Raw genomic sequence first — 112,630 nt, forward strand, 5'->3', positions numbered from 1 at the left:
TCGTGGGCGCGCTGGACGCCGGCCTGCAGACCGTCTGGGTCAACCGGGCCGGTCACGACTGGGCGCACGACAAGCATCGCCCGCATGCCACCGTGGTGGACATGCAGGCGCTCTGTGCGCTGCTGGAGCCGGGCGCTTTAGAGTCCGCGAACAGGCGCTAAGGCGTCGGTTGTAGCACCAAGGTGCTGCGCGTGGCCGCTTTCACGTCGGCCGGGTTCAGGTGCATGGGCTGGTAGCGGCCGGCGATGAAGTCCTGTGCCTGGTCGGCGTAGTGGGGGTCGAACAGCACACCGCTCTGGCCCACGGGGTTGATGCCCAGCGCCTTGCCGGCATCGGCAAAATCGATCAGCCGCCGTGTCGAGGGGCCGTAGTTCACGTTCCAGGGCGCCGGGCCCAGGGCGTGGGCCAGGTTGTTGGGGATCTCCCGCCCGCCCGGGGCTTGCAGCGGACCGACGTCAAACAGCTTGTCCAGCGGCTTGAGGCGCCCCAGCGGGTGGCCGTGGGTCACCGTATGGTTGTTGCCCCAGGTCCAGCCGGGCAGGGAAAGGCCACGCAGGTCCTGCAGATGCTTGAGGGTGGCGCGCCAGGCCAGCAACACGGTGTCGTTGCGGTTCTCCGTGTCCGGTGTGCGGCGGTTGTCCCACCAGGGCGAGCGCGGGTCGGCCACCAGCCGTGGCAGCGCATGGTCGATGGCACGGGTGCGCAGGAGGTTGCTGAACTGCACCTCGCCCAGCTCATCGGCCATGGTTGCCTTGAGCAGCTCGTAGACGAACTGGTTGTAGACCGTGGGCGCGATGCTGGCCGTGTTGTGGCGCCCATCCCATTCGCCTATCTGGTCGATCAGCGCGCGCTCGATGGCGTCGGTGGACTTTTCACGCAGCAGTGGCAGCAGTGGGCCCAGCACGCGCGCCGCGTAATCGGTCTGCTCGTCGAGCTGCAGGGCCTGGCTGTTCTGCAGGTTCCACAGGGTGCCGGCGGGCCTTAGCAACTGGTCCAGGCGCCGTGCGCGTTCGGGCAGGTTGTAATAGCCCGGCACCGGCACGCCGCTGCGCGGCACGGGCTGGTGGTTGGCCGAGACGATATAACCCCGCGCCGGGTTTTCTTCCTGCGGGTTGTCGGCAAAGCGGTAATACCCCGGCTTGTCGGCCTGCTCGCTGCCGCCGTCGAGGATGAAACTGGGGTTCACGCTGAGCGGGCGCTGCACCAGCCTGGCCGCAGCCCACCAGCCGATGTCGCCGGCTGCGTTGGCCCACACCACGTTCAGGCCCGGGGCGTGGATCTTGCTGGCGGCGTTACGCGCCTTGGGCAGGGTGTCGGCACGGTTCAGTTCACGGAAGGCGTCCAGGATGGGGTTCTCGGTTTCCAGGAAAGCCCACCACATCGCGATCGGTGCCTGGCCCAGGCTGTCGGGGAAGGCCTGGTTGATGAGGGGGCCGTGGGGCGAGCGGGTCAGCGTGATGTTGACCGGATCGGCCCCTTTCACCGCGATGGTTTCGGTACGGCTTTGCAGCGCGACCCACTGCCCCTGGTGCCAGACCTGGCGCGGGTTGTCCGGGTTCACCTTCAGGGCCACCAGATCCATGTCGTCGTTCTGGAACATGGTCAGGCTCCAGCCGAACTGGCTGTTGTGGCCGAGCAGGGCGTAGGGGTTGAGCGCCTGGTGGTGGCCGTAGAGTTCGAAGCCCGGTGCGCTGAGGTGCGCCTCGTACCAGACCGCAGGCAGCGCATAGGCGATGTGCGGGTCACCGGCCAGCAGGGGCTTGCCGCTGGCGGTGCGGCGCCCGGAAATGGCCCAGGCATTGCTGCCCTCGAAGAGCGGCACCCCCGCGAGGTCCATGGCCTGCTGGCTGACTTCGGAGACGCGTGCCAGGGCCTGCCAGTCGGCAGCCGCCAGCTTGCGCGCGGGTGTCTTGTGCGCCATCGGGCCGACCACTCCCAGGGGTTGCCATTCCAGATCGAAGACCTGCAGGTAGTCGGGGCCAAGCTGGTCCCGCACATAACTCAGCACGGGCTCGGTGCGCAGCGTGGCGGCGAAGCTGTAGGCCAGGTAGCCGGCCACGGCCAGGGTGTCGACGGGTGTGTAGGGCTGGGGCTGGATGCGCAGCAGATCGAACTCGACCGGCAGGGGGCGTGTGTCCTGGAATTCGTTGATGCCGTCCAGATAGGCCAGCAGGCCCAGCCAGGCAGGACTGTTGCGGTCGATGCGCTTCACGCTTTCCTCGGCATGGGCCCGCAGCTCCAGCGTGCGGAACAGGCGGTCGGTATCGAGCAGTTTGGGGCCGAGGATCTCGGCCAGTTCACCGCGTGCCAGGCGCCGCACCATCTCCATCTGGAACAGCCGGTCCTGCGCGTGCAGGAAACCGAGCGCGCGGTAGAGGTCGGTTTCGTTCTGCGCCTGCAGGTGCGGTACGCCACGCTCGTCCCAGTTCACCAAGACCGGGGCCTTGAGCTGGCTCAGCGTGAGCGTGCCGCTGCGCTGCGGCAGCTTGCTGCGGGCATGCCAGACCCCCGCGGCTATGGCGATGGCCAGCGCGGTGATCAGCACGATGAGCAGGATGAACAGGACTTTGAAGCTGCGTTTCATCTCGGCGGGGTCTCCTGGTAATCAGCGGTGCTGCTCTGGGTTCACTTGCGTTGCCGCAGGTCTGCTTAGGTGCTTTGTAGCACCTGCCATGGCCTGTGCGGCCGCCAGGCCGCTGCGCACCGCACCTTCGAGGGTGGCGGGGTAGGGGCCTGCGACATAGTCGCCGCAGGCCAGCAGGCCCGACGCAATGGTTTGTGCAGGGCGTTGCAGGGCGGGCGTGCAGGCAAAGGTGGCGCGTTTCTCGACCACGGTCTGTACGGCCTGCAGGTCCAGGCCCAGTTGGCTGCAGGCCTGTTGCAGGACCTGGGCCTGGATCGTTTCGCGTTCTCCCCGGCTGGCACTGACCACGAAGGCCAGCAGGCCGGTTGATCCGTCGAGCTGGCCGCGGTCGAAGACGAATTGCGCTGGATGGTGAGTGTCGTGTCGCAGGGCCAGCAGGGGGGCCGGCAACCGGGCCTCTGCGGCCCAGGCATAGACGGTGGTGATGGCTTCGAAGTGCAGCGCAGCGGCGCTGGCCGCCCAGGCCTGCAAGGCCGCGGGTTCCGCCTGGAGTCCTGCGGCGCCGTCGACCAGGCGCGCCGCCTCGGTCGACGGACAGGCCAGCAGCACGCCGTCAAAGCCCTGGCCGTCGAGCCTCCAGCGGCCGTCCCCGGACTGCAGGGTGCTGATGCGCGTGCCGGTTTGCACGCTGGTACCTCGCTGCGCCAGCCAGCGTGCGGCGGCCTGCGGGAAGAGGGCCGACAGATCGATGCGCGGCAGCAGCAGTTGCGAGCCGCCGCGCACGCCGAACAGCGCATCGCGCAGCACGCGCAGGAAGACCTGGGCGCTGGCCTGGTGGGCGGGGGTGTTCAGGGCCGACACGCACAGCGGTTCGATCAGTTCCTGCATCACATGGGAGCCGAGCTTGCGGCACAGATCGGCCACCGACAGTTGCGCCTCGCACTCGAAACCCCGCAGTTTCCAGCCGAGGGCGGCGCGCAACAGGCCCAGTCGCTCGGGCAGCGGCCAGCTGCCGTTACGCAGGATGCCGGCCAGCACGTCCAGCGGCACGGGCAGGCTCGGCAGCTGCAGGCCGGCGCCGTCGGGAAACTTCAGGGTCAGGGGCAGGCGTTGCAGCGCGGTCTGCGTGTCCACACCCACCTCTCGCATCAGGCGCAGTGTCTCGGTGTAGGCGCCGATCAGGATGTGCTGGCCGTTGTCCAGGGCGACGCGAGGTCCATCCGGCAGGCGGCCCTCGAGGCCGCGCGCTCTTCCTCCGAGGGTGCGGGCGGCTTCAAACACGGTGACCTCATGACCTGCCCGTGTTGCGGCCACCGCCGCGGCCATGCCGGCCCAGCCGGCGCCGACGATGGCAAGTTTCACATCTTCCCCAGCGCCTGCACGCGCCAGGCCAGCCAGAGCTTGCGCAGCGGCGTGAGGCTGATGCGCTGGTGCAGCACCTGGAAGTTGTCGCGCTCGATCTCGCGCAGCAGGGTGCGGTAGATGCTGGCCATCATCAGGCCCGGCTTCTGCGCGCGGCGGTCGACCTCGGGCAGCAGGGCCAGGGCCTCGTCGTAGAGGCTGTGGGCACGCTGCGCCTGGAACTTCATCAAGGCTGCGAAACGCTCCGAGTGCTGGCGCTTGAGCAGCTCGTGCGCCTTGACCTCGAACTGCTGCAGCTCGTTGACCGGCAGGTAGATGCGACCGCGCAGTGCGTCTTCGCCGACGTCGCGGATGATGTTGGTCAGCTGGAAGGCCAGGCCCAGGGTGTGGGCGTAGCGCGTGGTCTGCTCCTGGGTCTGGCCGAAGATGCGCGCCGCCACTTCGCCCACCACGCCCGCCACCAGGTGGCAATAGCGCTGCAGGGCCGGGTAGTCCAGGTAGCGGGTCTGCTGCAGGTCCATCCGGCAGCCTTCGATCACGGCCAGCAGATGGCGTGCCTCGATGCCGTACACGGCGGTGTGCGGCATCAGGGCCTGCAGCACCGGGTGGGTGGGCTGCCCCGCATAGGCGCGGCTCACTTCGGCTTCCCACCAGGCCAGCTTGGTCTGGGCCACGCCGGGGTCGGACACCTCATCCACCACATCGTCCACCTCTCGGCAAAAGGCGTAGAAGGCCGTGATGGCCGCGCGGCGCGGCTTGGGCAGGAAGAGGAAGGCGTAGTAGAAGCTGCTGCCGGAGGCGGCGGCTTTTTGCTGGACGTAATGCTCGGGCGTCATGGCGTGATTGTCCACTGGCTTCACATCCACAGGCTGCGCCAGAGGAGCAGCGGGGCGTCGGCAGCGCCGACCGTGGGGCGATGCTGCAGGCTGTTGAAGCCCAGGGCCTCGATCCTGTCCAGGATACGCAGGCCGCCTTGCACCACCAGACGCAGTTCCCAGCCGGCGCGGCCCGGGATGCGATGCACCAGGGGGGCGCCTTGCTGCATGAGGGCGCGTGCAGCGTGGATCTGCGAGGCGATCAGGGCCAGGATGGCGGGCGTCGGTGTGAGGGTGGCCAGTTCCGTGCGTAACACGCCGTGGGCGGCGCAATCTGCGTCCGTCAGGTAGTGGCGGCCGCGCGGAATGTCGCGGCTCAGGTCCTGCCAGAAGTTGATGAGCTGCAGGGCGCTGCAGATGGCATCACTCTCGCGCAGCGCGGCCGCGTCGTGCAGGCCATAGAGGTGCAGCAGCAGGCGGCCCACCGGGTTGGCCGAGCGGCGGCAGTAGTCCAGCAATTCAGCCGGGTCGGCGTAGCTGGCCTGGTCGCGTGTCTTGCGCACATCCTGGGCAAAGGCGTCGAGCAGATCGTCCAGCAGGGGCACGGGCAGTTGGAATTCCCGCAGCATGGCGGCCAGCGGGCCGAAGACCTGCGGCCAGCGTCCACTGGGGGGCTGACCCTGGGCCAGGGCCAGCAGGTCCTGCCGGTAGGCGCTCAGGTCGTCCAGGCGCTGTTGGGCCGTGGCCTCGCCTTCGTCGGCGATGTCGTCGGCGGTGCGGGCGTAGTGGTAGATGGCGGCGATGTGCGGGCGCAGCCGCGGCGGGCACAGCCAGGAAGCGACGGGAAAGTTCTCGTAATGCTCAACGGGCTGGGGGGAGATGGGCTTGTTCACGCCGTGGATTTTCGCCCGGCTTGACATAGATCGGGTTTTTACCTAGATTACTGACCCATCGGTTATTAATTAAAAACTCACTTCCGGAATCCCTGCCATGTCCGATACACGCCCCCACTGGTCCAGGCGCGCCGCCTGGGCGGCAATGCTGCCGATGGCCGCCTTGACCTTGCTCGCCTGCTCCAAGGCGGCACCGCCCGAAGAGCCGGTGCGGGCCGTCAAGATCATGACCGTGCGCCCTGCCAGCCTGAACGCCACCCAGGAATTTTCGGGTGAAGTGCGCCCGCGCATCGAGTCGCGCCTGGGCTTCCGGGTGGCGGGCAAGCTGGTCAGCCGTGAGGTTGAACTGGGCCAGCGCGTGAAGGCCGGCCAGGTGCTGGCCCGGTTGGATCCGCAGGATTACCGCCTGGCGACCGACGCGGCCCAGGCCCAGATGGGAGCCGCCGTGACCAACCGCGACCTGGCCGCCGCGGATTTCAAGCGTTTCAAGGAACTGCGCGAACAGAACTTCATCAGTGGCGCCGAGCTCGAGCGGCGCGATGCGGCGCTCAAGGCGGCCCAGGCCCAGGTCGACCAGGCCCAGGCCCAACTGGCCTCGCAGCGCAACCAGGGCAGCTACACGACCCTGGTGGCCGACGCGGCCGGCGTGGTGACGGCTGTGGAAGCCGAGCCCGGCCAAGTGGTCAGCGCCGGCTTGCCGGTGGTGCGGGTGGCCCAGGATGGCCCGCGCGATGCGGTCTTTGCGGTACCGGAGGACAAGCTGGCCGTCATGCGCCAGGGCAGCGCGGTGGATGTGCGGGTCTGGCCCGGCCAGACCCAGCTGGCCGGCCGTGTGCGCGAGGTCTCGGCCAGTGCCGACCCGGTGACGCGCACTTACCAGGTCAAGGTGGCCCTGGAAGGCCGGCAGCCACCGCCCCTGGGCGCGACCGTCACGGTCTTCCCCAAGTTGCGCAGCGAACAACGCGTGGCGGCCATCAAGCTGCCGACCAGCGCCTTGCGCCAGGACGGCCAGACCACGGCGGTCTGGGTGCTGGACCCCAAGACCATGACGGTCGCGTCGCAAGCGATACAAATCGCCACGGCCGATGGCAACGAGGCGGTGGTGGCTGCCGGTCTGCAGGACGGCCAATTGGTGGTGTCGGCGGGCGTGCACGTGCTCTCCCCCGGGCAGAAGGTGACGATCTATCGCGAGAAGTCGGCCAGTACGCTGACCAGCCTGCCGCAGACCGCCGTCGACGCCACGATCGGCTCCGCAGCCGCGCCTTCGACTGTCAGCAAGTGAGGCGCGCATGAGTTCCAAAGAACAGGAATCGCAGAGCTTCAATCTCTCGCGCTGGGCCATCGAGCATCCCGCGCTCACGCGTTACCTGCTGCTCGTGCTCATGGTGCTGGGCTTCGTGGCCTATTTCCAGCTGGGCCAGGACGAGGATCCGCCCTTCACCTTCCGTGCCATGGTGGTGCGCACCTACTGGCCCGGCGCCACGGCGCAGCAGGTGGCCGAGCAGGTCACCGACAAACTCGAGCGCACGCTGCAGGAAGTGCCCGGGGCCGACAAGATCCGCAGCTACTCCAAGCCGGGTGAGTCGCAGATCATCTTCCAGCTCAAGGACTCGACCCAGGCGGCCGTGGTGGCCAACACCTGGTACACGGTGCGCAAGAAGATCGGCGACATGCGGGGCACGCTGCCTGGCGGCATCCAGGGGCCTTTTTTCAACGATGAGTTCGGCGACGTCTACGGCGTGATCTACGCGCTGGAGTCCGACGGTTTCAGCGATGCCGAAGTGAAAGTCTTTGCCGACGAGGTGCGCCAGCAGCTGTTGCGCGTGCCCGATGTGGCCAAGGTGGAGCTGTTCGGGGTGCAGGACGAGAAGCTCTACATCGAGATCTCGCAAAAGCGCCTCTCGCAGCTCGGCCTGGACCTGAACCAGGTGTTGGCCCAGCTGGGCCAGCAGAACGCGGTCGAGAGTGCCGGCGCGGTGCAGACGCCGCTGGACGTGGTGCAGGTGCGGGTGGCCGGCCAGTTCGAGGCCGTGGCGCAGTTGCGCGCCATGCCCATCCGCGGCAGCACGGGCAACCAGCTGCGCCTGGGCGACATTGCCGAGATCAAGCGCGGTTATGTGGACCCGGCCGCCATCAAGGTGCGGCACCAGGGCAAGCAGGTCATCGCCTTGGGCATCTCCATGGCCAAGGGCGGGGACATCATCGCCCTGGGCAAGTCGCTGCGCAAGACCACGGACCGCATCGAAAAGACCCTGCCGGCCGGTATCCAGCTGGTGCAGCTGCAAGACCAGCCCAGGGCCGTTTCCACCTCGGTCAACGAATTCGTCGGCGTGCTGATCGAGGCGGTTCTCATCGTGCTGGTGGTCAGCTTCATCAGCCTGGGCCTGCACAAGCACCAGGGGGCTGCCCATCTGCCGCTCTGGAAACGCTATTACGTGGACATGCGCCCCGGCCTGGTGGTGGGCATCACCATTCCCCTGGTGCTGGCCCTGACCTTTCTGGGAATGCAGTACTGGGGCATCGGCCTGCACAAGATCTCGCTGGGCTCGCTGATCATCGCCCTGGGCCTGCTGGTGGACGACGCCATCATTGCCGTGGAGATGATGGTGCGCAAGATGGAGGAGGGCTACGACAAGGTGCGCGCCGCCACCTTCGCCTACGAGATCACGGCCATGCCCATGCTGACCGGCACGTTGATCACCGCCGCCGGTTTCCTGCCCATCGGCATGGCCAAGTCTGCCGTGGGCGAGTACACCTTCGCCATCTTCGGTGTCACCGCGCTGGCGCTGGTGCTGAGCTGGATCGTCTCGGTCTATTTCGTGCCCTATCTGGGCACGCTGCTGCTCAAGGCCAAGCCCCATGCCGCTGGAGACCAGCCGCATGAATTGTTCGACAGCCCCTTCTACAGCCGCTTTCGCAAGACCGTGGACTGGTGCGTCGAGCACCGCTGGCTCACCATCGGTACCACTGTTCTGACCTTTGCGCTGGGCATTGCCGGCATGGGCAAGGTGCAGCAGCAGTTCTTCCCCGATTCGAGCCGGCCGGAAATCCTGGTCGACCTCTGGTTCCCCGAGGGCACGTCCTTTGCTGCCAACGAGGAAACGACACAACGCGTCGAAAAACGCCTGCTCGCCCTGACGGGGGTGAATGCGGTGAGCACCTGGGTGGGTTCGGGTGTGCCGCGTTTTTACCTGCCGCTGGACCAGGTCTTCCCGCAGACCAATGTCTCGCAATTCATTGTCCTGCCCAAAGACCTCAAGACGCGTGAAACCCTGCGCGTGCAGCTGCCGGCCCTGTTGGCCCAGGAATTCCCGGAGGCGCGTGGCCGCGTCAAGCTGCTGCCCAATGGGCCGCCGGTGCCCTATCCGGTGCAGTTCCGCGTGGTCGGTGCCGATCCGGCCGTGCTGCGCGCGCGCGCCGACGAGGTCAAGGCCGTGATGCGCGAGAGCGCCAACACGCGCGGCGTCAACGACAACTGGAACGAATCGGTCAAGGTGTTGCGCCTGGAGGTCGACCAGGCCAAGGCGCGCGCGCTGGGCGTGAGCAGCCAGTCGATCGCCCAGGCCTCACGGACCCTGCTGGCCGGCCAGAACGTGGGCCAGTACCGCGAGGGCGACAAGCTGATCGACATCGTGCTGCGCCAGCCCCTGGACGAGCGCAACGCCCTGACCGACCTGGCCAACGCCTACCTACCGACCAGCAGCGGCCGTTCCATCCCGCTGACGCAGATCGCCAAGCCGGTGTTCACCTGGGAGCCGGGCGTGATGTGGCGGGAGAACCGCGAGTTCGGCATCACCGTGCAGTCCGACGCCGTGGAAGGCATGCAGGGTGCCACCTTGACGGCCGAACTGCTGCCCTCGCTGCGCGCTCTGGAGTCCCAATGGCATGCCGCGGGTCTCAATGGCTACCGCATCGAAGTGGCCGGGGCGGTGGAGGAGAGCAGCAAGGGCACGGGCTCGATCGCTGCTGGCATGCCCCTGATGCTCTTCATCACCTTCACGCTGCTGATGCTGCAATTGCAGAGCTTCAGCCGCGCCATGCTGGTGTTCCTGACCGGCCCCCTGGGCCTGGCCGGGGTGGCTGGCGCGCTGCTGGTACTCAACCGTCCCTTCGGCTTCGTGGCCCTGCTCGGCGTGATCGCCCTCATGGGCATGATCCAGCGCAACTCGGTGATCCTGATCGACCAGATCGAGCAGGACCGCGCAGCCGGCATCCCGGCCTGGGACGCCATCGTGGAGTCCGCCGTGCGCCGTCTGCGCCCCATCGTGCTGACCGCCGCCGCCGCCGTGCTGGCCATGATCCCGCTGTCGCGTTCGGTGTTCTGGGGCCCCATGGCCGTGGCCATCATGGGCGGCCTGATCGTCGCCACCGTGCTGACCCTCCTGGCCCTGCCGGCGATGTACGCCGCATGGTTTCGCGTGAAGCGCGAAACACCGGCGCTACCTTAAGTCCGCCCGCGGGGCCAGCGCGCAGCGCCAGACCCGCATGGTTTCGCGTGAAGCGCGAAACACCGGTGTTGCCTGGTTTGAGATGAAACGGCGGTCTCCTGGCCGGGTTAAAATACCCGGTTGACCGATTTCACGGGGAGGTCTGTCGGACCTCCCCTTTTGTTTGGACCCGCGCGGGTGGCGAAATTGGTAGACGCACCAGGTTTAGGTCCTGACGCCAGCAATGGTGTGGGGGTTCGAGTCCCCCCCCGCGCACCAGTCCGGCCGCAGACTAGCCTGTGGGCCGACCCCGTTTTTGAATTGATTGGAGTGAGTCATCATGGCCGTTACCGTTGAAACCCTCGAGAAGCTCGAGCGCAAGATCACCCTGAGCCTGCCGCTGGCAGCCATCCAGTCCGAAGTCGAGACGCGCCTCAAGAAGCTGGCCCGCACCGTCAAGATGGACGGTTTCCGTCCCGGCAAGGTGCCGATGAACGTGGTGACCCAGCGCTACGGTTACTCCGTGCACTACGAAGTGCTGAACGACAAGGTCGGCGAGGCCTTTGCCTTGGCCGCCAACGAAGCCAAGCTGCGCGTCGCAGGCCAGCCCAGCATCACCGAGAAGGAGGGTGCACCGGCCGGCGAAGTGAGCTTCGATGCCGTGTTCGAGGTCTATCCGGAAGTCAAGATCGGCGACCTGGCCGGCGCCGAGATCGAGAAGCTGAATTCCGAGGTGAGCGAGAGCGCCATCCAGAAGACCCTGGACATCCTGCGCAAGCAGCGCCGCACCTTTGCCCAGCGGGCCATGGACACCGCCGCCCAGGACGGCGACCGTGTGACGATCGACTTCGAAGGCAAGATCGACGGCGAGCCCTTTGCCGGCGGCAAGGCCGAAGACTTCCAGTTCCTGGTCGGCGAAGGCCAGATGCTCAAGGAATTCGAAGACGCCGTGCGCGGCATGAAGTCCGGCGAAAGCAAGACTTTCCCCCTCGCTTTCCCGGCTGACTACCATGGCCAGGACGTGGCCGGCAAGACCGCTGACTTCCTGGTGACCGTGAAGAAGATCGAAGCGGCTCATCTGCCTGAAGTCAATGACGCCCTGGCCAAGTCCCTGGGCGTGGCCGAAGGCACCGTGGCGGCCCTGAACGCCGACATCAAGAAGAACCTGGAGCGCGAGGTCAAGTCGCGCCTGGCCGCCCGCAACAAGCAGGCCGTCATGGACGCCCTGGTGGCCAAGGCCGAGCTGGACCTGCCCAAGTCCATCGTGCAGGCCGAGATCGACCGCATGGTCGAAGGCGCGCGCGAAGACCTCAAGCAGCGTGGCATCAAGGACGCCGACAAGGCTCCGATCCCCGGCGAAATGTTCCAGCCGCAGGCCGAGCGCCGTGTGCGCCTGGGCCTGGTGGTGGCTGAACTCGTGCGTGTGAACAACCTGCACGCCACCCCGGATCAGATCAAGGCCCATGTGGACGAACTGGCCGCCAGCTACGAGCGTCCGGAAGACGTGAAGCGCTGGTATCTCGGCGACAACCGCCGCATGGCCGAGGTCGAAGCCGTGGTGATCGAGAACAACGTTACCGACTTTGTGCTGTCCAAGGCCAAGGTCAGTGAAAAGGCGATTTCCTTCGACGAACTGATGGGCCAGGCCTGATCACGGTTTGAACCCTTACTGCGTGTGGGGCTTGTTCCGGGCTTGCAGTCCGGGTGACAGGCCCCACTTGCTTTTGGGCTACAAATTTTCGGTACAGTTAGGCTCGTAAATTGGAGAGAACATGAACTTGCGCAACCCCGCCTATAACGGCGCCCTGGACACCCAGGCCCTCGGCATGATCCCGATGGTGATCGAGCAGTCCGGCCGTGGCGAACGCTCCTACGACATCTATTCCCGTCTGCTCAAGGAGCGTGTGGTCTTCCTGGTCGGTCCGGTCAATGACCAGACCGCCAATCTCGTGGTGGCCCAGCTGTTGTTCCTGGAGAGCGAGAACCCGGACAAGGACATCTCGTTTTACATCAACTCGCCCGGTGGCTCGGTCAGCGCCGGCATGGCGATCTTCGACACCATGAACTTCATCAAACCCGACGTGTCCACACTGTGCGTGGGCATGGCCGCCAGCATGGGGGCCTTCCTGCTGGCCGCAGGTGCCAAGGGCAAGCGCTTCTCGCTGCCCAACTCCAAGGTCATGATCCACCAGCCGCTGGGCGGGACCCAGGGCCAGGCCACCGAGATCGAGATCCATGCCCGCGAGATCCTCAAGACCCGCGAGCAGCTCAACAAGATCCTGGCCGAGCGCACCGGCCAGCCGCTGGACAAGATCGAGCGCGACACCGAGCGGGACTATTACCTTTCGGCCGACGAAGCCAAGGACTATGGCCTGGTCGACCAGGTCATCGCCAAGCGCCCCTGAGGGTGAGCCGGTTCTGAGGCTGTTGTTTTCTGGCGCCAGCCCCGTGGTCGGGGCGGGCGCCGCATGGTTATCATAGATTCGGTAAAACACCGAAAAGGCGTTCCTCCCATGGCCGACAAAAAAGGCACGACCAGCGAAAAAACCTTGTACTGCTCTTTCTGCGGCAAGAGCCAGCACGAGGTCAAGAAGCTGATTGCCGGCCCTTCGGTGTTCGTCTGCGACGAATGCATCGAACTGTGCAACGAGATCATCCGTGACGAGTTGCCGGCCAGCACCGAGTCGGCCGATGGGCGCGGCAACCTGCCCATCCCTTCCGAGATCAAGCTCAACCTGGACAACTACGTGATCGGCCAGGAGCCCGCCAAGCGCACGCTGGCGGTGGCGGTCTACAACCATTACAAGCGGCTGCAGCACAAGGAATCCGCGCGCAAGGATGAGGTGGAGCTGGCCAAGAGCAACATCCTGCTGATCGGCCCCACGGGCTCGGGCAAGACGCTGCTGGCCCAGACGCTGGCACGCCAGCTCAACGTGCCTTTTGTGATGGCCGACGCCACCACGCTGACCGAAGCCGGTTATGTGGGCGAGGACGTCGAGAACATCATTGCCAAGCTGCTGCAAAGCTGCAACTACGAGGTCGATCGCGCCCAGCGCGGCATCGTCTACATCGACGAGATCGACAAGATCTCGCGCAAGTCCGACAACCCCTCCATCACGCGTGACGTGTCGGGCGAAGGCGTGCAGCAGGCCCTGCTCAAGCTCATCGAAGGCACCATGGCCAGCGTGCCGCCGCAGGGCGGGCGCAAGCACCCGAACCAGGATTTCATCCAGATCGACACCACCAACATCCTCTTCATCTGCGGCGGCGCCTTTGCCGGCCTGGAGAAGGTGATCGAGAACCGTACCGAATCCTCGGGCATTGGCTTCGGTGCCGCCGTCAAGAGCAAGCAGCAGCGCAGCCTGACCGAGGTGTTCAAGGATGTCGAGCCCGAGGACCTGATCAAGTTCGGCCTGATACCGGAGCTGGTCGGCCGCATGCCGGTGGTCGCGACCCTGGCCGAATTGTCTGAGGACGCGATGGTGCAGATCCTGACCGAGCCGAAGAACGCCCTGGTCAAACAGTACGCCAAGCTTTTCGCCATGGAGGGCGTCGACCTGGAGATACGCCCGGCCGCGCTCAAGGCCATTGCCCGCAAGGCCCTGGCCCGCAAGACCGGTGCCCGTGGCCTGCGTTCCATCCTGGAGCAGTCCCTGATCGACACCATGTTCGAGCTGCCCAGCATGAACAATGTGGAGCGCGTGGTGGTGGATGAATCCACCATCGAGGAAAACAAGCCGCCCCTGCTGGTGTATCGCGAGGCCGCCAAAAAGGCCTGAACCAGCGGGTTTTCCTGCCCCACCTTCATGGATTTGACCTAACAGCCCGTCTCATAATCAAAGCCGGGTTGAAAATTCCCATTCGCAATCCATATTCAACAGGTCAACTAAAGGTTTACCCATGTCCGGTCATACCCCTCTGCCTGCCACGCCCATCGAGTTGCCGCTCTTGCCGCTGCGCGATGTCGTGATCTTCCCGCACATGGTGATCCCGCTCTTCGTGGGCCGCCCCAAAAGCATCAAGGCGCTTGAGTCGGCCATGGAGGCCGAGCGCCGCATCATGCTGGTGGCGCAGAAAGCCGCCGCCAAGGACGAGCCGCAAGTCTCCGACATGTTCGAAGTCGGCTGCGTGTCCACCATCCTGCAGATGCTCAAGCTGCCCGACGGCACCGTGAAGGTGCTGGTCGAAGGGCAACAGCGTGCCCTGGTCGACAAGATCATCGACGGCGACACGCATTTCACCGCCACCGTTACGCCGGTGCAGGCCCCTGCCGAGGCGGGCGCAGGCGAACACAAGCAGACCAGCGAGATCGAGGCTCTGCGCCGGGCCGTGATGCAGCAGTTTGACCAGTACGTCAAGCTCAACAAGAAGATTCCGCCCGAGATCCTGACCTCGATCTCCAGCATCGACGATCCGGGTCGCCTGGCCGACACCATTGCTGCACACCTCCCGCTCAAGCTGGAGAACAAGCAGGCCGTGCTGAGCCTGTCCGACATCAAGGAGCGCCTGGAGAACCTGTTCGAGCAGATCGAGCGCGAGGTGGACATCCTCAACGTCGACAAGCGCATCCGTGGCCGCGTCAAGCGCCAGATGGAGAAGAACCAGCGAGATTTCTACCTGAACGAGCAGGTCAAGGCCATCCAGAAGGAACTGGGCGAGGGCGAGGACGGCGCCGACATCGAAGAGATCGAGAAAAAGATCAAGGCGGCCCGCATGCCGGCCGAGGCGCGCAAGAAGGCTGACGCCGAGCTCAAGAAGCTTAAGCTGATGTCGCCCATGTCGGCCGAAGCGACCGTGGTACGCAACTACATCGACACCCTGGTCGGCCTGCCCTGGAGCAAGAAGACCAAGATCAAGCACGACCTGGCCAATGCCGAAGAGGTGCTCAACGAAGACCACTTCGGTCTGGAAAAGGTCAAAGACCGCATCCTTGAGTATCTTGCTGTGCAGCAACGCGTCGACAAGGTCAAGGCGCCCATCCTGTGCCTCGTCGGCCCGCCGGGCGTGGGCAAGACCTCGCTGGGCCAGTCGGTGGCCAAGGCCACCGGGCGCAAGTACGTGCGCATGGCCCTGGGCGGCATGCGTGACGAGGCCGAGATCCGCGGTCATCGCCGCACCTATATCGGCGCCATGCCGGGCAAGGTGCTGCAGAGCCTGACCAAGGCCGGCACACGCAATCCGCTGTTCCTGCTGGATGAGATCGACAAGTTGGGCACCGACTTTCGGGGGGACCCGTCCAGTGCGCTGCTGGAAGTGCTTGATCCGGAGCAGAACAGCAAGTTTGGCGACCACTACGTGGAAGTCGATTTCGACCTGAGCGACGTCATGTTCGTGGCGACCTCCAACTCCATGAACATCCCGCCGGCCCTGCTGGACCGCATGGAAGTGATCCGCCTGTCCGGTTATACGGAGGACGAGAAGGTCAACATTGCCCAGCGTTACCTGCTGCCCAAGCAGTTGAAGAACAACGGCGTCAAGGAAGAAGAACTGCTGATCGCCGAGGACGCCCTGCGCGACATCGTGCGCTACTACACCCGCGAGGCGGGCGTTCGTTCGCTGGAACGCGAGATCTCCAAGATCTGCCGCAAGGTGGTGAAGGGCCTGCAGCTCAAGAAACTGCAGCCGCTGGTCAAGGTCTCGGCCGAGAACCTCAACGACTATCTGGGCGTGCGCAAGTTCAGCTATGGCCGTGCCGAGCAGCAGAACCAGGTCGGGCAGGTGGTCGGGCTCGCGTGGACCGAGGTCGGCGGCGATCTGCTGACCATCGAGACGGCGCTGATGCCGGGCAAGGGTGTGATCACCCGCACCGGCTCATTGGGCGACGTGATGAAGGAGTCGGTCGAGGCGGCCCGCACCGTGGTGCGCAGTCGTTCCCGCCAACTGGGCATCCCTGACGAATACTTCGAGAAGCGCGACATGCACATCCACGTGCCCGACGGCGCCACGCCCAAGGATGGTCCGAGCGCAGGTGCCGCCATGACGACGGCCATGGTGTCGGCGTTGACCGGCATTCCCGTGCGCGGCGACGTGGCCATGACGGGCGAGATCACCTTGCGCGGTGAGGTCACGGCCATCGGCGGCCTGAAGGAAAAGCTGCTGGCGGCGCTGCGCGGCGGCATCAAGACGGTGCTGATCCCCGAGGAGAACGTCAAGGACCTGCAGGAAATCCCGGACAACGTGAAGAGCGGCCTGGACATCGTGCCGGTGCGCTGGATCGACAAGGTGCTGGAGGTCGCGCTGGAGCGCAAGCCCACGCCTTTGCCGGATGAGGAGCCGGCGGTCGCCGCACCGGTGGCCCCGGCTGTGGCCCCGGTGCAGGACTCGATCAAGCATTGAACCAAAATTTTTGGCGGCCTTTTGCAAAAGTGAAAAAATGCCGCTATAATTTGAGGCTTGAAACGCGGGAATAGCTCAGTTGGTAGAGCGCAACCTTGCCAAGGTTGAGGTCGAGAGTTCGAGACTCTTTTCCCGCTCCAGATTCCGAAAAAGGGAAGCGCCTGCTTCCCTTTTTTATTGAAGGAAAGCCGGCCCCAGGCCGGTGGCAACGAAATCCTGGCGCGGTAGCAAAGCGGTTATGCACCGGATTGCAAATCCGTGTAGGTCGGTTCGACTCCGGCCCGCGCCTCCAGACTCCATGCGGGAGTAGCTCAGTTGGTAGAGCGCAACCTTGCCAAGGTTGAGGTCGAGAGTTCGAGACTCTTCTCCCGCTCCATTTCACATGCTTTTGTGCCCCTGTCCGCAAGCGCCGCGACCACTTGGGCCGCTGTCGCCATTTGCAGGACAATGCAAGGGCGGCATGGCCTCGATGGTGAAATTGGTAGACACAGCGGACTTAAAATCCGCCGCTTCCAGAAATGGGGCGTGCCGGTTCGATTCCGGCTCGAGGCACCATAATTTCATTTCACGGTATCAGTTTGGCAATCGCGAACCGGGACGCCCAAGGGCGGTCATGACGAAGCGCGCTGTGCGCGCGGGTTCGATCCCGGCGCGTGTGGTGCGAAGCGGTAACGCAGCACGGAGATAACGACATGGCAAGCTACGACGCTCCTTTTGAAATCCATGTTCATGGTCAGGTGCTCCTGCGCCCGGAGGTCGGTTTCGACCAGCTGGAAGAAACGCTCAAGCCCTTGTGGAAATACGCCGGGGCCCGCTCGCTGACGGATGGTGCCCCGAGTCACTACGAAGACGAGCCGGGCATACGCTTCGACGCGCAGGAACACGTGCTTCAGCTGTGCTGGACCGTGATCGGTGACGAGGATTTCCGCCAGTCGCTCGACGAGATGTGCATGAACCTCAACGAGCTCTCGCAGGCCGGGGCCGCCATCGAAGTCACCTTCTACGACACCGAGTTCGACGAGGACGAAGCCGAGCCCAGCGCGCAGTCGCGTGATGATTTCTTGATGATGTTCGTCGGCCCCAACCCGGCCGCCATCATGCAGGTGCAGCGCGACCTGCTGGTGCAGGACGTGATCAGCCTGATGGAGCGTCACTTCGACGCCTCCGAACTCGGTGGTGTGGTCAGCGAGGTGGATCGCCTGTTCGGTCAGCGCTTCGACTCGCTGGTCAACTCACTCGAGATCGGCAAGCCACCCCGCGGCTCCGGCGGCGGCCACGGCGGCGGCCACGGCGGCGGCCACGGCGGCGGTCGCAAACCGCGACATTTGCACTGATTTGCCGCTTCTGTGTGCCGGCGGGCGATTCAAACCGGATCGCCCGTGCTACTATTTTCATAGTTATGGTGCTACGCAAGGACTGACGCATGAACATGGCGGTTGCAGCCGCGGCCAAGCCCGCCGGTGCCCGTGCCTCCGCAGGCCGGCCGGAAAAGTTGCGCCTGGGTGATGTGCTGGTGCAACAGCGCCTGATCTCGCTGGAGCAGCTGCAGCAGACCCTGGAGCTGCAGCAGCAGACCGGCAAGAAGGTCGGTCGTCTGCTGATCGAGAGCGGCGTCATCACCGAGGAGTCACTCGCGGATGCGCTGGCCCGCCAGCTGCGCGTGCCCTTCATCAATCTCAAGACCTACCCTTTCCGCGCTGAGGTGGTCAAACTCCTGCAGGAGTCGGCGGCCAGGCGTTTTCGGGCCCTGGTGCTGGAAGACAAAGGGGACACCCTGCTGGTGGCCATGGCCGACCCGCTGGACCTGTTTGCCTACGACGAAATCACGCGCCTGCTCAAGCGCAACATCAGCATTGCGGCCGTGCCCGAGAGTCAGCTCGCGCTGGCCTGCGATCGCCTGTACCGCCGTACCGAAGAGATCAGTGGTTTTGCCCGCGCACTTGAGAAGGACCTGGGCGATGCCGTCGACTTTGGCGAACTGACCGCTTCTGCCGGTGTCGAGGGCGCGCCCGTGGTGCGCCTGCTGCAATCGCTCTTCGAGGATGCCACCCAGGTTGGTGCCTCGGACATCCATATCGAACCCCTGGAGTCCGGTCTGCAGATCCGTGTGCGGGTCGACGGCGTACTGCAGACGCAGACCCAGGCGGAAAAGCGTATCGGTGCCGCCCTGGCGCAGCGCATCAAGCTCATGGCCGGCCTGGATATTTCCGAAAAGCGCCTGCCACAGGACGGCCGCTTCAGCGTGCGCCTGAAGGACCAGACCATCGACGTGCGCCTGTCCACCATGCCCAGCACCTACGGCGAATCGGTGGTCATGCGCCTGCTGAGCCTGGATGGTGGGGTGCGCCAGCTCGACCGTATCGGCATGCCGCCGGCCATGCTGGAACGTTTTCGCCAGTTGCTGGGGCGCACCTCCGGGCTGATCCTGGTGACCGGCCCGACCGGCTCGGGCAAGACGACCAGCCTGTATGCCGCACTGGCCGAACTCAATTCCAGCGAACTCAAGATCATCACGGTCGAAGACCCGGTGGAATACCGCCTGCCCGGCATTACCCAGGTGCAGGTCAACGAAAAGATCGAGCTTTCCTTCGCCAAGGTCCTGCGTGCGACCCTGCGCCAGGATCCGGACGTGATCCTGGTCGGGGAGATGCGCGACGCCGAGACGGCCGAGATCGGCCTGCGCGCTGCCATCACGGGCCATCTGGTGCTCTCCACCTTGCATACGCGCGATGCGGCCAGCACGCCGTTTCGCCTGCTGGACATGGGGGTGCCGCCTTATATGGTGGCCACCTCCCTGCAGGCCGTCGTCGCCCAGCGCCTGGTCCGCCTGGTCTGCGAGACCTGCAGTGAGCCCCATGAACCTGATGCGCAAGAGGCTGTGTGGCTGTCCGGCCTGCTGGGGCCGGGGCAGCACGTGCATGCCAGGCTGGGTCGCGGCTGCTCGGCCTGCAATGGCACCGGCTACGCCGGTCGCCAGGGTGTCTACGAGATGCTGGAGATGGACGCCGAGCTGACGCAGTCGGCCAGTCGCTCCGACCCGGCCGCCTTTCTGCAGGCCGCACGCACTCGCATGGAAGGGCAGACACTGACGCACCATGCGCTGGAACTCGTGCGCCAGGGGCGAACTTCGCTGGCCGAGGCCATGCGGGTGGGCTACGACCTTGAGGATTAGGCGCTGACATGCCCATTTATGCGTGGCGTGGGCGCAACAGCCTGGGTGAGCTGATCCAGGGGGAGTTGGAAGCCCTGTCGGAAGACGCCGTGGCCGACCAGCTGCTCAGCCTGGGCCTGATCCCGGTGCAGATCCAGGCGGCAATCGAGTCACCGTCTTCCGAGAGCTGGTGGGACCATCTCAAGCGTCGCGCCATCGCCATCGAGGACGTGCTGATCTTCTCGCGCCAGATGTACACGCTGAACAAGGCGGGTGTGCCCATCCTGCGCGCCTTTGCCGGGCTGGAGGCCTCGGCCGAGAAGCCGGCCATGGTGGACGTGCTCCGGGACGTGCGCGGCAGCCTGGACCAGGGGCGCGACATGGCCACCTCGCTGGCGCGCCACCCCAAGGTTTTTGGCCCGTTCTACGTCGCCATGGTGCGGGTCGGCGAGATGACCGGTCGTTTGACCGAGGTTTTCCTGCGCCTGGCCGAGCACCTGGAGTTCGAGCGTGACGTGCGCTCCCGCATCAAGCAGGCCCTGCGTTACCCGACCTTCGTCATCGTCGCCATGCTGATCGCGATGGTCATCATCAATCTTTTTGTACTGCCGGTGTTTGCCAAGGTGTTCGCCGGTTTCAACACCCAGTTGCCCTTGATCACACGCGGCCTGCTGGGGTTCTCGACCTGGACGATCACCTGGTGGCCGGTGCTGCTGGCGCTGGGTGCCGGGGCCGGGGTCATGGTGCGCGCCTACCTGAACACCCCGCAGGGGCGCTACAACTGGGACCGACACAAGCTGAACCTGCCCGTCGTGGGCCCCATCATCCTGAAATCCACGCTGGCGCGCTTTGCCCGCAGTTTTGCGCTGTCCAGCCAGAGCGGGGTACCGCTGGTGCAGGCGCTGACCGTGGTGGCGCAGACGGTGGACAACGCCTATATCGGCGCACGCGTCGAGCAGATGCGCGACGGCATCGAGCGCGGCGAGAGCATCTCGCGCTGCGCCGCGGCCACTGGCGTGTTTACCCCCGTCGTGCTGCAGATGATGACCGTGGGCGAGGAAACCGGTGAACTCGATTCACTTCTGTTCGAGATCGCCGAGATGTATGAGCGCGACACCGACTACGCCATCAAGGGCCTGTCCACGGCCATCGAACCCATCCTCCTGGCCTTCATCGGCGTGCTGGTGCTTTTGCTGGCGCTGGGCGTTTTCCTGCCCTTGTGGAACCTCGGGCAGGCGGCCATGGGGCGTGGTGGCGGCTAAAGGACGGCGCCCGCTCTGTAAAGGCAGTGCTTGTTGTGATGTTTTCCACACGAATGGAGGGCGCCAAGTGTGCATTCATCGGGCGACGGCACTATACTTCGAAAATGATAGCGGGCCATTCCGGTGCCGCATGATGGAAATTAGTCCTTGGATTGGAGCCTGACATGAAGCAGCAACGTGGTTTTACCCTGATCGAACTGGTGATGGTGATCGTGATTCTCGGCATCCTGGCTGCCGTGGCAATTCCCCGGTTTGTGGATCTATCTGCCGATGCGAATGCCGCAGCTGCCAGAGGGGTCGCGGGTGGCCTGAGTTCCGCTGCATCGATCAACTACGCGGCCTGTGCGGCCAGGGGCAACGTGGTTACCGCCAACGTTTGTACCCAGGTGGCGACCTGCGCTGGAGTTGGTGCGGTGACGTTGCCGGCTACCGCCATTACGGTTGGAGCTGTTCCCGCTACAACCACAACGGGCGCTATCTACATCACAGCGGCCAATAACTTGGCTGTTGCAGCGAATGGGGCATCCGCGACCTGCAACGCGACTTACGGCAATGGCGGGGCAGGCATCGCTATGACATATGTCGCGATTGGCGCCGGAAACTGATCCATCCCGGGCCTTTGTGGCTGAGACCAGAAAGGCCGCAACTGCGGCCTTTTTTAGTTTGCGCATTACATGACAGCACCGACCCGTAGCCATGGTTTCACCCTGATCGAACTGGTCATGGTGATCCTTATTCTTGGCGTGCTGACGGTCTTCATCGCGCCGCGTCTCGACCCCAGGGACTACGAAGCACGAGGTTTTTATGATGAAACCCTCGCGCTCTTGCGTTATGCGCAGAAGACGGCCATCGCGCAGCGGCGTACCGTCTGCGTGGCGTTGAATGCGGGCGGTGTGGCTCTGACGATAGACCAGAATACCCCTCCAGACCTCATTTGCGATGGGCCGCCCACCTTGCCCAATACGCCTAGGGGAGGAAGCGGACTGACAGCCACTGTAGCCGGGGGGGGGGCGATTGGTACCTTTCAGTTCACCCCTCTGGGGGGTACGAATCAGGTCGGGAATGTGACGATTTCCATGCCCGACAGCGCGAATATCACCGTGGATGCGGAGACCGGCTATGTACGCTAGCCGCCGCCAGGCTGGCTTCACGCTGGTCGAGTTGATTTTTTTCATTGTCGTGGTGACGGTGGGCATCGCCGGCATCCTGGTGGTGATGGACACCTCGGTCAGGTCCAGCGCCGACCCGCTGGTGCGCAAGCAGACCGTGGCCGTGGCCGAGGGGCTGCTGGAGGAGATCCTGCTCAAGAGCTATGACGATCCCGATGGCCTGCCGAACGTGGTGGAAGCCAGCCGCCCCCTGTATGACGACGTCAGTGACTACGCAGGTTACGCCACCAGCGGTGGCATGAAAGACATGGCCGGCAATGGGATTGCCGGCCTGGAACAGTACAACGTGACGAATGTGGCGGTGTCCGATTTTGACCTCGATGGTGACGGGAGCAACGACTCCCGTCGGGTGACGGTTACCGTCAGCGGCCCCGGCGGGACACTGAGTCTTTCCGGCTACCGGACGGACAACTGAACATGCAAGTTACCGGACGTCAGCGCGGTTTCACCTTGGTCGAGATGGTGATGGTCATCATCATCCTTGGCGTGATCGGTGCCATGGTGGCGGTGTTCATGCGTACACCGGTGGATGCCTATTTCGATACCGCCCGCCGTGCCGCCCTGACCGATGTGGCCGACACTGCCCTGCGCCGCATGACGCGCGACATCCACAAGGCCTTGCCCAACAGTATCCGCAACCCGAGCGCCAACTGTATCGAATTCATCCCGACGCGCACCGGCGGCCGCTATCGCGTGCAGGACAGCGTGCCGGGCGATGGTACGGCACTCGACTTCAGCGCCAATGACACCCTTTTCAACATGCTGGGCAGCAACAACGCCTTGCCGGCAGACCAGCGGATTCGTGTCGGTGACCGCATCGCTGTCTATAACCTTGGCATCGCCGGTGCCGATGCCTATGCAGGTGATAACACCGCCGCCGTGACGGCGGTGGCGGATGCTGCGGAGACGGCCATCACCATCGTTGCCAAGAAATTTCCATTGACCTCGCCAAGCTACCGCTTCCACGTGATTCCGGTCGAGGAAACCCTGGTGTCTTATGTCTGTAGCGGCGGGGTGCTGTATCGCAACGCTGGCTACAGCTATGCCACTTCCTGCCCGGCGCCTGGTGTCGGAACGCCGGTGATAGCCACCAATGTGGCGGCCTGCAACCTCAGCTACAGCGGCAGCGACCTGCAGCGCAACGCGCTGGTGCAGATGACGCTGAAGCTGACCTCTCCGGTCAACGAATCGGTCACCCTGTACCACACTGTCCACGTGAATAACACGCCATGAAGTGCGCTCACCATGCCCAGCGCGGCTTTGCCGCCATCGCGGCCATCTTTCTGCTGGTGGTGCTGGCGGCGCTGGGTGCTTTCATGCTCGTTTTTTCCAATACCCAGCAACTGACCTCTGCCCAGGACGTGCAGGGTTCGCGTGCCTACTGGGCCGCGCGTGCCGGACTGGAGTGGGGCATAGGCCGTGTCATGCCGCAGGCAAATGCCACGGCAAGCTGTCCTGCTTCGCCGACAACCTTGCTTGGCGGGGCGGCGGTGTTGGACGGCGGCTTTACCGTCGTGGTCACTTGCACGCGACTGACCTTCAGCGAGGGTGGGGAGAATAGAAATATCTTCCAGTTCACTTCGGTTGCCCGCACTGCAGGCGCGCCCGGCAGCATCGGTTTCATCGAGCGCAGCCTGTCCGCATCCATGGAAAAATGAAGCTGACTATCCCATGGCTATTGCTGGATGCTGTTTCACCTCGCACATCAACACGACAGCGACAGGGGACGAGCTATGACTAGAGTGCAATGCATGCGATGGCACCGGGCCCGGCCGATCCTTCTGCGTGGTCTTCTTTCGCTGGCCGCCGGAGCGGTGCTGTTCGTGGTTTCCGGGCAGGCCCATGCGGACCGGATCATCGACTCGGCCACGCTGAATGGTGCGTCTAGCGTGACGGTCGCGCCAGGGGCGACCATCACGGCCGTGGTGAATGTCACGACCAACACGGCTGGTGGCAACAGCAACTGGCGCTCCACCGCGTGGAGCATTGCCAGCCCCACGGTCGGAGCGCTGACCTGTGTTGATCACGCCAATCACGATGGCGCGGGAACTTACAGCGAATCCTTCAGCATCACGGCGCCGGCTGCAACCGGTACCTACAACGCCTACTTTGTGGCCTACAGCAACAATGGGTGCAGCAATAACGCGAGCACGACCTCCACTTTGACCAACGGGGTCGTCGTTGCGGTGCCCCCACCGACGGTCACGTCCATCAGCCGGTCCAGCTTCGATCCTACAAAGGCCAACACCTCAGTGAGCTGGACGGTGACATTCAGCCGGAGCGTCACCGGCGTGGATACGGCCGACTTTGTGCTGGCACAGACGGGCGGGGTGAGCGGCGCCAGCATCACCTCGGTCGCGGGCAGCGGAACCAGCTGGACGGTGACGGCGAACACCGGCACGGGTACTTCGGGGTCGTTGGGCCTGAACCTGTCAGACAACGACACGATTGTCGCGGGGGGCACGCCCCTGGGGGGGATGGGCGTGGGCAACGGCAGTTTCACGGGCCAGACCTATACGCTCGTGCCGTCGGTATGTACCGGCGCCGCTGACGTCATTTTCTGTGATGACTTTGAACGCTCCAATCCGGGTACGGTGGGCAACGGCTGGACGGTGACGCCCGCCAACGTGACCAATTGCACGGGGGGCGCCGGCAACACCGGCTGCGCGGGCATCGACAGCGATATTCCGCCCTACAGCACCTACGCCAATCCCCGCCCCAACTCGACGCGCGCCATGTTCACGCGCTGGAGCATCGTCTCGGTGGACAGCCCGGTCATCAACCTCGCCGGCCGGGTCGGCGCGCAACTCAGCTTCTGGATGCGTCGCGGCAGCGACACCTTCAGCGAATACCCCGAGGCCACTGGCGAGAACTATCTGGTCCAGTACCTGGCCAGCGACAACACCTGGAAGATCCTTTCACAGTATCCCTCCGGGGTGACACCGGGGCAGATCTACACCCCGGTGATCGAGTTGCCCCCCGATGCGCTGCACGCTGGTTTCAAGATGCGCTTCTACCAGCCCTCCGGCAGTGGCCGGACCGGCTCCGGCGGCGCTCCGGGCGTCGTGGGCTATGACTATTGGCACATGGACGATGTCGTGGTGCGTGAGTACACCGCCCCGCGCTTCGCCGGCGCGTTCTGCGACAACTTCGAGGCCGGCCTGGGCCGCTGGAGCCTGTCCGCCGAAGGGGCTCCGACGGGGGCGAACATTGGCGACGCCAGCCTGGGCAGCCTGGCCTTCCAGTCGGCGAGCAATGAGCTCGATCTGCGCTGGGGTTATGTGACGGCGGCCACCTTCAAGACCGACTTGCGGGGCGTGAGCGGCAATATCAGCTACTGGGTGCGCAGCGGCACCACCACGGCGCGTGACCCCATCACTAACGAGAACCTCGTGGTCGAGTACCTGAACAGCGCCGGGACCTGGACTCCGCTGGCGACTTATCTGGGATCAGCGGCGGCTGGGAGCACCTACACGGCCACGCATGTGCTGCCCGCCGATGCCCAGCACTTAAATTTTCGCCTGCGATTCAGGAAGGTGGCTGGCAGCGGCTATGACACGAGCTACTGGCATGTCGATGACGTGTGCGTCGGCAATCTGCTGCCCAACGCCGATCTGGCGCTTAGCAAGACAGGCGGCACCCTGGTGCCCGGTTCCAACACGACGTATACCCTTAAGGTCACCAACAATGGACCGGGCGCCTTGTCTGGTTCCATCGCGGTGGTCGACACCCTTCCCAATGGCCTGAGCTATCTGGGGGCGACGGGCACGGGCTGGGTCTGCAGCGCCACCGGGCAGCTTGTGACCTGCAACTGGACGGGGACCCTGGCCAACGGCGCCGTGGCCCCGGACCTGGTGCTTACTGTCGCGGTGGGGGCAGGGGTCAGCGGGAGCATCACCAATACCGCTACCGTGACGGGCAGCGTCAACGACCCGGTGCTTGCCAACAACACCAGTGCCTACACCTCGGGCAACTTCGTGCCCGCCTATATCTACACGGATCGGCCTTGCACCAGCGGAATCGCCCTTGGCCAGCCGGGGCAGGCTTGCAACCTGGTGACCTGGACTTCCATGACCGCAGGGCAGCCCAAGACCAGCATCTACCTCACGGCAGTGAACGCCGCCGGTGTGCCCACGCCGCTGAGCACCAGCGCCACCACCACGGTGGGCCTGCAGTTCGGCCTGACCTGCCACGACCCGATTGCCAATGCAGGTGTGCAGGCCACGTTCTCCGCGGTGGCCACGGCCTTGCCGCTTTGCACTGGCAACGGGGCCGAACCGACGGCCTGGAGCAGCGCCGTCAATCTGAGCTTCACCGCCGGGGCCCCCAGCGTGGCCACCGCCTACACCTTCAATTACGCCGACGTGGGCGAGGTCGAACTGTTCGTGCGTAACGCGGCTTCTACCAGTCAGAAGGGCACGAGCGGCAACTTCGTATCGAAACCTGCGGGTTTCGTGCTTTCTGAAATCAAACCGACCGCCAATCCTTCAGGGCGGTGTGCTGTCGCAACTACGCCGGCCCCCGCGATCAACTGTGCCAGCGCGACGGCCGATGCTGCGACGTTCGTGCGGGCGGGGGAGGATTTTTCTGTAACGGTCAAGGCAGTCGCGGTCAGTGGTGACTTGGCCCCCAATTTCGGTAAGGAAAAAATTTCCGAGAGCGTCAAGCTGGTACCTGCCAATGTGATCGCCGGCATGGTCAGTCCTCCGGCTGTGGCGGGGAGCTTCGGTGCTTTCAGTGCGGGCTCAGCCAGTGGTACGACATTTACCTGGGCTGAGGTGGGCATCATCACGCTCACACCGCAAGTGGCGGATGGTGACTATCTCGGGGCTGGGAACGTGGTTGGCACGACCAGCAGTAACGTCGGGCGTTTCATTCCAGATCATTTCGGCACTGAGGTGACGCAGGGGTGTGCCGTCGGTAGTTTTACCTATTCGGGTCAACCTTTCACCACGAAGGTGACGGCGCGCAACCTTGCCGGTGTCGTGACCTTGAACTACGGTGGCCCGGCTATCGCCTCGCCCAACTTTGCGCGCGATACGACGCTGTCCAATGCTGGCTCGACCACCAACCTTTCCAACAACCTGATATCGGCAGCGGCATTCTCTGCGGGGGTGGGCGTCAACAGCAACGTCACATACACCTTCCCCTCTCCGCAAACCGCACCGATTACCCTGACCGTGCGGGCACAGGATACGGATGCAGTGACTTCCGGCGCGGTCCAGGGCACGGCCCTGATCCGCAGTGGTCGTGTACGTCTGGCCAATGCCTATGGCTCCGAGCGCCTGGATCTGCCGATGACTCTGCGCGCCGAGTACTGGGATGGCCTGGGCTGGGTCCGCAACATGGACGACACCTGCACTGGCAACACTACATTGGGGGTAGCCAACTCGGTGAGCATCGTCTTCAGCAGTCCCAACCCGGCGGGGCTGGCGACCTGCGTGCTCGACAGTGGTACCCCGGGCCTGAGCGGGGCTGGCTGCGGAACTGCCGGCGCGGCCGCGCGGCGGTTCCGCTCCGGCGTCACTTTGCAGCAGGGCGACTTCAATCTCTGGCTCAAGAGCACCGGGCTGGCGGGCTATGTGGCGGTGACGGCCAATGTGCCGACTTGGCTGGAATTCAACTGGACGGGTAGCCGTGGCGATCCCGGGGGGCGCGCCACCTTTGGTGCCTATCGGAGCCCGCTGATCTACCGCCGCGAAAACTACTGAGGTCGTTCACGCGAGCCGGCAATTGCCCGACGAATTCGTCAAATTGTTGGCAATTTGTCATACCGCTGGGAAACCAGTCCGTCCTAGCTATGAAATATGCAGCAAAATAGCTGTGTTTTCATTCACCCGGCAGCTTGTTTTGATGATTCTGGACGCTCACGTGCTCACGCCCACAGTTGCGATGCCCTCGCCTTGGCGGAGGTGCCTTTGAAGCTGCCCTGGATCGGTCGTCGTTTGCGCCAGCGTGACGGTCTGGTGATCGCCTGGGATGGTCGTGCACTGGCTTATGTGCAGGCGCGCCAGGAAAGCCCGGACGTGTTTCGTGTGGAGCGCTTCGGCGTGGAGCGTCGGGGCGAAGACAGCGCCGAGGACTTTGCCAAGCGTCTGGCCGCCCTGGGGTTGAAAGGGCGGGGCGCACAGGCGATGCTGCGGCCGTCTCAATACCAGTTGTTGCAGATCGATGCCCCCGCGGTGCCGCCCGAAGAGTTGCGCACGGCCGCACGCTGGCAGATCCGGGACATGGTGAATGGCCATGTGGACGACCTGACGCTCGATGTGCTCAAGGTCGGCGACGACCGGGTCCGTGCCACGGCCAGCCTCTTCGTGGTGGCTGCGGCCAATGCCGAGATCCGCTCCGTGATGCAGACGGCCCTGGAGCTGCGCTGCGAGGTGGGCGTGATCGACATCCAGGATCTGGCGCAGCGCAACCTGCAGTCGGCGCTGGCCCGGCGACTGGGCGTCACCGATCGGGCGCATGCCGCCATCGTCATGGCCGATGATCGCCAGGCCCTGCTGACGATCTGTGCCCATGACGAACTTTTCTACACCCGCCGCATCGACCTGGACGAAGGTTTCATGCGGGCCGCCTGGGGTGCGGCGGGGGATGCCCCCCCCGGGGCCGAACTCACGCTGGCTGAGTCCGGTCATGACGACGACCGCGTGCAGCGTCTGGTGGTGGAGATCCAGCGCTCGCTGGATCTGTGGGACCGTACCTGGCCCATGCTGGTGTTGGAACGCATCACCGTGCAGGCAGGGGTACGCACGCAGGAGATGGCCCGCTGGCTGGGGCAGCAACTGGGGCAGGCCGTGCTGCCGCTGGATGTGTCGGCCCTGTTCCCCGGCTTCGAGGGTGGCAGCGACGCCGACCGTCAGCTGTGCTGGCCGCTGCTGGGCGTGCTGATGCGCAGCGAGAACCGCAAGCTCTGAGCGACAAGAAGAACCGCCATGCCCCAGCAAATCAATCTCTGTACGCCGATCTTCCTGACGCAGAAGCGTTACTTCTCGGCGCGGACCATGGCCACCGCGTTGGGCGTGTTCGTGGCGCTCGGCGGCATTCTTTCGGGCTACTGGACCTGGACGCTGAAGTCGCTCAGCGAGGGCTACCAGCAGTCGGTCAGCGCCAATCAGCGCGAGATTGCCCGGCTCCAGGCGGCCATCCGCCTCAACAAGGAAAATTCAGCGCCGGCTGACGCGGCGCTGGTACAGGAGCTCCAGGCCCGCCAGGGCGAACTGGAGCGGCGCCAGGCGCTGCTGGCCGAGCTCAGGCGCGGGCTGCTGCGAGAGGGGCAGGGCCATGCGGCCCGGCTGCAACTGGTGGCGCGCAGCATTCCCCCTCAGGCCTGGGTCACCAGCATCAAGGCGGATGAGCAGAGTCTGGAGCTCGGCGGCTACACGCTGGAGCCCGCAGCCCTGAACGGCTGGATGGAGCGGCTGGCGCAGAGCCCTCTGCTGCAAGGGCAGCAACTGAGCGTGGTGAAGGTCGAGCGGGTGGCCACCGACGGCCGAGGTCCCGGCGCGGCGCCGGCGCCAGTGCTGGCGCGTGCTGCCGGTGTGCCGCTGTGGGCGTACACGCTGGTGACCACCGCGGCGGCGGTAACCACGGGAGCCAAGCCATGAAGCGCTGGTGGGCCATGATCGTGGTTCGTGTCGATGCCCTGAGCCTGCGGGAGCGGGTCTTCCTGTTCCTGACGATGCTGGTGCTGTGCATGTTGCTGGCGAATGTGCTCTGGCTCGCGCCGGTCCAGACCGCCCATCAGCAGATCACCCAACGGTTTGCAGCGCAGGATGCCGAGCTGCAGAGCCTGCGCGAAGAATTGAAGAACACCAGCGGAGAAACCGGCCCCGCCCGCCTGATGCGCGAGGAACTGGCGCAGGTGCGCGATCTGCTGGCTCAGGTGAACCAGGAGATCGCGGACGCGCCGCGGGCCGAAGCGGACGATACGCCCCTGTCCAAGGTGCTGGTGCTTTTCCTGCGCCGTCATGAAGGGCTGGTGCTGGTGCGCACCGCCACGCTGCCGCCCGACGCGCGCAGCGCGGAGGTGGCCGCGACGACCGGTGTCAAGATGAAGCGCCAGGCGCTGGAGCTGACCGTGGCGGGCCCGTATGCCGAATTGACCCGCTATGTCCAGACGCTGGAGCGGGCCTTGCCGGCCTTGCGATGGGGCGCGATGAAAGTGAACAGCGAGCAGCAGCCGACCGAGTTGACGCTGCAGGTCTGGCTGGTCGGAGGTGGCACATGAGGACCTGGCGTGCATGGAAGGCTGCGGCTTGGCTGGGTCTGCTGCTGGCCGGCGCAATGCCGCTGAACGCCCAGGCGCAGCGTGATCCGACGGTCCCCCCGCTGGGCGGTGGTGATGGCAGCGGACCCGCGAAGCCGCGCGCCAGCCAGGGCGCCTGGCCCGTGGTCGTGGTCGACGGGCGCGTCCATATCGCTGTCGGCACGCGTCTGTATGCTGAAGGACAGATGCTGGGCAAGGCCCGCATCGAACGCATCACCGAAACCGAAGTCTGGCTGCGCGAAGGGCGGGAACTGCGCAAGGTCCCGCTGTATGCCGGCGTGGTGCGCCGCGACGTATCGCCTGTACAGCCCTGAGCTCACCTTTATGCATGAAAATGGCAACATCATGATCGCAACGACGACCACCCGACTCCACCAACGGCACGCGATGCCCGGGCTGATCCCCGGCCTCGTCCTGTGCCTGGGACTGCTGGCCGGTTGCGCCGAGAGGCCGCGCCGCACGCCTGACGTGGCCGACGCGATCCGCGCCGAACTGGCACCGACACCGGCCGTCGCGGCCAGTGGGGCGGTTCCCGCCCGCGTCAGCGATGCGCTGGCCGAGCCGGCGCCCCCGGCGCTTGCGGTGCCGCCCGAGCCACGGCTGGATCTGCTGGTCAACAACGCCAATGCGCGCGAAGTCTTCCTGGCCCTGGTGGCCGAGACGCGCTACAGCATGCTGATGCACCCCGATGTGACGGGCAGCATCTCCGTCACCCTGCGCGGGGTGACCGTGAAGGAGGCGCTGGAGTCGATCCGTGATGTCTATGGCTACGACTTCCGCATGGACGGGCGTCGGATCACCATCTATGCGCCCACGCTGCAGACGCGCATCTTCACGCTGAATTACCCGCATGCGCAGCGCATCGGACGCAGTGAAGTGCGGGTGTCCTCCGGTGCCGCACCGTCCAACCCGGGTACCGTCGGCGCCACGGCAGCCGCTTCCACGGCCGGGGTCCAGGGGACCGGTGCCCAGAGCACCCAGCGCCAGGGTGACAGCAGCCGTATTTCAACCAACTCGAACTCCGACTTCTGGACCGAGCTCTCCGATGCCGTGCGCGGGCTGGTGGGCAAGGGCGAGGGGCGCAACGTGGTCATCAGCCCGCAGGCCGGCATCATGGCCGTGCGAGCCATGCCGGACGAACTGCGTCAGGTGGAGCGTTTCCTGAAAGCCACCCAGGTGGCGGTGGAACGCCAGGTCATGCTGGAGGCCAAGATCGTCGAGGTCGAATTGCGCGAAGGGCAGCAAAGCGGCATCAACTGGGGTGCTTTCGGTTCTGACAGCAATGGCACGGGCGTGATCGGCGTGCTGGGCAGCGGCGTGGCGACGAGCAATGCGCTCCTGTCGTCCGGCGCGACGGCTCCGGGCGTGACGCCGGTACCGATTCCCTCGGTGGCTGCGGGAGGCGGTCTGTTCGGCCTGGCGCTGGCCACCAGCCAGTTCGCCGCCGTCCTGGGTTTCCTGGAGTCGCAGGGTGATGTGCAGACGCTCTCAAGTCCGCGCCTGGCCACGCTGAACAACCAGAAGGCCGTGCTCAAGGTGGGCGCGGACGATTATTTCGTGACCAACGTGACCGGTGGCACCACCACCAGCAGCGGTGTGGCCGGCGTGGCCGGCAGCACCACGTTGCCGACCCTGACGCTGACGCCGTTCTTCTCCGGCATTGCGCTGGACGTGACACCGCAGATCGACGACGGCAGCAGCATCATGCTGCACATCCATCCCTCGGTGACGACTGTGACCGAGAAGACCAAGGATGTGGACCTGGGCAGCGTGGGCCTGTACCGGCTGCCGCTGGCCTCCAGCAGCGTCAACGAGACCGACACCATGGTCCGCCTGCAGGACGGCAACATCGCGGCCATCGGCGGCCTGATGCAACTGTCCTCGAGCCGCAGTGCCTCGGGCGTGCCGGGCTCGACCGCCGAGTCCAATCCCTTCGGTTTCCTGCTCGGCAACCGGGCCAGCAGCGCGCGCAAGAAGGAACTGGTGGTGTTGATCAAGCCCACCATCATCCGCACCGCGCAGGACTGGGAGGCGCAGACCGAGCGTTCGCGCGCCGCGCTGGAAGACATCGACGCCAGCCGCCGCCGCGTGATCAAGCTCGACGGCTCGGTGCAGGAGACGCCCGCGAAACCCGCGGGAAGGTAAGTGATGTACCTGCGGCATTTTTCACTGCGCGAGCTGCCGTTCTCCATCACGCCCGATCCGGCTTTTTTCTATCCGCACGAAGGGGCGCAGGCTGCGCTCAACACGCTGCTGATCGCGCTGCGCAGCGGCGAGGGTTTCCTCAAGATCGTGGGCGAGGTCGGTTGCGGCAAGACCCTGTTGTGCCGTCAGCTGCTGAGCAACCTGCAGGACGAGTTCGTGACGGCCTACATCCCCAACCCGGACATGGGCCCTGACGATCTGCTCATGGCCCTGGCGCGGGAACTGGACATTGAACTCGTTGCTCCGCTCAGCCGCCACCAGGTGCTCTCCAGCCTGCAGGACGGCCTGCTCCGGCATGCCGAGGCCGGGCGACCGGTGCTGGTCTGCATCGACGAAGCGCAGGCCACGCGCATGGCCACCCTGGAGAGCCTGCGCCTGCTGTCGAACCTGGAGACCGAGAAGCGCAAGCTGTTGCAGATCGTGCTGTTTGGCCAGCCCGAGCTCGACGAGATCCTGGCGCGTCCGCAGATCCGCCAGCTGCTGCAGCGCATCACCTTCAGCGAGTACCTTGGCGGCATGCGGCCCGAACGCGTGGGGCCGTATCTGGCGCACCGGCTGGCGGTGGCCGCCGAGGATGGGCTGACCGACATCCGGGTCTTCGAGCCGGCTGCAGCTGCCGCGCTGGCGCTGTACAGCCGTGGCGTGCCGCGGCTGGTCAATGTGCTGGCCCACAAGTGCCTGCTGCTCGCCTTTGGCGAAAATACTCACCGTGTCCAGGTCCGGCATGTCGAGCTGGCCGCTGCCGACACGCCGGGTGTGCAGGTGCCGCGGCCGCGCTGGTGGCACAGGCTGCCGGGGCTGCGCCCGGTCCAGCGCAAATCGCAAGCAGGGGAAATGTCGTGAGCGTCATCAACAAGATGCTGCGTGATCTCGATGCCCGTCGGGCCGAGGGCGCAGCACCAGGGCATCCGCGTCAGGCCGGTCCGGCCGGGACACTGGGCACGGTCAGTGTGCCATCGTCTGCGCAGCGTCCGGCGGCACGTCCGGGGCGCTGGCTGCTGCCGCTCTTGCTGCTGCTGGTTGCCAGCATCGCGGCGGCCTGGTATCTGGGGCTGGGCGAGACCTCCCCGCCACCCCCGGCACCGCTGGTGACGGTGATCGAAACGCCCGCCATGGCGCCCGCGCCGTCGGCATCGGCGCCCGAGTCGGCCGCCAGCGCCCCCGCAGAAACGCCAGAGGTCGCCGCCGAGGTTCGCCCGGCTGTCGAATCCGAACCCACGGTCCTGCGCAAGAAGACACGGCGGGCCGAGGCGGCCAGCACCGAGGCGCCGGCTGCCGAGAAGAAGGACAAGAGCGACAGGAAGCGCTTGGCGCCCGCCCGCGTTGACACTTCGGCTTCGGTGCCAGGTCAGCCTGCCGCATCGGTCGCAGCGCCACCGGTTGCGGCCAGCATGCCCCTTGCGAACACCGTGCCACAACGCCGCCAGGCGGCGGCCCAGGAAACGTTGGCCCAGGCCCAGGCGCTTTGGAGCGCGGGCTCGCGCGAGGCGGCGCTGGAGGTGCTGCGCGAAGCGGTGGTGGCGGTCGAGCATGCCCAGCCGGCGGATATCGCCTTGCTGGCCCAGCTGGTACGCGAACAGGTGCGCATGGAGCTGGCCCTGGGTCGCCCTGCTGCCGTGCTGGTCCTGTTGAGCCGGCTGGAGCCGGTGCTGTCGGGGGAGGCCGACCTGTGGGCGGTGCGCGGCAACGCCGCCCAGCGGCTGGCGCGTCATCAGGAATCCGTGCAGGCCTATCTGGCCGCCCTGCGCCTGCGCCCGGGCGAGCCGCGCTGGATGCTGGGGGCAGCGGTGTCGCTGGCAGCGCTGGGGCAAATGGAGGCCGCAGCGCAGCAGGCCGAGCAGGCGCGCGCCTTGGGCCCGGTGAGCCCGGAAGTGCTGACTTATCTGCGCCAGGCCGGCGTGCCTTTGCGGTGAGCATAGGCGCGCGGCATGCGGGCGCAGGCGTGCTCGTTAGAATGAAAGCGGGATTCCGTATCTTGTGCGGGGTTCTCTACTGACCATGCTCAAGCGTATCCGCGTCGACCAACTCATCCTGGGGATGCACATCCAGGAGTTCTGCGGCTCCTGGATGGAACATCCGTTCTGGCGCAGCGGCTTTGTGCTCAAGGACCCCAAGGACCTGGAGCGCATCCTCTCCAGCAGCATCCAGGAGGTCTGGATCGACAGTGACAAGGGCGTGGACGTGCCGCCAGGCCAGAGCGCCGTGTCCGAGGCGCAGTCTGAAGCACAAGTCGAGCAGGAGCTGCAGGCCGTGGCCCAGGCCCAGCGCCAGACCGGGCCGGTCTCGGTGGCGGTCGAGTTCGCGCGGGCGGCCGAGATCTGCCGCCAGTCCAAGAAGGCCGTGGTCTCCATGTTCCAGGAAGCCCGCATGGGCAAGACGGTGGACGCCGCCGGTGCCCAGCGCCTGGTCGATGAGATCTCAGATTCGGTCGCGCGCAATGTCAACGCGCTGATCAGCCTGGCGCGACTGAAGACGGCCGACGACTACACCTATATGCATTCGGTGGCGGTGTGCGCCATGATGATCGCGCTGGCGCGCCAGTTGGGCCTGGACGAGGCGCAGACCCGCTCGGCGGGCCTGGCCGGTCTGCTGCACGACCTGGGCAAGGCCTCCATGCCGATGAAGGTGCTGAACAAGCCCGGCAAACTCACCGAAGATGAGTTCGCCATCATGAAGGGCCATCCGGTCGAAGGGCACAAGATGCTCATGGCCGTGGGCAACGTCGACCCGATCGCCCTGGACGTCTGCCTGCACCATCACGAGAAGACCGATGGCTCGGGGTATCCCAAGGGGCTGAAGGACGAGCAGATCAGCCTGTATGCCAAGATGGGGGCCGTCTGCGACGTGTACGACGCCATCACCTCGAACCGGCCCTACAAGAGCGGCTGGGACCCGGCCGAATCGCTGCGCAAGATGGCCGAGTGGACCAACGGCCATTTCGACCAGAAGGTGTTTCAGGCCTTCGTCAAGAGCCTGGGCATCTATCCGATCGGTTCGCTGGTGCGCCTGGCGTCTGGTCGTCTGGGGGTGGTGGTGGAGCAGTCGGCCAAGTCGCTGACCACGCCGCTGGTCAAGGTGTTCTACTCCACCAAATCCGAATTGCGCATCACGCCGGAAGTGATCGACCTGTCGGCACCGATCTGCCATGACAAGATCGCCGGGCGCGAAGACCCGGCGAAATGGAAGTTCCCCGACCTGGACGAACTCTGGTCCGGGCTTTCGGAGCAGCCCTGGTAGGTCCCGGGCCGGGGGCTTAGCGCTTCTGGTACTGGGTGGCGCCGAACATCATTTCGCGTGCCTGGGCATCCACCAGCGGTTTGCGCTGGTCGGCCAGGACCTGCACGCCGCGGATGACCGCCGGTCGTGCCGCAATGGTATCGAACCACTTCTTCAGGCTCGGATAGTCGGCCCAGTCGATTCCCTGGTTCTGCCAGCTGCGCAGCCAGGGGAAGATGGCGATGTCGGCGATCGTGTACTCGTCGCCTGCCATATAGCGGTGCGTGGCCAGCTGCCGGTCCATCACGCCATACAGGCGCTTGGCCTCGTTGGTGTAGCGGTTGACGGCGTACTCGATCTTCTCGGGCGCGTAGATGCGGAAATGGTGGGTCTGGCCCAGCATGGGGCCGACGCCGCCCATCTGAAACATCAGCCACTGCAGGACCTCGAACTTCTGGCGATCGCTGCGGGGCAGGAACTTGCCGGTCTTGCTCGCCAGGTAGAGCAGGATGGCGCCGGACTCGAACAGCGAGATCGGCTGGCCATCCGGTCCCTGGTCGTCGACGATGGCCGGGATCTTGTTGTTCGGACTGATCTCCAGGAACTCGGGTTTGAACTGGTCACCGGCACCGATGTTGATGGGGTGCACGCGGTAGGGCAGGCCGCACTCCTCCAGCATGATGTGGACCTTGTGGCCATTGGGCGTAGCCCAGGAGTAGACGTCGATCATGGGGACTCCGTGGTCATGAAAAAAGAGGCCAGGAAATCCTGGCCCCTTTCATTTTGCGCGGTTTTCAGCAACCGCGTGTGACGGGCATTTCTACCGGTTTCGGGTTGGCCGCGTATTTGCCCAGCTCCAGCTTGGCGATGGCGTTGCGGTGCACTTCGTCCGGGCCGTCGGCGAAGCGCAGTGTGCGGGCGTGGGCATAGCTGTAGGCCAGCGGGAAGTCCTGGCACATGCCGCCGCCGCCGTGCACCTGCATGGCCCAGTCGATCACCTGGCAGGCCATGCTGGGGGCGACCACCTTGATCATGGCGATCTCGTTCTTGGCGAACTTGTTGCCGGCGACGTCCATCATCCAGGCGGCCTTGAGCGTGAGCAGGCGCGCCATGTCGATCTTGCAGCGCGCCTCGGAGATGCGTTCCTGCGTCACGGTCTGCGCGGCCACCGGCTTGCCGAAGGCCACGCGCGAGGAGGCGCGCTTGCACATGTACTCCAGTGCGCGCTCGGCCTGGCCGATCAAGCGCATGCAGTGGTGGATGCGCCCGGGGCCAAGGCGCCCCTGGGCGATCTCGAAGCCCCGGCCCTCACCCAGCAGGATATTGGAAGCGGGCACCCGCACGTTCTTGAACTCGACTTCCATGTGGCCGTGGGGCGCGTCGTCGTAACCCATGACGCTCAGGGGGCGCAGGATCTTGACGCCGGGCGTGTTGGCCGGCACCAGGATCATGCTCTGCTGCGAATGGCGCGGCGCCTCCGGGTCGGTCTTGCCCATCAGGATGTAGATGGCGCAGCGCGGGTCTCCGGCGCCCGAAGTCCACCACTTGAGGCCGTTGATCACGTAGTCGTCGCCCTGGCGTTCGATGCGGGTGGCGATGTTGGTGGCGTCGCTGGAGGCGACCTCGGGCTCGGTCATGGCAAAAGCCGAGCGCATCTTGCCGGCCAGCAGGGGCTGCAGCCATTCCCTGCGGTGCTGGTCATTGCCGTAGCGCGCGATGGTCTCCATATTGCCGGTGTCGGGCGCCGAGCAGTTGAAGACCTCCGAGGCCCAGTGCACGCGGCCCATGATCTCGGCCAGGGGGGCGTATTCCTGGTTGGTCAGGCCGGCGGCCTGCACACCGGCGATCTCGGCGCTGTCCTTGGGCAGGAAGAGGTTCCACAGACCGTCCTGCTGCGCCTTCAACTTCAGCTTCTCGATCAGCTGCAGCGGCGTCCAGCGCTTGCCGACGGCGGTGTTGGCTTCGATTTCGGCGTGGAAGGCGTGCTCGTTGGGATAGATGTGCTCGTCCATGAACTTCAGCAGGCGTGCCTGGAAGTCTTTGGTTTTAGGCGAATAGTCGAAGTCCATGCTTAGCTCCTTGGGGTGATGCGTGGTGTGATGTTCAGGCCTGCTGGGCAAACTGCCAGGCCATGGCCGCCATGGGGCGCGCGCCGGCGGCGGATTTCTGGGCTTGCGCGCTGGACGCGGTGCCGTTCTCGACCCGTTTGGCAATGCCTTGCAGGATGGCGGCGATGCGGAACATGTTGTAGGCCATGTAGAAGTTCCAGTCGGCTTTCAGCGCCTGGGGCTGGGCCAGGCCGGTGCGTTCGCAGTAGAGACGGATGTATTCGTCCTCAAGCGGGATGCCCAGCGCCGCCAGGTCCAGCCCGCCGATACCGCGGAAGGCGCCGGGCGGAATGTGCCAGGCCATGCAGTGGTAGGCAAAGTCGGCCAGCGGGTGACCCAGGGTGGAGAGTTCCCAGTCCAGCACGGCGATCACGCGCGGTTCATCGGCGTGGAACATCAGGTTGTCGAGCCGGTAGTCGCCATGCACGATGCTCACCAGGCTCTCGTCGCGTGCGCTGGCGGGCAGGTGGGCGGGCAGCCAGTCGATCAGCTTTTCCATCTCGGGGATGGGCTGGGACAAGGTGCCTGCACCATCGGCCGAGGCACGGTACTGCTTGCTCCAGCGGCCGATCTGGCGCTCGACGTAGTTGCCCGGCTTGCCGTAGCCGGCCAGGCCACGCTCGGCGAAATTGACCTTGTGCAGGGCGGCGATGACGCGGTTCATCTCCAGGTACATGGCGCGCCGGCCGGCCGCGTCGAAGTCGGGCAGGGACTGGTCCCACAGGATGCGCCCGGGCATGAACTCCATGATGTAGAAGGCGCGGCCGATCACGGACTCGTCCTCGCACAGGCAGAGCATGCGCGGCACCGGCACCTCGGTGCCGTGCAGTCCATGCATCACGGTGTATTCGCGTTCGATGGCATGGGCCGAGGGCAGCAGCTTGGCCACGGGCCCGGGCTTGGCGCGCATCACGTAGCTGCTGGCGGGCGTGACGAGCTTGTAGGTCGGGTTGGACTGGCCGCCCTTGAAGGCTTCCACCGTCAGCGGGCCGGCAAAGCCCGGCAGGCTTTTCTGCAGCCAGGCTTCGAGGGCCGCCACGTCGAAGGCGTGGGCGGCTGAGACGGGGCGGGTGCCGACGTATTGCTGTTCGAGTTCGCTCATGGGTGGGGACGGTGGGCCGTGTTCAGTGATCGGATTCGACGATGTGCATCAGCGCATCGCGGTTGCGCACGACCAGGCCACCGGGTTCGATGCGGATGACTTCTTCGCGCTCCATGGCCTTGAGCTCCTGGTTCACGCGCTGGCGCGAAGCGCCCAGCAGCTGGGCCAGTTCTTCCTGCGCGAGCTGCAGGCCGATGCGCATCTCGCGGCTGTCGCTCAGCGAGGAGACGCCGTAGCTGCGCAGCAGGTGCAGCAGCTGCTTGGCCAGGCGCGCGCGCAGTGGCAGGGTGTTGAGGTCTTCCACCAGGCCGTAGAGCTGGCGGATGCGGCGTGCGTGCAGGCGCAGCAGGGCTTCGTAGAGCTCGACATGGCTGGCCAGGATCTTCTTGAAGTCGGCCTTGGCCACGCACAGGGTGGTGGTGTCGCCATGGGCGTAGGCATCGTGCGTGCGCCGGTCGCCGTCGAAGATGGCCACATCGCCAAACCAGACGCCAGGCTCCACATAGGTCAGCGTGACCTGCTTGCCCGAGATCGAGGTCGAACTCACCCGAACGGCGCCCCGCGCGCAGGCGATCCACTCCTCGGGCGGCTCGCCGCGGGCGGCGAGCAGCTCGCCATCCTTGTAGCGTTTGACGTAGGCACATCGCAGGATGTCGTGTCTCAATGAGGGTGACAGGGTCGAAAACCAGCGCCCGGCATTGATCGCCGTGCGTTCCTCGATGGTAAGAATGGGATCGTCCATGGTCTGTCTTGTGAGTGACTGGCTTCCGTCACATTGTCGCGCGCGGGACCGGCGGCGCGTCTTGGGGTTGTCACCTGTGCGTCTGTGGCACAGGCGGAGCCCCTCATTCGTAGTTGGGCTTCTGTTTGGACAGAAAAGCGGCGATGCCGATGCCGGCGTTCGGGTGGTGCAGGTTGCGCACGAAGTGGCTGCGTTCCTGCGCCAGGTGCTGGTTCAGGCTGGCCTGGGGAGCTTCGTTGAGCAGTTCCTTGATGCTGGCCAGCACATTGGGCGCGCGGGCATTCAGCTTGTCGGCCAGGGCCAGGGCTTCGTTCAGGGCCTGGCCCGGTTCACAGACCCGGTTCACCACGCCCAGGGTGTGCAGGCGCTGCGCCGTGATGCGCTCGCCGCCCATCAGCAGTTCGCTGGCCAGCTGGCGCGGCAGGGCCTGTGCCAGGCTCCAGCTGGCGCCGCCATCGGGGGAGAGGGCCACATTGCTGTAGGCCATCACGAACACGGCATCGCTGGCCGCGACGATGAAGTCGCAGGCCAGGGCCAGCGAGAAGCCGGCGCCGGCTGCTGCGCCTTCCACCGCGGCGATCACCGGCTTGGGGAAGGTACGGATGGCCTCGATCCAGTTGTGCAGGCCCTCGATGCTTTCGGCCTGCACGGCAGGCTCGAGCTGGCGGTTGGCCTGCAGGCGGTGCAGGTCGCCACCGGCGCAGAAGAGCGAACCCTCGCCGGTGATGAGCACGCTGCGCACCTCGGGGTTGCTTTCGGCCACGCTCAGGGCCTCCACACCGGCGGCATACATCCCGGGGCCCAGGGCGTTGCGGTGGCCCGGGTTGGAAAGGGTCAGCACCATGGTGCGGCCCTGGCTGGTGCTCAGCAGTTGTGCGCTCATGGGGCGAAGTGTCGCACGAAGTTTCAGTCTTCCTCGTGCAGCAGCGACAGGCCGATGGCCCCGCGCCGGCGCAGCCAGGGGCTGGGACGGTAGCGCGGGTCGCCGTAGACGGTCTGCAGATTGAACAGCACTTCGAGCACATTGGTGGGGCCGTAGCGGTTGCCCATGGCCAGCGGACCCATGGGGTAACCCAGGCCCAGGACGACGGCGGTCTCCAGGTCGGCGGGCGAGCAGATGCGCTGCTGGCAGATGTCGGCCGCGATGTTGACGATGTGGGCGACTACGCGCTGCGTGACGAAACCACCGCTGTCGCGGATCACGCTGATGGCCTTGCCGTCGCGCGCGAAGAGGGCGTGGGCCGCATCGCGCATGTCGGCGCGCGTGGCCGGGTTGGTGGCCAGCACGCGGCGTTTCGTTGCAGCGTCCTCGATCAGCAGGTCGATGCCCACGGTGCGTGCCGGGTCCAGGCGCTCCACCACGGCGACCGTGGTGACGTCGAAGCCCAGCGGGGCCACGATGGTGAGTGCCGTGCCCGAGGGCGACTGTCCGGTTTCGATCTTCGCGCCCAGGTCCTTGAGCAGCTGCAGCAGTTCGGCCCGGCGCGCGGCGCGCGGCGAGACCCAGACCGGTGGCAGCTCGGCCACCTGCGGCGCAGGCCCTTCGGACGCGACCTGGGCCACGTTCTTCTCGTAGCGGTAGAACCCCTCGCCGGTCTTGCGACCCAGCACTCCACCGGCCAGGCGCTGTGCCGTGATGACGCTGGGACGGTAGCGCGGTTCCTCGTAGTACTGGTGGTAGATGGACTCCATCACCGGGTGCGAGACATCCAGCGCGGTCAGGTCCATGAGCTCGAAGGGGCCGAGCTTGAAGCCGGCCTGGTCGCGCAGGATGCGGTCGATGGTGGCGTAGTCGGCGATGCCCTCGCTGACGATGCGCAGCGCCTCGGTGCCATAACCCCGGCCGGCATGGTTGACGATGAAACCCGGTGTGTCCTGTGCCGTCACGGGGGTGTGCCCCATCTGGCGTGCGTATGCCGAGAGGGCGGTGCAGACAGCCGGATCGGTTTTCAGGCCGGCGATCACTTCGACCACCTTCATCACTGGCACCGGGTTGAAGAAGTGGTAACCAGCCACGCGTTGCGGCGACTTCAGCTTGGCGGCAATGGCCGTGATCGATAGCGACGAGGTGTTGCTGGCCAGAACGGCCGTGGCGCCGACGATGCCTTCGAGTTCGGCAAACAGTGCGGCCTTCACGTCCAGGCGTTCCACGATGGCTTCCACCACCAGGTCACAGCTGGCCAGGTCTTGGAGGCTGCTGGCGGCTTGCAGCCTGGTCTTGCAGGCGGTGGCAGCCGATGCTTCGAGACGGCCTTTCTCCACCAGCTTGTCCCACTGCTCGCCCAGCGCCTGTTGCGCTGCGGCAATGGCAGCCGGCTGGCTGTCGTAAAGGGTGACGGTGCTGCCGGCCTGGGCGGCGATCTGGGCAATGCCGCGGCCCATGGCGCCAGTGCCGACGACGGCGATGTGTGCGTAGACGGGTTTCATGGCCAGAATTATCGCCCGGTCGATTGCCCCTCCGGAGTCGCCTGCCGGACTGCTTTTGTCCCTGGTCTCTGGGAAACTCCAGGGACTGGATTCCCCCATCAAAACCCGAGGTGACACGATGACATTGAAGCTTTGCGGATTTGCCGCCAGCAATTATTTCAACAAGGTGAAGCTGCAGTTGCTGGAAAAGGGTGTGTCCTACACCGAGGAGCGGGTCTGGACGGGCAATACCCATCCCTTGCTGGTGGACCGCTCCCCCATGGGCAAGGTACCCTTTCTGGATACGCCGTCCGGTCCGATTTCCGAATCAAGCGCCTGCGCCGAATACATCGAGACGGTGTATCCCCAGCGTCCCTTGCTGCCCGCGGATCCTTATGCGGCGGCCAAGGTGCGGGAGCTGATCATTTACATGGAGCTGCATCTGGAGCTGGTGGCGCGTGATCTCTATGCCGAAGCCTTTTTCGGCGGCAAGGTCAGCGACGGCCTCAAGGAGCGCACCCGCAAGCTGCTGCTCAAGGGCGTTCAGGGCTTCTCGAAGCTGGTGAAGTTCTCGCCCTACGTGGCGGGCTCGGAGTTCACGCTGGCAGACTGTGCGGCAGTGGCCCATCTGCCCCTGGTGACCAGCGCCAGCAAGATCATCTATGGCGAGGATGTGCTGGCGGGACTGCCCGTGCGCGATTACCTCAAGGTCATGGGTGCACGGCCCCATGTGCAGACGGTCAACGCGGACCGCAAGGCCAGCACCGAGCAGATGCTGGCCAAAATTGGCGCCAAGCCGGCCTGAGAGTCTGTTCAGGGTCTCGCGGTCAGCGCCGTACCTTCAACGCATCCGGGTTGGCGATGTTGCTCGGCTTGCCCTGAATGAAGTTCACGATGTTGTCGAAGGCGGCGCCGAAATACATCTCGTAGCTCTCCTGCTCGACGTAGCCGATGTGCGGCGTGCAGATGCAGTTTTCCAGGCGCAGCAGGGCATGGCCTTGCAGGATGGGTTCGGACTCGAAGACGTCGATCGCCGCCATGCCGGGGCGGCCGTGGTTGAGCGCGCTGATCAGCGCCTCGGGCTCGACCAGTTCGGCGCGCGAGGTGTTGACCAGCAGTGAGGTGGGTTTCATCAGCGCCAGGTCGGCGGGCGTGACGATGCCGCGCGTGGCCTCGTTCAGGCGCAGGTGCAGGCTGAGCACGTCGCTTTGCTGGAAGAATTCCTCGCGGCTGGCCGCGGCCTCGTAGCCCTCCTGCACGGCTTTTTCGCGCGAGGGGTCACGGCCCCAGACCAGCACGCGCATGCCGAAGGCGCGGCCGTAGCCAGCCACCATCTGTCCGATCTTGCCGTAGCCCCACAGCCCCAAGGTCTTGCCGCGCAGCACCGTGCCCAGACCGAAGTTGGGCGGCATGGCGGCCGACTTCAGCCCGGATTGCTGCCAGACGCCGTGTTTGAGGTTGCCGATGTACTGCGGCAGCCGGCGCATGGCGGCCATGATGAGCGCCCAGGTCAGTTCGGCGGGTGCCACCGGCGAGCCCGTGCCTTCGGCCACGGCAATGCCGCGTTCGGTGCAGGCTTCGATATCAATGTGGCTGCCCATGCGGCCGGTCTGGGAGATGAGCTTGAGACGCGGCAGTTTTTCTAACAGCTGGCGGGTGATGGGTGTGCGTTCGCGGATCAACACCAGCACGTCGGCATCACGCAATCGGACCGAGAGTTGCCCCAGTCCCTTGACGGTGTTGGTGTAGACCTTGGGGGGGTAGTCGGCCAGTTTTGTAGCGCAATCTAGCTTGCGTACGACGTCTTGGTAGTCGTCCAGAATCACGATATTCATGCCGCTATTGTGCCTCGGCCTCTCCTACGGGCTAACCCGGATGGAGGACGTGGCTGCGGCAGAAACCGTTCAGTGGCGTGCGACTTCGCAGGCGGCCAGGCGGTCAAGTTCGGCGCAGACGTCGGCCATGCGGCCGGAGATCACCATGCGGCCCACCTGCGAGCGGGGCTGGCCGGCTTCCATGACCCGCACCACGCGCAGCGGGCGTTGCATCGGGCGGCTGCGTACGGCGGCCAGGGCCGGGGCGCGTACGGACGGCAGGGTAGGCTCCAGCATGGCGGGACGCCGCGGCACGGCGGGGGCGAGCCAGCGCAGTAGGCCTTGCAGCGGAGTCCAGAGGGCGTAGGCGGTGTTCATCGTTGACCTTTCGGGGCGGGACGCAGCGCGTTCACATGAGCATGGTGTTGCGGATGAGGCCGACAGCCAGGCCCTCGATCTCGAAGGGGTCGCCCGGCTCGACCACGATGGTCTGGTAGTCGGGGTTTTCCGGCAGCAGTTCGATCAGGTGCTTGTTGCGACGGAAGCGCTTGACCGTCACTTCGTCGCCCAGGCGCGCCACCACGATCTGGCCGTTCTTGGCATCCTTGGTGGATTGCACGGCCAGCAGGTCGCCGTCCATGATGCCGGCATCGCGCATGGACATGCCGCGCACCTTGAGCAGGTAGTCGGGCTTGCGCTGGAACAGCGAACTCTCGACGTAATAGGTCTGGTCCACGTGTTCCTGCGCGAGAATGGGCGAACCGGCAGCGACGCGCCCGATCAGGGGCAGGGCGAGCTGGGACAGGTCCGGCATGGGCAGGGAGAATTGCTTGATGCGCGATTCATTGATGGAGCGCAGCGCCTCGCCCTGCAGACGGATGCCACGCGAAGTGCCGCTGACCAGTTCGATCACGCCCTTGCGCGCCAGCGCCTGCAGATGCTCCTCGGCGGCATTGGCGGACTTGAAGCCCAGTTCGGCAGCGATCTCGGCGCGCGTGGGCGGGGCACCGGTGCGCGCGATGGCGCTCTGGATCAGGTCCAGAATCTGCTGCTGGCGGGCGGTCAGCTTGATCGGGTACTGCGGCAGGTCCATCGTCGTGACTCCTGTAGGCGGGAAGGAGACAAGGTACTGTCTCGATATCCAGTAACTGTATTTTTAACCAGTTTTCCGGGAAATGCAAGTGGGGCAAGAAAAAATCGTGGTTTTGGGCACCGGCGGCACCATTGCCGGACTGGCGACCAGCGCCGCCGACAGCCGTGACTACCTGGCCGCGCAGAAGCCGGTGGCCGAGTTGATGACCGGCCTGGCGGCGCCGTCGGGCTTTGCGCTGCTGAGCGAACAGGTGGCCCAGATCGACAGCAAGGACATGGATCTGGTGGTGTGGCAGAAGCTGCTGCAGCGTTGTGTGCACTGGCTGGCGCAGGCCGATGTGCAAGGCCTGGTCATCACCCATGGGACCGATACGCTGGAGGAGACAGCCTTTCTGCTGCAGACCGTGCTGGCACCTCGCAAGCCCGTGGTGCTGACCTGCGCCATGCGACCGGCCAACGCAGTGGACGCCGACGGTCCGCAGAACCTGCGCGATGCCCTGGCGGTGGCGACCACCGCAGGCCCGCAAGGCGTGCTGGCCGTTTGCGCCGGCCGCATCCTTGGCGCGCAGGACGTGCAGAAGGTCCACAGTTCGCGGCTCGACGCCTTCAGCGCAGGGGAGGCCGGTGATCTCGGGCGGGTCCGGCAGGGACGCGTCGAGCGCCGGTGTGACTGGCCCGAGCCGCCTGTTCCGCAGAAGATGCTGCTGGACGTCCTGCTCAAGGCACCGGCACTGCCGCGGGTCGAGATCGTGCTCAGCCATGCCGCGGCCTGCGGCGCCACGGTGGACGCGCTGGTGGATCCGGTCGTCGCCGCGCGCCATGGGGCCCCGCCGGTGCGTGGCCTGGTGCTGGCCGGCACCGGGGGCGGCACCGTGCATCACGAACTGGAGGCCGCCTTGCGGCGTGCGCAGGCGGCCGGTGTGCGCGTGCTGCGCAGCACGCGCTGTGCCGACGGGTTCCTGCAGCCCCGGCCGTCCGACGAGTTTCCCGTGGCGCCCGGTCTGAGCCCCGTCAAGGCGCGACTGGCGCTGATGCTCGAACTCCTGCGCTGAGAGGCGGCCCCGCGTCATGTTCAGCGCCTTGCTCTCCAGTGCCTGGGCCTACCCGGCGCTTGAGGTCGTGCACCTGAGCGGCATCGCCTTGCTTTTCGGCAATCTCGTGCTGCTGGAGCTGCGGGTCTTCGGCCTGGGTGCTGCGCTGCCAGTGCGCGAACTGGCCCGCCTGAGCCTGGGCCTGGCCCTGGCGGGTTTCAGCCTGGCTGCGGCCTCGGGCCTGCTGATGTTCGCCAGCCAGCCGGCCGAGTTGCTGGCCAATCGCGCTTTCTCCCTCAAGATGCTGCTGTTATTGGCGGCGGCGTGTAATGCAGGCTGGTTCCATGGACGGGGCTCCCTGCACAAGCTCGATGGCCTGGCGCGTGCGCAGATGCTGCTGTCCACCCTGATCTGGCTGGCCGTGCTGGTCTGTGGCCGCTGGATTGCCTATCTCTGAGACAGACCACCGGAGTCACGCATGAAACGACGCACCGCGATCAGTCTTGCCCTGCTGCCCGGTCTGCTGCCGCTGGCGCGGGCCCACCATGGCTGGAGCAGCTTCGACCAGGAACGGCCCTTGTATCTGCAGGGGCGCGTGCACAGCGTGCGCTGGCAGAACCCGCATGCCGAACTGGTGCTGGAGCTGCAGTCCCCTTTGATGCTGCCGTCGGACCTGGCGCAGCGCGCCTTGCCGGCGCAGACCGCACCGGTCGATGGCAAGGCCCTGCTGGCGCGGGCCCAGCTGCCCCGTCGCAAGGACCCGCGCTGGGAGATCGAGCTGGCGCCGCTTACCCGCATGCAGGCCTGGAACGTGACACCGCTCAAGGTGGGCGACGTCATGGGCGTGCTGGGTTTCACCTTTCACGAGGAAAAAGGCGAGGCCATCCTGCGTGCCGAGTACCTGTTTGTCGGTGCGCAAATCTACGGGCTGCGTTCCAGCCCAGCCTGAGGCAGAAATGAAAACGCCCTGCAGGGCAGGGCGTTGTCTTGGCGCGCGAGCGTATCAGCCGGCCAGGGCCTGCAGGGCGCGCGCTGTGATGTCCTCCACGCTGCCCATGCCGCTGATGGCGCGGTATTTGGGGGCGGCGGCCGGATCCTGCTTGGCCCAGCTGCTGTAGTAGTCCACCAGCGGGCGAGTCTGGGCGCTGTAGACGTCCAGGCGCTTCTTGACGGTCTCTTCCTTGTCGTCCTCGCGCTGCACCAGCGGCTCACCGGTCACGTCGTCCTTGCCGGCCACCTTGGGCGGGTTGAACTTGACGTGGTAGGTGCGACCCGAGGCGGGGTGCGAGCGGCGGCCGCTCATGCGCTCGATGATGGCCTCGAAGGGCACATCGATTTCCAGCACGTAGTCCAGCTTCACACCCGCGGCCTTCATGGCATCGGCTTGCGGGATGGTGCGCGGAAAGCCGTCGAACAGGAAACCCTTGGCGCAGTCCGGCTGGGCGATGCGTTCCTTGACCAGGTTGATGATCAGGTCGTCACTGACCAGGGCGCCCGATTCCATCACGGCCTTGGCCTGCAGGCCCAGCGGCGTGCCGGCTTTCACGGCGGCGCGCAGCATGTCACCGGTGGAAATTTGCGGGATGCCGTATTTCTGGCAGATGTACGCGGCTTGCGTGCCCTTGCCGGCGCCGGGTGCGCCCAACAGGATCAGTCTCATGGATACCCTCGGATGTTTTGGTGTTCTTAGCCAGCGACAGCACCATGGCGGTGCGTGTCAGCTGCATGACTGAGGCGAGGATAGCATGCCGTAACCGGTATGAAACTTACAGATCCTGGGGCTGTTGCCATCCCCGGGCAGCGACCCTCGGCGCCTTTCAGGCGGCAAACAGCCGGCGTACGCGCGCCAGGTCTTCGGGCGTGTCCACGCCGGCGCCCGGGGCCTGCGGCGTCACGTGCACGGCGATGCGGTGGCCGTGCCACATGGCGCGCAGTTGCTCCAGGGCCTCGGTCACCTCGATCGGGGCCTGCGCCAGCTTCGGGAACAGGCGCAGGAAGCCGGCGCGGTAGCCATAGATGCCGATGTGGCGCAGCGGGGCCGGCTCCGGCAGCGTCTTGACCCCTTGGGCAAAACCGTCACGCCACCAGGCAATGGGCGCACGGCTGAAGTACAGGGCCAGGTCGCGCGCATCCAGAACCACCTTGACCACGTTGGGGTTCACGAAGTCGGCCACCTCGTGGATGGGATGGGCCGCCGTGCTCATGCTGGCCTCGGGGCGCTGGCGCAGCAGTTCAGCCACGGCCGAAACCAGCGCGGGCTCGATCAGCGGCTCGTCGCCCTGCACGTTGACCACCAGCGCGTCATCGGGCAGGCGCAACAGATCACAGGCCTCGGCCAGGCGGTCGCTGCCGCTGGGGTGGTCGACGCGCGTCAGCACGGCTTCGACGCCATGTTGCGCGCAGGCCTGCAGGATCTCGGGGCTGTCGCCGGCCACCACCACGCGTGTGGCACGGTCCAGGCCGCTGCTGACACGCTGGGCCACGCGCACGATCATGGGCAGGCCGGCGATGTCGGCCAGGGGTTTGTTGGGCAGGCGGGTCGAGGCCAGCCGCGCCGGAATCAGGACGGTGAGGCTCATTGAATCAAAGCCCCAGCTCTTCGTCGCTCAGCGTGCGCGCCTCGTTTTCCAGCAGCACCGGGATGCCGTCGCGGATGGGGTAGGCCAGGCGGGCGCTGCGCGAGGTCAGTTCCTGTTTTTCCCGGTCGTACTCGAGCGGGCCCTTGGTCACGGGGCAGACCAGCAGTTCAAGGAGTCGGGTGTCCATGGGGCGATGATAGCCGCGTCGCTTCGAGCAGACGGTCGAGTGCCGCGTAAAAAGCCGGTTCAGGCGCGAAGTTCAGGGGCACGGCCAGCGCGTCGGGGTGGTGGGCCCAGAGCTTGAGCGCATCCTTCTCGGTGCACAGCAGGGTGTAGTCGCGCTCCAGCGGGCGCTGCCAGTGGGCATAGTCGTCGTGGTCGGGGCGTGCCACCGTGAGGGTCAACGGCAGGCCCAGCGCCTGCAGCATGTCGAAGAAGGCCTGGGGCCGCGCCGTGCCGGCGACGGCCAGCAGGGGGCGGCCGTCCTGCGCCAGGGCCACCAGGTCCACCCGGCTGCCATCGATGCGCACCGCCTGGGCGGCCAGCGCACGGCGCGCCGTGTAGCCGGTGAAGGCGGGGCGGTCGCCGGTGTGCAGCACCAGGTCCACATAACGCGGCCAGGGTTCGCGCAGGGGGCCGGCCGGCAGCAGGAAGCCGTTGCCCACGCCCCGGTCGTCGAAGACGCAGATCTCGATGTCGCGCGCCAGGGCGTAGTGTTGCAAACCGTCGTCGCTCACCAGCAAGTCGGTTTGCGGATAGGCCTGCAGCAGGGCCCGCGCGGCCTCGATGCGGCGCGTGGCCACGAAGACCGGCACACCGGTGTTGCGCCGGATCAGGGCCGGTTCGTCACCCACATCGTGCACAGGGCTGTCGTCGCGGACCTCCCGGCAGTCCTGCGTGCGGCGGCCGTAGCCGCGCGAGACCACGCCGGGGTGCAGGCCGCGTGCCTGCAGGTGCTTGACGAGGGCCATGACCACCGGCGTCTTGCCCGCGCCTCCGGCCACCACATTGCCGACCACGATGACAGGCACTGGCAGCACGTGCCGGCGCAGCACGCCGCTCAGGTAAAGGCCCTGGCGCAGGCGCACCAGCAGGCCCATGAGCAGGGAAAGCGGCCACAGGGCCCAGGTCAGGGGGCCGCGTCGCCGCCAGCTGTCGATGAGGGTACGTTGCCAGGACGGCTGGTCAGGGCTGGCCATGGCCTTCAGCGACCGCCTGCCTGCGCCGAGGACTGGGTGGCGAAGGTGATCTGCGTCAGGCCGGCACGGCGTGCCGCCTCCATCACGGTCACGACGGACTGGTGGCGCGCGCTGGCGTCGGCGCTGATGATGACCACGGTGTCCTTGCCGGCCTTGGCCGCCTGCAGCAGGGCCGCGACCATCGCTTCCACGCTGCGGCCTTCGACCGCTGCGCGGTTGACGGAAAAACTGCCTTCGCTGCTGACGGCGACGATGACTTCCTTGGGGTAGTCGCGCTGGGCGTCGGTATCGGCTACCGGCAGGCGCAACTGCATCTCGGTGAACTTGCTGTAGGTGGTCGACAGCATCAGGAAGATCAGGATCACCAGCAGCACGTCGATGAAGGGGATCAGGTTGATCTCCGGTTCCTCGCGGCTGGGGCGGCGGAAATGCAGTCTCATGACGGGCTGCGCAGCGTGGCCAGGTGTTGCAGCAGGCGTTCGCCGGCCTGCTCCAGCGTCAGCAGGTATTCATCGACGCGGGCCCGGAAGTAGCGCCAGAAGATCAGGGCCGGAATGGCGATGATCAGGCCGAAGGCGGTGTTGTACAGCGCGATCGAGATGCCTTGGGCCAGTTGCGCGGGGTTGCCACCGGTGGCGCCACCCGCCGGCGACTGGGAGCCGAAGATCTCGATCATGCCGACGACGGTGCCGAACAGGCCCATGAGGGGCGCCACCGAGGCGATGGTAGCCAGCGCACTGAGATAGCGCTCCAGGCGGTGGGCCACGACGCGGCCGCTGCTTTCCAGGGCGTTGCGTAACTCTTCGTCGCTGCTGCCCGGTTTGGTCTGCAGGGCCTGCAGGCCGCTGGCCAGCACCTCGCCCAGGGCCGAGTTCTTCTCGAGCTGGGCAATGACTTCGGGCGCGGGCAATGCCGTGCTGGAGGCTTTCAGCACTTCGTCCAGCAGTTGCGGGGGCGCGACCTTGGCGGTCTTGAGGCTGAGAAAGCGTTCGATGATCAGGGCCAGTCCCAGGATGGAACAGATGATCAGGGGCCAGATCGGCCAACCAGCGGCTTGTATGATGGAAAACAAAGGGATCCTCCACGCGAATGTGCGTTCCGATTATGACCGAGGCCGATGGACGAAGCGCTGTTGGCGCATCGCTCATGCCCGTTCCGGCCGGCATGCGGCAAAGGCAGCCAGGTAGCCCACAGTTCATGTGGATAACTTTGTGCAGAAGTGTTGGGTAGGTGCTCCGATGCACCTGTTCATGCGCGTTTGCGACAGAACGATGACAAAAAAGGCAGATAAAAAACCAATGAAATCAATGGCTTGCACCGAAAAATCAGGCCCGGAGGCGACCAGTGCCGTGCCCTGTCAACGGCCCACCTGCTGTGGAGTAGTCTGCTGCGCCCACTCGGTCGCGCACCGCATGCTTGCTCATGTCTGAGTTCGACAACCCAGTCGGCACGCCGCGTATCTGGCCGGTTGGCGCGCTGTGCCGCGCCGTTGCTGATGCGCTGGATGCCCGCTTCAATCCTGTCGCGGTGCGCGGAGAGATTTCAGGCTTCAGCCGCGCGTCCAGCGGGCATTGTTACTTTGCGCTGAAGGACGAAAGCGGGCAGATCCGCTGCGCCATGTTTCGCCGCGCGGCCGGTCTGCTGGACTTTGCGCCGCGTGACGGAGAACTGGTGGAGGTGCGCGGTCGCCTGGGTGTCTATGAGCCGCGCGGCGATCTCCAGCTCATCGTCGAGTCGATGTCACGTGCCGGCCAGGGTGCCCTCTTCGAACAGTTCCTCAAGCTCAAGGCCAAGCTGGAAGCCGAGGGCCTGTTTGACGCGGCGCGCAAGCGCGAGTTGCCCCTCCAGCCACGCGGCATCGGCCTGGTGACCTCGCTGGGGGCGGCGGCCCTGCATGACGTGGTCACGGCCCTGCAGCGGCGGGTGCCGCACATCCCGGTTTTTGTGGCGCCGGCGGCGGTCCAGGGGGCGGCGGCGCCAGCCGAACTGGTGGCCGCCCTGCAGCGGCTCTATGGCCTGGCGGAGCAGGGCAGCCCGGCGCTGGACGTCATCCTGCTGGTACGCGGAGGTGGCTCCATGGAGGACCTCTGGGCTTTCAACGACGAGCGCCTGGCCCGTACCCTGGCGCAAAGCCCGGTCCCCGTGGTCAGCGGTGTGGGGCACGAAACCGATTTCACGATCGCCGACTTCGTGGCCGACCTGCGCGCGCCCACGCCCACGGCGGCGGCCGAGCTGGTGGCCGAGGCGCGCAGCGTCTGGCTGGGGGCTCTGGAGCTGATGCAGACGCGCCTGTCCGATGCCGTGGAGCAGCAACTGGACCGCCAGAGCCAGCGCCTGGACCTGGCGGCCAGCCGCCTGGGCCGTCCTTCGGGCTTGGTGGCCCGGCAGCGCCTGGCACTCTCGGCGCAGGCGCAGCGCCTGCGTTATGCCGCGACGCATGGGTTGACCCAGCGCCAGCGCGATCTGCAGCAGTTGGGCAAGGCCTGGCCGCAGTCCGCGCAGCGTGGATTGCAGAGCCGGCAGCAGCGCCTGGAGCGCGCCGGCCTGCGCCTGCAGCTGCTGGACCCGTCTCTCGTGCTGCAACGCGGTTATGCCTGGGTCAGCAATGAACGCCATGAAGCGGTGACCCGTGTGCAGGGGCTGGCTCCTGGCCAGGTCCTGCATCTGCACTTTTCCCAGGGGCAAGCGGACGTCAGCGTCACGGCCATCCGGGACCCGGAGTAAGCGCGTCTTCCAATAGCAAAGGGCCGCGTCCCGCGGCCCTTTTTTCATACCAGCGGGTGTTACAGGCCGCCGTTTTGCTGGGCCACCATGCAGAACAGCATGGGGATGGAGAGCATGGTGTTGAAGCGCGAGATCAGCATGGCCAGGCGGGCTGCCCTGGCCTTTTCAGCCGCTTCCACCGCCACGATGCCCAGGGCCTTCTTCTGGTTCGGCCAGATGATGAACCAGACATTGAAGGCCATCACCAGGGCAATCCACATGCCGATGCCGATGGCCGTGAAAGGCTTCTGCAGCATCAGCGCGCTGCCGATATAGCCGCTCATCGTTGCCAGCAACAGGCCCGTGACGACCGTGGCCAGGGCGGACCAGCGGAACCAGAACAGGGCGGTCGGTGCGATCACCTTGGTCACCGCCGGTTTCTGTTCATCCGGAATCCTGGGCATCGACGGAATCTGCACGAAGTTGAAATACCACAGCAGACCGACCCACATGACACCGCACAGGACGTGCAGCCAGCGCATGACGAAGGTGGCCCAGGCATGGCTGGGGCTCACATTGCCGCCGGCGACCAGTACCAATAGGACCAGCAGCACCACACCCGCCAGTACCGATCGCCCCAGGGATTGGAAGATTGCACCCATGGTTGTCTCCTTTTTTTGTTGACCCAGGTCGAGGATAATTATGACCCAAGGACCGATCGCGCGAGCCGCGCTGCTTGGGCCGTCCACCTTGCCGCCGGCAAGGTTGATCTTGCCGCCTTGCCCTGGCCGAAGAGCTAGTTCTTACAATCGTCGCCTCTGGCCTTTCAACAACAAACCACCGAGGACCTCATGGAACACACCCTGCCCCCCCTGCCTTATGCCATCGACGCCCTGGCACCGCACTACTCCAAGGAAACCCTGGAGTTCCATCACGGCAAGCACCACAACGCCTACGTGGTCAACCTGAACAACCTGCAAAAGGGTACCGAATTCGAGAGCCTGGACCTGGAGTCCATCGTCAAGAAGTCCAGCGGTGGCATCTACAACAACTCCGCCCAGATCTGGAACCACACCTTCTTCTGGAACTGCATGAAGCCCCATGGCGGCGGTGAGCCCACCGGCGCCCTGGCCACGGCCATCAATGCCAAGTGGGGCAGCTACGCCGCTTTCCGCGAAGCCTTCGTCAAGTCGGCCGTGGGCAACTTCGGCTCCGGCTGGACCTGGCTGGTGAAGAAGGCCGACGGCTCGGTCGACATCGTCAACATGGGCGCGGCCGGCACCCCCCTGACCACCGCCGACAAGGCCCTGCTGACGGTGGACGTGTGGGAGCATGCCTACTACATCGACTACCGCAACCTGCGCCAGAAGTTCGTCGAGACCTTCCTGGACAAGCTGGTGAACTGGGACTTCGTGGCCAAGAACTTCGGCTGATTCACGTCTTGGCATCAAAAGGGCCCGAAGGCTGGACCTTCGGGCCCTTTTTGTTTTCTGAAAGCCGACGTAGGCTGGGGGCGCTGGCCGTGAGGTCTGGGGGACGGGACCGCCTTGTGGCGGTCAGTCATGTGTCTTTTATAAGACTTGATAGAAAAAAATAGCAAGATATTTGATGAAAATTTTGCATCGTGAGATTTCGATTCAAAAAATGGGGGCGCGGTCAGAACCCAGAAAGCAAAATCTCTGACCATGGAAAGAGAAAGACTGTGGCCGTTCGGTGAGACAGCGCGAACGGCGGCACGACAACTTGAACTTCTGGAGATATGACATGAGCACCCAGCAACCCACCATCATCTACACCCTGACCGACGAGGCACCGCTGCTGGCGACCAGTGCCTTCCTGCCCATCATCCGCACCTTCGCTGCGCCGGCCGGCGTCAACGTGGTCACCAGCGACATCTCGGTGGCGGCACGTGTGCTGGGCGCCTTCCCGGAATACCTGACCGAGGAACAGCGCGTGCCGGACAACCTGGCCGAACTGGGCCGTATGACCCTGCTGCCGGACACCAACATCATCAAGCTGCCCAACATCAGTGCCTCGGTGGCGCAGCTGGTGGCCTGCATCAAGGAGCTGCAGTCCAAGGGCTACAAGATCCCCGACTATCCGGAAAATCCGAAGACCGAGGAAGAAAAGGCCCTGCGCGCACGTTATGCCAAGTGCACCGGCAGCGCCGTCAACCCGGTGCTGCGCGAGGGCAACTCCGATCGCCGCGCCCCGGCGGCCGTCAAGAACTACGCGCGCAAGAACCCGCATTCGATGGCCGAGTGGAGTCAGGCTTCGCGCACCCACGTGTCGCACATGCACCATGGTGACTTCTATCACGGCGAGAAGTCGCTGACGCTGGACAAGGCCCGCGACGTGAAGATGGAGCTGATCACCAAGAGCGGCAAGACCATCGTGCTCAAGCCCAAGCTGGCCCTGTTGGCGGGCGAGATCATCGACAGCATGTTCATGAGCAAGAAGGCGCTGCTCGAGTTCTACGAAAAGGAAATCGAGGATGCACACAAGACCGGCGTGATGTTCTCGCTGCACGTCAAGGCCACCATGATGAAGGTGTCGCACCCCATCGTGTTCGGTCACTGCGTCAAGATCTTCTACAAGGATGCCTTTGCCAAGCATGGCAAGCTGTTCGACGAACTGGGCGTGAACGTCAACAACGGCATGGTCGATCTCTACAACAAGATCGCCACGCTGCCGCAGTCCAAGCAGGACGAGATCAAGCGCGACCTGCACGCCTGCCATGAGCACCGTCCCGAACTCGCCATGGTCGATTCCGCCAAGGGCATCACCAACTTCCATTCGCCCAACGACATCATCGTGGACGCCTCGATGCCGGCCATGATCCGCCAGGGCGGCAAGATGTGGGGCGCCGACGGCCGCCTCAAGGATGCCAAGGCCGTGATGCCGGAGAGCACCTTTGCCCGCATCTACCAGGAGATGATCAACTTCTGCAAGTGGCACGGCAACTTCGACCCGCGCACCATGGGCACCGTACCCAACGTGGGCCTGATGGCGCAGCAGGCCGAGGAATACGGTTCGCATGACAAGACCTTCGAGGTGTCCGAAGACGGTGTTGCCAACATCACGGACCTGGCCACCGGCGAGGTGCTGCTGTCGCAGAACGTGGAGCAGGGCGATATCTGGCGCATGTGCCAGGTCAAGGACGCTGCGATTCGCGACTGGGTCAAGCTGGCCGTGACCCGCGCCCGCAACTCGGGCATGCCGGCCGTCTTCTGGCTCGATCCCTATCGTCCCCACGAGGCCGAGCTGATCAAGAAGGTCAAGACCTACCTCAAGGACTACGACACCAACGGCCTGGATATCCAGATCATGTCGCAGGTGCGCGCCATGCGCTACACGCTGGAGCGTGTCGTGCGCGGCCTGGACACCATCTCGGTCACCGGCAACATCCTGCGCGACTACCTGACCGACCTCTTCCCCATCATGGAGCTGGGCACCAGCGCCAAGATGCTGTCCATCGTCCCGCTGATGGCCGGTGGCGGCATGTACGAAACCGGCGCTGGTGGTTCTGCGCCCAAGCACGTGCAGCAGCTGGTGGAAGAAAACCACCTGCGCTGGGATTCGCTGGGCGAGTTCCTGGCGCTGGCCGTGTCGCTGGAGGAGTTGGGCATCAAGACCGGCAACGCCCAGGCCAAGATCCTGGCCAAGACCCTGGATGCCGCCACGGGCAAGCTGCTCGATCACAACAAGAACCCCTCGCCCAAGACCGGCCAGCTCGACAACCGCGGCAGCCAGTTCTACCTGGCCCTGTACTGGGCCCAGGAGCTGGCGGCCCAGAAGGAGGACGCGGCCCTGGCGGCCAAGTTCGCCCCCCTGGCCAAGCAGCTGACCGACAATGAGCAGACCATCGTGGCTGAGCTGGCTGCCGTGCAGGGCAAGCCGGCGGACATCGGCGGTTACTACAAACCCGACTTCGCCAAGCTCGACACCGTGATGCGTCCGAGCCAGACGCTGAACGCCGCGCTGGCGTCGGTCAAGGCTTAAGACAAGCCAGCCCACGGGCAAGCCGGAGGGCCGGCTTCGAAGAAGCGATCAGGATGGCGATGCCATCCTGATCGCTTTTGTTTTTGGGCGGTGCTTGTGGGTCAGGGGCGGCGCTCGAAGGGCTGGCCGCCCAGCTTGTGGCCTGCCTTGATGCCACGTTTGGCGAACCAGCCCTGGTTCATCTCCAGCACATAACGCACCGGTTTGGCGGAGCAGTGTGCGTTCGTCGTCTGCGGCTTCATGTCGGCGAGGTTGACGATGGTGCCGTCGTCGGCCACGAAGGCCGCAGTCAGCGGCAGCAAGGTGTTCTTCATCCAGAAGCACTGGGAGGACGGTTGTTCGAAGACGAAGATCATGCCCTCGCTGGCGGGCATCTCCTTGCGGAACATGAGGCCGGTGGCGCGCTGCTCATTCGTGGCGGCCACTTGGGCGTGGATCAGGTGCATGCCTGCCGAAAGCGTGACGCGCGGCAGATGGAGCTGGGGGGATTCCTGCGACCAGCCCAGCCCCGGCAGGGCGAAGAACAGGAAGGTCAGGCGTAGGACGAAACGGTTCATGGAGAGGCGTGAAAGCTGTGGTCCAGGACATTGTCTGTCATTCTCCGAGCGGAGGTGCAGGTCAGTGTCAGGGAAATAGAGACTAGAATTTATTCGCAAGTTCAATTCGACGTGCGCCTGCGGAAATCGCGGGTCGACACCGTCTGTCTACGCACCCCTCACGGAGTTCCACTTCCACCATGTACCAGCACATCCAGGTGCCCAGCCAAGGCCAGAAAATCACCGTCAACGCCGACCTGTCGCTCCACGTGCCGGATGAGCCCATCATCCCTTATATCGAGGGGGATGGCACGGGGCTGGACATCACGCCGGTGATGCTCCGGGTGGTCGATGCGGCTGTGGAAAAGGCCTACGCCGGCCGGCGCAAGATCCACTGGATGGAGGTGTATGCCGGCGAGAAGGCGACCCGGATCTACGGCCCCGATGTCTGGCTGCCGCAGGAAACCCTGGACGTGGCGCGCGAGTACGTGGTGTCCATCAAGGGCCCTCTGACCACGCCCGTGGGCGGAGGCATCCGCTCGCTCAACGTGGCCCTGCGCCAGGAACTCGACCTCTACGTCTGCCTGCGCCCGGTGCAGTACTTCAAGGGCGTGCCTTCGCCGCTCCGGGAGCCCGAGAAGACGAATATGGTGATCTTCCGCGAGAACTCGGAGGACATCTACGCCGGCATCGAGTACGAGGCCGAGTCCGCCCAGGCCAGGAAGTTGATCAAGTTTCTGGTGGACGAGATGGGCGTCAAGAAGATCCGCTTCCCCGATACTTCCGCGATCGGTGTCAAGCCGGTGTCCATCGAGGGCACCGAGCGCCTGATGCGCAAGGCCATACAGTACGCCATCGACAACCACAAACCCAGTGTGACCATCGTGCACAAGGGCAATATCATGAAGTTCACCGAAGGTGGCTTCCGCGACTGGGCCTACGTGCTGGCCCAGAAGGAGTTCGGCGCCGAGCTGATCGACGGCGGCCCTTGGTGCAGGGTCCGGAACCCGAAGTCCGGCAAGGACATCGTCATCAAGGACGTCATTGCCGACGCCTTCCTGCAGCAGATCCTGCTGCGTCCGGCCGAGTACAGCGTGGTGGCTACGCTGAACCTCAATGGCGACTACATCTCCGACGCGCTGGCCGCCCAGGTGGGTGGCATCGGCATCGCGCCGGGTGCCAACCTGTCCGATACGGTGGCCATGTTCGAAGCCACCCATGGCACCGCACCGAAGTATGCCGGCAAGGACTATGTGAACCCGGGCTCCGAGATCCTGTCGGCCGAGATGATGCTGCGCCACATGGGCTGGAAAGAAGCGGCTGACCTGATCATCCGTTCGCTCGAACAGTCCATCCTGAGCAAGAAGGTTACCTACGACTTTGCCCGCCTGATGGACGGCGCCACCCAGGTCAGTTGCTCGGGCTTTGGCCAGGTGATGATCGACAACATGTGATCGCGAGCAGGCGGACTGACCGCTCCCGCGGTCCCGCAATCGCCCCCGGTCTGTTGCCGGCGGCGGTATTTTTCGCGACGGACCTGTTTCTGCACTTGAAGGTTGGCCAGTCCGTCTCCAATTCAACCCCATGCGGGGCGCGCCTGATGCGTGCTCGATAGAATCGATCCATGGCCACGAAATTCCCTGCCAAGCCGCCAGCTCCGCCCGTCCAGCAGCCCCGCCGGGACGAAGGTGGGTCGGTGGTGCTTGAGCGACGGACGCAGAAAGTCAAGCCACCGCAGATGTACCAGGTGGTCATGCTCAATGACGATTACACCCCGATGGAGTTCGTGGTGGTCGTGATCCAGGAGTTTTTCAGCAAAGATCTGGAAACAGCAACCCAGATCATGCTCAAGATCCATCTGGACGGCAAAGCGGTCTGCGGTGTTTATACCAAGGACGTGGCGGCGACCAAGGTCGACCAGGTGCTGGATGCGGCGCACAAGGCGGGGCATCCGCTTCAGTGTCTGTGCGAGCCGGTGGAGTGAAGAAGTCGAGTAAGCAGGGAAAAGTAACTTTTCTTTTAGGCTGGAACTGTTGGACAGTCAGGCGAATCGGATTAAAGTAGATTTGTAAGCAAGGCAAAAGGAAGTCACATGATTGCCCAGGAATTGGAAGTCAGCCTGCACATGGCGTTTGTCGAGGCGCGTCAGCAACGCCACGAGTTCATCACCGTGGAGCATCTGCTGCTGGCCTTGCTCGACAACCCCAGTGCGGCCGAGGTGCTGCGCGCCTGCGCAGCCAATATCGATGACCTGCGCAAGTCGCTGTCGAACTTCATCAAGGACAACACCCCGCAGGTGGCTGGTACCGACGACGTCGACACCCAGCCCACGCTGGGGTTCCAGCGCGTGATCCAGCGCGCCATCATGCACGTGCAGTCCACGGGCAGCGGCAAGAAAGAGGTGACCGGCGCCAATGTGCTGGTGGCCATCTTCGGCGAGAAGGATTCGCATGCCGTCTACTACCTGCACCAGCAGGGCGTGACGCGCCTGGACGTGGTCAACTTCATCGCCCACGGCATCAAGAAGAGCGATCCCCCCGAAACCGGCAAGTCCAGCGAAAGCGCGGGTGAGGCGGAGGAGGGCGCAGCCGCCGAGAAGGGCGACAGCAAGGCCTCGCCGCTGGAGCAGTACACCCAGAACCTCAACCAGGCAGCCAAGGACGGCAAGATCGATCCGCTGATCGGTCGCGAGTACGAGGTCGAGCGCGTGATCCAGATCCTGTGCCGCCGGCGCAAGAACAACCCGCTGCTGGTGGGTGAGGCCGGTGTCGGCAAGACGGCGATTGCCGAAGGCCTGGCCTGGCGCATCGTCCAGAAGGACGTCCCTGAGATCCTGGCCGAGGGCAATGTCTACTCGCTGGACATGGGCGCCTTGCTGGCGGGCACCAAGTACCGCGGTGACTTCGAGCAGCGCCTCAAAGGGGTGCTCAAGTCCCTCAAGGACAAGCCCAACGCCATCCTGTTCATCGACGAGATCCATACCCTGATCGGGGCGGGTGCCGCTTCGGGTGGCACGCTGGACGCGTCCAATCTGCTCAAGCCAGCCCTCTCCAGCGGCCAGCTCAAGTGCATCGGTGCGACCACCTTCACCGAGTACCGGGGCATCTTCGAGAAGGACGCTGCGCTGTCGCGTCGTTTCCAGAAGGTCGACGTGGTGGAGCCCACCGTGAGTGAGACCATCGACATCCTCAAGGGCCTGAAGTCGCGCTTCGAGGAGCATCACAACGTCAAGTACGCCAATGCGGCACTGCAGGCGGCGGCCGAACTGTCGGCCAAGTACATCAACGACCGCCATCTGCCTGACAAGGCCATCGACGTGATCGACGAGGCGGGTGCCGCCCAGCGCATCCTCGCGCCGTCCAAGCGCAAGAAGACCATCGGCAAGACCGAGGTCGAGGAAATCGTGGCCAAGATTGCCCGCATCCCCCCGGCCAACGTGTCCAACGACGACCGCAGCAAGCTGCAGACCATCGAACGCGACCTGAAGAGCGTGGTGTTCGGCCAGGACAAGGCGCTGGAAGTGCTGGCGGCCGCTGTCAAGATGGCGCGCTCCGGCCTGGGCCGTGCCGACAAACCGATCGGCTCCTTCCTCTTCAGCGGGCCTACGGGCGTGGGCAAGACCGAAGCGGCCAAGCAGCTGGCCTACATCATGGGCATCGAGTTGATCCGCTTTGACATGTCGGAGTACATGGAGCGCCACGCCGTGAGCCGCCTGATCGGTGCCCCTCCGGGTTACGTCGGTTTCGACCAGGGCGGCCTGCTGACCGAGGCGGTCACCAAGAAGCCGCACGCCGTGCTGCTGCTCGATGAGATCGAGAAGGCGCACCCGGACATCTTCAACGTGCTGCTGCAGGTCATGGACCACGGCACGCTGACCGACAACAACGGGCGCAAGGCCGACTTCCGCAACGTCATCATCATCATGACGACGAATGCGGGGGCCGAGACCATGAACAAGTCGACCATCGGCTTCACCAACCCGCGCCAGGCCGGCGACGAGATGGGCGATATCAAGCGCCTGTTCACGCCCGAGTTCCGCAACCGCCTGGATGCCATGGTCAGCTTCAAGGCCCTGGACGAGAACATCATCCTGCGCGTGGTGGACAAGTTCCTGCTGCAGCTCGAAACCCAGCTGGCCGAGAAGAAGGTCGAAGTCACCTTCACCGACAAGCTGCGCAAGCACCTGGCGAAGAAGGGCTTCGACCCGCTCATGGGCGCTCGCCCGATGCAGCGCCTGATCCAGGACACGATCCGCCGGGCACTGGCCGACGAGTTGCTCTTCGGTCGCCTGACCGACGGTGGCCGTCTGACGGTGGACCTGGATGACAAGGACGAGAGCAAGACCGAAGTCCTGCTCGATATCCAGCCCTTGCCCAAGAAGGAAGGCAAGGCCAAGCCTGAAGAGGCCACAGCCGACTGACCCTCAGTCGCCCAAAAAAAAGCCGGCCTGAGGCCGGCTTTTTTCATGCGTGCGGGGCGATCAGCGGAAGCCCGCGCGATCCAGCATCTGCTGCACCTTGACCGAATTCTTGCCGACCACGCTGATCGGGATGGTTTCGCTCTTGAAGCTGTTGCCCCCCATGGCCTGTAACGCCGGGTTGTCCAGCTTCACACCCTTGGCAGTCGGCCATTCGTTGTTGCCGTTGGCGAAATGCTCCTGTGCCTGCGGGCTGGCCAGGTACTCCAGGAATTTCACGGCGTTGGCCGGGTTCTTGGCATGCCTGGCCACGGCACCGCCGGCGATGTTGACATGTGTACCCCAGCTGGACTGGTTGGGGAAGACCACGCCGACGCGTTCGACCACGGCCTGGTCTTCGGGCTTGCCGGAGCGCATCAGTCGCGCCAGGTAATAGGTGTTGGTCACGGCCACGGCGCATTCGCCAGAGGCCACCGCGCGGATCTGGTCGGTGTCGCCGCCCTTGGGCGCGCGTGCCATGTTGTCCACCATGCCCTTGAGCCAGGCTTCGGTTTTCTGCTCGCCCAAGTGTTCGAGGACGGCGCCGAACAGCGAGAGGTTGTAGGGGTGCGAGCCGGAGCGTATGCACAGGCGGCCCTTGTTCTTGACGTCCCCGAGTTCTTCGTAGGTATCGACGTCGTCGCGCTTGACCTTGATCTTGTCGTAGACGATCACGCGTGCCCGGGTCGAGAAGCCGTACCAGGCCGAGCCGCTGTCGCTGCTCGCCGCGCCGCGCAGTTGCGCCGGAATGGCCGTGTCCAGGACGGCTGATTTGACGGGCTGGAACAATCCGTCGGCCTCGCCGCGCCACAGGCGGGCTGCGTCAACCAGCAGAATCACGTCGGCCGGTGAGGCGGAGCCTTCGGCGCGCAGACGGGCCAGAATGCCGGCATCATCGGCGTCGACGCGGTTGATGCGGATGCCGGTGGTGCGGGTGAACTGGCTGTAGAGTGCTTCGTCGCTGGGGTAATGACGGGCGGAATAGATGTTGACCACCTGTTCCTGGGCCAGTGCCGGGCTGCTTGCGAGCAAGGACAGAAGGGAGAGGGAGAAAATTCGTTTGAGCATGGTGAGTGTGCTTGAATCAGAACCCAGATGATATACAAAATGCAAATCATTCTCAATAAACATAGAAAAATCGTGGGATATCGGGGCTGGGGCCGGCTTCTGCCGGCACTGCTTGTCGTGCTTGCCGGGTGTGCCAGCCCAACGCCGACACCGGAGCCGCCCGCGCCGCTCGAGACCCAGCGTGCGCCACGCATCGGTCTGGCCCTGGGCGGCGGGGCAGCGCGAGGTTTTGCCCATATCGGGGTGATCCAGGTGCTGGAAGAGGCCGGCATCAAGCCGGATCTCGTCGCTGGCACCTCGGCCGGCAGTCTGGTCGCGGCGCTCCATGCCAGCGGGCGCAATGGCAGCCAGCTGCAGCGCATCGCTGAAACCATGGACGAGGCCACCTTCACCGACTGGACCTTGCCGCTGTTCAGCCGAGGCATGCTGCGTGGCGAAGCCCTGGCGCGGTATGTCCAGCAACAGGTGGGGGGCCGCCGCATCGAGGATCTTTCCATGCCGCTGGGTATCCTGGCCACCGATCTGCAAAGCGGCCACGGTGTGCTGTTCGAGCGCGGGGACGTTGCCACGGCCGTGCGGGCGTCGAGCGCCGTGCCGGCGCTGTTCCAGCCGGTACGGATCAGCGGGCGAGATTACGTGGACGGCGGCCTGGTGGCGCCAGTGCCCGTGCGTCAGGCACGCCAGATGGGGGCCGAACTGGTCATCGCCGTGGACATCTCGCAGCAGCCCGAGGCCAATGCGCCCGGTGATGTGTTCCAGATCCTGCTGCAGACTTTCAGCATCATGAGCAGGAGCATCAACACGCTGGAACTGCGTGGCGCTGATCTGGTGGTGGTGCGGCCAGCCCTCAATGGTGTTTCGGGGGCAGACTTTGCCGCCCGCCACCGTGCCATCCAGGCCGGGCGAGCGGCCATGCTGCAGGCCTTGCCGCAGCTGCGCCTGGCGATCGAGGCGGGGATGCGCCCGGGCAGTCCGTCGAAATGAGATAAAAAAAAGCCCCGTCAGAGACGGGGCTTTGAAGGGATCCCTGAACCTGATGGTTACGAAAGGACCCGAGGAGACAACCGGTGGAAAAACAAAAAGTTTTTGTTTTTCGATGAATCAATTATGTCAGGGTTTTCCCTTGTTGTAAAGGCTGGCCAAGATAGCTTTCGGAACCAAGGTCGGCCTTGCGTTGAAAATTAACGCTTCTTGGCCGTTGCCTTGCCAGCCTCTACAGTGGCCGTGGCAGCCTTGAAGTTCGACTCAGCCAGGGCAGCAGCCTGTTTGGCCGATTTCTGAGCCGTTTCCAGCACATTGTTAGCGGCAGCGACGGCGCTCTTCATCAGGGCCACGGCGGTTTCGGAGCCGGCCGGGGCGTTCTGCGACGTGCTGTCGACCACATCCAGGAATTTCTTCTGCGCCTCGGCGATCTGGGCTTCGAAGGTCTTGCCGAATTCGGCGCTGGTCACGGCAGCGATGTCATAGATCTCGCGGCTGTAGCTGGCGGCTTTTTCGCTCAGCGGCTGCAGCAGGCCGGATTGCAGGGCCAGCAGTTCTTGCGGGTCCTTGGCGTTCAGCACGGTCTGGGTCTGGCTGGCGGACTCGGCCAGCAGGGCGCGGGACGCGGCCAGATTCAGTTCAACCAGCTTTTCCACGCCTTCGAAGGCTTTGCCGGTCAGACCAAAGAGGGTTTCGACGTTGGCCTTGTTGGCGGCCAGAACTTGTTCGACGGTCAGCATAATGAACTCCTAGAAGGACGGGGTTGGAAACTTGTTTTGCTGCGTTGCAACATGAAACCAATTTTAGGACGCCCCGTTTCGAATGCAAGGGGTTTTTGCTGCTTTGCAGCAATTTAGGGGTGGCGCCCTAGAAAACCGGGGTTGGCGGCATGGGGGGGGCTACGGCGAGCCGATCGGGCAGAAGACCAGACCTTACAGGTGCCGTCTCTTCCCGATCGTGTCGCTTTCGCGTACGGGGGCGCTGCCTGGGGCTGCGACCCGCGCAAGTGGGCTGGCAGAATCGGGACTGCGCATGAATACCGAAACAAAAAAGCCGCTTCCGGAGACGCGTAGCGCCTACAAGGCCTTCCGGACCATCACCACACGCTGGATGGACAACGACGTCTACGGGCACGTCAACAATGTCGTCTACTACAGCTGGTTCGATACGGCCGTCAACGCCTGGCTGATCGAGCGCGGCGTGCTCGACATCCACGGTGGCGACACCATCGGCCTGGTGATCGAGACCCAGTGCAACTATTTCGCCTCGCTGTCCTTTCCGCAAACCATCGAGGCCGGCATCCGTGTCGCGCGACTGGGCCAGTCCAGCGTGCGCTATGAGGTGGGCCTGTATGCGCAGGGTGAAGAGCTGGCGGCGGCGCAGGGCCATTTCGTCCATGTCTATGTGGACCGGCAGACGCGTCGTCCCGTTGCCTTACCCGACCCCTTGCGGGCTGTTCTTGAGACCCTGACCTGAACCCATGACCGTTGATGAAGCCATCCAGACGCGCATGTCCGCGCGCGCCTTCACGCCGCAAGCTGTGGCGCCTGAAACCATCCAGGACATCCTGCAACTGGCCAGCCGTGCACCTTCCGGTACCAATACCCAGCCCTGGAAGGTCTACGTGCTGCGGGGTGCCAGCCGCGACAGCCTGGTGGAGAAGGTGTGTGCCGCGCACGACGCACTGCGTGCCGATCCCTCGCTGGCGGCCGAGTACCGCGAGGAATACGACTACTACCCGGAGAAATGGGTCAGCCCCTACATCGACCGCCGGCGCGAGAACGGCTGGGGCCTGTACGGTCTGCTGGGCATCACCAAGGGCGACAAGGACAGGATGCACGCCCAGCACCAGCGCAATTTCCGGTTCTTCGATGCGCCGGTGGGCCTGATGTTCACGCTGGACCGCGTCATGGGGCGGGGGTCCCTGGTGGATTACGGCATGTTCCTGGAAAACATCATGCTGCTTGCGCGCGCGCGCGGCCTGCACACCTGTCCGCAGGCCGCGTGGAACGGTTTTGCGAAGATCATCCTGCCGCACATCGGGGCAGGGCCCGACGAGATGCTGGTCTGCGGCATGGCGCTGGGGTATGCCGACGGCTCTGCTATCGTCAACGGTTTCCATACACCGCGTGAACCGGCCAGTTCGTTCACGCACTGGCTGGACTGAGTTTCCGGACGGACGGACTACCCCCAAACCTGATGCGAACAAGAGGAGACATCACATGCTGACCCTGCTGGTCATCGTTTTCGTGCTGGCCTATGCGGCCATTGCGCTGGAACACCCCCTGAAGATCAACAAGTCGGCCTCGGCCTTGCTGGGGGCCGGCTTGCTGTGGACGATCTATGCCCTGGCCGCCGGGGACGCCACCAAGGTCGGCGGAGAATTGAGTGAGTCGCTCATGGGCACCGCGCAGATCGTCTTTTTCCTGATGGGGGCCATGACGATTGTCGAAGTGGTTGACGCGCACAACGGCTTCGAGGTCATCACCCGGCGCATCAAGACCCAGAAGCTTTCCACCCTGATGTGGATGGTCGGGTTTGTCAGTTTCTTTCTCAGTGCCATCCTGGACAACCTGACCACCACCATCGTCATGGTCTCGCTGATGAAGAAACTGCTGGACCAGCGTGAGGACCGTCTGTTCTTTGCCGGCATCATCGTCATCGCGGCCAACGCGGGCGGGGCCTGGACGCCGATCGGCGACGTGACCACCACCATGCTGTGGATCGGCGGGCAGATCACGGCAGTGGAAATCATGAAGGGCTTGTTCATCCCCTCGCTGATCAATCTGCTGGTGCCGCTGGCCGTGACCAGCTTCATGCTGGGCTCACGTCCGGTGATTGCACCGAAACGCGCCGATGCGGCAGAGGGGCCCGAGACCACCGCCTTCGAGCGCAACCTGATGTTTTTCATGGGCCTGGGCATCCTGGTCGCGGTGCCGGTGTTCAAGACCGTGACGCACCTGCCACCCTTCATGGGCATCCTGTTCGGCCTGGGGATCCTTTGGCTGGTCGGCGACCTCGTGCACCGGAACAAGGAAGACGATCTGGCCAAGCAGCGCCTGACGCTGGCGCGTGCGCTGACCCGCATCGACATGAGCTCCATCGTCTTCTTCATCGGCATCCTGCTGGCGGTGGCGGTGCTGGAGCACACCCACGTCCTGTCGTCCATCGCCCAGTGGCTGGACCAGCGCGTGGGCCGCCAGGACATCATCGTCATGCTGATCGGCCTGGTCAGCGCCGTGGTGGACAACGTTCCGCTGGTCGCGGCCTCCATTGGCATGTACAGCCTGCAGCATTACCCGGTGGACAGTTTCCTCTGGGAGTTCCTGGCCTATTGCGCCGGCACCGGCGGCTCCATCCTGATCATCGGCTCGGCCGCCGGCGTGGCCGCCATGGGCCTGGAGAAGATCGACTTCTTCTGGTACGTGCGAAAAATCAGCGGCCTGGCCCTGATCGGCTACCTGGCCGGCGCCTTGTTCTACATCGCCGAATACCATCTGATGCACTGACATCGCCTTCCCCAACCACATCGCTCACTCCCCGAGACCTGCACCATGAAACCGAAGATCCTTGTCGCCCGTGCCGTTTTTCCCGAAACCATCGCCTATCTCTCGCAGCATTTCGACGTCGAAGCCAACCCCTCCGATGAGGCCTGGACCGGCGCGCAGCTGATCGAGCATTTGCGCGACAAGGATGGCGCCTTCACCACCGGCAGCGTGCGCATCGATGCCGAGGTGCTGGCGGCTTGTCCGAAGCTCAGGATCTGCGCCAACATGGCCGTGGGCTACAACAACTTCGATGTCGATGCCATGACCGCGCGCGGCGTGCTGGGCACCAACACCCCCGACGTGCTGACCGAGACCACGGCCGATTTCGGTTTTGCGTTGATGATGGCCACCGCCCGTCGCATCACCGAAAGCGAGATCTACCTGCGCGAAGGCAAATGGAACAAGTGGCGCTACGACATGTTCGCTGGCTCCGACATCCACGGTGCGACGCTGGGCATCCTCGGCATGGGGCGCATCGGCCAGGGCATTGCCAAACGCGGTGCGCTGGGCTTCGGCATGAACGTGATCTACCACAACCGTTCGCGCCTGGATGCGGCGACGGAGGCCGAGTGCAAGGCCCGTTACGTCAGCAAGGAAGAGCTGCTGAAGACCGCCGACCATCTGGTGCTGGTGCTGCCGTACTCGGCCGCCTCGCACCACGCCATCGGCGCGGCCGAGCTGGCGCAGATGAAACCCACGGCGACGCTGGTCAACATCGCGCGCGGCGGCATCGTTGACGACGCAGCGCTGGCGCAGGCGCTGCGTGACAAGCGCATCGCCGCGGCCGGCCTGGACGTGTTCGAGGGCGAGCCCAAGGTGCATCCGGACCTGCTGACCGTTCCCAATGTGGTGCTGACCCCGCACATTGCCAGTTCCAGCGTGCCCACGCGCAAGGCCATGGCCAAGCTGGCGGCCGACAACCTGATCGAGTTCTTCAGCAAGGGCAAGGGCCTGACGCCCCTCAACCCCCAGGTGCTCAAGGCCTGATTCAGGCCACGCGCGTGCCGGTCTTGCGGAACTGCAGGCCGGCCTGCCGCGTGACCTCGCCCAGCAGCTGTTCGTTGGCCTGCGCATCGCGCAGCCAGCGGGCATCGTTGAGTCCGCGCTCGGTGCTGTGGCGCAGCAGTTCGAGCGCAGCTCCCGAGCCCGGCGTGATGGCGTAGGGCTGCACCCGGTCCAGCGTGGCCAGGATGTGCTCCTTGAGCGGCAGGTGGGTCCCGCTGGCCGGGTCCACGTAGACCGCGTCCAGCCCGAAGCGGCAGGCCTGGAAGCGGTTGTAGGTGTAGACCAGGTAATCGTCTTCCACCGGCTCGAACGGCGCTTCCTTCAGGAACCAGGCGGCCAGGGCCTGCACGTAGCCGGCCAGCGCGGCGGCGCGCTCGATGGAGAGCGGTGTATCGAAGACGCGGATCTCGATGGTGCCGTACTCCGGCTTGGGGCGGATGTCCCAGTAGAAGTCCTTCATGCTGCGGACCACGCCGGTGCGCGTCATCTTGTCGAAGTAGGCGTTGAAGTCATCCCAGTTCAGCACGAAGGGCGCACGCCCCGACAGCGGGAAGGCGAACACCGAGTTCAGGCGGGCCGAATCAAAAGCCGTGTCGTGTCCCTGCACGTAGGGCGAGGAGGCCGACAGGGCAATGAAGTGCGGGATGTAACGCGACATGCGGTGCAGCATGCGCAGGGCGCTGTCGGCGTCCGGGCAGCCCACATGCACGTGCTGGCCGAAGATGGTGAACTGCTTGGACAGGTAACCGTAGAGCTCGGACAGCTGGCGGAAGCGCGGCTTGTCGTAGATGCGCCGCTCGTGCCACTGCTGGAAGGGGTGGGTGCCGCCGCCGACCACGGCGATGTTCAGCTTGTCGGCGCATTGCACCAGCGCGTCGCGGATCTGGCCCAGTTCCTCCTGCACGTGCGAGGGCGAGTGGCAGATGCCGGTGGAGATCTCGATCATGCTCGAGGTCATCTCCGGCACCACGCTGCCGGGTAGTTTGCGTTTGGCCATCAGGCGCAGCATGTCGTCGGCGTAGGGTGCGAGGTCGTAGTCGTGCGTGTTGACGAGCTGCAGTTCCAGCTCCACGCCCAGGGTCAGGGCCTCGGAATGGTTGAAGGCTTCAAGCGGCATCGTTGTTCTCTCCCTCGGGCTTGACGCGCCGGATGGCTGGCGGGCGTCCGGCTTCGCCGGCACGTTGCATGGCCAGCATGGCCATGAGTGCGCCCAGCACTTCCATGAACAGGATCAGCGGCATGGCGATGGCGGCCACCGGCTGCCCGATGGCGGGTGCAAATTCGGAAAACTGGGACACCAGCAGCAAGGCCACGGCCGACATGGGCCACAGGGCGCTGGCCGTCCACAAGGCCTGCCTCGGGCTGGCGCCGCTGCCGAAACCCGCCAGGGCGATGGCCGCCAGCTTGGCCAGGGCGCGCGCCAGCACCAGGGCGGCGATCAGGCTCCAGGCCTCCCAGTTCCAGGGCGCCTGGGCAGCGGCCATGGAGACCAGCACGAACATCAGGATGGTCAGGATGGCCGAAGCCGTGCCGAACTGGCGCGGCCAGGACCAGGGGCGCTGGTGCAGGGTCTTGAGCAGGACGCCGGCCAGCAGGGCGGCCAGCGGTGCGGAGCCGCCGAAGTGCGCGGCCAGGGCTGTGCCGGCGACGATCAGCGAGAGTTGCAGCACGGCGGTGTTCTCGCTGGTCGGACTCATGAGTTGCAGCGCCTTGCGCAGGGCGTAGGCCAGCAAGGCACCCACCAGCACCGAGGCTACGACCAGCAGGATCACCGGATAGATGGCATCGGCCAGGGTCGCTTCCGAACGGCCCAGCAGGCGCGCCATCACACCGCCCAGGGCCAGCACATAGAAGGTGTTGAGGGCGGCCAGGGTGATGACGCGGTCGGTGACAGGACCGCTGGCGCGCAAATCGCTGGCCACCCGCATCAGCACGGTCGGCGAGGTGGCGACCATCAGCAGTGCCAGCGGGACATGCAACGCTTCATCGACGCCAAAAAGCCCCAGCACCCACCAGGCCGCGAGGTAGGTGGCCAGGGCTTCGCCCAGGCTCTGGGCCAGCAGCATGGGGTTGTGGCGCAACCAGCGCAGCGACAGCCGCCCACCGGCCTCGAACAGCACGATGGACAGGCCGAGTTCCACCATGAACTGCGCAATGCCGTCCAGCGGCCAGCTGGCCGTGGTGTAGCCGGAGAAGCCGGCCAGGGCGCCCACGGCTGAATAGCCCAGCACCTTGGGCAGGCCCCGGTAACGCTGCAGCAGGTGTCCGGCCGCGGCGGCCAGGGCCAGCAGCAGCGCCCACTGCACGGTGGGCAGGCCGGCCGAAGGCTTGATCCACTCGGACCAGTTGAGCATCAGATCGATCATCGACTCTCCTTTTTTATGCGCCCGGCAGCAATGCCGGGCGTCAGAGCGAAGCCAACGGGGATTGGGCCGCAGTGTCATCGGCCTGCATGGCAGCCAGCAAGAGATCCAGGTCGTTGTTCAGGCGTCTGAGCACGGCCGGGGGCAGGGTCTGCAGGGCCTGCGGCAGCACGCCGATGTAATGCCCCTGCAGGCGGTGCAGTACTTTTTCGCCGGCGGGCAGCAGGCTGAGGTGCAGCACGCGGGCATCACTGCCACTGCGTGCGCCGACGACCAGCTTGCGTTCGACCAGGGTCTTGACGAGGTTGCTGGCGGTGGACTGGTGGACGTCCATGGCTTGCGCCAGCGCGCTGATGCGCAGGCCTGGCTGCTCGCGCAGCAGGCTCAGGGCACGCAGCTGTGCTGCACCGGTGCCGGTGATCTGTTCGACCTGGCGGAAATGCGTGCGTACCGCGGCGAAGATCTGGCGGAAGCGGCGCAGCGCCTGGACCGCCGGGTCGGTGTCCGCGCGGACCGCGGACGTGGCCAGCTGGGCCGGGCGCCCGGAGCGTGATGTCGTCATGCGGTTTATTATATTTGTACAAATGCATTGAGGGGTAGTCCCTTGCGCACGGCGGGTGATCCTGCGGTGCGTCATCAATCACAATAGGGGCTAGGAGGAAAACGGTTTGAACTCAGTCGTGTTCTGGGCCCTGCTGGTGCTGGGCGTCTTGAATCTGGTGCTGCTGCTGGCCCTCGTGCTGCGCCGCGAGGACGCAAAGTCGGCGCAGGCCGCCGAACAGCTGTCGCGCGCGCTGCGCCAGGAGATCAGCGAATCGGCGCGCGCCTCGCGCCAGGAGCTGACGCAGAACCTGGCGACCTTCCAGCAGACGCTGGTGCAGCAGGGCGCCGAGGCCACCCGCACGCAGAACACCCAGATCGACGCCTTCGGCCAGCAGCTGGCGCTGCTGCAGAAGACCTTGTCGGACACCTTGGCGCAACGCCTGGAAGCCCTCAGCGAATCCAACGCCCGGCGCATGTCCGAAGTGCGCGCCACGCTGGAAGCCCAGCTGGCCCAGCTGCAGCAGACCAATATCGCCAAGCTCGACGAGATGCGCGCCACGGTAGACGAGAAGCTGCAGACCACCTTGCACGCGCGCCTGGGCGAGAGCTTCAAGCAGGTGGCCGAGCGCCTGGAGCAGGTGCACAAGGGCCTGGGTGAGATGCAGACCCTGGCCGCCGGCGTCGGTGACCTCAAGCACCTGCTGACCAACGTCAAGACGCGCGGCATGTTCGGCGAGGCGCAGCTGGCCGGCCTGCTGGAGCAGGTCTTCGTGCCCGACCAGTACGCCGCGCAGATCGCCACGCGCCCGGGCAGCAAGAACGTGGTGGACTTCGCCATCAGGCTGCCGGGCAAGTCGGACGACGGCTCGCCGCTGTGGCTGCCCATCGATGCCAAGTTTCCGAACGAGGACTACGAGCGCCTGCTCGACGCGCAGCAGCGTGCCGATGCCTTGGCGGCCGAGGCCGCCGCCAAGGCCCTGGAGGCGCGCATCCGGCTCGAAGCCAGGTCGATTGCCGACAAGTACATCGAGCCGCCCTACACCACGGATTTCGCCATCCTCTTCCTGCCCACCGAAGGCCTGTACGCCGAGGTGCTGCGCCGGCCCGGCCTGATGGAGGCCTTGCAGCGCGAGCACCGCATCACGCTGGCCGGCCCCACCACACTGCTGGCCATGCTCAGCTCGCTGCAGATGGGCTTTCGCACGCTGGCGCTGGAGAAACGTTCCAGCGAGGTCTGGCAGGTGCTGGGCGCTGTCAAGACCGAGTTCGGCAAGTTCGGCGACGTGCTGGCCAAGGTCAAGTCGCAGACCGAGACCGTGCTCAATACGCTGCAGCAGGCCGAAACCCGCAGCAATGTCATGAAGCGTGCGCTGCGCCAGGTCGAGGCCTTGCCCGAGACCCAGGCGCAGGCCCTGCTGCCGGTGGACAAAGAGGCTGACGAGGGGTGAGCAGCACGACGACGACGCCCCGTTTCCCGCTGGCGCGCCTGATCGGCGGACACATCTGCCTGCACGCCTGCATGGCGGGCCTGCGCATGGCGGCACCGCTGCTGGCGCTCAAGCAGGGCTACAGCGCGATGGCGGTGGGCGTGCTGATGGCCCTGTTTGCGCTGACCCAGGTCTTTCTGGCCTTGCCGGCCGGTCGTTATGCCGACCGCCACGGCTTGCGCCGGCCCATCGCCTTCAGCGTGATCGCTGCGACGGCGGGCACGGCTCTCGCCGCCCTGTTCCCCGTGTTTCCCATGCTCTGCCTGGCCGCACTGCTCAGCGGTGGCGCCACAGGCGCCGCGTCGATTGCACTGCAGCGCCACGTGGGCCGTGCGGCGCGCGATGCCACCGAGCTCAAGCAGGTGTTCAGCTGGCTGTCCATCGGGCCGGCCACCTCCAATTTCCTGGGGCCGCTGGCCGCCGGCCTGCTGATCGACCATGCCGGCGTCTGGCTGGGCGGCGAGGCGGGTGACCTGAACGGCTACCGCATCGCCTTCCTGCTGATGGCGATGTTGCCCCTGCTGACCTGGTGGTGGGTGCGGCGTACGCCGGACTTGCCATCGGCGGCCAGCCCGGCCGAGCACGGCAAGCGCCGGGCCTGGGACCTGCTGCGCGATCCCATGATGCGTCGTCTGCTGCTGGTGAACTGGTTTCTCTCATCGTGCTGGGACGTGCACACCTTCGTGCTGCCGGTGCTGGGCCACGAGCGCGGCTACAGCGCCTCGACCATCGGCATGCTGCTGGGCTCGTTTGCACTCGCCGCCACCCTGGTGCGCCTGGCCATGCCCTGGCTGGCCGAGCATCTGCGTGAGTGGCTGGTGATCAGCGGCGCCATGCTGGCCACGGCCGTGCTGTTTAGCGTCTACCCGTTCATGCCCAGCGCGCTGGGCATGGGCGTGTGCTCGGTGCTGCTGGGCCTGGTGCTGGGGTCGGTGCAGCCCATGATCATGAGCACCCTGCACCAGATCACACCGGCCGACCGGCACGGCGAGGCGCTGGGCCTGCGCCTGATGTCGCTCAACGGCTCCAGCGTGGTCATGCCGCTGCTCTTCGGCAGCATCGGGGCCGTGGTCGGGGTATCGCTGGTGTTCTGGGTGGTGGGGGCCGTGGTGGGCCTGGGCAGCCACACGGCCTGGAAGCTGAGGGCGCCCTCGCAGCCGCACGCCATGTGAGCCTGGCCACCAGGCGTGGCCGGCGACGCCTCAGTTCTTCAGCTCATCTTCCAGCCGATAGAAGGACTGGATCGCCTCCCAGGCGGCTTCAGGGGTATCGACGAAGCTGAACAGCCTGGTGTCCGCGGGCGAGATCACGCCTTCCTCGATCAGCAGGTCGAAATTGATGAGCCGTTTCCAGAAGCTGCTGCCATGGAGTACCACGGGCACCGGCTCGGACTTGCCGGTCTGCACCAGCGTGAGGATTTCGAACAGCTCATCGAGCGTGCCGAAGCCGCCGGGGAAGGCCACCAGCGCCTTGGCGCGCATCATGAAGTGCATCTTGCGCAGCGCGAAGTAGTGGAACTTGAAGCACAGGCTGGGCGAGATGTAGGGGTTGCCCGACTGTTCGTGTGGCAGGGCGATGTTCAGGCCCACGTTGAGGGCGCCGGCTTCATGCGCGCCGCGGTTGGCCGCTTCCATGATGCCCGGGCCGCCGCCGGTGCAGATGTAGAGGCGATCGCTGTGCGACAGGTGCTTGCTGTGTTCCGCGACCAGGCGACCGAACTGGCGGGCCTGGTCGTAGCGCTGGGCGTTGCGCATGTCGCGTTCGGCGTCTTGCAGGGCCGTGGCGTCCCCGCTGGCGCGTGCCGCGTCCAGCCGGGCCTGCGCCGTCTCGGGCGAGGGAAACCGTGCGCTGCCGAAGACCACGATGGTGTTGGTCACGCCCTGTTCCTGCTGTTCCAGGTCGGGTTTGAGCATCTCCAGCTGGAAACGTATGCCGCGTGTTTCACGCCGCAGCAGGAATTCGGGGTCGGCAAAGGCCAGACGGTAGGCATCGGCCTGCAGGGGAATACCGGCGTCGGCGTGGGCCTTCAGGTCGGCCCAGGCATCGGCCAGGGTGCGGGTGCTGAGATCGTGCGGGGTCTTCATGGGCAACTCACTGGAGGGCGGCGGCGATGGCCGGGGCCATGCTCACCGTATTGCTGGGGTGGTCAATGCAGTCCGTGCTCCAGACCTGGCGGATGCCGGCGCTCCAGAGCAAGGCTCCGGCATCGCCGGCAAAAAGGGCATGCGTGACGGCCACGTCGACCGAGGCAGCACCGGCGGCCAGCAGGCCGCGTGCGGCCTGGGCCAGGGTATGGCCGCTGCTGGCAACGTCGTCGAGCAGCACGATGGCGCGGCCGCGCACGTCCAGCGCCGGCAGGGCGATTTCGACATGGCGGTCACCATGCCGCACCTTGCGGCAGACGGCGTTCTCGAAACCATGGCGTGCCGCGGCTTGCGCCACCCATTGGGCCGCTTCTTCGTCGGGGCCGATCAGCAGCGCGCCCGGGCGTTGCCGGGCGATCAGGTCGGCCAGCAGCGGGGCGCCGCTGAGCAACACGGTGCGCGGCACCGGCACGGCCTCCTCTAGCGTGGCCACGCGGTGCAGATGCGGGTCCACGGTGATGACCGCATCGAACAGGCCGGCCAGGAAGCGGCCCACGATGCGCTGGCTCACGGCCTCGCCGGGTGTGAAGGCGATGTCCTGCCGCATATAGGCCAGGTAGGGAGCGACCAGGGTCAGCTGCGTGGCGCCCAGCGTGCGGGCCGTCTGCGCGGCGAGCAGCAACTCGACCAGCTTTTCATTGGGCTGGGCCAGCGTGCGCAGGAGCACCACTTGTGCCGGCAGCGTGGCCGGCAGGCGCAGCTTCAATTCGCCATCGGGGAAGCGGTGGCGAGCAATGCTGGCGTGCGGGATGCCGGCCGCGGCGGCGATGCGCGCAGCGCTCTCGGTCTCGTCGTCGAAATGCAGCAGCAGGGCGGGACGCATGCTCAGAACTCCACGAACACGTGCGGCACGTCTTCGGGCCGGCCGATGTGGTAGCCGCTGGCGCGCGCGCAGGCCTGGCGCGCGAACTCCAGGTCGGCCGGGTAGCTGGCGTGCACGCGATAGAGCACGTCGCCATCCTGCACCTCATCGCCCAGTTTGCGCAGCAGGTCGACGCCGGCTTCCTTCACCTTCGGCGCGCCGGCAAAGCGTGCGATGCGGGCCAGCTGCAGGTTGTCGATGCCGCTGACCACGCCGGCGCCATGCGCCCGGATATCGAGGCTGAGCCGGCCCAGCTGCGGATGGTTGGGGTCGAAGTGGTGGCTGCCCTGGGCTTCGATGAGGTCGTTCATCTTCTTGAGTGCGCGGCCGGAGTCCAGGATGTCGCGCGCGATGGCAAAGCCGTCGCCGCCGCGCACATCGGGGTCGGCCTCCAGCATGCGCCCGGCCAGGCGCAGCGCCTTCTGGCGCAGGTCCATGGGAGCGCGCGGGTCGTTCTCCAGCACACGCATGACGTCGCGGGCCTCCAGCACCGGGCCGATGCCGTAGCCGACGGGCTGGCGCCCGTCGGTGATGACCACGTCGAGCGAGAGTTTCATGCGCCGCGCCACGTACTCGAAGAGGCGGCGCAGGCGCTGTGCCTCGGGCATGGAGCGCACCTTGGCCGTGGGGCCGATGGGGATGTCCAGCACCAGGTGGCTGGAGCCGGCGGCGATCTTCTTGGACAGGATGGAGGCCACCATCTGCCCCGGCGAATCGAGCGCCAGCGGCCGCTCGACCGAGATCAGCACGTCGTCGGCGGGCGAGAGGTTAGCCGTGCCGCCCCAGGCCAGGCAGCCGCGGTGTTCTCGCACGATCTGCTGCAATTGCTCGACCGGCAGTTCCACTTGCGCGAGCACCTCCATGGTGTCAGCGGTGCCCGCCGGCGAGGTGATGGCGCGCGAGGAGGTCTTGGGGCAGAGCATGCCGTGTGCGGCCACGATGGGCACCACCAGCATGGAGGTTCGGTTGCCGGGGATGCCGCCGATGCAATGCTTGTCCACGACCAGCGGCTCCTGCCAGTCGAGCCGGCGGCCGGCCTCGACCATGGCTTCGGTCAGGAACAGCACCTCTTCGCGGTCGAGCTCGTCGCGGTTGGCCGCCACCACGAAGGCCGTGAGTTCGATCTTGGAATAGTGGTGCTCGGTGATGTCGCGCACGATGGCACGGAAGTCGTCCTGTGTCAGGCGCTCGCCGGCCAGTTTGCGGTGCAGGGCGCCCATCGATTCGGGCGGTTCGGCCTGGGCGACGGTGACAGTGTGACCGTTTTCCACGGCGAGTTGTTCGAACGCAGCCTTGGACAGGCCGAGCTCGCCGCAAGACACGATGGAAGCGTCGTCGACCACGTTGAGCGTGGCCAGGATGCTGTGGCCGTTGGTGCGTACCTCGACCTTGGACAGGGCCTTGAAGCCCTCGGCCCGGTAGACCTCGCAGTCGCGGTGCATGTAGGCCACGTTCTCGTGGTAGGTATCGATCAGCACGCGGCGCAGGGCCAGGCGCGACGGCTCACCGCCGGTCCCCGGGCCGATGGCGCCGGTCGTGTTCTCAGCTTCGTTCATGCGGATAGCCTACACCGAATCCGGTGCTGGAAAAACAAAAGGCTCCCGAGGGAGCCTTGTGGGGGCAGAGTCCGGAAGGCTCAGACGCGCTTGCGGTATTCGCCGGTGCGGGTGTCGATCTCGACCTTGTCGCCCTGGCTCACGAACAGCGGCACCGGCACTTCGAAACCGGTGGCGATCTTGGCCGGCTTGAGCACCTTGCCCGAGGTGTCGCCCTTGACGGCGGGTTCGGTCCAGGTGATCTCGCGCACCACGCTGGTGGGCAGTTCGACCGAGATGGCCTTGCCGTCGTAGAACACCACTTCGACCGGCATGCCGTCTTCGAGGTAGTTCAGGGAGTCGCCCATGTTCTCGGCTTCGACTTCGTACTGGTTGTAGTCGGCGTCCATGCAGACATACATCGGGTCGGCGAAGTAGGAGTAGGTGCAGTCCTTCTTGTCCAGGATGACCTGGTCCATCTTGTCGTCGGCCTTGAACACGACTTCGGTACCGAAGTTGGCGATCAGGCTCTTGAGCTTCATGCGCACGGTGGCGGAGTTGCGGCCGCCGCGGCTGTATTCGGTCTTGAGCACGACCATCGGGTCCTTGCCGTGCATGATCACGTTGCCGGCGCGGATTTCCTGAGCGATTTTCATAAGTTTTCCAATGAGTTGGCCGCTCAATGCCCCGAGTAAACCGGTGTTCGTGCGGCAGGTAAGGGGAATCCCGCAGGCTGGGGCCGGCTGGATTCCGCAAAGCCTTGAATTTTAACGTTTTTTCAGGCCTGTGGGCGTCAGTTGGGCTCGCTGCCGACAAATTCAAGCAGGCGGCTGAGCAGGTCGCTCTGTTCCAGCAGACCGGCGCGGATGCCAGCCAGGGCCTGGGCCCAGCCTGGCAGGTCCAGGGCGGGCAAGGCATGGCGGTCCAGGCCGTTCCAGGTCCGGTGCCAGGCCCGCAGGGGGGCCGGGGCCCCGGCCTGCGCCAGAAAGGCTTCCAGCTTGGTGTGGTGGGCGTTGTCGTGCTGCGGGTAGATCTGCCAGACGAAGGGTTGGCCGGCCCAGAGGGCGCGTACCAGTGAATCTTCCCCGCGCACGAAGTTCAGGTCGCAGCTCCACAGCAGGTGGTCGTAATCGTCCTGTGTGAGGTGCGGCAGGTAGTGCACCGGGAGGCCGGGCGGCAGGGCGCAGGCTTGCACCGCCGCCGTGGCGCGGCCAGCGGTCACCAGCAACTGCACGGGCGCCGGCTGGCGTGCCAGCAGGTCCAGCAGATCGGGCAGCGCGGCCGGTTCGTAGCAGAACAGCGAGACCCGTTGCCCTGCGGGGTTCGGCGCCACGCCCTGCCGTTCCAGCCAGGCGCTGCGGTCCAAACTGGCCCGGCGCTGCTGCAGATCGGGTTCGCGCAGCAGGCCGCCGGTGCGCGGCGTGAAGCCGGGGTAGAAGAAGCGTTTGCTGAGTCCGCGACCCGCGCCGCTCATCACAGGGGAGGGCAGGCCGTGGCTACGCTCCACATAACTTTCAGCCGAGAGGTATTCGAGGTCGATCCAGGCCGCCGGCCGGCCGTCGGCCGCGCGCCAGGCCACGTAACGTGCCACGAATGCGTCCGGGATCTCGCAGCCGAAGGCCTCAACCAGCACTGCGCCCGGGCGTAGATCGCTCGGGGCCAGCGACTCGGACCAGGCGCGCACCTCCACGCCGGGACAGCCCTGGGGCGCCATCCAGCGCAGGGCGCTGGCATCGTCCACCCACAGCCGCACGGCCTGGCCATGACCGGCGAGCTGGCGCGCCAGGCGCCAGCAGACACCGATGTCACCGTAGTTGTCGATGACCTTGCAGAAAATATCCCAGAGGCGAGGAGAGGCCATGCCGGGATTGTCCACAATACAGGTCATGGCAAACGAGAAGATCAAGGAAGAAGAGGCGGGGCCGGTCAGCGTGCATAGCGCGGAGCTGCTGGCGCAGGTGGCGGCCCTGCCGTCGCTGCCTGGTGTCTACCGCTACTTCGACGCCGAGGGCGGCCTGCTTTACGTGGGCAAGGCGCGCAACCTCAAGAAGCGCGTGGCCAACTACTTTCAGAAGAGTCATGACGGCACGCGCATCGGCCACATGGTGGGCAAGATCGTGCGCCTGGAGACCACGGTGGTGCGCTCCGAGGCCGAAGCCCTGCTGCTGGAAAACAACCTGATCAAGACGCAGCACCCGCGCTACAACATCCTGTTTCGCGACGACAAGAGTTATCCCTACCTGAAGATCACCGTGGCCCAGGCGGCCGATCACCAGGCCGCCCTGGCCTGGCCGCGCGTGGCCTACTACCGCGGCGCAGTGGAGAAAAAGCACCACTACTTCGGGCCTTACCCCAGCGCCTGGGCCGTGAAGGAGGGCATCCTGCTGCTGCAGAAGGTGTTCCGCCTGCGCACCTGCGAAGACACGGTGTTTGCCAACCGCACGCGGCCCTGCCTGCTTTACCAGATCAAGCGGTGCTCCGGTCCCTGCGTGGGCCTCGTCACACCCGAGGCCTATGCGCAGGACGTGGCACATGCCGAAGGTTTTCTCCATGGCGAGACGCAGCAGGTGCTGCAGCAGCTCGAAGCCCGCATGATGGCGCATTCCGAGCGGCTGGAGTTCGAGCAGGCGGCCGAACTGCGCGATCAGGTGGCCGCGCTTTCCAATGTGCTGCACCAGCAGTCCATGGACAACGTGGACGACCGCGATGTGGACATCCTGGCCGTCAAGGTGCAGGGCGGTCGTGCCTGCGTCAACCTGGCCATGGTGCGTGGCGGCCGCCACCTGGGCGACCGTGCCTATTTCCCCGTGCACGTCGAGGATGCGGCCTTGCTGGCCAGCGAGGACGACAGCGGCGCCGTGCCGGTCGAGGTGCAGGTGCTGGAAGCCTTCGTTGCCCAGCACTATGTGGAGGTGCCGGCCGTGCCCACGCTGATCACCAGCGAACCGGTGAGCAAGGGCCTGATCGAGGCCCTGTCGGAGCAGACCGGCATCCGGATCCGCGCCGTGCATCAGCCGCGCGAGTTGCGCCGCAGCTGGCTGGAGATGGCGCAGACCAACGCGGCCCTGCAGCTGGCCCGTCTGCTGGCCGAGGAGGGCTCGCAGCAGGCCCGTACACGTGCGCTGGCCGAGGCACTGGCCTTGCCGCAGGATCGGCTGGACGAACTGCGGATCGAGTGTTTCGACATCTCCCACACGGCGGGCGAGTCCACCCAGGCCTCCTGCGTGGTGTTCCACCACCACAAGATGCAGAACAGCGAGTACCGGCGCTACAAGATCGACGGCATCACGCCGGGGGATGATTACGCGGCCATGCGCCAGGTGCTGACGCGCCGTTACGCCCGCCTGGCCCAGGCCTTGCGAGAAGGGGGCGAAGGCGAGGGCGGCATGGCCACCGAGGGCACCGACCGCCTGCCCGACCTGGTGCTGGTCGACGGTGGCAAGGGCCAGGTGGCGATGGCCCGCGAGGTGTTCGAGCAGCTGGGCCTGGACCTGGGGCTCATCGTCGGCGTGGAAAAGGGCGAAGGGCGCAAGGTCGGCCTGGAGGAGCTGGTGTTTGCCGACGGGCGTGAGAAGGTCTACCTGGGCAAGGACTCGGCGGCCCTGATGCTGGTGGCGCAGATCCGCGACGAGGCGCACCGCTTTGCCATCACCGGCATGCGCGCCGCGCGTGCCAAGGTGCGCACCGGCGGCAGCAAGATCGAGGAGATCCCCGGTGTCGGTCCCAAGCGGCGCGCCAGGCTGCTGCAGCGCTTTGGCGGTGCGCGCGGCGTGGCGTCTGCCAGTGTCGAGGACCTGGCCTCGGTGGACGGCATTTCGCACGAACTGGCTGAGGCCATTTACCGCGCCTTGCACTGAAGCGCCGGGCGATCGCGGGCGGGTCTGCGGGCCATGCCACAATCAGGCCCATGTTTTTCACCATTCCCACCCTCATGACCTGGACGCGCATCGTCGCGATCCCTCTGATCGTGGGGGTGTTCTACCTGCCCCTGGAGCCCGCCACACGCAACCTGATTGCCACGGTGATGTTCGTGGTGTTCGCCCTGACCGACTGGCTCGACGGCTACCTCGCGCGCAAGCTCAACCAGATTTCATCCTTCGGCGCCTTCCTCGATCCGGTGGCCGACAAGTTCCTGGTCTGCGCCAGCCTGCTGGTGCTGGTGCACCTGCAGCGCGCTGACGTCTTTGTGGGCCTCATCATCATCGGCCGCGAGATCGCGATCTCGGCCCTGCGCGAGTGGATGGCACAGATCGGCGCCAGCCGCAGTGTGGCTGTGCACATGCTGGGCAAGGTGAAGACCACGGTGCAGATGGTGGCCATTCCCTTCCTGCTGTTCGACGGCTCGCTGTTTGGCCTGATCGATACCCATCTGTGGGGCACCGGCCTGATCTGGGTCGCCGCCGTGCTGACCGTCTGGTCCATGGTCTATTACCTGCAGAAAGCCCTGCCGGAAATCCGTGCCCGCGTGAAATGAAGCCTGGACCCGATGAGTCACCGCAGCGACAGTGAAGCCCTGCTGCGGGCCATGCCCCTGGTCTTCGTGCTGATCTGGAGCACCGGCTTCATCGTGGCGCGCTACGGCATGCCCCATGCGCCGCCACTGGGTTTTCTGGCCTGGCGCTATGTGCTGTCCATCCTCTGTTTTCTGCCCTGGGTCCTGCTGGCCCGTGTGGCCTGGCCGGCCACGCGCACGCAATGGCTGCATCTCTCGGTGACAGGGGTGCTCATGCATGCCGGTTATCTGGGAGGGGTGTGGGCGGCGGTGAAGGCGGGCATGGGCTCCGGGCTGGTGGCCCTGATCGTGGGCCTGCAGCCGGTGCTCACCGCCATCTGGCTGTCGGCGCGCGGTTCGTCCGTGACGCGGCGGCAGTGGGCCGGCCTCGCACTGGGCTTCGCCGGGCTGGCGCTGGTGGTGGCGCGCAAGTTCGGGCAAGGCGGCGAAGCCGACCTGTTCAATCTCTCGCTGGCGGTGCTGGCGCTGCTGAGCATCACCACCGGCACGCTCTATCAGAAACATTTTGTTGCGCCTTGCGATGTGCGCAGCGCCAATGCGGTACAGCTCATCGCGGCACTCGTGGTCACGCTGCCGCTGGCCCTGCTCGAGACCGAAACCCTGCACTGGACCGCCATGACCGGCGCCGTGAACTGGGAGCTGGTCGCCGCCATGGCCTGGTCGGTCCTGGGGCTGACGCTGGGCGGCAGTTCACTGCTCTACCTTTTGATACAGCGTGGCGCCGCCACCGGCGTCACCAGCCTGCTCTACCTGGTGCCCCCGACCACGGCCCTGATGGCCTGGCTGCTGTTCAATGAGCCGATCACCCTGCTGACCATCACGGGGACGGTACTGACGGCCGTGGGCGTGAGCCTGGTGGTGCGGCCAGCGCGCTGATGTGGTGCGCCATCCACTCATGCGGGTGAGCGGCAACTACCGCCCCCCTGTCTCTGCGGTGAAAAGTGTTGACGCTACGGACAAGAAAAATTTATTTGTGAAGATCAGCGGGGATGCGCATGAAAAATACGTCTAGAATTCGCCCCCGCGCTGTTGTAATGCCGCATGCCATGTTGACACGGGTATCATCCCTCGCTCTAATCGCATGCAGCAGTGCAAGCTGCAGGCCCAGCCACCCGACACCGGTTCGCCCGACCGGACCGGCAAGCCAAAATTTCTGACAAGACACACTGACCAACGCAGTTTCCATACAAGGGGATATTTGTGAACAAGACCGAACTGATCGAGCACATCGCCAAGCATGCCGACATCTCCAAGGCCGCCGCGACCCGCGCTCTGGAGTCCACCATTGGTGCCGTCAAGACCACGCTGAAAAAGGGTGGCTCCGTTTCCCTCGTGGGTTTTGGTACCTTCGCCGTCGGCAAGCGTGCCGCCCGCACCGGCCGCAATCCCCGCACCGGCGCAGCGATTAAAATCAAGGCAGCCAAGGTGCCGAAGTTCCGTCCGGGCAAAGCCCTGAAGGATGCACTGAACTGACCTGATCTGTTTCGGTGGGGTGCTTAGCTCAGTTGGCAGAGCGGCTCCTTTACACGGAGTAGGTCGGCGGTTCGACCCCGTCAGCACCCACCAACCCAGGCAAAGGCGAACGATGTGTTCGCCTTTTTGTTTTTTCGATGGAGAGCGTTCCCATGTTTGACTACGTACGCAAGCACACCAAGATCATGATGGTCGTCCTGTTCCTGGTGATCATCCCGTCTTTCGTGCTGGTCGGCATTGATGGCTACACCCGTTTCCGCGAACAGGACCAGACGGTGGCCCGCATCGGCCGCGTCGAGATCACCCGTGGCGAATGGGAAGCGGCACACCGCGAAGAGATCGAGCGCGTGCGCCAGCTGATGCCCACCATCGATGCCAAGCTGCTCGACTCCGAGCAGGCGCGCTACGGCACGCTGGAGCGTCTGGTGCGCGAGCGCGTGCTGGTGCAGGCTGCGCAGGCGGCCCATCTGGGCACCAGCGACGCACGCCTGGCGCGCGAACTGCAATCCATCCCCGCCATTGCCGAGCTGCGCCGCCCCGATGGCACGCTCGACATGGAGCGTTATCGCCAGCTGCTGGGCCGCCAGGGCATGAGCCCCGAGATGTTCGAAGCCCGCATGCGCAGCGACCTGGCAGCACGCCAGGTGCAGGCCGGCGTGGCTCAGACCGCCTTCATCCAGGCCGTGCCCGCTGATCTGGCGCTGAACGCCTACTTCGAGCGGCGTGAAGTGCAAGTGGCACGTTTTGCCGTGGCCGATTTCGCCGCACGTGTCAAACCCGAAGACAGCGAACTGGAGGCCTTCTACCAGGCCAACCAGGCCCTGTTCCAGGCGCCCGAGCAGGCCAGCATCGAGTACATCGTGCTGGACATCGATGCCGTGCGCAAGACGATCAAGCTCAATGAGCAGGACGTGCGCAGCTATTACGAGCAGAACGCCGCGCGCCTGAGCGGCCCCGAGGAGCGTCGTGCCAGCCACATCCTGATCTCCGCGGCCAAGGATGCTTCCGCAGCCGAGCGCCAGAAGGCGCGCGAGCGCGCGCAGGAGCTGCTGGCTCAGGCGCGCAAGGCGCCCGACACCTTTGCTCAGCTGGCGCGCAAGCACTCACAGGATCCGGGTTCGGCCCCCAATGGCGGTGACCTCGACTTCTTCCCGCGCGGCGCCATGGTCAAGCCTTTCGAGGACGCTGCTTTTGCGCTGAAGAAGGGCGAGATCAGCGACGTGGTCGAATCCGACTTCGGCTTTCACGTCATCCGGTTGACCGACATCAAGGCGCCCAAGCAGAAGAGCTTTGCCGAACTGCGTGCCAGCCTGGAAGAGGACCTGAAAAACCAGCAGGCGCGTGCCCGCTACGCCGAGGCTGCCGAAGCCTTCACCAACGGTGTCTACGAACAGTCCGACAGCCTCAAGCCCGTGGCCGACAAGCTCAAGCTCGAGATCCAGACGGCCAACGGCCTGCTGCGCGAGCCGGTGCCCGGTGCCAAGGGGGTGCTGGCCAGCGCCAAGTTCCTGGAGGCCGTTTTCAGTCCCGACAGCGTGAACAACAAGCGCAACACCGAAGCGGTGGAGATCGCTCCCAGCCAGCTGGCGTCCGCGCGCATCACCCGCCACACGCCGGCGCGCACGCTGCCGCTGGCCGAGGTGCGCACCGTCGTTCGCGAGCGTATCGTTCAGCTACGTGCTGCCGAACTGGCGCGCCAGGAAGGCCAGCAGAAACTGGCGGCCTGGAAGGCCAGCCCTGCGGGCGCCCTTGCGGGGGCCACCACCCAGGTCGTGTCGCGTGACCAGACGCAGAACCTGCCGGCGGCCGTGGTCGATGCGGTGCTGCGCGCCGATGCGGCCCAGCTGCCGCAGTGGGTGGGGGTCGATCTCGGTGCCCAGGGTTACGTCGTGGCCCGCATCATCAAGCGCGTCGAGCGCCCCGCCGCCGCGGCCGATGCCCAGCGTCAGGACCGCGCCCAGTACGCCCAGTGGTGGATGCAGGCCGAAGGCCAGGCCTACTATCAATTGCTGCAGGAACGCCTCAAGGTGCAGATCAAGGTGCCGCGCCCCGCGAATGCCCTGCCTGCGGCGCGCGGCGCCTCCTGAGCGACTGAGGTTATAATTTCAGCCTTGCGGTGGCTGTAGCTCAGTTGGTAGAGTCCAGGATTGTGATTCCTGTCGTCGTGGGTTCGAGTCCCATCAGCCACCCCATCCCATCACATTGAATCAAGGCCCTGCGGGGCCTTGATTCGTTTCAGGGCTGCGCTTGCGGCGTCAGCATGCGCCGCACCAGCACGGCCGCCAGCAGCAGCAGGAGCGTACCGGCCGCCGCCGTGGCATGCAGTGCGTCGGTGAAGGCCAGGCGTGCAGCCTCGCGCAGCAGGGACCCCGTCGCCTCCGGCAGGGCTGCGGCAGCAGCCAGTGCGCCGCCCAGGGTGGCGCCGGCGGCTGCCACACTGTCGGCTGGCACATCGGCAGGCAGTGTCGCCAGCAGGCGTTCGCGGTAGAGCCAGGTGCCCAGGCTGCCGAAGATCGCGATGCCGCAGGCACCGCTGAACTCGGAAGCGGTTTCGGCCATGGCGGAGGCGGCCCCGGCGCGCTCCGGCGGCGCCGAGGTCACGACGATCTCCGTGCCGATGGTGAAGACCGGTGCCATTCCCAGGCTCATGACCACGGTGGCCACGATCAGCACCGGCAAGGTGGCCAGGTCATGGGTGGCCAGCAGCAGGGCAAAACCAGACGCAGCCATCAGCAGCGCCGCTGCCAGCAACTGGTGCGGTGGCCAGTGCTGCGCCAGCCGGGGCGCCAGCAAGGAGCCAACGACGAAGCTCAGGGCCCAGGGCACGGTGGCCAGGCCCGCGGCCAGCGGGCTCAGGCCCAGTACACCCTGCAGGTACTGCGTGAGGAAGATGTAGACCCCGAACATGGCCAGGCTGGACAGGGCATAGATGGTGAGTGCCGCGGCGAAAGCCGGTCGGCGGAACAGGCCCAGGTCGAGCAGCGGGTAGGCCAGCCGCGACTGGCGCCGCACGAACACGGCACCCAGGCTCAGGCCACCCATCAGTGCCGCGAAGGCGGCCACATGCGGACCGGCTTCGGCCAACTGCTTCAGACCCCAGATCAGGGGCAGCACCGCGGCCAGCGACAACGCTACGCTGGCCAGATCCAGGTGCCCGGCCTGCGGGTCACGGTACTCGGGCAGCAGGGATGGGCCCAGCAGCAGGAGCAGCAGCATGACCGGCACCGCGGCCAGGAAGACGGAGCCCCAGGGGAACCACTGCAGCAGCAGGCCGCCGGCCAGCGGCCCGATGGCGCTGCCCACCGAGAAGGCGGTGATCCAGATGCCGATCGCGAACTGGCGCTGCCGCTCGTCGTGGAACATGTTGCGGATCAGCGAGAGCGTCGAGGGCGCCAGCGTGGCCCCGGCCACGCCCAGCAGGGCGCGCAGGGCGATCAGGGCCTCGGCGCTGTGCACGAAGGCAGCCAGGGTGCTGGCGGCCGCAAAGGCCGCCGCGCCGATCAGCAGCAGGCGGCGGCGGCCGATGCGGTCGCCCAGCGTGCCCATGGTGATGAGGAAACCCGCGACCAGGAAGCCGTAGATGTCCACGATCCACAGCAGTTGCGAAGGCGTGGGCTGCAGGTCGGCGCTGATGGCCGGCAGGGCCAGGTTGAGCACCGTGAGGTCCATGGCATAGACGGCGCAGGGCAGGGCGATCAGCGCCAGGCCGATCCATTCGCGCCGGCCAGCCAGGGGTGGTGCGGCTTCAGGGGAGGTCGAGAGTGTCGGGGGCATGGGCTTTCCGTGCTGGTGTGTCATCAAGCACGACGAATGGCGCCCGGGATTCTAGACAGCGGACATGAAGATTTTTTGCAACGGGTCGAAAGACATGTTGCAGCGAAGGGGCGGGCTGCAGCGCCCCCCTCAATTCACGAGCACGAGCTTGCCCTTCACATCGCGCGCGCCCATGCGCGCGTAAGCGGCCTTGAGTTCGCCCATGGGCAGGGTGCTGTCGATCACAGGTTTGACCAGGCCTCGCCCGTACCACTGGGCCAGCGCCATCATCATGGCGGCGTTGGCCTGCGGTTCACGGCGCGCGAACTCGCCCCAGAACACACCGACGATGGAGGCGCCCTTGAGCAGGGGCAGGTTCAGCGGCAGCGCGGGGATGGGGCCGGCGGCAAAACCCACCACCAGATAACGGCCGCGCCAGGCGATCGAGCGCAGCGCCGGCTCGGCCAGGTCGCCGCCCACGGGGTCGTAGACCACGTCGGGGCCCTTGCCACCGGTCAGGGCCTTGAGCTGTTCGCGCAGGTCCTGCGTGCTGTAGTTGATGGTCTCGTCGGCGCCGATGGCCTTGCACACGGCGCACTTGTCATCGCTGGAGGCCGCGGCGATCACGCGTGCCCCCATGGCCTTGGCAATCTGGATGGCGGCGGTGCCCACGCCGCCGGCCGCACCCAGCACCAGCACCGTCTCGCCGGCCTGGAGCTGGGCGCGATCGACCAGCGCGTGGTGCGAGGTGGCGTAGGTCATGATGAAGGCCGCCGCATCGGTGAAGGGGAAACCCGCGGGCAGCGGCAGGCACAGGGCGGCCGTCGCCAGGGTGTGGGTGCCGAAGCCGCCAGTGCCCGAGAGGCAGGCCACGTGCTGGCCTACCTTCAGGTTCGTCACACCCTCGCCCAGGGCTTCGACCACGCCAGCGTACTCGGCGCCCGGCACGAAGGGCAGAGGCGGCTTGATCTGGTACTTGTTCTGCACGATCAGCAGGTCGGGGAAGTTCAGGCTGGCGGCCATGATCGCCACCAGCACCTGGCCGGGACCGGGCTGCGGGGTGGCTTGTTCCTTCCACTCGAGGGCGTCCACTCCGGTTGGGTCGGTACAAAACCATGCGTGCATTCCGTGTCTCCTGTTTTCGTGCTGAGGTGCGTCGGGCATGATACGGGCAAGGCTGTTTCCCCTCTTGTCCCACGCGTGACGCAAGTCAAGGCACAGAGGCCGGCCACCTACAATAGGCGCAGACATGCCAACCATGAAAATCCTGATCTCCAACGACGATGGCTACCAGGCGCCCGGCATCGTGGCCTTGTACGAGGCGCTGAAGGAGGTGGCCGAGGTCGAGGTGGTGGCGCCCGAGCACAACAACAGTGCCAAATCCAACGCGCTGACCCTGCATTCCCCGCTCTACGTGCACCGCGCGGCCAACGGTTTTCGCTACGTCAATGGCACACCGGCCGACTGCGTGCACATCGCCCTGACCGGCCTGCTGGGCTACCGGCCCGACCTGGTGGTCTCGGGCATCAACAACGGCGCCAACATGGGCGACGACACCATCTATTCCGGCACGGTCGGGGCGGCCATGGAGGGCTATCTCTTCGGCATCCCGGCCATCGCCTTCTCGCAGACCGACAAAGGCTGGAAGCACCTGGACGCCGCGGCCGTCCGGGCGCGTGAACTGGTCGAGCAGATGATCCGTCACCGCACCGGGGACGCGCAGCCCTGGCTGCTCAACGTCAATATCCCCTGCCTGCCGCAGGCGCAACTCAAGTCCGTCAAGGTCTGCCGCCTGGGGCGGCGCCATGCGGCCGAACCGGTCATCACCCAGACCAGTCCGCGCGGCGAGACCATGTACTGGATCGGTGCGGCCGGTCCTGCCATGGACGAGAGCGAGGGCACCGACTTTCACGCCACCGCCCAGGGCCACGTCTCGGTGACGCCGCTCAAGGTGGACTTGTCCGACCACGAGCGTCTGGGTTACTGGGCGCAGTCCATGGCACAGCGCACGGGCAGGGCGCCATCATGAATTCGCGTCCGCGCCCCGCCTTCCCGGTGCGGCTGGATCGACCGGCTGACGCCGCTGTGCGCCCCGCCTTGCCGGCGGCGCAGCGCAGTGCGCCGGCATCGCTGGCGTCCGCCGGTCTGCAGCGCCCTGGACGGGTGGCCCCCACGCCGCAGGGCCTGGGCCTGGACTCCCAGGCGGTACGTCTGGCCATGGTGAAGAAGCTGGCCGCACAGGGCATCAAGGATGCGCGGGTGCTTGAAGCCATGGGCCGTGTGGAGCGGCATCGTTTCGTCGACACCGCGCTGGCCACGCAGGCTTATGAAGACACCAGCCTGCCCATCGGCCTGGGCCAGACCATCTCCAAGCCCAATGTCGTGGCGCGCATGATCGAGTTGTTGCTCGCCGGTCGCACGGAACCCATGGGGCGCGTGCTGGAGATCGGCACGGGCTGCGGTTACCAGGCCGCCGTGCTGAGCCTGCTGGTGAAAGAGGTCTATAGCATCGAGCGATTGCGCGGCCTGCACGACAAGGCTCGCGAGAACCTGCGCCCGCTACGCCTGCCCAATGTGCACCTGCTCTTCGGCGACGGCATGGCCGGCTTCGCCCAGGGGGCGCCCTATGCCGGCATCATCGCGGCGGCGGGTGGCGAAGCGGTGCCGCAGGCCTGGATCGAGCAGCTCGGTGTGGGCGGGCGCCTGGTGGCGCCGGTGGCCAGTGCAGCGGGTGGCGCCCAGGCCTTGCTGGTGCTGGACAAGACCGCAGCCGGGGTTCAGCACACCCTGCTTGAGGCGGTGCACTTTGTCCCCCTAAAATCGGGCATCGCATGAAGGAATCATCTATGACGGTCTATACGCGACGAGCAGGGTCGTTGGGTTTGCTGGTGGCTGGCACGCTGCTCCTGGTGGCGTGCGGCACGAGCCCGACCAGCCGCGCCCCGGTCGAGGAGCGGCGCACCGCTGTTTCCAGACCGGCAATGGATCCCAACACCGTGGCGGTCAAGCAGCCACCGGGCTTCGAGAACGCCGGCAAGGTTGGCTACTACACCGTCAAGCCCGGCGAGACGCTGATCCGCATCGGGCTGGAAACCGGGCAGAACTGGAAAGACATTGCGGCCTGGAACAACCTGGCGCAGCCCAACCAGATCGAGGTGGGGCAGGTCCTGCGCGTGACCCCGCCGACCACGACCGTGGCCGCCGCAGAGAGCAACGGTGTCGTGACCCGGCCCATCAGTTCCTCCAGCATCGCATCGAGCCAGGTCCAGCCTGGCCAGGCATCGAGCGCCGCGGCCAAGCCGGCCGCCGCGGCCACCGCAGCGGAGCCTGCAGCGGCCACCGAATCCGGTCTGAGCTGGATCTGGCCCGTGCCCGGCCCGGTGCTGGCGGGCTTTGACGAACTGAAGAACAAGGGCCTCGACCTGGGGGGCGCAGCAGGCGAGCCGGTGCTGGCCGCGGCCGAAGGGCGTGTGGTCTATGTCGGTGCCGGCCTGCGCGGTTACGGCAACCTCATCATCCTCAAGCACAACAACACCTACCTGACGGCCTACGCCCACAACAAGACGCTGCTGGTCAAGGAAGACCAGGCCGTGCGCAAGGGCCAGAAGATCGCCGAGATGGGCAACAGCGATGCCGACCGCGTGAAGCTGCACTTCGAGGTGCGGCGCCAGGGCAAGCCGGTCGACCCGCTCAAGTACCTGCCGCCGCGCTAGGGGCGCACCGCATGCCGTGAGGAACAGCCATGCCCCGACGCTCCCTCCACGGCCAAGACGACGCGCGTAAAACCTTGTCGCTGGAGGGCCGTGCAGCAGCCACTGCGGCCGACGCCGACGCGCCCACGCCGATCGTGGGCGAACTGGCTGCCGATTCGGGCGATGCACTCACCGCCTATCTGCGCCATGTGCGTCGCACCGAGCTTTTCACCCCCGAGCAGGAGTACGAGACGGCCGTGCGTGCGCGGGCCGGCGACTTTGCCGCCCGCCAGAGCATGATCGAGCACAACCTGCGCCTGGTGGTCAGCATCGCCAAGCTCTACCTGGGGCGCGGCGTGCCGCTGTCGGACCTGATCGAGGAGGGCAACCTCGGCCTCATGCATGCGATCGAGAAATTCGAACCCGAGCGCGGTTTCCGCTTCTCCACCTACGCCACCTGGTGGATACGGCAGTCGGTGGAGCGCGCGCTGATGCAGCAGGGGCGGATGATCCGGCTGCCCGTCAACGTGGTGCGCGAACTGCAACAGGTGCTGCGTGCGCGCCGCGAACTCGAGAACGACGCTGCTTTCGCGGCGCGTCGCCCGGAGGGGGTGCGGGTCGAGGACGTGGCGGATTTCCTGCGGCGCGACGTCCATGAGGTGGCCGAGTTGCTGGCCCTGGCCGAGACGCCGCGCTCGCTCGATGCGGCGCTGGATCGCATGGATGGCGAACAGACCCTGGGCGACACCGTGGTGGACGAGCTGGCCATCGATCCCAGCGGCATCACGCAGGCGCACGAGGTCGAGCGCCTGCTGGAGGACTGGCTGATGAGCCTGTCGGAACGCGAGCGCGAGGTGCTGGAAGGGCGCTACGGTCTGCACGACCACGAGCCCGAGACCCTGGACGTGCTGAGCCAGCGCCTGGGCCTGACGCGCGAGCGCGTGCGCCAGGTACAGAACGAGGCCCTGTTCAAGCTCAAGCGCCACCTGGCCCGCCGCGGCATCACGCGCGAAGCCCTGCTCTGATTATTCCAACCCTCCCCCTCGGGGGAGGGCAGGGTGGGGGGTCCTGATACGCCCGCAGGGCTGGTCATGGTCGGACTGGTAAAGTCCGGCCATGACCAGCCCTGTACTTGTCTTCGACATCGAATCCATCCCCGACATCGCCGGTCTGCGTGCCCTGCGCGACATGCCCGCCGACAGTCCGGACGAGCAGGTCTACGCGGCCTGGCTGGCCGAGCGCAAGGAAAAAGGGCAGAGCGATTTCATGCCCCTGCACCTGCAGCGCATCCTGGTCATCAGCGCCGTGTTTCGCAACGCCGAGGGCCTGCGCATCCATTCCTTCGTCGACCGTGACGGCAGGAGCGAGGGCAAGGTCATCCAGACCTTCTTCAATACGCTGGAAAAACACGTGCCCCAGCTGGTCAGCTGGAACGGTGGCGGCTTCGACCTGCCGGTGCTGCACTACCGCGGCCTGCAGCATGGGGTGGTGGCCGACAAGTATTGGGACCAGGGCGAGGACGACCGCGACTTCAAGTGGAACAACTACATCAGCCGTTACCACATGCGCCATCTGGACCTGATGGACCTGCTGGCCATGTACCAGCCCAAGAACAATGCGCCGCTGGACGCCATGGCCAAGCTCTGCGGCTTCCCCGGCAAGCTGGGCATGGACGGCTCGGCCGTCTACCCGGCCTATCTGGACGGCAAGCTGGAAGACATCCGCCGCTACTGCGAGACCGATGTGATGAACACCTACCTGCTCTACTGCCGTTTCCAGAAGATGCGCGGCGGTCTGCTGGAGGCCGAGTACGACCGCGAGATCGCGCTGGTCAGGGAAACGCTGGGCCAGCTGGCGCAGGCCGAGCCGCACTGGGACGAGTACCTCAAGGCCTGGGTCTGAGGTAAGGCCGCGAGCGCGGCCGTCCCGGCATCAGGTGCTCAGAATGACTCCCAGTCGCCGCTGTCTGCCGGCGGTGTCGCCGGCTTGACGGGTGTCACCGGCTTGGGCGCATCGAGACGCGCGATCTCGCTCTTTTTCAGAGGGGTTGTCGTGTGTTGCCCCGGGCCTTTGTGGCTGGGTGAAGGTGAACTGTTCGCGCGCAGGGCAGCGGCTGCCGGCAGGGTGGCCGCAGCGAGCACGGCCTGCGGCCGAGTGGCCTGCTGATCCAGCTTGAACACGGCCACCACCTGCACAAGTTCCTGGGCCTGACCGTTCAGGCTGCCAGCCGCCGCCGCCATCTCCTCCACCAGCGCCGCGTTCTGCTGTGTGGCCTGGTCCATCTGCATCACCGCTTCGCCGACTTGCGATACGCCGGCGCTCTGCTCCACACTGGCCGCGCTGATCTCGCCCATGATGTCGGTCACCCGGCGGATGCTGCCGACGACTTCCGCCATGGTGGCGCCGGCCTGATCCACCAGGGCCGTGCCCTGTTCCACCCGGCCCACGCTGTCGGTGATGAGTGTCTTGATCTCCTTGGCGGCCTCGGCGCTGCGGCCGGCCAGACTGCGCACCTCGCTGGCCACCACGGCAAAACCGCGGCCTTGTTCGCCCGCGCGGGCGGCTTCCACGGCGGCATTGAGCGCCAGGATGTTGGTCTGGAAGGCGATGCCGTCGATCACGCTGATGATGTCGGCGATCTTCTTGCTCGAATCATTGATGCCCTTCATGGTGTCGACCACCTGGGCCACCACCTCACCGCCCTTGACCGCCACCGTGGACGCACTTTGCGCGAGCTGATTGGCTTGGCGGGCGTTGTCAGCGTTCTGCTTGACGGTGGAGCCCAACTCCTCCATCGAGGCGGCCGTCTCTTCCAGCGCGCTGGCCTGGCTTTCGGTGCGAGCCGACAGGTCCTGGTTGCCCTGGACGATCTGGGCGCTGGCGGTAGCCACGGACTCCGAGCCCTGGCGCACGGTGCTGACCACCTTGACCAGGCTGTCCTGCATGGCCGCGAGGGCCTGCAGCAGTTTCGCCACTTCGTCCTGCCCCTGCACCTGGAAGCGGTGGCTCAGGTCGCCTTGCGCCACGGCATCGGCCGCCGTGATGGCCTCGTCCAGCGAGCGCGTGATGCCACGCACCAGGACCATGCCGAACAGCACGGAAAACAGGAGGCCGGCAACTATGGCGGCGATGGCGATCAGGCGGATGGTTTCATAGCGCGCCACGGCCGCATCGTATTCTCCCTTGGCCACATCGAGCTGCAGCTTCATCAGGGCATCCACCCCTTCCCGCACGGGGGTGTACAACGGGCGGACTTTTTCTACCACGATCCGTTTGGCACCCTCCAGGTCATTGGCTCGCAGCGCCGTGACGGCGGGTCTGAGGCCTTCCTGCACGAATCGGGCGCGATCCTCGGAAAATTTCCTGGCAAGCCGGGCTTCTTCGGTGGTCAGGGTGGTGGCCATGTAGGCCTCCCAGATCTTGCCTATCGCGCTGATGTTGGCCTCAACCTCGGTGGTGTTCCTGGCGATTTCCTCGGGGGCCGGAAAGGCCAGGCTGTTGGCAATGGCCAGCCGGTTGCGCAAGTTCAAACGGTTGATGTCGGCAATCTGGCCAGTGTGCACGGTACGGTCCTCGTACACCGTCTTGAGCGCTGCGTTGGACTGGCCGATGCCCAACAGGCCCAGCAGTCCGATGCCGACAAGGATGGCCGACATCAGGCCGATCAGGATGATCAGTCGCGTGGATATCTTGAACTGGTTCATGTTTTCTCCTCCTGAGGCGAATCGGATTTCTGTTGACTGAAATGTCTGCTCAGCAGGCCACTGAACTCGTTCAGTGGCAGTGGCCGGTGGAACAGATAGCCCTGGCCGCTATTGCAGCCATAGAGCGTCAGGCGGTCGCGCTGCGCCTCGGTTTCCACGCCTTCTGCGATCACGTCCAGGCCCAGGTTGCGTGCCATGCCGATGATGGTCTGCACGATGACGTCGTCGTTCGGGTCGTCGGTGATATCGCGTACAAAACTCTGGTCGATCTTGAGCTTGCTCACGGGCAGGGTCTTCAAATAGGCCAGCGAGGAGTAGCCGGTGCCGAAATCGTCCAGCGAGACCGTGCAGCCCAGCTCAATCAGCGCATTGAGCTGCTCCAGCGCCTGACGCGGCTGGGTCATGGCCACGCTTTCCGTGATCTCCAGCTCGAGCCAGCGGGCGTGGGCGCCGGTACTCGCCAGGGTGGCGCGCACCTTGTCGGCCAGCTGTCCCTGGTGCAGCTGGTGGGCCGAGACGTTGACGGACAGGCGCAGTGGCGTGCCGGCGCGCTGCCACGCAGCGATCTGCTGGCACGCGGTCTCCAGCACCCAGTCCGACAGCGGCAGGATCAGCCCGTTGGCCTCGGCCAGGGGGATGAAGCGGTCCGGCCTGACCTGGCCCAGTACCGGGTCGTGCCAGCGCAGCAGGGCCTCGGCACCCTCCAGGCGGCCATCGCGCAGATCGACCTGAGGCTGGAAATGCAGGTGCAGCAACTGCTCGCTGATGGCGGTCTTGAGCCGTGCGTTCAGCTGCATGTCCTCGTGGGTGCGGCGGTCCATGTCCTGTGAGTAGCAGGCGTAGGCTCCGCGCCCGGCCTGCTTGGCCTGGTACATGGCCATGTCGGCGTAGCGCAGGAGTGTGTCGCTGTCGCGCGCATCGTCGGGGTAGTAGGCCAGGCCGATGCTGGCGCCGCTGTAGACCTGCTGGTCCGGCAGCACGAAGGCCTCCTGCAGGCACGACAGGACCTTCACCGCCACGCTGACCGCCTCGTCTGCCAGGTTGATCTCGGGCAGCAGGATGGCAAATTCGTCACCGCCCATGCGTGCCAGCGTGTCGCTGGCGCGCAGCACGCTCTGGATGCGTCGGCTGGCCTGCACCAGGAGGGCGTCGCCCGAAGCATGGCCGAAGGTGTCGTTGACGGCCTTGAAGTGGTCCAGGTCGACAAACAGCACGGTCACCTGCTTTTCCGATCGCTCTGCCAGCAGCAAGGCCTGCCGCAGCTGCAGCTGAAACAGCCAGCGGTTGGGCAGGCCGGTCAGTTCGTCGTGCGTCGCCTGATGACGCAATGATTCTTCCAGCTTCTTGCGTTCCGTCAGGTTGCGGATATAGGCAATCGCGTGCGGGGCGCCATCGACTTCCCAATAGCCCAGCGAAATGTCCACGGGCTGCTGGCCGCCGTCCTTGCGGTGCAGCTTCAGGTCCATCACGCCCATGGGGCGGCTTTGCGGCGCGTGGAAGTAGTCGAGCATGGACTGCGCATGGCGCTCGCGCAGGTGCGGCGGCAGGAAGATGGCTACGTTCTGCCCCAGCAACTCCCTGGGCGAGTAGCCGCTGAGGATCTGCATGGCCGGGTTGGCCAGCACGATCTGCCCTTGCCGGTCCACCCAGAGTACGCCGTCGGGCGCGGCCGTGAGCGTGGCATTCTCGCGCTGGTACAGCATCTCCAGATGTTCCAGTGGGCGCCGCAGCGCTTCGTTGAAGGTGGCGTGGAACAGGAAGAGGTAGGACGCTACCTGGTAGACATGTGCCACCGCGTGAGGAATGCTTTCCTGCGCACCGAACGAGCTGCCGAAGAAGACCCCCCCGACGGCGGACAGGGCTGCCGCGAAGATCAGGGCCATCAGGCATTCCTGTTCGAGCGCCTGGCGGCGTTGCCAGAAGATGGCCAGGGTGACCAGATTCAAGACGGGTATGGCGCCCTGCAGAACCCAGAAAATGGCCGTCCGGCTGCCTTGCTCACCGAGCAGGGTGGGCAGCAGCACGGGGTGGGTCAGTACCAGATACCCGGGGATGAGGACCCATGCCAGCATGATGCCGATAGCCAGTCGCTTGCGGAACCTGGGCACGTCCGGTACGGCAGGCATGGCGGCATACATCAGCAGGGCAACGGCGGCCAGCAGGCGGGCGCCCAGACTGAACCCGAGGGAGAGCTGTTCGCCGGGTGGCGTCATGTCGCCGTGCAGTTCCCCGTGGGTGAGCAGATGCAGGAAACCCAGAACCCCGACACCGAGGAAGGCAATGCCCAGCCAGACCACCGCGCCCTTGCGGGGTGACAGGATGGCGCGGTAACCGGTGATGAAGATCAGTATGGCGACCACCACCTTGAGCAGATCGGCCCCCACCCGCCAGTAGGGCAGCCCTATGCCGGTCGGTGCCCGCGAAAGATCGTGTTGCGACAAGGCCAGCATCAGCGGTATGGAAAGCACCAGCAGGCCCACGCCGATGCTGAACTGGTAGGGGTGACGGTGGGGTTGCAGGGCTTGGGAGGCGGTCATCGCGGCATTCGGTGGCGGCGTTTCAGTCGGGTTTGCACTGCAGGATCAGTGCCTCGGCGGCCAGGCGCGCCTGTTCGCGACTCGCGACGTCGGTCTCGTACAGGTGGTCGCGCAGCAGCAAGGACGCCTTGAGCAGTTCGTCACGGGCCAGTTGCATGGCCTGGATCATTTCGTCCAGTTTCTGGGGCGGTATCGAGGGCGTTTGCGGCGTGTTCATGTCGGCTGACTCAGACGGAGAAGACGCGAATGGCTTCCATCAGGCGCTGGGCCTGCTCGCGCATGCTGCCGGCCGCGGCACTGCTTTGTTCCACCATGGCGGCGTTCTGCTGCGTCATCTCGTCGAGCTGGGACACGGCCTGTCCCACCTGCGAGATGCCGATGGCCTGCTCTTTGGAGGCGGCGGTGATCTCGGCGATCAGGTCATTGACGCGCCGCACCTGGCCCACCACTTCGTTGATGGTCTGTCCCGCCTGGGCCACCTGCTGGGAGCCGGTATCGACCTTGCTGACCGAGTCGGCGATCAGGGCCTTGATCTCCTTGGCCGCTTCGGCGCTGCGACCTGCGAGTGAGCGGACCTCGGCCGCCACGACGGCAAAGCCACGGCCCTGTTCGCCGGCGCGCGCGGCTTCCACGGCGGCGTTGAGGGCGAGGATGTTGGTCTGGAAGGCGATGCCGTCGATCGCGCCGATGATGTCGGCGATGCGGCGGCTGGCGTCGGAGATCAGATCCATGGTGGAGATCAAGTTGGCGACAGCCTGGCCGCCGCGGCTGGCAGCCTCGCTGGTGGTGCCGGCGAGCTGGCTGGCCTGCTGGGCGGTGTCGGAGTTCTGTCGCACGGTAGCGGTCTGCTCTTCCATGGCCGCGGCAGTCTCTTCCAGGCTGGAAGCGGTTTGTTCGGTGCGACTGGACAGGTCGTTGTTGGCGGTGGCGATTTCCTGGCTGGCCACATGCAGGCCGGAGACCTGCTCGTTGACGTCGGACACCAGCGACTGCAGGTTCAGCCCGGCTTGGGTGATGGCGCGTGCCAGCAGGCCGATGTCGTCACAGCGGTCCAGGCTCAGGTCGCTGGCCGCCTCCCCGCTGGCCACCTGCTGGGCCGTGCAGCGCACGCGCGCCAGCGGGCCGGTGACCTGCGCTTCGATGAAGAGATCTGCCAGCAGCAGGCCAAGCGCCAGCCCGGCACCCAGGCCGGCCTGACCCGCTGCGACCAGCCGGGGAACCAGGAGCGCGGTCAGCGCCAGCAGCGGCAGGCGCACGCGCCAGGCCGTGGGCAGCAGTTGCAAGGTGCTCATCCAGCGCAGCCAGCCGGTGCGCACCACCAGACCGCGATGGAAGGCCAGACCGGCGGCCTTGCCCTCGCGAAAGCGCCGGTACAAGTCCTCGGCGGCCTGTATCTCCTCCCGACCTGGCTTGGTGCGTACCGACAGGTAGCCCACCACCTCGCCGTTGCGGCGCATGGGCGCGGCGTTGGCGCGGACCCAGTAGTGGTCGCCATCCTTGCGCCGGTTCTTGACCAGGGCGGTCCAGGACTGGCCTTCCTTGAGGGTGCGCCACATGTCGGCAAACGCTTCGACTGGCATGTCGGGGTGGCGCACCAGGTTGTGGGGCTGGCCGATCAGCTCATCGACGCGGTAGCCGCTGGTGCGGATGAAGGCCGCATTGGCGTACTGGATGTGGCTGGAGGTGTCGGTGGCCGACAGCAGTGTTTCGTTGCCGGGGAACTCGTATTCCCGCTGGGTGACCGGTAGGTTCGTGCGCATGAGGTTCCTCGAACTGATGCCTGAGCGTCAATAACCAAGCCGCGCGGGTGCGCCGGATGACGGTTCAACAAGGCAGGTTCAGGGCCTCATGGGCAGACTGGCCGCTGATGCAGCCAGTCCGATCCGCTTTTTATAGCACGATACCTTGATCGATATCAATCAGAAACGATGGAGTGGTGCCGGTTCCGTGCTTATTAACCACGGATGATCTCGGCCGCCAGTTCGGCCAGCTTGCGGCGCTGGGTGCGTGCCGCCTTGCGCAGCAGTTCGAAGGCTTCCTGGCGCGGTAGCCCTTGCTGCGCCATGGTGATGCCGACGGCGACGCTGATGTCGCGCTCGGCGTCCAATGCGGCCTGCAACTGGGCCCGCGTTTCCCGCAGGCCCTGCAGTTCGTTGGCGCGTGCGAGGGCCGCCTGGATGGCGGGCATGAGCTGTGAGGTGTCCAGTGGTTTGACCAGGTAGCCCAGGGCGCCAAGCTGGCTGGCCTGGCCGATCATGTGCTCTTCGCTGTAGGCGCTGAGCACGACAAAGGGGACGTGGTCCAGTTCACGCAGGCGCCGCGCCAGGTACAGGCCGTCCTGCCCGCTCATGCGGATGTCCACGATGGCCAGGTCGGGGCGCATGCCGCCGGCCAGCATCACTTCGGCTTCTTCGGAGGATTCAGCCGTGCTGACGCGGTAACCCGCATGCTGCAGGCCCGTGCTCAGCGTTGCAATCACGAGCCGGTCATCGTCAACCAGCAGGAGATGGGTGGGCGTGGTCTGGTCTGGCGTATTCATGCCGGTTGATTTTCCAGGTGAACGACCGGGGGGGAGATTTCCAGCCGGGTGAGAACCTCGTTCTCGAGCTGTTCCCGGGTCAGCCTGGCGCCCTCGCGTGGCATCAGCGAGGCGATCAGCTGCAAGCCGGCGTGGTGCGCGGTCGGACGATCGGTGTTGGCGCGCAGATAGCCCGAGTTGCGGATGGTTACCTGGATGTCCTCAAGGCCGGCGCCTTTTCGCAGCGTCACGCTGACATGCCCGTGGGCCTTGCCGCCATGCTTGACGGCGTTGACCAGCAGTTCGTTGAGTACCAGGGCGATCGGGACGGCCTCTTTTTCGGCAATGATGCCGGGTGTCCAGAGGGCAGGGATGTCCACGGCAATAGGGGTCTGCCAGACGGACTGGACATCGGTGGCGATGGCGCTGGTCAGTTCACACAGGCGCACGGTGTCCAGGGAGGCGTGGCCCTGCAGGCCGTGCAGCACGGCAATGCTGCGGATCTGGCTCATGACCTGGTTGATGGCCTCGGTCGTCTGCGGGTTCTCTTGCGCAAACAGGCGAAGCAGGCCGGAAATGCCCTGCAGGTTGTTCTTGATGCGATGGTGAACCTCTCGCACCAGCGCGTTCCGGTGAGCGGTTTCATCGGCCAGGCGCTTGGCCTCCTGCTGCTTCTGGACGGTGATGTCCGTGTGGGTGACGACGTAGTTGGTGATGACACCGTCTTTGTTCTTCACGGCCGTACAGGTCAGCCATTGGGGGAAAATCTCGCCACTCTTGCGCCGGTGCCAGACCTCGTCATTCCAGACCCCGTGTTCTCGCCCGGAGCGCCAGGCGTTCTCGTAAAAGCTGGCCGGATGGCGGTCGGAGCGCATGAAGGTGGTGGGCTGGCCCACCACTTCTTCCTGGCTGTAGCCCATGATTCGCGTGAAGCTCCGGTTGGTGCGCAGGATGCGCATGTTGGCGTCGGTGATGATCATGCCCTCCTGGCACTCGAATGCCGTGGCGGCGATGCGCAGGTCGGACTCGGCGCGTCTGTAGCCCTTGATGTGCAGGGCCAGAAACATGATCATCAGCCAGCTGAAGGTGATGAAGAACCAGCCATCGATCAGCCGGGTTTGGGCGTCCGGATGGGCCATGAACCCTGTGTTCTCATGGATGCCCAGCATGGCTTGCACGCTGATCGTGCACAGGACGAGGATGGCACCATGCAATCCCAACCGGGCGGCCGCCCAGAATGCCATGGGCAGCAGCCAGTAGCCCTTGGGTACAAAATTGGAGAGTTCCTGGGAAAGCCAGCCCCGAAATACGATCTGGCCCGCGAGCAAGGTCAGCCCCAGGAGCAGGGCCGCTTCAGTCCAGTACGGACGATGCTTCAACTCGCCCGGGACCTGTCGCCATATCAGGATCAAGGGGGTGACCAGAAGGATACCGAGTGCATCTCCGATCACCCACTGCACCACGTTTCTGCCCAGATCGTCGGGCGACAGGTTGCCCGTGGCGGTCATGCTGCCGACACCGAACAGGGCGCTGAGCACGCTGGCCGGAATGGCCGCCCACACGATAAGGCGGGCAAAGTCGCCGAGTCTGTCGAGGTCCCGGTTGAATTTGGCATCACGCCGCAGCAGCCAACTTCCCAGCAGCGCACCCAGCGTGGCCCCGCCCGCACTCGTCACGGCGGCAGGCAAGGCAAGGTCCAGCATCAATTCCGAGGCCAGCGCCCCCGCGAAGATTCCCCAGGCCAAGCGGTTGCCGCCAAGGAGCAGGACAGCCAGGCCCAAGCCGCTGGCGGGCCAGAACGTGCCGATGGTCCCGGCAAGCGAAAAAAATTTCAGGGACAGCTGGGCCAGCGCGCCGTAGAGCGTGGCGGTGCCCAGCAGCTTGAATGCAAAAGGGAGGTTCTGTAGGGTCTTCAAGCCTGCTCCGCGGCCATGTCCTGTGGTGGATGAGGCAGCGACTGCCTGCTGATTTGCAGTTTAACCTCGGGGACAATAGCGGCATGACGGAAGAAACCAGAAACAACGTGAATATCCCACCGAACGGGCTGTTGATCGAATCGCTCGACATCGAAGCCCAGGGCATCGCCCACCGGCCCGACGGCAAAGTCGTGTTCGTCGAGGGGGCGCTGCCCTTCGAAGTGGTCAGCGCCAGCGTCAACCGCAGCAAGAACAACTGGGAGCAGGCCACCGTCACGGCCATCCACCAGGAGTCGTCCCAGCGCGTGCGGCCCGGCTGCCCGCATTTCGGCCTGCATGCCGGGGCCTGCGGCGGCTGCAAGATGCAGCACCTGCATCCGGGCGCCCAGGTGGCCGTGAAGCAGCGCGTGCTGGAAGACAACCTCTGGCATCTGGGCAAGGTGCGCGCCGAGACGGTGCTGCGCCCTATCGAAGGGCCGGCCTGGGGCTACCGCTACCGCGCCCGTCTGTCGGTACGGCATGTGCGCAAGAAGGGCACGGTGCTGGTGGGCTTTCACGAGCGCAAGAGCCGCTACGTGGCCGACATGGAGATCTGCCCGGTGCTGCCGCCGCACGTGAGCGCCATGCTGATGCCGCTGCGCGCCCTGATCGGCTCGCTCGACGCCATCGAGACCTGCCCGCAGATCGAGCTGGCCTGCGGCGATGCGGTCACGGCGCTGGTGCTGCGCCATCTGGAGCCGCTGAGCGCGGGGGACCTGGCCAAGCTGCGGGCCTTTGCAGAGCAGAACCCGGTTGTGCAGTGGTGGCTGCAGCCCAAGGGGCCAGACACCGTGCATCTGCTGGATGACGGGCCGGATGCGCAGGTGCTGAGCTACGCGCTGCCAGAGTTCGGCATCACCATGCCTTTCAAGCCCACCGATTTCACCCAGGTCAATCCGCACATCAACCGCGTGCTGGTCGCGCGCGCGCTGCGCCTGCTGGATGCCCGCAAGGACGAGCGGGTGATCGACTGGTTCTGCGGCCTGGGCAACTTCACCCTGCCCATCGCCACCCAGGCACGCGAGGTGCTGGGCATCGAGGGCAGCGAGACGCTGGTGGCGCGCTCACGCGAGAACTACACAGGGAACCAGGCCAGTCGACCGGCCGCCCAGGCCCTGGCGCCGACGGCTTTCGTGGCACGTAATCTGTTCGAGATGACCCCCGAGCTGCTGATCCAGGATGGCCATGCCGACAAGTGGCTGGTCGATCCGCCGCGCGAGGGCGCCTTCGCCCTGGCCAAGACCCTGGCCGACCTGCACCAGCAGAACGTGGATCCCGCCAACCACCCGGCCACGCCGGGGGCGCAGGGCTGGACACCACCGCAGCGCATCGTTTACGTAAGCTGTAACCCGGCCACGCTGGCGCGCGACGCGGGCCTGCTGGTGCACCAGGCGGGTTACCGCTGTACGGCGGCAGGGGTGGTGAACATGTTCCCGCACACCGCGCACGTCGAGAGCATGGCGGTGTTCGAGCGGGCCTGAGCGGCCCTGCGGGTCAGGAGGCTTTTTTGTCGGTCGCGGCCGGCTTGAGGGCCGGGGCCGGCTTTTTCTCGGCGGTGGTCGGCTTCTTGTCTTCAGCCTCTTCCTTGGCCTCGGGCGTAGGCTGGCCTTCGATTTTGTTTTCCCGCATGTACTGATCCATCTCGCGCCAGCCTTCGAAGACGGCGGTCTTCAGGGCCTTGGGGTTGAGCAGGTAGCACTCCTCGATGCCGCGCACCGCGTAACGGCAGGCGCCGCCGATGGCCTTGCCTTCGGCCTCACGCTGCGCAATGCGCGGGTCCGGACCCAGCCCGGGGATGTCGCAGGCGGCCAGCAGCAGGGCGAGGGCGGGGATGAGCAGGAGGCGCAGCGTCATGGGTTTGCAGGAGAGCGTACTGACCTTATCGGCATTTCAGGGGGCAGGTTGAGTGTCGCATGGCAGGCGGGATGAAAAAAAGGCCCCGCAGGGCCTTTTCCGGGGGCTGTTCTGCCCTTATTCGCGTTCGCCGCCAAAGATGCCCAGCAGGGCCAGCAGGCTCTGGAACACGTTGACGATGTCCAGGTAAAGGGCCAGCGTGGCGCTGATGTAGTTGGTTTCGCCGCCGTCGATGATCTGCTTGATGTCGTAGAGCATGTAGGCGCTGAAGATGCCGATGGCCAGCATGGAGATCACGATCATGCCGGTGCTCGAACCGACAAAGACGTTGATGATGCCGCCCACCATCAGCACGATGGCGCCGACGAACAGCCATTTGCCCATGCCCGACAGGTCACGCTTGATCACCGTGGCCAGGCTGGCCATGACGAAAAACACGCCGGCGGTGCCCGCGAAGGCGGTCATGACCAGGTCGCTGCCGTTCTTGAAGCCCAGCACCATGGCGATCAGGCGCGAGAGCATCAGGCCCATGAAGAAGGTGAAGCCCAGCAGCACCGGTACGCCGGCGGCCGAGTTCTTGGTCTTCTCGATGGCGTAGATGAAGCCGAAGGCGCCGCCCAGGAAGACGATCAGGCCGACAAAGCCGGTCAGGGCGGCAGTGATGCCGGTGGCCACGCCGATCCAGGCGCCCAGCACGGTGGGCAGCAGGCTCAGGGCCAGCAGCCAGTAGGTGTTGCGCAGCACCTTGTTGCGTTCGCTCGGCGAGAGCACCTGGCCGTAGCTGGTGGGGTCGAGAGTTTGAACTTGCTCGCTCATGTCGTCATCTCCTTGTAAGCCTGGGAACAGAGGTCACCCAGTTGCGGTCATTCTAGGCGGATTCAAGTCGCCCGCTGCAATCCATACACACCCTGTGTATTTGTCATGGCAGTTTTGCGACGCGAGGCTGCTGCAACCCCGGGTTCTGGGGCTATGCTTGCGGCTGTCATTTCCTTGCCATTTCCCACCATGCAAACCAAATCCATCCTCCAGCTCGCAGACCTCAAGAAAATCGCCGCCGCCGCCGAGGCCGAGGCCCTGAAGAACAACTGGGCCGTCAGCATCTCCATCGTCGACGATGGCGGGCACCTGCTGTGGCTGCAGCGCCTCGATGGCGCCGCCCCGATTTCCGCGCAGATCGCACCGGCCAAGGCGCGCACCTCGGCCCTGGGCCGCCGCGAAAGCCGCATCTACGAAGAGATGATCAACGGCGGCCGCGTGTCTTTCCTCAGCGCCCCGGGCCTGGACGGCCTGCTCGAAGGCGGCGTGCCGATCATGAAGGACGGCCAGTGCCTGGGCGCCGTGGGTGTCAGCGGCGTGAAGTCGGTGGAAGACGCGCAGATTGCGCGCGCCGGCATTGCCGCCATCGGCCTGTAAAAGCGCTCGCTATCAGGAGCAAGGGGCCCATTCGGGCCCCTTGTCATTTGGTGAGGATCAGCTTGCCCTGGCGTGTGGCCTGCAGGCGGTAGAACTCGCCGTTGTGGCGGATCGTGACCGCCTTGCCGCCTTGCAGCAGGGTGGCGCTGTCCAGCAGCAGGTCGGGCGGTTGGCGCACGGTGGCTTCCCTGTCCGCGTCCCGGCCGGCAGGCGCGAGCGGGGCAGGGGCGTGGTTCATCGCGGCCGTCATGCCGATGTCAGCGCTTGGGCTCGGAGACGAAGCCGATCTTGCGCAGCCCGGCCTGGTGCGCCATGGCCATGGCCTGCGCCACGCGCTCGTAGCGCACGGCCTTGTCACCGTTGATGTGCAGTTCGGGCTGCGGGGTGCGCGCGCCCTCGGCCTGCAGCAGCGCCGGCAGGGCTTCTTCGCTGACGGCATTGCCGTTGAGGTAGTAGGCGCCGGCGGCATCGACCGACAGGCGCAGCGTTTCCGGCTTGATCTCCTCGCGCTGGCTCGTGGCCTGCGGCAGGTCCACGTTGACGGCGTGTTTCATCACCGGCACGGTGATGATGAAGATGATGAGCAGCACCAGCATGACGTCGACCAGCGGCGTCATGTTGATCTCGTTCATCACCTCGTCGGTGTCGTCCTGGGTTCCGAAGGCCATGGCATCAGGCTTTCTTCATGGGCACGACCTTGGCCTCGCCGCCGCCGACGCGGGCGCCGGTGACGAAGTAGGCGTGCAGGTCGTGGGCGAAGCTGTTGAGCTTGCCCTGGACGGATTTGTTGCCGCGTACCAGTGCGTTGTAGCCCAGCACCGCGGGGATGGCCACGGCCAGGCCCAGGGCCGTCATGATCAGCGCCTCGCCAATGGGGCCAGCCACCTTGTCGATGGTGGCCTGCCCGGCCACGCCGATGCTCAGCAGCGCGTGGTAGATGCCCCAGACCGTGCCGAAGAGGCCGACGAAGGGCGCGGTGGAGCCGACCGAGGCCAGCACGGCCAGGCCGGCCTGCAGGCGTGCGGTGGCGTTGTCGATGCTGTTGCGCAGGCAGCGCGTGACCCAGTCGCTGATGTCCAGGGCGTCGTGCAGTTGCGCCCGGGTGTTGCGGTGGTGCGCCGCGGCTTCGCGGCCTTCCTCGGCGAGATTGCGGAAGGGGTTGTCTTCCTGTGGGCCCAGGCGGTTCAGGCCTTCGGCAAAGTCAGCGCTGTGCCAGAAGCCTTCGGCCTGGCGTGCCAGCTTCTTGTAGCGGATGAGGTCCATGGCCTTGAACAGGATCACCATCCACGAGGCCAGGGACATGCCCAGCAGCAGCAGGGCGACGCCGCGCGTGACCCAGTCACCCTGGGCCCAGACGTTGAACAGACCGAATTGCGATTCCATAAGAGACTCCGGAAAACAAGAATTATTCGAGGACGAAATTGATGGGCACGTTGAACCACATGGCTTCGGCCACGCCATTGCGCCGGCCTGGCGTGTAGCGCCAGCTGCGCACCGTGGCCAGCGCGGCCTGGTCCAGGCGGTCGTAGCCGCTGGAGCTGCGGATCTCGGCCTGCTGGGCCGTGCCGTCCACACCGATCAGCACCCGCACCACCACCTTGCCCTGTTCGCCCAGGCGGCGGCTCAGTGGCGGGTAGGACGGCTTGGGATTGTTCAGATAGGCCGCGTCGCTGGACGGCAGCTCGATGCGTGCCGGCGCTGGCGGGGCGGCCGGCGCCGCTGCCACGGTGCTGGCCTCGATGGCCGCCGGCGCGGCTGCCGCGGGCGCGGCTTGTGCCACCGCGGGCGAAGGCGCCATGGTCGCCACGGGCTGGGGCGTCGGCGGCTGCACCTGTGCTTTGGGTTGGGCCGGTTCGGGTTTGCGCGGCGGGGCCGGTGTCTGCGGTTTCTGGGCCTCGGGGGCGGGGGGGCTGATGAATTCGCTGAGGATTTCGCCGGGGATGATGACCTCGACGGCGCGGCGCATCAGGCCGCTTTGCAGGGCCCACAGCACGCCCACGTGCAGCAGCAGCACGCTGGCGGCGATGAGCAGGCGTCGGTTCATGGTTGGCTGGAAAAGTGCGGGCTGGGCAAGGTTCATATTGTCGGGCTTCGTCCCGGCCTACTTCCGGAAGATCCAGCCGCTGGCCAGCGTGACCAAGGCGAGGCTGCCAATAAGGATCAGGGTGGACATGATGTCTTCGATTATAAATGAGAATTATTCGTATCCAATGAGATGACAACACTTTTCATGCTGATGGCCAGAGCAGGTCGGGCGGGATCTGCTCCAGTGTCCTGCAGCCGCACAGGGCCATGGCCACTTCGAGTTCGTCGCGCAGCAGGCGCAGCACGTGGGCCACGCCCAGGGCGCCGGCGTTGGCTAGGCCGTAGACGTACGGCCGGCCGACGAGGACGGCCGAGGCGCCGAGCGCCAGGGCCTTGAGCACATCGGTGCCGCGCCGGATGCCGCCATCGACCAGCAAGGGCAGCGTGCCGCCCAGCGCGTCGGCGATGCGCGGCAGCACGGCCGCTGTGGTCGGCGAGGTGTCCAGCGTGCGGCCGCCATGGTTGGACACCACCAGACCGGCGACGTTCAGGCCAGCGGCCTGGCGCGCGTCGTCCGGATGGAGCACGCCCTTGAGCAGGATGGGCAGGCGCGTCTGCGTCTGCAGCCAGGCCAGGTCATCCCAGGTCGGGGCCCGGCGCAGCAGGCCATCGAAGAGGGCGCTCTGGCCCGGCATGAGCCGGGGCAGCGTGGCCGAGGGATGGCCGTCGAGGTTGACGGCGCTCACACCGGGGGGCAGGGCAAAGCCGGCGCGGCGTTCGCGGTCACGCGCGCCGTGCACCGGCGCGTCCGCGGTGAGCACCAGGGCTTCGTAACCTGCGGTTTCGGCACGCTGCACCAGTTCACGCGTACAGCCACGGTCGTCCTGCAGGTAGAGCTGGAACCAGAGCGGGCCGCGGCTGGCGTCGTCCCGCACAGCGCGGGCCACGGTTTCCAGCGGGATACTGGCCTGCGTGCTGAGGACCAGGCCGGCCCCGAGCGCGGCCGCGGCGTGGGCCGTGGCGAGTTCCCCGTCCGGGTGCGCCAGGCGCTGGAAGGCCACTGGCGCCAGCAGGATGGGGTGGGCCAGGGTGTGGCCCAGCAGTTGCACGCGGGTGTGGCCGCCGCTCAGGGGCTGCAGCACGCGCGGCAGCAGTTGCAGCGTGTCCCAGCCGCGGCGGTTGGCCGCCAGCGTGAGCTCGTCGGCCGCGCCGCCGCTGAAATAGGCCCAGGCCTTGTCGTCCAGCCGCGTGCGGGCGTGGGCCTCGTGGTCGGCCAGGTTGACGAGCCCGGCGGGCAGGTCGTCCAGTGAGGGTGCCCCTGTCATGTGTCGGCCCACATGCGCAACAGGTTGTGGTACGTACCGGTCAGCGCGGTGGTTTCGGCCCCTTCGCCGTGCTGCTGGCGCAGGCGCAGCAGGTTCATGTCGAGTTCGTGGAGCAGGCGGCGCTGCTCGTCGCTGCGCACCATGCTTTCGATCCAGAAGAAGCAGGCCAGGCGGTGGCCGCGCGTGACGGGGCGCACCTGGTGCAGGCTGGTGCCGGGGTAGAGCACCATGTGGCCGGCCGGCAGTTTGACGGCCAGTTCGCCGTCACCTTGCCGCCGGGCCGCTCCCAAGGCAAGGTGGCCCCCCTCGGGGGGCAGCGAGCTACACGCAGTGAGCGAGCGTGGGGGCACCATGGTGTCGGCGATGCACAACTCGCCGCCCTCGTACTCGTGCGGTTCGGCCAGGAAGACGGTGCAGGAGACGTCGGTGCGCACGCGCTGGCCGCTGTCGGGCAGCGCGCGGATGGCGTTGTCGATGTGCTTGCCGTAGTGGTTGGTGTCGCCGCCGTAGCGGTTGATGCGTGGCGTGAAGACCTTCTTGGGCAGGGCGGCCGAGAAGAACTGCGGGCTGCGGTCCAGACCACGCAGCACCATGGCACGGATCTGGCGCGCCGCCTCGCAGTCGTGCGGCAGCTGTTCGTTGTTCTTCACCTGCGCGGCCTGCGTCCCGGCGCTGTGCCTGCCGTCGGTCCAGGGCGCGTCGGCCAGCAGCGCGCGGGCGCGCTGGAGCTCGTCGGCGTTCAGGATGTCGGGGATGTGCAGCAGCATGGCAGTCGCAGGTCAGGGGGATCTCAGAGCTTGGCGGACAGGGTCAGTTGCACCATGCGGCCGGCACCGGGGATGTAGTGGCCGTCGTACAGCTGGTCGGCATACAGGCGGTCGGTGACGTTGCTGATGTTGCCTTTCAGGCTGTAGCGTTCGCTGAATCTGTATTCGGCCATCAGGTCCAGCGTGGCATAGGCCGGTACTTTCCAGCCCGGGTTGCGCAGCGGCGTCTGTTCGCCGCGGAAGTTCACGCCGGCCCCCAGGCGCAGGGGCTGGGTGATCTGGTAGGTGTTCCACAGCGTGCCGGAGTAGATGGGCGTGAGCGAGGGACGCTGGCCCTGGCCCTCGGCGCCCTGGGCGCCCACGTCGATCATGGCGTCGGGCAGCCACATGAAGGAGCCGAAGACCTCCCACTTCGGCACGGGCCGGCCCGTCACGTCGGCCTCCAGGCCGGAGACGTGGCGACGCCCGGAAAGGACCGCGATATTGAGCAGCGGGTCGGTGTTGCGCTCGTTGAACTTGACGGTGTGGAAGGCCGCCAGGCGCGTGGTGTAGCGCTTGTCGGACGAGTCCAGCTTGGCGCCGAGCTCGAGGTTGTAGCTCTGCTCGGGTGCCGTGTCCACATTCTGTGCGCTCAGCGAGTAGGTGTCGCCTGAGGTGTTGAAGGACGAGCCGGCGGAGACATGGTAGGAGTCCAGCGCATTGGGCTGGAACAGGGCGCCCAGGCGCTGGCTCCAGCCGGCCACGGTCATCTGGTAGTTCGTGGCGGTTTCCGGGCCCGCGGCATTGGTGGGGATGGCGTAGGTGACATAGTTGCCGATCATGTGGTCGTAACGCAGGCCGCCCAGCAGCTTCCACTTCGGCGCGACCTGGACCAGGTCCTGCACATAGGCACCCCAGCCCACGGAGTCGTACTGGTTGTTGATGCGCAGCACGCGCGAGGCCTCGTTGACCGTGGCGCCGTCATCCGGCGAGCCGGCCGTGGTGGTGGGCTTGGTCAGCGTGACGCCACCCTGCGTGGCCGAGCGGGCCGCGTAGACGGTCTTGGTGTCCATGACCGTGTCGACGCCGGTGAGCAGTTCATGCTTGAAGCCCAGGGCTTCGAACTTGGTGCTGTAGTCGCTCTGGGCCACGACGTTGTTCAGGTCCTGGATCTTGTTCTGGGTGCCGCGCGTGAGCACGGTGCTGTCGTTGAAGGTGTTGAGGTCTGGTGTCACACCACCCGGCTGCAGGCCGGCTGCCGCAAACCGAACGGTGCTGGCGCGCTGGTCGCGCGTGTAGACGCCGCGTCGCACCTGGGTCTTGAGTTCGGAGCCGTCATCGTAGCGGTGCAGGTGCGACAAGGTCAGGCTGTTGGCCGTGCCCTTGTTGTAGTCGCTGGCCGCGCCGTAGTAGCTGTTCGGATTGACCGGCAGCGTGGTCGTTTCGGAGGCGGGGGCACCGGCATAAGGGCGTATCCACGGCATGCCGTAGTTGATGCCGTTGTTGTTGACCAGGTTGTACAGGCTCACCGAGTATTCGTTGCGCTCGCCGATGCCCCAGCGATAGGTGCCGGCCACACCGTATTTGTCGATGCTGCTGCCTGCGCCGTTGTTGTCGGCCTTGGTGTCCATCACGTTCAGGCGCAGTGCCGCACTGTCGTCGGTCTTGAGGTTGAAGTCGCCTACCACGCGGCGGTAGTTGTAGCTGCCCACCGTGACGTCGACCTGGTGTTCGTCGATCAAGCGCGGCACCTTGCTGACCTGGTTGACGGCGCCGCCCGTGGAGCCGCGGCCGAACAGCATGGAGGCCGAGCCGCGCAGCAGTTCCAGGCGGTCCAGATGGAAGGTGTCGCGGTCGTAGAAGGCCGGGTCGCGCATGCCGTCGATGTAGATATCGCCCGTGGTGGCCAGGGAAAAACCGCGCAGGCGGATGTCTTCCTCGCCACCTTCTGCGGCCTGGAAGCTGATGCCGGCGGTGTTCTTCAGGGCTTCCTTCAGGGTGTCGAGGTTGCGGTCGTCGATGAGCTTTTCGGTCACCACCGTCACCGACTGCGGGATGTCGCGCAGCTGCTGCCGGCCCTTGCCGATGCCGGTCTCGGTGGCGCGGTAGGCGTCCTTGCCCTCCGGTGCTTCGGCCTGTTCCTTGACGACCACGGTACCCAGGGTCTTGCTGCCATCGGTCTCGGCCGTCTGGGCCAGCGCGCTCATGGAGCCTGCCAGCAGCATGGCGCCCAGCGGCAGCAGTGCGGACGATGCCAGGGGCAGGGACGGGGTGGCCCGCGGTTCGTGGGCGGGGAGGGTTTTCTTGAGGTGGTGTGGCCGTGAGGTCATGGTGGTAGCGCCGGTGGGTTGAAGAAGCGATGGCTGGCTACAACCGTCCCTGGCCCTGGGGGCCGGTGGCGTGGCTTGCTACACAAGATTTACGGAAGTATACACAAATACAAATCATTCGCATTACGTTTATTGCGGTTGACGTAAAAAAACCGGCCGGGCAGGGATGCCGGCCGGTTGTCGGGACGGGAAGGCCCTAGTACTGCGCCCCAGAAGTATCGAAACATGAAAGCGCGCCTTCGCGCGCAGGGCCGCGTTGCAAATCCTCGCCATAGCGAACGCTATGGCTGTGGTTTGCGCCTGGCCCTGCCCACGAATCCATCGCTTTCATCATGTTCCTCTACCTCTGGGTTGCAGCACTAGTAGCTCAGCCGCTCGGGCCGGATCTCCTGCAGGATGGTGGTGGCGATCTCTTCGATCGACTTGGTGGTGGTCGAGAGCCAGCGGATGCCGGCGCGCCGCATCATGGACTCGGCGGCGGACACTTCCATGCGACAGTTCTCCAGCGAGGCGTATTTGGAGTTGGGGCGCCGCTCATTACGGATCTCGCTCAGCCGATCGGGGTTGATGGTCAGGCCGAAGATCTTGGCCTTGTGGGGCACCAGGGCCGGGGGCAGGTGCTGGCGCTCGAAGTCTTCCGGGATCAGCGGGTAGTTGGAGGCCTTCAGCCCGTACTGCATGGCCAGATACAGCGAGGTCGGCGTCTTGCCGCTACGGCTCACGCCGACCAGGATCACGTCCGAGCTGGCCAGGTCGCGGTTGGACTGGCCGTCGTCGTGCGCGAGCGAGAAGTTGATGGCCTCGATGCGGTCGTGGTACGCCTGGCTCTTGCTGACGTCGCTGAAGCGGCCGATGCGGTGGTGGGACTTGATGCCCAGTTCTTCCTCCAGCGGGTTCACGAAGGTGCCGAACATGTCCAGCAACATGCCCTTGCAGCCCTCGTTGATGATCTGGTGCACCTCTTCGTTGGCCAGGGTGGTGAAGACGATGGGCTTTTTACCTTCCACCTCGCCGGTGTGATTGATCTGGCGCACCGCCTGGTGCGCCTTGTCCACGGTGTCGATGAAGGGCAGGCGCACGTGGTGCAGGTCGACCTCGAACTGGGCCAGGATGGCATTGCCGAAGGTTTCGGCCGTGATGCCGGTGCCATCTGAAATGAAAAAGACGGTGCGGTTGGGCATGGCGGTGGACGCTGGTGTATGAAAATTGTTATCGAGTTACATGCAAAAACAGCATGGTTTACCCCGGGTGGGAATAAAATTGCGGATTCACCCATAGATTCTTCCATGCAACGCAACGCCCGACCAGAAAAAGAGCAAAGGCTGGCCGTTGGCATGGGCGCAGGCGGCATCGCGCCGGCTTGTGCACCCCGGTTTTTAAACTCTGGAGCTTTCCCATGTCTGCACTTTTCAGCCCGACCGCCCTGGTCGTACCGTTTGAAAACCTGAGGATGACCGACGTCGAGGCGGTAGGCGGCAAGAACGCCAGCCTCGGCGAAATGATCTCGCAACTGCCCCAGGGCGTGCGCGTGCCCACGGGCTTTGCCACCACGGCCCACGCCTTCCGCGAGTTCCTGAAGCACGGCGGCCTGGCCGAGCGCATCAACGCCAAGCTCGACGCCCTGGACACCGAGGACGTGCGTGCACTGGCCACCGTGGGCGCCGAGATCCGCGCCATGGTCGAGGCCCAGCCTTTCCCGGCCGACCTTGAAAAGGCCATCCGCGAGGACTTTGCCAAGCTGTCCGCCGGCAACCCCCAGGCCACGTTTGCCGTGCGCTCCTCGGCCACCGCCGAAGA

The 112,630-nt window shown here is 65.6% G+C and carries 103 protein-coding genes and 7 tRNA genes (2 of these 110 only partly in view); 61 read left to right on the plus strand and 49 right to left on the minus strand.

The window, feature by feature from the left end:
* Positions 1–161 carry the end of an HAD family hydrolase gene (locus tag AC1RRP_RS09820; RefSeq protein WP_493035632.1) on the plus strand. 574 nt of this gene lie to the left of the window's left edge, so only the last 161 of its 735 coding nucleotides appear in the window; its start codon lies off the left edge, out of view; its stop codon occupies positions 159–161.
* On the opposite strand, the gene AC1RRP_RS09825 is transcribed toward AC1RRP_RS09820, so the two are convergent.
* Genes AC1RRP_RS09825 through hpnC form a run of 4 tightly spaced genes read right to left on the minus strand, consistent with a single transcriptional unit; the run spans position 158 to position 5,681 of the window.
* A complete protein-coding gene (locus tag AC1RRP_RS09825) occupies positions 158–2,584 on the minus strand; it encodes a penicillin acylase family protein (RefSeq protein WP_493035634.1) in 2,427 nt (808 codons plus the stop codon). The genes AC1RRP_RS09820 and AC1RRP_RS09825 overlap by 4 nt on opposite strands.
* A 21-nt stretch (positions 2,585–2,605) precedes the next feature.
* Positions 2,606–3,946, minus strand: a complete 1,341-nt coding sequence (gene hpnE / locus AC1RRP_RS09830) for a hydroxysqualene dehydroxylase HpnE (RefSeq protein WP_493035636.1) — start codon at positions 3,944–3,946, stop codon at positions 2,606–2,608.
* Positions 3,943–4,782, minus strand: a complete 840-nt coding sequence (hpnD, locus tag AC1RRP_RS09835; RefSeq protein WP_493035638.1) for a presqualene diphosphate synthase HpnD — start codon at positions 4,780–4,782, stop codon at positions 3,943–3,945. Before hpnD ends, hpnE begins: the two co-directional genes overlap by 4 nt.
* 20 nt (positions 4,783–4,802) lie before the next feature.
* Positions 4,803–5,681 (minus strand): squalene synthase HpnC, encoded by an 879-nt coding sequence (gene hpnC, locus AC1RRP_RS09840; RefSeq protein WP_493035640.1) that lies wholly within the window; start codon positions 5,679–5,681, stop codon positions 4,803–4,805.
* 70 nt (positions 5,682–5,751) lie between these two features.
* Here hpnC and AC1RRP_RS09845 point away from each other — a divergent pair, with 70 nt between their 5' ends.
* The 28 genes from AC1RRP_RS09845 (at position 5,752) to AC1RRP_RS09980 (ending at position 35,710) form a co-directional block, all read left to right on the plus strand.
* The gene (locus AC1RRP_RS09845; protein ID WP_493035642.1) at positions 5,752–6,936 is read left to right on the plus strand and encodes an efflux RND transporter periplasmic adaptor subunit; all 1,185 of its coding nucleotides are present in this window, start codon (positions 5,752–5,754) and stop codon (positions 6,934–6,936) included.
* 7 nt (positions 6,937–6,943) lie between these two features.
* Complete coding sequence (locus tag AC1RRP_RS09850) at positions 6,944–10,102, plus strand: efflux RND transporter permease subunit (RefSeq protein ID WP_493035644.1); 3,159 nt, start codon at positions 6,944–6,946, stop codon at positions 10,100–10,102.
* 171 nt (positions 10,103–10,273) lie between these two features.
* Positions 10,274–10,360, plus strand: a tRNA-Leu gene (locus AC1RRP_RS09855).
* Positions 10,361–10,421: 61 nt separating this feature from the next.
* Entirely contained in the window at positions 10,422–11,732 is a 1,311-nt protein-coding gene (gene tig / locus AC1RRP_RS09860) for a trigger factor (RefSeq protein WP_493035646.1), read from the plus strand.
* A 121-nt stretch (positions 11,733–11,853) separates the two neighbouring features.
* Entirely contained in the window at positions 11,854–12,486 is a 633-nt protein-coding gene (clpP, locus tag AC1RRP_RS09865) for an ATP-dependent Clp endopeptidase proteolytic subunit ClpP (RefSeq protein WP_305791365.1), read from the plus strand.
* 108 nt (positions 12,487–12,594) lie between these two features.
* Positions 12,595–13,860 carry an ATP-dependent Clp protease ATP-binding subunit ClpX gene (clpX, locus tag AC1RRP_RS09870; protein WP_493035648.1) on the plus strand — a complete coding sequence of 422 codons (1,266 nt, stop codon included), beginning with the start codon at positions 12,595–12,597 and terminating at the stop codon, positions 13,858–13,860.
* 121 nt (positions 13,861–13,981) lie between these two features.
* Positions 13,982–16,417 carry an endopeptidase La gene (gene lon, locus AC1RRP_RS09875; RefSeq protein WP_493035650.1) on the plus strand — a complete coding sequence of 812 codons (2,436 nt, stop codon included), beginning with the start codon at positions 13,982–13,984 and terminating at the stop codon, positions 16,415–16,417.
* A 64-nt stretch (positions 16,418–16,481) separates the two neighbouring features.
* Positions 16,482–16,557: transfer RNA gene (locus tag AC1RRP_RS09880), tRNA-Gly, on the plus strand.
* A gap of 78 nt (positions 16,558–16,635) precedes the next feature.
* Positions 16,636–16,709 (plus strand) — tRNA-Cys (locus AC1RRP_RS09885).
* Positions 16,710–16,717: 8 nt separating this feature from the next.
* Positions 16,718–16,793 (plus strand) — tRNA-Gly (locus tag AC1RRP_RS09890).
* Between the two features lie 87 nt (positions 16,794–16,880).
* Positions 16,881–16,972, plus strand: a tRNA-Leu gene (locus tag AC1RRP_RS09895).
* Between the two features lie 137 nt (positions 16,973–17,109).
* The gene (locus tag AC1RRP_RS09900) at positions 17,110–17,751 is read left to right on the plus strand and encodes a DUF6806 family protein (RefSeq protein ID WP_493035653.1); all 642 of its coding nucleotides are present in this window, start codon (positions 17,110–17,112) and stop codon (positions 17,749–17,751) included.
* Between the two features lie 89 nt (positions 17,752–17,840).
* Positions 17,841–19,589: a GspE/PulE family protein gene (locus AC1RRP_RS09905; protein ID WP_493035655.1), complete on the plus strand. Its 1,749-nt coding sequence runs from the start codon at positions 17,841–17,843 to the stop codon at positions 19,587–19,589.
* Positions 19,590–19,597: 8 nt separating this feature from the next.
* Positions 19,598–20,830 (plus strand): type II secretion system F family protein, encoded by a 1,233-nt coding sequence (locus AC1RRP_RS09910; protein WP_493035657.1) that lies wholly within the window; start codon positions 19,598–19,600, stop codon positions 20,828–20,830.
* A gap of 164 nt (positions 20,831–20,994) precedes the next feature.
* Positions 20,995–21,435, plus strand: a complete 441-nt coding sequence (locus tag AC1RRP_RS09915) for a type II secretion system protein (protein ID WP_493035659.1) — start codon at positions 20,995–20,997, stop codon at positions 21,433–21,435.
* 69 nt (positions 21,436–21,504) lie between these two features.
* Positions 21,505–21,960: a GspH/FimT family pseudopilin gene (locus AC1RRP_RS09920; protein WP_493035661.1), complete on the plus strand. Its 456-nt coding sequence runs from the start codon at positions 21,505–21,507 to the stop codon at positions 21,958–21,960.
* A complete protein-coding gene (locus AC1RRP_RS09925; RefSeq protein WP_493035663.1) occupies positions 21,950–22,414 on the plus strand; it encodes a type IV pilus modification PilV family protein in 465 nt (154 codons plus the stop codon). The genes AC1RRP_RS09920 and AC1RRP_RS09925 overlap by 11 nt, the downstream gene beginning before the upstream one ends.
* Before the next feature lie 2 nt (positions 22,415–22,416).
* Positions 22,417–23,232 (plus strand): type II secretion system protein, encoded by an 816-nt coding sequence (locus AC1RRP_RS09930; protein ID WP_493035665.1) that lies wholly within the window; start codon positions 22,417–22,419, stop codon positions 23,230–23,232.
* Entirely contained in the window at positions 23,229–23,657 is a 429-nt protein-coding gene (locus tag AC1RRP_RS09935) for a hypothetical protein (protein WP_493035667.1), read from the plus strand. The genes AC1RRP_RS09930 and AC1RRP_RS09935 overlap by 4 nt, the downstream gene beginning before the upstream one ends.
* A gap of 93 nt (positions 23,658–23,750) precedes the next feature.
* Positions 23,751–27,710, plus strand: a complete 3,960-nt coding sequence (locus tag AC1RRP_RS09940; RefSeq protein WP_493035669.1) for a DUF6701 domain-containing protein — start codon at positions 23,751–23,753, stop codon at positions 27,708–27,710.
* A 207-nt stretch (positions 27,711–27,917) separates the two neighbouring features.
* Complete coding sequence (locus AC1RRP_RS09945) at positions 27,918–28,916, plus strand: hypothetical protein (RefSeq protein WP_493035671.1); 999 nt, start codon at positions 27,918–27,920, stop codon at positions 28,914–28,916.
* Positions 28,917–28,934: 18 nt separating this feature from the next.
* Positions 28,935–29,606, plus strand: coding sequence for a PilN domain-containing protein (locus AC1RRP_RS09950; protein WP_493035673.1), 672 nt, complete (start codon positions 28,935–28,937; stop codon positions 29,604–29,606).
* A complete protein-coding gene (locus tag AC1RRP_RS09955; protein WP_493035675.1) occupies positions 29,603–30,229 on the plus strand; it encodes a type II secretion system protein M in 627 nt (208 codons plus the stop codon). The genes AC1RRP_RS09950 and AC1RRP_RS09955 overlap by 4 nt, the downstream gene beginning before the upstream one ends.
* Positions 30,226–30,582, plus strand: coding sequence for a hypothetical protein (locus AC1RRP_RS09960; RefSeq protein WP_493035677.1), 357 nt, complete (start codon positions 30,226–30,228; stop codon positions 30,580–30,582). The genes AC1RRP_RS09955 and AC1RRP_RS09960 overlap by 4 nt, the downstream gene beginning before the upstream one ends.
* 31 nt (positions 30,583–30,613) lie before the next feature.
* Complete coding sequence (locus tag AC1RRP_RS09965) at positions 30,614–32,413, plus strand: secretin GspD/PilQ domain-containing protein (protein ID WP_493035679.1); 1,800 nt, start codon at positions 30,614–30,616, stop codon at positions 32,411–32,413.
* A gap of 3 nt (positions 32,414–32,416) precedes the next feature.
* Positions 32,417–33,316 (plus strand): ExeA family protein, encoded by a 900-nt coding sequence (locus AC1RRP_RS09970; protein ID WP_493035681.1) that lies wholly within the window; start codon positions 32,417–32,419, stop codon positions 33,314–33,316.
* Positions 33,313–34,386 carry a hypothetical protein gene (locus tag AC1RRP_RS09975; protein WP_493035683.1) on the plus strand — a complete coding sequence of 358 codons (1,074 nt, stop codon included), beginning with the start codon at positions 33,313–33,315 and terminating at the stop codon, positions 34,384–34,386. Before AC1RRP_RS09970 ends, AC1RRP_RS09975 begins: the two co-directional genes overlap by 4 nt.
* Before the next feature lie 85 nt (positions 34,387–34,471).
* Positions 34,472–35,710, plus strand: coding sequence for a cyclic di-GMP phosphodiesterase (locus AC1RRP_RS09980; RefSeq protein WP_493035685.1), 1,239 nt, complete (start codon positions 34,472–34,474; stop codon positions 35,708–35,710).
* Positions 35,711–35,726: 16 nt separating this feature from the next.
* On the opposite strand, the gene AC1RRP_RS09985 is transcribed toward AC1RRP_RS09980, so the two are convergent.
* The 6 genes from AC1RRP_RS09985 to AC1RRP_RS10010 form a co-directional block, all read right to left on the minus strand.
* Positions 35,727–36,419, minus strand: coding sequence for a glutathione binding-like protein (locus AC1RRP_RS09985; RefSeq protein WP_493035687.1), 693 nt, complete (start codon positions 36,417–36,419; stop codon positions 35,727–35,729).
* 64 nt (positions 36,420–36,483) lie between these two features.
* Positions 36,484–37,758 (minus strand): acyl-CoA dehydrogenase family protein, encoded by a 1,275-nt coding sequence (locus AC1RRP_RS09990; RefSeq protein WP_493035689.1) that lies wholly within the window; start codon positions 37,756–37,758, stop codon positions 36,484–36,486.
* 34 nt (positions 37,759–37,792) lie between these two features.
* The gene (locus tag AC1RRP_RS09995) at positions 37,793–38,899 is read right to left on the minus strand and encodes a phosphotransferase (protein WP_493035691.1); all 1,107 of its coding nucleotides are present in this window, start codon (positions 38,897–38,899) and stop codon (positions 37,793–37,795) included.
* Between the two features lie 22 nt (positions 38,900–38,921).
* On the minus strand, positions 38,922–39,641 hold the full coding sequence (locus AC1RRP_RS10000; protein WP_174252520.1) for a Crp/Fnr family transcriptional regulator: 720 nt from the start codon (positions 39,639–39,641) through the stop codon (positions 38,922–38,924).
* 103 nt (positions 39,642–39,744) lie between these two features.
* Complete coding sequence (locus tag AC1RRP_RS10005; RefSeq protein WP_493035694.1) at positions 39,745–40,524, minus strand: oxepin-CoA hydrolase, alternative type; 780 nt, start codon at positions 40,522–40,524, stop codon at positions 39,745–39,747.
* A 23-nt stretch (positions 40,525–40,547) separates the two neighbouring features.
* A complete protein-coding gene (locus tag AC1RRP_RS10010; RefSeq protein ID WP_493035696.1) occupies positions 40,548–42,068 on the minus strand; it encodes a 3-hydroxyacyl-CoA dehydrogenase in 1,521 nt (506 codons plus the stop codon).
* 118 nt (positions 42,069–42,186) lie between these two features.
* On the opposite strand from AC1RRP_RS10010, the gene AC1RRP_RS10015 reads away from it, so the two are divergent.
* Complete coding sequence (locus AC1RRP_RS10015; RefSeq protein WP_493035698.1) at positions 42,187–42,852, plus strand: glutathione S-transferase; 666 nt, start codon at positions 42,187–42,189, stop codon at positions 42,850–42,852.
* Positions 42,853–42,874: 22 nt separating this feature from the next.
* On the opposite strand, the gene AC1RRP_RS10020 is transcribed toward AC1RRP_RS10015, so the two are convergent.
* The 3 genes from AC1RRP_RS10020 to lexA form a co-directional block, all read right to left on the minus strand.
* A complete protein-coding gene (locus tag AC1RRP_RS10020; protein ID WP_493035700.1) occupies positions 42,875–43,882 on the minus strand; it encodes a D-2-hydroxyacid dehydrogenase family protein in 1,008 nt (335 codons plus the stop codon).
* 69 nt (positions 43,883–43,951) lie between these two features.
* Positions 43,952–44,239, minus strand: coding sequence for a hypothetical protein (locus AC1RRP_RS10025; RefSeq protein WP_493035702.1), 288 nt, complete (start codon positions 44,237–44,239; stop codon positions 43,952–43,954).
* A gap of 31 nt (positions 44,240–44,270) precedes the next feature.
* Entirely contained in the window at positions 44,271–44,954 is a 684-nt protein-coding gene (gene lexA, locus AC1RRP_RS10030; RefSeq protein WP_460488712.1) for a transcriptional repressor LexA, read from the minus strand.
* Between the two features lie 106 nt (positions 44,955–45,060).
* Here lexA and AC1RRP_RS10035 point away from each other — a divergent pair, with 106 nt between their 5' ends.
* The 3 genes from AC1RRP_RS10035 to AC1RRP_RS10045 are packed head-to-tail and all read left to right on the plus strand — an operon-like array spanning position 45,061 to position 46,933.
* Positions 45,061–46,005 carry an asparaginase gene (locus AC1RRP_RS10035; protein ID WP_493035704.1) on the plus strand — a complete coding sequence of 315 codons (945 nt, stop codon included), beginning with the start codon at positions 45,061–45,063 and terminating at the stop codon, positions 46,003–46,005.
* Positions 46,006–46,021: 16 nt separating this feature from the next.
* On the plus strand, positions 46,022–46,441 hold the full coding sequence (locus AC1RRP_RS10040; protein ID WP_493035706.1) for a hypothetical protein: 420 nt from the start codon (positions 46,022–46,024) through the stop codon (positions 46,439–46,441).
* 21 nt (positions 46,442–46,462) lie between these two features.
* On the plus strand, positions 46,463–46,933 hold the full coding sequence (locus AC1RRP_RS10045) for a DUF6152 family protein (protein WP_493035708.1): 471 nt from the start codon (positions 46,463–46,465) through the stop codon (positions 46,931–46,933).
* A gap of 54 nt (positions 46,934–46,987) precedes the next feature.
* Here AC1RRP_RS10045 and adk read toward each other — a convergent pair whose 3' ends face one another.
* The 6 genes from adk to AC1RRP_RS10075 form a co-directional block, all read right to left on the minus strand.
* The gene (gene adk, locus AC1RRP_RS10050; protein ID WP_493035710.1) at positions 46,988–47,644 is read right to left on the minus strand and encodes an adenylate kinase; all 657 of its coding nucleotides are present in this window, start codon (positions 47,642–47,644) and stop codon (positions 46,988–46,990) included.
* Positions 47,645–47,801: 157 nt separating this feature from the next.
* Entirely contained in the window at positions 47,802–48,563 is a 762-nt protein-coding gene (gene kdsB, locus AC1RRP_RS10055) for a 3-deoxy-manno-octulosonate cytidylyltransferase (RefSeq protein WP_493035712.1), read from the minus strand.
* Positions 48,564–48,567: 4 nt separating this feature from the next.
* Positions 48,568–48,750 (minus strand): Trm112 family protein, encoded by a 183-nt coding sequence (locus AC1RRP_RS10060; RefSeq protein ID WP_493035714.1) that lies wholly within the window; start codon positions 48,748–48,750, stop codon positions 48,568–48,570.
* Entirely contained in the window at positions 48,731–49,762 is a 1,032-nt protein-coding gene (gene lpxK, locus AC1RRP_RS10065; protein WP_493035716.1) for a tetraacyldisaccharide 4'-kinase, read from the minus strand. Before lpxK ends, AC1RRP_RS10060 begins: the two co-directional genes overlap by 20 nt.
* A 5-nt stretch (positions 49,763–49,767) precedes the next feature.
* Entirely contained in the window at positions 49,768–50,202 is a 435-nt protein-coding gene (locus AC1RRP_RS10070) for an ExbD/TolR family protein (RefSeq protein WP_493035718.1), read from the minus strand.
* Complete coding sequence (locus tag AC1RRP_RS10075; RefSeq protein WP_493035720.1) at positions 50,199–50,834, minus strand: MotA/TolQ/ExbB proton channel family protein; 636 nt, start codon at positions 50,832–50,834, stop codon at positions 50,199–50,201. The genes AC1RRP_RS10070 and AC1RRP_RS10075 overlap by 4 nt, the downstream gene beginning before the upstream one ends.
* 350 nt (positions 50,835–51,184) lie before the next feature.
* On the opposite strand from AC1RRP_RS10075, the gene xseA reads away from it, so the two are divergent.
* Positions 51,185–52,486 (plus strand): exodeoxyribonuclease VII large subunit, encoded by a 1,302-nt coding sequence (xseA, locus tag AC1RRP_RS10080; protein ID WP_493035722.1) that lies wholly within the window; start codon positions 51,185–51,187, stop codon positions 52,484–52,486.
* Positions 52,487–52,545: 59 nt separating this feature from the next.
* On the opposite strand, the gene AC1RRP_RS10085 is transcribed toward xseA, so the two are convergent.
* Positions 52,546–53,127, minus strand: coding sequence for a urate hydroxylase PuuD (locus tag AC1RRP_RS10085; RefSeq protein ID WP_493035724.1), 582 nt, complete (start codon positions 53,125–53,127; stop codon positions 52,546–52,548).
* A 189-nt stretch (positions 53,128–53,316) separates the two neighbouring features.
* Between AC1RRP_RS10085 and AC1RRP_RS10090 the strand changes: the two genes are divergently transcribed.
* Positions 53,317–53,898 (plus strand): superoxide dismutase, encoded by a 582-nt coding sequence (locus tag AC1RRP_RS10090; RefSeq protein ID WP_493035726.1) that lies wholly within the window; start codon positions 53,317–53,319, stop codon positions 53,896–53,898.
* A 331-nt stretch (positions 53,899–54,229) separates the two neighbouring features.
* Positions 54,230–56,467, plus strand: coding sequence for an NADP-dependent isocitrate dehydrogenase (locus AC1RRP_RS10095; RefSeq protein WP_493035728.1), 2,238 nt, complete (start codon positions 54,230–54,232; stop codon positions 56,465–56,467).
* 101 nt (positions 56,468–56,568) lie between these two features.
* Here the strand turns inward: AC1RRP_RS10095 and AC1RRP_RS10100 are convergent, their stop codons facing one another.
* Positions 56,569–57,024: a DUF192 domain-containing protein gene (locus tag AC1RRP_RS10100; RefSeq protein ID WP_493035730.1), complete on the minus strand. Its 456-nt coding sequence runs from the start codon at positions 57,022–57,024 to the stop codon at positions 56,569–56,571.
* 179 nt (positions 57,025–57,203) lie between these two features.
* Here AC1RRP_RS10100 and icd point away from each other — a divergent pair, with 179 nt between their 5' ends.
* The 3 genes from icd (at position 57,204) to clpA (ending at position 61,423) form a co-directional block, all read left to right on the plus strand.
* Positions 57,204–58,457, plus strand: a complete 1,254-nt coding sequence (icd, locus tag AC1RRP_RS10105) for an NADP-dependent isocitrate dehydrogenase (RefSeq protein ID WP_493035732.1) — start codon at positions 57,204–57,206, stop codon at positions 58,455–58,457.
* A gap of 170 nt (positions 58,458–58,627) precedes the next feature.
* Entirely contained in the window at positions 58,628–58,987 is a 360-nt protein-coding gene (gene clpS, locus AC1RRP_RS10110) for an ATP-dependent Clp protease adapter ClpS (protein WP_493035734.1), read from the plus strand.
* Between the two features lie 108 nt (positions 58,988–59,095).
* On the plus strand, positions 59,096–61,423 hold the full coding sequence (clpA, locus tag AC1RRP_RS10115) for an ATP-dependent Clp protease ATP-binding subunit ClpA (RefSeq protein ID WP_493035736.1): 2,328 nt from the start codon (positions 59,096–59,098) through the stop codon (positions 61,421–61,423).
* Between the two features lie 60 nt (positions 61,424–61,483).
* On the opposite strand, the gene AC1RRP_RS10120 is transcribed toward clpA, so the two are convergent.
* Entirely contained in the window at positions 61,484–62,527 is a 1,044-nt protein-coding gene (locus tag AC1RRP_RS10120; RefSeq protein ID WP_493035738.1) for an extracellular solute-binding protein, read from the minus strand.
* A 117-nt stretch (positions 62,528–62,644) separates the two neighbouring features.
* Here AC1RRP_RS10120 and AC1RRP_RS10125 point away from each other — a divergent pair, with 117 nt between their 5' ends.
* The gene (locus AC1RRP_RS10125) at positions 62,645–63,511 is read left to right on the plus strand and encodes a patatin-like phospholipase family protein (protein WP_493035740.1); all 867 of its coding nucleotides are present in this window, start codon (positions 62,645–62,647) and stop codon (positions 63,509–63,511) included.
* A 197-nt stretch (positions 63,512–63,708) separates the two neighbouring features.
* On the opposite strand, the gene AC1RRP_RS10130 is transcribed toward AC1RRP_RS10125, so the two are convergent.
* Positions 63,709–64,251 (minus strand): phasin family protein, encoded by a 543-nt coding sequence (locus tag AC1RRP_RS10130; protein ID WP_493036067.1) that lies wholly within the window; start codon positions 64,249–64,251, stop codon positions 63,709–63,711.
* Between the two features lie 289 nt (positions 64,252–64,540).
* Here AC1RRP_RS10130 and AC1RRP_RS10135 point away from each other — a divergent pair, with 289 nt between their 5' ends.
* The 4 genes from AC1RRP_RS10135 to AC1RRP_RS10150 are packed head-to-tail and all read left to right on the plus strand — an operon-like array spanning position 64,541 to position 68,043.
* Positions 64,541–64,984 (plus strand): acyl-CoA thioesterase, encoded by a 444-nt coding sequence (locus AC1RRP_RS10135; protein ID WP_493035742.1) that lies wholly within the window; start codon positions 64,541–64,543, stop codon positions 64,982–64,984.
* A 4-nt stretch (positions 64,985–64,988) separates the two neighbouring features.
* A complete protein-coding gene (locus tag AC1RRP_RS10140; protein ID WP_493035744.1) occupies positions 64,989–65,675 on the plus strand; it encodes a nitroreductase in 687 nt (228 codons plus the stop codon).
* A gap of 55 nt (positions 65,676–65,730) precedes the next feature.
* Positions 65,731–67,017, plus strand: a complete 1,287-nt coding sequence (gene nhaD, locus AC1RRP_RS10145) for a sodium:proton antiporter NhaD (protein ID WP_493035746.1) — start codon at positions 65,731–65,733, stop codon at positions 67,015–67,017.
* A 45-nt stretch (positions 67,018–67,062) separates the two neighbouring features.
* Positions 67,063–68,043, plus strand: coding sequence for a 2-hydroxyacid dehydrogenase (locus tag AC1RRP_RS10150; protein WP_493035748.1), 981 nt, complete (start codon positions 67,063–67,065; stop codon positions 68,041–68,043).
* Between the two features lies 1 nt (position 68,044).
* Here AC1RRP_RS10150 and AC1RRP_RS10155 read toward each other — a convergent pair whose 3' ends face one another.
* Genes AC1RRP_RS10155 through AC1RRP_RS10165 form a run of 3 tightly spaced genes read right to left on the minus strand, consistent with a single transcriptional unit; the run spans position 68,045 to position 70,986 of the window.
* Positions 68,045–69,178, minus strand: a complete 1,134-nt coding sequence (locus AC1RRP_RS10155; RefSeq protein ID WP_493035750.1) for a YbdK family carboxylate-amine ligase — start codon at positions 69,176–69,178, stop codon at positions 68,045–68,047.
* The gene (locus AC1RRP_RS10160; RefSeq protein ID WP_493035752.1) at positions 69,168–70,427 is read right to left on the minus strand and encodes a cation:proton antiporter domain-containing protein; all 1,260 of its coding nucleotides are present in this window, start codon (positions 70,425–70,427) and stop codon (positions 69,168–69,170) included. The genes AC1RRP_RS10155 and AC1RRP_RS10160 overlap by 11 nt, the downstream gene beginning before the upstream one ends.
* 40 nt (positions 70,428–70,467) lie before the next feature.
* Entirely contained in the window at positions 70,468–70,986 is a 519-nt protein-coding gene (locus AC1RRP_RS10165; RefSeq protein ID WP_493035754.1) for a MarR family winged helix-turn-helix transcriptional regulator, read from the minus strand.
* Between the two features lie 106 nt (positions 70,987–71,092).
* On the opposite strand from AC1RRP_RS10165, the gene AC1RRP_RS10170 reads away from it, so the two are divergent.
* Complete coding sequence (locus AC1RRP_RS10170) at positions 71,093–72,415, plus strand: DNA recombination protein RmuC (protein WP_493035756.1); 1,323 nt, start codon at positions 71,093–71,095, stop codon at positions 72,413–72,415.
* A complete protein-coding gene (locus AC1RRP_RS10175) occupies positions 72,412–73,626 on the plus strand; it encodes an MFS transporter (protein WP_493035758.1) in 1,215 nt (404 codons plus the stop codon). The genes AC1RRP_RS10170 and AC1RRP_RS10175 overlap by 4 nt, the downstream gene beginning before the upstream one ends.
* 30 nt (positions 73,627–73,656) lie before the next feature.
* Here the strand turns inward: AC1RRP_RS10175 and AC1RRP_RS10180 are convergent, their stop codons facing one another.
* The 5 genes from AC1RRP_RS10180 to earP all read right to left on the minus strand — a co-directional run bounded on the left by AC1RRP_RS10180 (position 73,657) and on the right by earP (position 78,856).
* Entirely contained in the window at positions 73,657–74,538 is an 882-nt protein-coding gene (locus tag AC1RRP_RS10180) for an LOG family protein (protein WP_493035760.1), read from the minus strand.
* Positions 74,539–74,545: 7 nt separating this feature from the next.
* Positions 74,546–75,421: a ribose-phosphate diphosphokinase gene (locus AC1RRP_RS10185; protein WP_493035762.1), complete on the minus strand. Its 876-nt coding sequence runs from the start codon at positions 75,419–75,421 to the stop codon at positions 74,546–74,548.
* Between the two features lie 2 nt (positions 75,422–75,423).
* Positions 75,424–77,016, minus strand: coding sequence for a thymidine phosphorylase family protein (locus tag AC1RRP_RS10190; RefSeq protein ID WP_493035764.1), 1,593 nt, complete (start codon positions 77,014–77,016; stop codon positions 75,424–75,426).
* Between the two features lie 80 nt (positions 77,017–77,096).
* Entirely contained in the window at positions 77,097–77,651 is a 555-nt protein-coding gene (gene efp / locus AC1RRP_RS10195; RefSeq protein WP_493035766.1) for an elongation factor P, read from the minus strand.
* Between the two features lie 137 nt (positions 77,652–77,788).
* Positions 77,789–78,856, minus strand: coding sequence for an elongation factor P maturation arginine rhamnosyltransferase EarP (earP, locus tag AC1RRP_RS10200; protein WP_493035768.1), 1,068 nt, complete (start codon positions 78,854–78,856; stop codon positions 77,789–77,791).
* Positions 78,857–78,881: 25 nt separating this feature from the next.
* Between earP and uvrC the strand changes: the two genes are divergently transcribed.
* The 7 genes from uvrC to AC1RRP_RS10235 all read left to right on the plus strand — a co-directional run bounded on the left by uvrC (position 78,882) and on the right by AC1RRP_RS10235 (position 85,173).
* Positions 78,882–80,852 (plus strand): excinuclease ABC subunit UvrC, encoded by a 1,971-nt coding sequence (gene uvrC / locus AC1RRP_RS10205; RefSeq protein ID WP_493035770.1) that lies wholly within the window; start codon positions 78,882–78,884, stop codon positions 80,850–80,852.
* A gap of 50 nt (positions 80,853–80,902) precedes the next feature.
* A complete protein-coding gene (pgsA, locus tag AC1RRP_RS10210) occupies positions 80,903–81,469 on the plus strand; it encodes a CDP-diacylglycerol--glycerol-3-phosphate 3-phosphatidyltransferase (RefSeq protein ID WP_493035772.1) in 567 nt (188 codons plus the stop codon).
* Between the two features lie 12 nt (positions 81,470–81,481).
* Positions 81,482–82,384 carry a DMT family transporter gene (locus AC1RRP_RS10215; protein ID WP_493035774.1) on the plus strand — a complete coding sequence of 301 codons (903 nt, stop codon included), beginning with the start codon at positions 81,482–81,484 and terminating at the stop codon, positions 82,382–82,384.
* A gap of 324 nt (positions 82,385–82,708) precedes the next feature.
* Complete coding sequence (locus tag AC1RRP_RS10220; RefSeq protein ID WP_057675617.1) at positions 82,709–82,981, plus strand: HU family DNA-binding protein; 273 nt, start codon at positions 82,709–82,711, stop codon at positions 82,979–82,981.
* Between the two features lie 17 nt (positions 82,982–82,998).
* Positions 82,999–83,074, plus strand: a tRNA-Val gene (locus AC1RRP_RS10225).
* Between the two features lie 59 nt (positions 83,075–83,133).
* On the plus strand, positions 83,134–85,068 hold the full coding sequence (locus AC1RRP_RS10230; protein WP_493035777.1) for a SurA N-terminal domain-containing protein: 1,935 nt from the start codon (positions 83,134–83,136) through the stop codon (positions 85,066–85,068).
* 29 nt (positions 85,069–85,097) lie between these two features.
* Positions 85,098–85,173: transfer RNA gene (locus tag AC1RRP_RS10235), tRNA-His, on the plus strand.
* 43 nt (positions 85,174–85,216) lie between these two features.
* On the opposite strand, the gene AC1RRP_RS10240 is transcribed toward AC1RRP_RS10235, so the two are convergent.
* Positions 85,217–86,755 carry an MFS transporter gene (locus AC1RRP_RS10240; RefSeq protein ID WP_493035779.1) on the minus strand — a complete coding sequence of 513 codons (1,539 nt, stop codon included), beginning with the start codon at positions 86,753–86,755 and terminating at the stop codon, positions 85,217–85,219.
* Between the two features lie 129 nt (positions 86,756–86,884).
* Positions 86,885–87,859: an NADPH:quinone oxidoreductase family protein gene (locus tag AC1RRP_RS10245; RefSeq protein ID WP_493035781.1), complete on the minus strand. Its 975-nt coding sequence runs from the start codon at positions 87,857–87,859 to the stop codon at positions 86,885–86,887.
* Between the two features lie 133 nt (positions 87,860–87,992).
* Here AC1RRP_RS10245 and surE point away from each other — a divergent pair, with 133 nt between their 5' ends.
* The 5 genes from surE (at position 87,993) to AC1RRP_RS10270 (ending at position 92,328) form a co-directional block, all read left to right on the plus strand.
* Positions 87,993–88,763, plus strand: a complete 771-nt coding sequence (gene surE, locus AC1RRP_RS10250) for a 5'/3'-nucleotidase SurE (protein WP_493036069.1) — start codon at positions 87,993–87,995, stop codon at positions 88,761–88,763.
* On the plus strand, positions 88,760–89,569 hold the full coding sequence (locus tag AC1RRP_RS10255) for a protein-L-isoaspartate(D-aspartate) O-methyltransferase (protein ID WP_493035783.1): 810 nt from the start codon (positions 88,760–88,762) through the stop codon (positions 89,567–89,569). The genes surE and AC1RRP_RS10255 overlap by 4 nt, the downstream gene beginning before the upstream one ends.
* The gene (locus tag AC1RRP_RS10260) at positions 89,566–90,447 is read left to right on the plus strand and encodes a peptidoglycan DD-metalloendopeptidase family protein (protein WP_493035785.1); all 882 of its coding nucleotides are present in this window, start codon (positions 89,566–89,568) and stop codon (positions 90,445–90,447) included. The genes AC1RRP_RS10255 and AC1RRP_RS10260 overlap by 4 nt, the downstream gene beginning before the upstream one ends.
* Positions 90,448–90,476: 29 nt before the next feature.
* The gene (locus AC1RRP_RS10265; RefSeq protein WP_493035787.1) at positions 90,477–91,451 is read left to right on the plus strand and encodes a sigma-70 family RNA polymerase sigma factor; all 975 of its coding nucleotides are present in this window, start codon (positions 90,477–90,479) and stop codon (positions 91,449–91,451) included.
* Between the two features lie 91 nt (positions 91,452–91,542).
* A complete protein-coding gene (locus AC1RRP_RS10270; protein ID WP_493035788.1) occupies positions 91,543–92,328 on the plus strand; it encodes a 3'-5' exonuclease in 786 nt (261 codons plus the stop codon).
* 38 nt (positions 92,329–92,366) lie between these two features.
* Here the strand turns inward: AC1RRP_RS10270 and AC1RRP_RS10275 are convergent, their stop codons facing one another.
* The 6 genes from AC1RRP_RS10275 to AC1RRP_RS10300 form a co-directional block, all read right to left on the minus strand.
* Complete coding sequence (locus AC1RRP_RS10275; protein WP_493035790.1) at positions 92,367–94,130, minus strand: methyl-accepting chemotaxis protein; 1,764 nt, start codon at positions 94,128–94,130, stop codon at positions 92,367–92,369.
* Entirely contained in the window at positions 94,127–96,667 is a 2,541-nt protein-coding gene (locus tag AC1RRP_RS10280) for a putative bifunctional diguanylate cyclase/phosphodiesterase (protein ID WP_493035792.1), read from the minus strand. The genes AC1RRP_RS10275 and AC1RRP_RS10280 overlap by 4 nt, the downstream gene beginning before the upstream one ends.
* Positions 96,668–96,689: 22 nt before the next feature.
* Entirely contained in the window at positions 96,690–96,884 is a 195-nt protein-coding gene (locus tag AC1RRP_RS10285; RefSeq protein WP_493035794.1) for a hypothetical protein, read from the minus strand.
* Positions 96,885–96,894: 10 nt separating this feature from the next.
* Entirely contained in the window at positions 96,895–98,427 is a 1,533-nt protein-coding gene (locus tag AC1RRP_RS10290; protein WP_493035796.1) for a methyl-accepting chemotaxis protein, read from the minus strand.
* A gap of 194 nt (positions 98,428–98,621) precedes the next feature.
* The gene (locus tag AC1RRP_RS10295) at positions 98,622–99,206 is read right to left on the minus strand and encodes an ANTAR domain-containing response regulator (protein ID WP_493035798.1); all 585 of its coding nucleotides are present in this window, start codon (positions 99,204–99,206) and stop codon (positions 98,622–98,624) included.
* Positions 99,203–101,101 (minus strand): MASE1 domain-containing protein, encoded by a 1,899-nt coding sequence (locus AC1RRP_RS10300; RefSeq protein ID WP_493035800.1) that lies wholly within the window; start codon positions 101,099–101,101, stop codon positions 99,203–99,205. The genes AC1RRP_RS10295 and AC1RRP_RS10300 overlap by 4 nt, the downstream gene beginning before the upstream one ends.
* 107 nt (positions 101,102–101,208) lie before the next feature.
* Here AC1RRP_RS10300 and rlmD point away from each other — a divergent pair, with 107 nt between their 5' ends.
* Positions 101,209–102,621: a 23S rRNA (uracil(1939)-C(5))-methyltransferase RlmD gene (gene rlmD, locus AC1RRP_RS10305; RefSeq protein ID WP_493035802.1), complete on the plus strand. Its 1,413-nt coding sequence runs from the start codon at positions 101,209–101,211 to the stop codon at positions 102,619–102,621.
* Between the two features lie 13 nt (positions 102,622–102,634).
* Here rlmD and AC1RRP_RS10310 read toward each other — a convergent pair whose 3' ends face one another.
* Both AC1RRP_RS10310 and AC1RRP_RS10315 read right to left on the minus strand, forming a co-directional pair.
* Positions 102,635–102,994 carry a hypothetical protein gene (locus AC1RRP_RS10310; RefSeq protein WP_493035804.1) on the minus strand — a complete coding sequence of 120 codons (360 nt, stop codon included), beginning with the start codon at positions 102,992–102,994 and terminating at the stop codon, positions 102,635–102,637.
* A gap of 117 nt (positions 102,995–103,111) precedes the next feature.
* Positions 103,112–103,810 carry a Bax inhibitor-1/YccA family protein gene (locus AC1RRP_RS10315; RefSeq protein WP_493035806.1) on the minus strand — a complete coding sequence of 233 codons (699 nt, stop codon included), beginning with the start codon at positions 103,808–103,810 and terminating at the stop codon, positions 103,112–103,114.
* Positions 103,811–103,999: 189 nt separating this feature from the next.
* Between AC1RRP_RS10315 and AC1RRP_RS10320 the strand changes: the two genes are divergently transcribed.
* Positions 104,000–104,407, plus strand: a complete 408-nt coding sequence (locus AC1RRP_RS10320; protein ID WP_057675664.1) for a GlcG/HbpS family heme-binding protein — start codon at positions 104,000–104,002, stop codon at positions 104,405–104,407.
* A 43-nt stretch (positions 104,408–104,450) separates the two neighbouring features.
* On the opposite strand, the gene hemP is transcribed toward AC1RRP_RS10320, so the two are convergent.
* From hemP to ppsR, 8 genes are all read right to left on the minus strand, one after another.
* The gene (gene hemP, locus AC1RRP_RS10325) at positions 104,451–104,657 is read right to left on the minus strand and encodes a hemin uptake protein HemP (protein ID WP_493035808.1); all 207 of its coding nucleotides are present in this window, start codon (positions 104,655–104,657) and stop codon (positions 104,451–104,453) included.
* A gap of 7 nt (positions 104,658–104,664) precedes the next feature.
* Positions 104,665–105,075 carry an ExbD/TolR family protein gene (locus AC1RRP_RS10330; RefSeq protein WP_493035810.1) on the minus strand — a complete coding sequence of 137 codons (411 nt, stop codon included), beginning with the start codon at positions 105,073–105,075 and terminating at the stop codon, positions 104,665–104,667.
* A 4-nt stretch (positions 105,076–105,079) separates the two neighbouring features.
* Positions 105,080–105,790: a MotA/TolQ/ExbB proton channel family protein gene (locus AC1RRP_RS10335; protein WP_493035812.1), complete on the minus strand. Its 711-nt coding sequence runs from the start codon at positions 105,788–105,790 to the stop codon at positions 105,080–105,082.
* A 22-nt stretch (positions 105,791–105,812) separates the two neighbouring features.
* On the minus strand, positions 105,813–106,451 hold the full coding sequence (locus AC1RRP_RS10340) for an energy transducer TonB (RefSeq protein ID WP_493035814.1): 639 nt from the start codon (positions 106,449–106,451) through the stop codon (positions 105,813–105,815).
* 184 nt (positions 106,452–106,635) lie between these two features.
* Positions 106,636–107,757 carry an alpha-hydroxy acid oxidase gene (locus tag AC1RRP_RS10345; RefSeq protein WP_493035816.1) on the minus strand — a complete coding sequence of 374 codons (1,122 nt, stop codon included), beginning with the start codon at positions 107,755–107,757 and terminating at the stop codon, positions 106,636–106,638.
* Positions 107,754–108,524 carry a Fe2+-dependent dioxygenase gene (locus AC1RRP_RS10350; protein ID WP_493035818.1) on the minus strand — a complete coding sequence of 257 codons (771 nt, stop codon included), beginning with the start codon at positions 108,522–108,524 and terminating at the stop codon, positions 107,754–107,756. The genes AC1RRP_RS10345 and AC1RRP_RS10350 overlap by 4 nt, the downstream gene beginning before the upstream one ends.
* A gap of 23 nt (positions 108,525–108,547) precedes the next feature.
* Positions 108,548–110,833, minus strand: a complete 2,286-nt coding sequence (locus AC1RRP_RS10355) for a TonB-dependent receptor (RefSeq protein ID WP_493035820.1) — start codon at positions 110,831–110,833, stop codon at positions 108,548–108,550.
* A gap of 359 nt (positions 110,834–111,192) precedes the next feature.
* On the minus strand, positions 111,193–112,014 hold the full coding sequence (ppsR, locus tag AC1RRP_RS10360; RefSeq protein ID WP_493035822.1) for a posphoenolpyruvate synthetase regulatory kinase/phosphorylase PpsR: 822 nt from the start codon (positions 112,012–112,014) through the stop codon (positions 111,193–111,195).
* A 215-nt stretch (positions 112,015–112,229) separates the two neighbouring features.
* Here ppsR and ppsA point away from each other — a divergent pair, with 215 nt between their 5' ends.
* Positions 112,230–112,630: the 5' end (the start) of a phosphoenolpyruvate synthase gene (gene ppsA / locus AC1RRP_RS10365; RefSeq protein WP_493035824.1), read on the plus strand. It continues 1,990 nt past the right edge of the window; the window shows 401 of its 2,391 coding nt (coding positions 1–401); its start codon is at positions 112,230–112,232; its stop codon lies off the right edge, out of view.

Source organism: Hylemonella sp. GW821-FHT12C09 (genome assembly GCF_058807395.1).

Excerpts from the sequence above, each read along its gene's own strand:
- AC1RRP_RS09825 (WP_493035634.1), bottom strand. The coding sequence starts at position 2,584 with ATGAAACGCAGCTTCAAAGTCCTGTTCATCCTGCTCATCGTGCTGATC.
- hpnD (WP_493035638.1), bottom strand. The coding sequence starts at position 4,782 with ATGACGCCCGAGCATTACGTCCAGCAAAAAGCCGCCGCCTCCGGCAGC.
- hpnC (WP_493035640.1), bottom strand. The coding sequence starts at position 5,681 with ATGTCAAGCCGGGCGAAAATCCACGGCGTGAACAAGCCCATCTCCCCC.
- AC1RRP_RS09845 (WP_493035642.1), top strand. The coding sequence starts at position 5,752 with ATGTCCGATACACGCCCCCACTGGTCCAGGCGCGCCGCCTGGGCGGCA.
- AC1RRP_RS09850 (WP_493035644.1), top strand. The coding sequence starts at position 6,944 with ATGAGTTCCAAAGAACAGGAATCGCAGAGCTTCAATCTCTCGCGCTGG.
- tig (WP_493035646.1), top strand. The coding sequence starts at position 10,422 with ATGGCCGTTACCGTTGAAACCCTCGAGAAGCTCGAGCGCAAGATCACC.
- clpP (WP_305791365.1), top strand. The coding sequence starts at position 11,854 with ATGAACTTGCGCAACCCCGCCTATAACGGCGCCCTGGACACCCAGGCC.
- clpX (WP_493035648.1), top strand. The coding sequence starts at position 12,595 with ATGGCCGACAAAAAAGGCACGACCAGCGAAAAAACCTTGTACTGCTCT.
- lon (WP_493035650.1), top strand. The coding sequence starts at position 13,982 with ATGTCCGGTCATACCCCTCTGCCTGCCACGCCCATCGAGTTGCCGCTC.
- AC1RRP_RS09900 (WP_493035653.1), top strand. The coding sequence starts at position 17,110 with ATGGCAAGCTACGACGCTCCTTTTGAAATCCATGTTCATGGTCAGGTG.
- AC1RRP_RS09905 (WP_493035655.1), top strand. The coding sequence starts at position 17,841 with ATGAACATGGCGGTTGCAGCCGCGGCCAAGCCCGCCGGTGCCCGTGCC.
- AC1RRP_RS09910 (WP_493035657.1), top strand. The coding sequence starts at position 19,598 with ATGCCCATTTATGCGTGGCGTGGGCGCAACAGCCTGGGTGAGCTGATC.
- AC1RRP_RS09915 (WP_493035659.1), top strand. The coding sequence starts at position 20,995 with ATGAAGCAGCAACGTGGTTTTACCCTGATCGAACTGGTGATGGTGATC.
- AC1RRP_RS09920 (WP_493035661.1), top strand. The coding sequence starts at position 21,505 with ATGACAGCACCGACCCGTAGCCATGGTTTCACCCTGATCGAACTGGTC.
- AC1RRP_RS09925 (WP_493035663.1), top strand. The coding sequence starts at position 21,950 with ATGTACGCTAGCCGCCGCCAGGCTGGCTTCACGCTGGTCGAGTTGATT.
- AC1RRP_RS09930 (WP_493035665.1), top strand. The coding sequence starts at position 22,417 with ATGCAAGTTACCGGACGTCAGCGCGGTTTCACCTTGGTCGAGATGGTG.
- AC1RRP_RS09935 (WP_493035667.1), top strand. The coding sequence starts at position 23,229 with ATGAAGTGCGCTCACCATGCCCAGCGCGGCTTTGCCGCCATCGCGGCC.
- AC1RRP_RS09940 (WP_493035669.1), top strand. The coding sequence starts at position 23,751 with ATGCGATGGCACCGGGCCCGGCCGATCCTTCTGCGTGGTCTTCTTTCG.
- AC1RRP_RS09950 (WP_493035673.1), top strand. The coding sequence starts at position 28,935 with ATGCCCCAGCAAATCAATCTCTGTACGCCGATCTTCCTGACGCAGAAG.
- AC1RRP_RS09955 (WP_493035675.1), top strand. The coding sequence starts at position 29,603 with ATGAAGCGCTGGTGGGCCATGATCGTGGTTCGTGTCGATGCCCTGAGC.
- AC1RRP_RS09960 (WP_493035677.1), top strand. The coding sequence starts at position 30,226 with ATGAGGACCTGGCGTGCATGGAAGGCTGCGGCTTGGCTGGGTCTGCTG.
- AC1RRP_RS09965 (WP_493035679.1), top strand. The coding sequence starts at position 30,614 with ATGATCGCAACGACGACCACCCGACTCCACCAACGGCACGCGATGCCC.
- AC1RRP_RS09970 (WP_493035681.1), top strand. The coding sequence starts at position 32,417 with ATGTACCTGCGGCATTTTTCACTGCGCGAGCTGCCGTTCTCCATCACG.
- AC1RRP_RS09980 (WP_493035685.1), top strand. The coding sequence starts at position 34,472 with ATGCTCAAGCGTATCCGCGTCGACCAACTCATCCTGGGGATGCACATC.
- AC1RRP_RS09985 (WP_493035687.1), bottom strand. The coding sequence starts at position 36,419 with ATGATCGACGTCTACTCCTGGGCTACGCCCAATGGCCACAAGGTCCAC.
- AC1RRP_RS09990 (WP_493035689.1), bottom strand. The coding sequence starts at position 37,758 with ATGGACTTCGACTATTCGCCTAAAACCAAAGACTTCCAGGCACGCCTG.
- AC1RRP_RS09995 (WP_493035691.1), bottom strand. The coding sequence starts at position 38,899 with ATGAGCGAACTCGAACAGCAATACGTCGGCACCCGCCCCGTCTCAGCC.
- AC1RRP_RS10000 (WP_174252520.1), bottom strand. The coding sequence starts at position 39,641 with ATGGACGATCCCATTCTTACCATCGAGGAACGCACGGCGATCAATGCC.
- AC1RRP_RS10005 (WP_493035694.1), bottom strand. The coding sequence starts at position 40,524 with ATGAGCGCACAACTGCTGAGCACCAGCCAGGGCCGCACCATGGTGCTG.
- AC1RRP_RS10010 (WP_493035696.1), bottom strand. The coding sequence starts at position 42,068 with ATGAAACCCGTCTACGCACACATCGCCGTCGTCGGCACTGGCGCCATG.
- AC1RRP_RS10015 (WP_493035698.1), top strand. The coding sequence starts at position 42,187 with ATGACATTGAAGCTTTGCGGATTTGCCGCCAGCAATTATTTCAACAAG.
- AC1RRP_RS10020 (WP_493035700.1), bottom strand. The coding sequence starts at position 43,882 with ATGAATATCGTGATTCTGGACGACTACCAAGACGTCGTACGCAAGCTA.
- AC1RRP_RS10025 (WP_493035702.1), bottom strand. The coding sequence starts at position 44,239 with ATGAACACCGCCTACGCCCTCTGGACTCCGCTGCAAGGCCTACTGCGC.
- lexA (WP_460488712.1), bottom strand. The coding sequence starts at position 44,954 with ATGGACCTGCCGCAGTACCCGATCAAGCTGACCGCCCGCCAGCAGCAG.
- AC1RRP_RS10040 (WP_493035706.1), top strand. The coding sequence starts at position 46,022 with ATGTTCAGCGCCTTGCTCTCCAGTGCCTGGGCCTACCCGGCGCTTGAG.
- AC1RRP_RS10045 (WP_493035708.1), top strand. The coding sequence starts at position 46,463 with ATGAAACGACGCACCGCGATCAGTCTTGCCCTGCTGCCCGGTCTGCTG.
- adk (WP_493035710.1), bottom strand. The coding sequence starts at position 47,644 with ATGAGACTGATCCTGTTGGGCGCACCCGGCGCCGGCAAGGGCACGCAA.
- kdsB (WP_493035712.1), bottom strand. The coding sequence starts at position 48,563 with ATGAGCCTCACCGTCCTGATTCCGGCGCGGCTGGCCTCGACCCGCCTG.
- AC1RRP_RS10060 (WP_493035714.1), bottom strand. The coding sequence starts at position 48,750 with ATGGACACCCGACTCCTTGAACTGCTGGTCTGCCCCGTGACCAAGGGC.
- lpxK (WP_493035716.1), bottom strand. The coding sequence starts at position 49,762 with ATGGCCAGCCCTGACCAGCCGTCCTGGCAACGTACCCTCATCGACAGC.
- AC1RRP_RS10070 (WP_493035718.1), bottom strand. The coding sequence starts at position 50,202 with ATGAGACTGCATTTCCGCCGCCCCAGCCGCGAGGAACCGGAGATCAAC.
- xseA (WP_493035722.1), top strand. The coding sequence starts at position 51,185 with ATGTCTGAGTTCGACAACCCAGTCGGCACGCCGCGTATCTGGCCGGTT.
- AC1RRP_RS10085 (WP_493035724.1), bottom strand. The coding sequence starts at position 53,127 with ATGGGTGCAATCTTCCAATCCCTGGGGCGATCGGTACTGGCGGGTGTG.
- AC1RRP_RS10090 (WP_493035726.1), top strand. The coding sequence starts at position 53,317 with ATGGAACACACCCTGCCCCCCCTGCCTTATGCCATCGACGCCCTGGCA.
- AC1RRP_RS10095 (WP_493035728.1), top strand. The coding sequence starts at position 54,230 with ATGAGCACCCAGCAACCCACCATCATCTACACCCTGACCGACGAGGCA.
- AC1RRP_RS10100 (WP_493035730.1), bottom strand. The coding sequence starts at position 57,024 with ATGAACCGTTTCGTCCTACGCCTGACCTTCCTGTTCTTCGCCCTGCCG.
- icd (WP_493035732.1), top strand. The coding sequence starts at position 57,204 with ATGTACCAGCACATCCAGGTGCCCAGCCAAGGCCAGAAAATCACCGTC.
- clpS (WP_493035734.1), top strand. The coding sequence starts at position 58,628 with ATGGCCACGAAATTCCCTGCCAAGCCGCCAGCTCCGCCCGTCCAGCAG.
- clpA (WP_493035736.1), top strand. The coding sequence starts at position 59,096 with ATGATTGCCCAGGAATTGGAAGTCAGCCTGCACATGGCGTTTGTCGAG.
- AC1RRP_RS10120 (WP_493035738.1), bottom strand. The coding sequence starts at position 62,527 with ATGCTCAAACGAATTTTCTCCCTCTCCCTTCTGTCCTTGCTCGCAAGC.
- AC1RRP_RS10135 (WP_493035742.1), top strand. The coding sequence starts at position 64,541 with ATGAATACCGAAACAAAAAAGCCGCTTCCGGAGACGCGTAGCGCCTAC.
- AC1RRP_RS10140 (WP_493035744.1), top strand. The coding sequence starts at position 64,989 with ATGACCGTTGATGAAGCCATCCAGACGCGCATGTCCGCGCGCGCCTTC.
- nhaD (WP_493035746.1), top strand. The coding sequence starts at position 65,731 with ATGCTGACCCTGCTGGTCATCGTTTTCGTGCTGGCCTATGCGGCCATT.
- AC1RRP_RS10150 (WP_493035748.1), top strand. The coding sequence starts at position 67,063 with ATGAAACCGAAGATCCTTGTCGCCCGTGCCGTTTTTCCCGAAACCATC.
- AC1RRP_RS10155 (WP_493035750.1), bottom strand. The coding sequence starts at position 69,178 with ATGCCGCTTGAAGCCTTCAACCATTCCGAGGCCCTGACCCTGGGCGTG.
- AC1RRP_RS10160 (WP_493035752.1), bottom strand. The coding sequence starts at position 70,427 with ATGATCGATCTGATGCTCAACTGGTCCGAGTGGATCAAGCCTTCGGCC.
- AC1RRP_RS10165 (WP_493035754.1), bottom strand. The coding sequence starts at position 70,986 with ATGACGACATCACGCTCCGGGCGCCCGGCCCAGCTGGCCACGTCCGCG.
- AC1RRP_RS10180 (WP_493035760.1), bottom strand. The coding sequence starts at position 74,538 with ATGAAGACCCCGCACGATCTCAGCACCCGCACCCTGGCCGATGCCTGG.
- AC1RRP_RS10185 (WP_493035762.1), bottom strand. The coding sequence starts at position 75,421 with ATGCGTCCCGCCCTGCTGCTGCATTTCGACGACGAGACCGAGAGCGCT.
- AC1RRP_RS10190 (WP_493035764.1), bottom strand. The coding sequence starts at position 77,016 with ATGAACGAAGCTGAGAACACGACCGGCGCCATCGGCCCGGGGACCGGC.
- efp (WP_493035766.1), bottom strand. The coding sequence starts at position 77,651 with ATGAAAATCGCTCAGGAAATCCGCGCCGGCAACGTGATCATGCACGGC.
- earP (WP_493035768.1), bottom strand. The coding sequence starts at position 78,856 with ATGGCCTCTCCTCGCCTCTGGGATATTTTCTGCAAGGTCATCGACAAC.
- uvrC (WP_493035770.1), top strand. The coding sequence starts at position 78,882 with ATGGCAAACGAGAAGATCAAGGAAGAAGAGGCGGGGCCGGTCAGCGTG.
- pgsA (WP_493035772.1), top strand. The coding sequence starts at position 80,903 with ATGTTTTTCACCATTCCCACCCTCATGACCTGGACGCGCATCGTCGCG.
- AC1RRP_RS10215 (WP_493035774.1), top strand. The coding sequence starts at position 81,482 with ATGAGTCACCGCAGCGACAGTGAAGCCCTGCTGCGGGCCATGCCCCTG.
- AC1RRP_RS10230 (WP_493035777.1), top strand. The coding sequence starts at position 83,134 with ATGTTTGACTACGTACGCAAGCACACCAAGATCATGATGGTCGTCCTG.
- AC1RRP_RS10240 (WP_493035779.1), bottom strand. The coding sequence starts at position 86,755 with ATGCCCCCGACACTCTCGACCTCCCCTGAAGCCGCACCACCCCTGGCT.
- AC1RRP_RS10245 (WP_493035781.1), bottom strand. The coding sequence starts at position 87,859 with ATGCACGCATGGTTTTGTACCGACCCAACCGGAGTGGACGCCCTCGAG.
- surE (WP_493036069.1), top strand. The coding sequence starts at position 87,993 with ATGAAAATCCTGATCTCCAACGACGATGGCTACCAGGCGCCCGGCATC.
- AC1RRP_RS10255 (WP_493035783.1), top strand. The coding sequence starts at position 88,760 with ATGAATTCGCGTCCGCGCCCCGCCTTCCCGGTGCGGCTGGATCGACCG.
- AC1RRP_RS10260 (WP_493035785.1), top strand. The coding sequence starts at position 89,566 with ATGAAGGAATCATCTATGACGGTCTATACGCGACGAGCAGGGTCGTTG.
- AC1RRP_RS10265 (WP_493035787.1), top strand. The coding sequence starts at position 90,477 with ATGCCCCGACGCTCCCTCCACGGCCAAGACGACGCGCGTAAAACCTTG.
- AC1RRP_RS10270 (WP_493035788.1), top strand. The coding sequence starts at position 91,543 with ATGACCAGCCCTGTACTTGTCTTCGACATCGAATCCATCCCCGACATC.
- AC1RRP_RS10275 (WP_493035790.1), bottom strand. The coding sequence starts at position 94,130 with ATGAACCAGTTCAAGATATCCACGCGACTGATCATCCTGATCGGCCTG.
- AC1RRP_RS10280 (WP_493035792.1), bottom strand. The coding sequence starts at position 96,667 with ATGACCGCCTCCCAAGCCCTGCAACCCCACCGTCACCCCTACCAGTTC.
- AC1RRP_RS10285 (WP_493035794.1), bottom strand. The coding sequence starts at position 96,884 with ATGAACACGCCGCAAACGCCCTCGATACCGCCCCAGAAACTGGACGAA.
- AC1RRP_RS10290 (WP_493035796.1), bottom strand. The coding sequence starts at position 98,427 with ATGCGCACGAACCTACCGGTCACCCAGCGGGAATACGAGTTCCCCGGC.
- AC1RRP_RS10295 (WP_493035798.1), bottom strand. The coding sequence starts at position 99,206 with ATGAATACGCCAGACCAGACCACGCCCACCCATCTCCTGCTGGTTGAC.
- AC1RRP_RS10310 (WP_493035804.1), bottom strand. The coding sequence starts at position 102,994 with ATGACGCTGCGCCTCCTGCTCATCCCCGCCCTCGCCCTGCTGCTGGCC.
- AC1RRP_RS10315 (WP_493035806.1), bottom strand. The coding sequence starts at position 103,810 with ATGAGCGAGCAAGTTCAAACTCTCGACCCCACCAGCTACGGCCAGGTG.
- AC1RRP_RS10320 (WP_057675664.1), top strand. The coding sequence starts at position 104,000 with ATGCAAACCAAATCCATCCTCCAGCTCGCAGACCTCAAGAAAATCGCC.
- hemP (WP_493035808.1), bottom strand. The coding sequence starts at position 104,657 with ATGACGGCCGCGATGAACCACGCCCCTGCCCCGCTCGCGCCTGCCGGC.
- AC1RRP_RS10330 (WP_493035810.1), bottom strand. The coding sequence starts at position 105,075 with ATGGCCTTCGGAACCCAGGACGACACCGACGAGGTGATGAACGAGATC.
- AC1RRP_RS10335 (WP_493035812.1), bottom strand. The coding sequence starts at position 105,790 with ATGGAATCGCAATTCGGTCTGTTCAACGTCTGGGCCCAGGGTGACTGG.
- AC1RRP_RS10340 (WP_493035814.1), bottom strand. The coding sequence starts at position 106,451 with ATGAACCGACGCCTGCTCATCGCCGCCAGCGTGCTGCTGCTGCACGTG.
- AC1RRP_RS10345 (WP_493035816.1), bottom strand. The coding sequence starts at position 107,757 with ATGACAGGGGCACCCTCACTGGACGACCTGCCCGCCGGGCTCGTCAAC.
- AC1RRP_RS10350 (WP_493035818.1), bottom strand. The coding sequence starts at position 108,524 with ATGCTGCTGCACATCCCCGACATCCTGAACGCCGACGAGCTCCAGCGC.
- AC1RRP_RS10355 (WP_493035820.1), bottom strand. The coding sequence starts at position 110,833 with ATGACCTCACGGCCACACCACCTCAAGAAAACCCTCCCCGCCCACGAA.
- ppsR (WP_493035822.1), bottom strand. The coding sequence starts at position 112,014 with ATGCCCAACCGCACCGTCTTTTTCATTTCAGATGGCACCGGCATCACG.